Source organism: Alistipes senegalensis JC50 (assembly GCF_025145645.1).
Lineage (GTDB): Bacteria > Bacteroidota > Bacteroidia > Bacteroidales > Rikenellaceae > Alistipes > Alistipes senegalensis.
Map to the genome: position 1 here is coordinate 2536674 of NZ_CP102252.1, position 115343 is coordinate 2652016.

The window sequence follows — 115343 nt, forward strand, 5'->3', positions numbered from 1 at the left end:
GGTCTCGAGGTCCACCGAGAGTTCGAACTCCACGGTGATGCGGCTCTGTCCCTGACGGCTGACGCTCGAGAGCGAGCGGATGCCCGGAATGCCGTTGATGTTCTGCTCGAGCGGCTCGGTGATCTGGTTTTCGATCACGTCGGCGTTGGCGCCCGGGTAGGAACACGACACCGAGATGATCGGGTTGTCGACGCTGGGGTACTCCCGCACGCCGAGGTAGCTGTACCCGATGAAGCCGAATAGCAGGATGATGATCGTCAGCACCGAGGCCAGAACGGGCCGCCGGATGCTCAGTTCGGAAATGTTCATGCGGCGGACGGTTTATTCGACGGTGTCGAGTTTGACGGGCAGACCCTCGCGCAGCTGGAGGGTTCCGGAGGTGATGAGCGTGTCGCCGACGCTGAGTCCTTCGAGTATCTGTATTTCGGCGTCGGTCCGCAGGCCGGTCGTCACCTCCACGGCGTGCGCCCGGCCCCCTTTGCAGAGGTAGACCTTGTCCACGCCCATCTCGGGAACGATGGCTTCGGTCGGCACGGCGATGGCGTCGGGAATGTCGTGCAGGCGGATCTGCACCGTGACGAAGCGGCCCGGCAGCAGCCGTCCCTGTGCATTGGAGTAGTGGGCGCGCACGGCGAAAGTGTGCGTCGCCAGGTCGATTTTCGATTCGGTGGCGTAGACCGCGCCCTGGAAAGTCGCCTGCTGTCCATCGACCGTGAACGAGAGCTTCGTGCCGGGTTTGATCTGATTGGCGTAGCGTTCCGGGACGAAAAGGTCGATTTTCAGCGGCTGTATCTTGGCCAGTTTGGCCACCACGACGTTCGGCGAGGCGTAGGCGCCCTCGCTGACGTTCCGCAGGCCGATCACGCCGTCGAACGGTGCGCGAAGCTCCGTGAGCGCGATGTTCGATTTCACAATGTCGATGTCGGCGTTGAGCGTCGCCAGCTCCGTGCGGGCCTGTTCGTAGGCTTCCTGGCTGACGGCGTCTTTCTCCAGGAGGGCGCTCTGGCGGTATACGCGGTCCTCGGCCAATTTGAGCTGCGCCTCGTAGCGGCGCAACTGGGCCAGCAGCGGCTGGTCGTTCACCTTGGCCAGCAGGTCGCCTTTTTTGACGGCGGTGCCCTCCCTGAAATTGATCGCCACGATCTTGCCCGAGGTCTCGAACGAGAGGTCCACCTCCTCGTCGGGCAGCAGGTTGCCTACGGTGGTGATCCCGTCGGTCAGCTGCTGGGGGCGTATGACGAGCCCGTTGACGTTCAGGATGCTCGCCCGGCGCGGGACGACCGCGGCATCGGCATCGGGCTCGGCGGCTCCTTTGCCGTTCATGAGGTTATAGAGGCCCAGAGCCAGGCAGAATACCACGAGAATAACGGCCGTAATGATCCATTTTTTCTTTTTGTTCATATCAGAGAGTAAGGTTTGCGTTGAGAGTCGTATGCAAAGATACGATAAAATGCTGTTTTGTCCGCGATCGGTGCCGGCAAAACAGCCTGTTGAAATCCAAAGTTACGGCTTCCGGTGCGGATTGCCTGTGTTCTGCCGGTGAAACGGAAAAATTCGGGGGTGAAAATCTCCGGGCCTTGACGGAGGCATGTTTTTTTACCGTTTTGCGATAAAAAAAGCAGTTACATCACTGTAACTGCCTGATCGCGGCCTCTGTATGGCCTCTTGCTTGTGACACCGACAGGACTCAAACCTGTAACCTTCTGATCCGTAGTCAGATGCTCTATTCAATTAAGCTACGGTGCCGAATTGCGATTGCAAATGTAGGGCAAAAATCCGAAACACGCAAATAATCGTGCGGAAATTTTACCGAAAAAAATAATTCGACCGGATTCCGAAAACCACTCCGAAAGCCATTGTTCGGATTATCAGCCGTTTGAAAAAGATCCTGCCCGGGCTTTTCTCGCAGCCGCTTTCGAAAGCGGCTGCTCGTCGGAGCGTGTCCGCCTTGTCTGAAAGGGGACCGCCGCAGCTGCACGGCAGGGCGGAGAAGAGAAATAGTGCGGAAGTTCGCTTCGGGGACGGTTTTATTTGATCTCCCGGTCGGGGTTCTTTTTTAGAAACTGTTCCCAGCTTTGCGAACCCTTCTTCGAGGCGGCTTTCTTGCCGCCGCCGAGACCTTTCACCCGTTCGCTGCCCAATGCGGCCTGGATCGGACTGGCCGTGGTGAAATAGTGGCACAGCGCGACGGCCATGCCGTCCGTGGCGTCGAGACGCCTGGGGGGCCGGTCGATGGTGAGCGTGCGGCAGACGATCGAGGCGACCTGCTCCTTGGCGGCCGATCCGCGGCCGGTGATCGACTGTTTGATGCGCATCGGAGCGTATTCGAATACGTCGATCCCGCGGCTCAGCGCAGCCGCCATCGCCACCCCCTGAGCACGTCCCAGTTTAAGCATCGACTGCACGTTCTCGCCGAAGAACGGCGACTCCAGCGCCACTTCGTGCGGGGCGTATTCGTCGATCAGCACCCCGACCCGCTCGAAGATATAGCGCAGTTTGGCGTAGGGGTCCGGAAGCTTGTGCAGGTCGATGTCGCCCAGCACGACGGAGCGTACCGTGCGTCCTTCGACCTCCAGCACGCCGTAACCCATGTAATTCGTGCCGGGGTCGATGCCCATGATCCTGTATTTTTCCGAAGGTTTCAAGTGCTGAAATCCTGTGTTGCGAAAACCCCTCCGTTCCGCCGAAACGGAACGGAGGGGTGTGTGACTGTCGGTTTTCTATCGGGCCAACAGTTCGGCGATCTTCCCGTAAAGCGCTTCGCCGCGGAGGTTTCTGGCGACGATCGTGCCGTCGGCGGCGATCAGGAAGTTCGACGGAATCCCCTGCACGGCGTAATCCCGGGCGGCCTGGTTGTCGAATCCGTTCACCTCGCTGACGTGCACCCAGTTCATGCCGTTGCGGTCGATGGCTTCGAGCCATTTCTCACGGTCCTTGTCGAACGATACGCCGTAGATCTCGAATCCCTTTTTGTGGAACTCGTCGTAAGCCTTTTTCAGGTGGGGAACTTCGCCCATGCAGGGCCCGCACCACGAAGCCCAGAAGTCGAGCAGGACGTATTTGTTCGCCGGGTTTTCGACGACCGATTTGAGCGACACCTCCTGCCCCTCGGCATCGGGTTGTGCTACGTCGGTGTAGGGCTGTCCCACATCGGTTCTGATCTTCTGTTCGGCGCTCTCTTTGAGCGATTCGAGCACGCTGTTCCGTTGCAGCTCCTCGGGGAAGAGGGCGATTTCGTCCAGCAGCTCCTGTCCCGAAAGCTCGTATCCCAGCTGCTGAGCCAGCAGCAGTGCGCCGAAGAGATTCGTGCGGTTCTGCTCCATCGTCGTGCGGGTCAGCTGGTCGTACTCCTTTTCGATCGCGGCGCGGCGTTCTTCGCCGGTGGCCTCGTCGCGGAACTCGTTGACCAGCGCGTGGCTGGCCGCGGCATAGGCGTCGCTGGCGTCATTGGCCGGCGTGCCCGTCACCTTCTTGCGGTAGGCATTTTCCGCATCGTCGCTCACGGTGATCCGTCCCGGTTCGAGGATCAGCATCGCGGCGAACGTCGCACCCTGGTCGCGGGCGTCGCGCAGGATCGCCACGGCCGGAGCTTCGGCGATGCCCGAGAGGCGGAATTTGCCGTTTTTGACGACCGCCGAGTCGAGGACGGTATCCTCTTCGTCGAGCAGGTATACTTTGTCGTTGGCGCCGGCGACGGTCCCCTCGACGGTGTATTTGTTTTTGTTTCCGCAGCTGCACAGCACGGCGGCCGCCGCTGCGAGGATCAGGATCTTTTTCATGACTTATTGGTTTTTGGTGAGTTCTGCGAGTCGTTTTTCCAGCGCACGGACCTGCTTTTCCAGTTCGGGCAGGCGTTTGAACACGGCTGCCGAACGGTGGTACTGCATGCCCGGGAGGGCGGGGTATCCGAAGCGGATTTCGTCGTCGGGAACGTCCTTGTCGAGTCCGCTCTTCGAGCCGATCTTCACGCGGTCGCCGATCACGACGTGGTCGGCGATGCCCACCTGTCCCGCGAGGATGCAGTTGCGGCCGACTTTCGAAGTTCCCGCAATGCCGGTCTGGGCCGACGACACGGTGTTCTCGCCGATCTGCACGTTGTGGCCGATCTGGATCAGGTTGTCGAGCTTCACGCCGCGGCGGATGACGGTCGAGTCGGTCTTGGCGCGGTCGATGCAGGTGTTGGCGCCGATCTCCACGTCGTCTTCGATGACGACGTTGCCCAGCTGGGGAATCTTGTCGAAGCCTCCCTGCGCATTGGGCATGAATCCGAAACCGTCGGCGCCGATCACCACGCCGGCGTGCAGGATGCAGTTCGCGCCCACGGCGCACCCTTCGTAGATCTTCACCCCGGGGTAGAGTACGGTGTTGTCGCCGACGGTGACGCCGCGTCCGAGGTAGACCTGCGGATAGATCTGACACCCCTTGCCGATGCGCACGCCCTCCTCGACGACCGCGAAGTCGCCGATGTAACACTCGTCGCCCACCTCGGCTTCGGGCGCTACCGACGCGCGGTCGCTGATTCCCTTGCGGCGGGGTTTGGCGGCGTTGTACATTTCGAGGAGCTTCAGGACGCAGGCCCCGGCGTCGTCCACCTTGACGAGCGTCGCAGCCACCGGCTGCGAGGGCGTGAAGGCCCGATCGACCAGCACGATCGACGCGCCCGTGGTGTAGAGAAACTGTTCGTATTTGGGATTGGTGAGGTAGCTCAGCGATCCGGCCTTGCCCTCCTCGATCGACGAAACGGTGTGCACCTTGGCGTTTTTGTCGCCGACGATTTCGCCGCCCAGAAATCCGGCGATCATTTCAGCTGAAAATTCCATCATAAAGCGTATATTGTTAGTTCGTATTTCAGTTCGTTCCTTTGTCCGTATCGAATCTTACCGTGCCGACCGGGAGGAAGGTACGCCATCTCCCTCCCTGAGGGCCGGACTGCGGTTTTCATAGATACTTGTTGATGTCTATTCCTTCGGGCATGAACTCCTCGACGTTGCGGCCGAACGAGAGCACCTCGCGCACGGTCGATGACGAGATGTCGGCCACGGGCGAGGGGGTGAAGAGCATGACGGTCGTGATGTCGGGGTAGATGCGGTGGTTGGTGGACTCCATCGTGCGTTCGTATTCGAAGTCGGTGGTGTTCCTCACGCCGCGGATGATGGCGCAGGCGCCCATCGTCTCGGCGAATTCGCCCGTCAGCCCGGTGTAGACGCGGGCCTCCACGCGCTCTTCGTTGCGGAATACGTCGTCGATGAGCCGTTTGCGGTTCTCGACCGTCAGCAGCCCCTGTTTGGAGGTGTTGTTGCCGATGCCGATCACCACGCGGTCGAAGAGATTCAGCGCCTCTTCGACCAGCGCGGCGTGGCCGCGTGTGAACGGGTCGAACGACCCGGGGAATATGGCTGTCCTTTCCATAATTGTCAAAGGTGCTAAAAAGTCGAATGGGTTCGAAACCGGATCGCTGTCCGGTTCTTGCAAACGCCCCGACTGTTAAAAGTGCCGTTACGGCACCGGCTCCAAAGGTACGAAAAAGTCGGATGGGTTCAAAACCGAATCGCTGTCCGGTTCTGCAAAACGCTCCGCTCTCCTGAAGAGGCCGTTACGGCACCGCCCCCAAAGGTAGGAAAAAAACGGAAATACCCGCAGGTTTTTCCGTTTTATTCGTTCGGCGTCCTTGCGCCTCACCGTTCGATTTTCACGTATTCGGCGTGGACGATCCGCGTGTGGGGGTTCGTCGAGACGATCTCCTGCCGGAGCGCCTTCGTGCCCCAGCGGATGAAGAGGAAGCGGCGGGGGATGCGGTGGACCACCTGCCGCAGGGTGTCGATGCTGCGGATGCGGCACACGGCCGAGTCGTGTCCGATGCGCCCCTCGACGGTGACCCACGGATCGCGCCAGCGGAACAGCCGCACCGAATCGCGCACGGGGTGCGGGTCGCCGGACCGGACGACGACGGTGTCGCGCAGCGGCGTGCGGATTTCGGCTTCGGTGGCCGTCACGGTCTTTGCGGCGGCCTCCAGCCGGCGGATTTTGAGCCTCAGCCGGCGGATCTCTTCGGCATCGGCCGCACGCAGGGCTTCGAACTCCCCGCACCGCAGCCGCAGGACCTGCGCCGAGGCGGCCTCCTGCCCGGCCTGCGTGCGGTAGTGCGCGACCTCGGCGGTGAGAGCGGTCTGGTTCTGGACGAGGCGCCGGTTTTCGGCGCAGTAGCGGCGGTGGGAGCATACGAACAACGCCGTCACGGCGACGGCGTAGAGCACGAGGTATTTTTTCATGGTTTTCGGGATTTGGTTGCCCGAAAGGTACGACGGAAGGGGCCGGTGCGGTTTCTATTTTTTCGGAAACAGCCCCTCCATGACGAGGGCGATGCGCTCGGCGATGAGCGACATCAGCGGCTGCCCGTCGCAGCGTGCGAGGGCGGTGATGCCCCGGTGGTCGGCGAAGAAGAGTTCGTCGATCCGCGGCAGCTCCCCGCATCCGAAAGGCTCCTCGCGCAGCTCCAGCCCCGCGGCCCGTACGGCCCGCACGGCCAGTTCCCGTTCGACGCTCTGCGTGCCGGGGGCCGCCAGCACCGTGTGTCCCGCGACGGCGAACAGCGGGGCGTCGTCGGCTTCGCGGAGGATTCCCTCCCGGTCGCAACGCACGGCGACATCGGCTCCCGCGTGCTCCGCCATACGGCGGGCCAGCTGCGCCGCCGCTTCGCGGGCCGAGGTCGGGGCCTCGGTGAGCGGCAGGTCGTAGCGGAGCGTCACGGCCTCGGGCTGGAGGCTCCGGAGAGCGTAGCCGTCGTAGAGCGACACCCCCGCGGGGGTGAGACGCTCCTCGCCGTCGGCCCCCAATTCGATGCGCACGAATCCCGACACCCCCGTCGGATAGCGTTCCGCGGCGGCGAGGGCCTCGATGCGGGCCGCGAGGCGTGCGGGTGCATATCCCCGGCCGAACAGCTCGCGCGATGCGGCGTCGAGCTGTGCGGCGTGCGCCTCCGCATTGCGGGCGCGGCCCCGGGCGAGGTGGACCGTCTGATATAGGTAGAGCTCCGTCAAAGCAGGAAGATTTTCAGCAGCAGTTCGCGCAGCAGCTCGCCGTCCGGAGCTCCTCCGGCGTTGAGCCCCTTGCTCTTGGCGTCGTATTCGCGCAGCAGCCCCAGGATGTTGAACACCTTGCGGTTGTTCCACGCCGCGGCGTTCTGTTTGATCTCCCCGAGGACGTAGACGTTGTTTTTGCGCAGGATGCGCATCAGCTCCGTGTCCGGCGGAAAGGGCTTTCCCCGATGCTGCGCGAGCCAGCGCAGGTAGTTGACGACGAAGATGTCGCGGAACTGTCCGAACAGCGCCATGACCGTCAGCAGCAGCGGGTTGTCCTTGGGGTTGCGGGCGAAGTGGTCGGCGATCATCAGCGCGCGGCCCATGTCCTTGGTGGCCACGGCCTTGCACAGCTCGAAATTGTTGAAATCCTTCGAGATGCCGATGTTGGCCTCGATGTCGGCGTCGGTGATGCGCTTCACCCCCTCGGGCATCGACACGGTGAGTTTTTTCAGCTCGTTGGAGATTTTGGCGATGTCGGTCCCCAGGTGGTCGGTCAGCATCGACAGCGCCTTGGCGTCGATCGTCAGCCCCTGTTTCCGGATGAACTGCTGCAACCACGCCGCGATTTCGTAGTCGCGCGGCCGCACCGATTCCAGCACCGTGCCGTTCGCCGCGCACCCCTTGTAGAAAGCCGAACGCTTGTCGGCGTTCTTCTCCTTGTGGCAGATCACGAGGACGGTCGTGGGCGAGGGCTTCTGGGTGTAGAGCGAGAGTTTGTCGAGCCCTTTGAGCTGCTGGGCCTCTTTGAGGATCACCACCTGATACGACCCCATCATGGGCATCTGGCGGCAGAGGTTGATGATCTGCCCCGCCTCGGAGTCGCGTCCGTAGACGGTGATCTGGTTGAAGGCCCGCGACGCCTCGTCGAGAATCGTCGCCGCCAGCTGCTCCGCGAGGGCGTCGATGAAATAGCTCTCCTCGCCCATCAGCAGGTAGATGCCCGAAAACCGGCGCGCCGCGATCTCGGCGGCGATCCGCTCGTATTCGGCGACGGAGTCCTTGAACTTTACGGTGCTTTTTGCCATCTCTTAAACGATCTCTTTGGTGATGCGCAGCACGTTTTCCGTTTCGGACGTCAGCCGGTAGCGGTCGTCGATGCGGCGGCCGACGAGCCACGCGATTTCGCCGCCCGACACGAGCACGAACTGCCGCTGTTTCTCGGCCACGGAGACTTTGGCATCGACGAGGAAGTCCGACACCTTCTTGCGGCCCGTCATGCCGAAGGGCACGAACCAGTCGCCCTCCTGCCAGCGGCGGAGCGTGAGCGGGAATTGCAGCCGGTCGGCGTCTATCTGCGCGATGTGCTCCGGGACGCCGAAATTCTTGATCGTGTCGATGTCGCAGTATTCGTAGTAGAGCACCGAGTTGCCGCAGTAGCTGCGCAGGGCTCCTTTCGGCACCGTCGTGAGACACGCGTCGTCGGGGGCGACCGGCGCCACGACGATTCGTCCGCGGTCGATGCAGGCCACGTGCTCCCGGGCGTAGAACCGCCGTCCCGTGGCCCCCTGTTCGAGGGCGTGGCACAGCGAGTCGATCACGTCGCCCTTGAACCCGTATCCCGAACTGAGGAGTTCGTAGATCACGAACCCCTGCGGGAACGCCGGGTCGATCCGGTCGAGGCGGATCGTGTCGATCCCCGCCTCCGACGTGACCGCCTCGCCGCGGATGCGCTCGATGCCGTGGTTGATGAACAGCTGGGCGTCGGTCAGCCGCGCGAGGTTGCGGCTCATCAGGCTCGTGAACTTGGGGTTGATCTCGCGGATGCGGGGGATGAGCCCCAGCCGGATCTTGTTGCGCAGGTATTTGGTCGAGCGGTTCGACGAATCCTCCCGGAAGGGGATGCGGTTCTGCACGGCGTATTCGAGTATCTCCCGGCGCGAGGCGAACAGCAGCGGGCGGATGATCTTCCCCACCTGGGTCGAGATGCCCGTCAGTCCCCGCAGCCCGGTGCCGCGCAGCAGGTTGATGAAAAAGGTCTCTATCGAGTCGTCGGCGTGGTGGGCGATGGCCACGGCCGTATAGCCGTGCTCATGGCTCAGGGCGTCGAACCAGGCGTAGCGCAGCCGCCGGGCCGCCATCTCCATCGACTCGCCCGTGCGCTCCATCTCGGCCTTGGTCTCGAAGCGCTTGTTGTAGAACTCCACGCCGTATTTTTTCGCCTCCTCTTCCACCAGCACTTCGTCCTCGTCGCTCTCCGTGCCCCGCAGCTGGAAGTTGCAGTGGGCAACGCCCACCCGGTAGCCGCAGCGGGTGAACAGCGAGAGCATCACCATCGAGTCCACGCCGCCCGAGACGGTCAGCAGGATGCGGTCGTCGTGCGTGGCGAGGCTGTTCTCTTCGATGTAGCGCTGGAACGTTTCGATCAGGTTCATATATTATTATAAGATGTTAACCTCCGTATCTATTTCGATGCCGAATTTCTCGCGGACCCGCTCCTGCACCTCGTGCGCGAAGGCGATCACCTCGCCGCCCGTGGCGCCGCCGTGGTTCACCAGCACCAGCGCCTGCCGTTCGTGGACCCCCACGGCCCCCTTGCGGCGGCCTTTCATCCCGGCCCGGTCGATCAGCCACCCGGCGGCCAGCTTCACGCGGCCTTCGGGAGCGGGGTAGTGCGGCATGTCGGGATACTCCGCGAGCAGGCGTTCCGCCACGGCCGCCCCGACCACCGGATTCTTGAAGAAGCTGCCCGCGTTGCCCAGCACGGCCGGGTCGGGGAGCTTCGCGCGGCGGATCGCGCAGATCGCTTCGCGGATGTTGCGCAGCGTCGCTCCGCCGCGGGCCTCGACCTCGCGCTCCACGTCGCCGTAGCCCAGCCGGGGCCGGGGCGTGTGCGTGAGGGCGATCTCGACGGCGGTGATGATCACCCGCCCTTTCAGGTCGTGTTTGAAGACGCTCTCGCGGTATCCGAATCCGCAGTGCGCGGCGTCGAGCGTCAGCATTGCGCCCGTCTCGACGCAGTACATCTCGACCCGGCGGATCGCGTCCTTCGCCTCGCAGCCGTAGGCCCCGATGTTCTGCACCGGCGCCGCGCCCGCCTTGCCGGGGATCAGCGAGAGGTTCTCGATGCCCCACAGTCCGCGTCCGACGGCCCATTCCACCAGATCGTCCCACTCGACGCCCGCATCGGCCCGCACGCGGACCTCGTCGCCGTCGTCGCTCAGGAGGGTGATCCCCCGGGCGACGGGAGTCAGGAGCACGCCGTCGTAGTCCCGGGTGAAGAGGATGTTGTTGCCTCCGGCCAGGACCGTCCATTTTTCAGGAATCCCTGCGGCGAAGAGCGTGTTCAGGTCTTCGGGCGTTTCGAATTCGACGAGGCGCGCGGCCTGCTGATCGACGCCGAAGCTGTTGCGCGTGCGCAGGCTGATTTGGTGAAATTCTCGGATCATGATGCGCAAAGTTACGCAAATATTTCGTATATTTATGCCACAAAACCGATAACCTATGTTTACTCAACAGGATTTACAACAGATCGCCGGCCACGGCCTCACCCTCGGACAGGTCGAAACCCAGCTGGAGAATTTCCGCCGCGGATTTCCTTTTCTGAACGTCGTGCGGGCCGCTTCGCCGGGCGACGGCGTGACGGTGGTCGATCGGGCGCAGGCCGACGAGACCGCGGCCCGTTACGAGGCTGCCGCCGGGCGTCTGGGCATCGTGAAGTTCGTGCCCGCCTCGGGCGCCGCGACGCGCATGTTCAAGGAGCTGTTCGGGTTCGTCAACGACGGCAAGCGCGGCAAGGGCATCGACACCCTGCTGGAAAATATCGAGAAATTCGCCTTCTGGCCCGAGCTGAAAGCCGTGCTTCCGGCCGGGGCCGACGACCGGACGGTCGTCAGCGCCATCGTGAACGACGGTCTGAACTACGGCCGCAAGCCCAAGGGGCTGGTCACCTTCCACGCCTATCCCGAGGGGGCCCGCAAGGCCGTCGAGGAGCATCTGGTCGAGGGGGCGACCTATGCCGCCGCGAAGGGTGTGGCGCGCATCCATTTCACCGTCTCACCCGAGCACGTCGCCGGATTCGAGGAGCTGCTCGCCGAGAAGGTGCCGTTCTATGAAAAACGCTTCGGCATCCGTTACGACATCTCGTTCTCGGTGCAGAAGCCGGCGACCGACACCATCGCCGTGAATCCCGACAACACGCCTTTCCGGCAGGACGACGGCACGCTGCTGTTCCGTCCCGCGGGCCACGGGGCGCTGATCGAGAACCTGAACGAGATCGACGCCGACCTGATCTTCATCAAGAATATCGACAACGTGACGACCGACGCCCGGCGCGGCGACACGATCCGTTATAAAAAGGTGCTTGCGGGCATTCTGCTCGACCTCGAAGAGCGTTCTTTCGAATACCTCAAGGCGCTCGAAGTGGGCGGCGCCGAGCTGGAACCCATCGCCGAATTCATCGAAAAACAGCTTTGCGTGAAGCTCCCCGCCGACTACGATTCGGCGTTGCTGCGCGCCGTGCTGGACCGTCCGATCCGCGTCTGCGGCATGGTCCGCAACGAGGGCGAGCCGGGCGGCGGGCCCTTCTGGGTCGGGAATCCCGACGGCACCGAGTCGTTGCAGATCGCCGAGTCGAGCCAGATTTCGCCCGACGACCTGCCGCTGATGCAGTCGGCCACGCATTTCAATCCCGTGGACATCGTCTGCGGCGTGCGCGATTCGAAGGGCCGGAAATTCGACCTGCGCAAATACACCGACCCCTCGACGGGCTTCATCTCGTCGAAATCGGCGGGCGGCCGCGACCTGCGGGCCCAGGAGCTTCCGGGGTTGTGGAACGGCGCGATGGCCCGCTGGAACACGGTCTTCGTCGATGTGCCGATCACGACCTTCTCGCCCGTCAAGGTGGTGCAGGACCTCCTGCGCCCTCAGCACCAGTAGCTTCCGGGCCGGGTGCCGTTCGTGCTGAGCGGCATCGCCCTTGAAAGAGAATGTCCCCGTTTTTCAGGCTGTGGATTCCGGCATGAAAAGCGGGGGCGTCGTTTTTTCTTCGGTTGGACCGTCGGATAAATTTTCGATTTCGGGCGGATAACCGAGGAGACCATGCCTCGTCCCAAACCGTTCGTTTCGTCCTTCGACTGACGGTTTCGCGTGGCGCGGCCGCGCCGGGTGCGGGACCGTATGAAAACCCCGCCGGCTCTTGATCGGGGCGGGTGGGGTTTTCGTGCTCCCGTTCGCGGACACATTCGGTCCTTACCGCAGGAGCGGGACGCTCCGGTCCGTATTTTTCAGAAAGACTTTCGGTGAATGAGGCCGCCCGCCGGGCCGAAGACCGCCTCCCGGGGCCCGGCCTCCGTTCCGCAAGGCTCGCACATTTCTTCCTGAATTTTGTCAAAAAGGGATAAATTGCTGTTCAGTACCCCGTTTTTTTGATAATCTTTTATATATTTGTGCGTTAAAAGAAAAAACGATAATCAAACAAATATAACGCTATGGAAAACAAACTGCAACAGTTGACCCAGAAGCTCTACGACGAAGGGCTGGAGAAAGGCCGTGCCGAGGCCGACAAGCTGGTCGCCGACGCCAAGGCCGAAGCGCAGAAGATCGTTGCCGAGGCCCGTGCCGAAGCCGAGGAGATCGTGAAGAAGGCGCAGGCGAAAGCCGAGGATGTCGAGAAGAACACCATGACCGAGATCGCATTGGCCGGCAAACAGGCCGTGTCGAAAATCAAACAGGAGATCGCCTCGCTGATCATCGCCAAGGCCACGGCCGGCGGCGTGAAGGAGGCCGTCGTGGACCCGGCGTTCATCAAAGAGATGCTCGTCGCCGTGGCGAAGAACTGGAACGGTGCCGATTCGGGCAAGGTCGAATTGCAGGCCCTGCTTCCCGAGGACGAGCGCAAGAAACTCGACGAGGCGTTCGGCAAGAGCGCCCAGGAGCTGCTGGCCGCCGGCATCGAGGTCGGCTGGTCGAAGGAGGTGAAAAGCGGGTTCAAGGTGGGCGCCAAGGAGGGCGGCTACTACATTTCGTTCGCCGACGCCGACATCGAGGCGCTGTTGGGCGAGTATCTGCGCGACAAGGTTTACCGGTTGCTGTTTAAGGCGTAACGCTATGTTTGCGACCGAATATTATTGTCTGGTGGCCGGGCTGAAGGAGTACTCGCTCGACGCCGACACCAAGGGGTTCGACGCCCGGGCCATCGTCTCCGAGATTCTGGAGGGGGTGACGGCGGCCGACGCCCACGAGGTGCGGCTGCTGTACGGCTACTACGACTGCGAGAATATCGCCGCTCTGCGCGCGGGACGCTCGGCGCACAATCCGCTGGGCAATCTCACGCACGAAGAGCTGGAGGAGGAGTTGAAGTCCCCGAAGCGGCTGCCCGAACCGGTGGCCCGCGTGGTGAGGGCCTATGCCGATCCCGAGGGCGAGGACGCCGAGACGGTCGATACCGCGCAGCGCTTCGAAAAGGAGCTGTTCGGTGCCTACTACGCCGCGTGCGCCAAGGCCGGGAGCCGTTTCCTGCGCGAATGGTCGGCTTTCGACCGGAATCTGCGCAACGTGTCGGCCGCCGTTACGGCGCGTGCCGCGGGGCGTGCGGTCGAGGAGGTCGTGGTGGGCGGCGGCGATGTCGCCGACCAGTTGCAGCGCAGCTCGGCGGCCGATTTCGGACTGCGGGGCGAGTTGCCCTATATCGACGCGGTGATCGCGGCCGTGAACGACGAGGCGAACCTCGTCGAGAAGGAGCACAAGATCGACCTCGTGCGCTGGAACGAAGCCACGGAGCTGGCCACGTTCGACTATTTCGACATTAACGCCGTTCTTTCCTACCTGGCCCGGATCAACATCGTGGCCCGCTGGACGCTGCTCGACGCCGCGCGCGGCCGCGAGATGTTCGACCGCCTGATGGCCGAACTGGACGGAAAAGAGCTGATCGACAAGAAATAAACAATAAAAAGATACAATGAAAACGACAGGACGTGTAAACGGTATCATCTCCAACATCGTGATCGTCAAGGCCGACGGAGCCGTGGGCCAGAACGAGATCTGCTATGTCTGGACGGGGGATACCAAAATGATGGCCGAGGTCATCAAGGTCATAGGCGACGCCGCCTATGTCCAGGTTTTTGACAGCACCCGCGGTTTGAAGATCGGCGACAAGGTGGAGTTCGAGGGGCACATGCTCGAAGTGACGCTCGCCCCGGGCCTTTTGTCGCGCAACTACGACGGTTTGCAGAATGACCTCGAAAAGATGGACGGGCTGTTCATCGCCCGCGGTTCGATCACCGATCCGATCGACTTCTCCGCCGAGTGGGAGTTTACGCCGCTGGCCAAGGCGGGCGACAAGGTCTCCGCAGCGTCGTGGCTGGGCGAGGTCAAGGAGCAGTGGGTGATGCACAAGATCATGGTTCCGTTCTCGATGACCGACACCTATACGGTCAAGAGCGTCGCCGCAGCGGGCAAATACAAGGTGACCGACACGGTCGCCACGCTGACCGACGCCGAGGGTCGGGATCACGACGTGACGATGGTGCAGAAATGGCCCGTGAAGCAGGCCGTGCGCTGCTACACCGAGAAGCCGCGCCCCTCGCGGGTGATGATCACTGGCGTGCGCGCCATCGACACCTTCAACCCGATGGCCGAGGGCGGTACGGGCTTTATCCCGGGGCCTTTCGGCGCCGGCAAGACGGTGCTCCAGCACGCCATCTCGAAGCAGGCCGACGCCGATGTCATCATCATGGTGGCCTGCGGCGAGCGTGCCAACGAGGTGGTCGAAATTTTCAAGGAGTTCCCCGAGTTGATCGACCCCCGCACGGGCCACAACCTCATGGAGCGCACGATCATCATCTGCAATACGTCGAACATGCCCGTCGCCGCGCGTGAGGCGTCGGTCTATACGGGTATGACCATCGGCGAGTACTACCGCTCGATGGGTCTCAAGGTGCTGGTCATGGCCGACTCGACTTCGCGCTGGGCCCAGGCGCTGCGCGAGATGTCGAACCGTCTGGAGGAGCTTCCGGGTCAGGACGCCTTCCCGATGGACCTCTCGGCGATCATCTCGAACTTCTACTCGCGCGCCGGACTGGTGAAGCTCGTCGGCGGCGGTACCGGTTCGGTGACCTTCCTCGGCACGGTGTCGCCCGCGGGCGGTAACCTCAAGGAACCGGTGACCGAATCGACGAAAAAGGCCGCGCGCTGTTTCTACGCCCTTTCGCAGGGCCGCGCCGACTCGAAGCGCTACCCGGCCATCGACCCGCTGGAGTCCTATTCGAAATACCTCGAATATCCCGAGATCCGCGAGTATCTCGACGGTCAGATCGAAAAGGATTGGGTGGACCTCGTCTATGCGGGCAAGACCATCGTGCAGCGCGGCAAGGAGGCCAACGACCAGATCAACATCCTGGGCGACGACGGCGTGCCGGTGGAGTATCACGAGCGTTTCTGGAAGTCGGAGCTGATCGACTTCGTGATCCTGCAACAGGACGCTTTCGACGACATCGACGCCAACTGTCCGATCGAACGCCAGCAGATGATGTACAAGATGGTGCTCGGCATCTGCAACCAGTCGTTCTCGTTCGCCGATTTCGAGGAGTGCTCGCAGTTCTTCAAGGGCCTTATCAACCTCTTCCGCCAGATGAACTACTCGGAGTGGAAGTCGGAGAAGTTCGAGGATTACCGCAAGCAGATCGAGCAGTATGTGAGTGAAAAAACCAAATAAGCCATGACAACACGAGCATTTCAGAAGATATACACCAAGATTGACAACATCACCAAGGCTACCGTGACGCTGCGCGCCACGGGCGTCGGCAACGACGAACTGGCCACCGTCGGCGGCAAGCTGGCGCAGGTGGTGAAGATTATGGGCGAGAACGTCACGTTGCAGGTTTTCGCCGGGACCGAGGGTCTGGCCACCGACTCGGAGGTCGTCTTCCACGGCGAGCCTCCCAAGTTGCGCGTCTCGGACAACCTCGCCGGGCGTTTCTTCAACGCCTACGGCGAACCGCTGGAGGGCGGCGAGATCATCGAGGGCGAGGCCCGCGAGATCGGCGGCCCGACGGTGAACCCCTTCCGGCGTATCCAGCCTTCGGAGCTGATCGCCACGGGCATCGCCGGCATCGACCTGAACAATACGATCGTGACGGGGCAGAAGATCCCCTTCTTCGCCGACCCCGACCAGCCCTACAACGCCGTGATGGCCAACGTGGCCCTGCGCGCCAAGGCCGACAAGATCATCCTCGGCGGCATGGGTCTTACGAACGACGACTTCCTCTATTTCAAGTCGGTCTTCGAGAACGCCGGAGCGCTGGACCGCATCGTGTCGTTCGTCAACACCACGGAGAACCCGCCCGTCGAGCGTCTGCTCGTTCCCGACATGGCGCTGACCGCCGCCGAGTACTTCGCCGTCGATAAAGGCGAAAAGGTGCTGGTGCTGCTGACCGACATGACGCTCTACGCCGATGCGCTGGCCATCGTGTCGAACCGCATGGACCAGATTCCGTCGAAGGACTCCATGCCCGGTTCGCTCTACTCGGACCTGGCGAAGATTTACGAGAAGGCCGTGCAGCTGCCCAACGGCGGTTCGATCACGATCATCGCCGTGACGACCCTTTCGGGCGGCGACATCACGCACGCCATCCCCGACAATACGGGTTACATCACCGAGGGCCAGTTGTTCCTGCGCAACGACTCCGACACGGGCAAGGTCATCGTGGACCCGTTCCGTTCGCTGTCGCGTCTGAAACAGCTCGTCATCGGCAAGAAGACCCGCGAGGACCATCCGCAGGTGATGAACGCCTGCGTGCGTCTGTACGCCGACGCCGCGAATGCCAAGACCAAGCTGGAGAACGGTTTCGACCTCTCGGATTACGACGAACGCACGCTGAAATTCGCCTTCGACTACTCGGAGAAACTGCTTGCGATCGATGTCAACATCGAGATCACCGAGATGCTCGACACGGCGTGGAGCCTCTTTGCGAAGTACTTCTCGAAGGAGGAGGTCGCCATCAAGGAGGAACTCATCAAAAAATACTGGAAGGAGGCGTAACGCGCGATGGCAATCAAATTCCAATATAACAAGACCTCGCTCGGCGACCTCGGCAAACAGCTGAAAATGCGCCAGAAGGCCCTCCCTACGATCAAAAGTAAGGAATCGGCCCTGCGCTCCGAGGTGAAGAAGGCGAAGGACTCCGCAAACGACTGCCGCCGCCGGCTCGATGCCCTGAAGGCCGAGTACGACTACATGGTGTCGCTCTGGGGAGAGTTTGATTGTGACCTCTTGCGCGTCGTCGATATCGACTTGTCGGTACAGAAGATCGCGGGTGTGCGCACTCCGGTCTTGCAGGAAGTGAAATTCGAGGAGAAACCCTACGATCTGTTCTCCTCTCCGGTGTGGTTCGCCGACGGAGTCGATATCCTCAAGCGCATGGCGCAGCTGGGCATCGAGTTCGCGGTCTACGACCGCAAGACGGAGCTGCTGGACCACGCGCGCCGCAAAACCACTCAGAAGGTGAACTTGTACGAAAAGGTGCAGATACCCGGGTACGAGGACGCCATACGCAAGATCAAACGCTTCATGGAGGATGAGGAGAACCTCTCCAAGTCGGCCCAGAAGATCGTGAAAACCAAACAACAGGCCGCCGGGGAGGGCGCGATGTTATGATAGCCAGAATGTCGAAATACAACTTTGTGCTCTACGCGGCGCAGAGCGAGGATTTCATCGAGAAGCTGCGCGGACTCGGCCTGGTGGACATCACCACCACGGGCTGGGAGCCCTCCGAGGAAGACCGCCAACTGCTGCTCGACATCGAGGGCCACGCGAAGGCCGCGGAGTTCCTGAATACCCTTCGGGCCGAAGGCCGTTGCAAGGCGGATGCCGAACCGTTCGCTTCGGGCCGAGAGGCTTATGAGCACTACACCGCTGCGCATCAGCAGGCTGCGGCACTCCATGCCGAGATCGGCCGCTTGGAGAAGGCCGCCGAGGAGCTGCGTCCGTGGGGCGCTTTCGACGTGGAGCGCACGAAGAAGCTCGCCGCACAGGGCATCGTCCTGCGCTATTTCTTCACCCAGCGCAACACCTTCGACAAGATGCTGGGCGAGTGGTCGGAGTGTTATACGATTTCGGAGGTCAGCCGCACCGATGCAGCGGTGTGGTTCGTCGTCGTGGCGAAGCCCGGCGAGGAGGTGACGCTCGATGCGCAGGAAATGAAGACCCCGACGATGGATGTCCGCGAGGCGGAGCGCCGCATCGCCGAGGCCGAAAAGAAACTCCGGGCCCTCGACGCCGAATTTTCGCGCGTGGCCGCTTCGGAGAAGCTGCTCGCGGAGCACGCCTGCTCGCTGAAGGAGCGTTTGCAGGGCGTGCAGGTGACGGCCACGGCACAGGAGGCCGCCGACGGCACATTGGTCGTCATGGAGGGCTGGGCCGAGAAGGAGACTTCCGGCAAGGTCGATGCCCTGCTGGAGGAGTACCCCAACGTGGTCTACCTCAAGAGCGACCCCACGCCCGAGGACGAGACGCCCGTGAAGCTGAAGAACGGCTGGTTCGCACGCAATTTCGAGCTGGTGGGCGACATGTACGCCCGGCCGAAATACGGCACGATGGACCTCACGCCCTTCTTCGCGCCGTTCTACGTGCTGTTCTTCGGCATCTGCCTGAACGACGCCGGCTACGGTGCCATCCTGGCCCTGATGGGGGCTTTCATGCTGTATAAGTTCCGCAAGCCCGGCATGATGCGCCGCGCGGCGTGGTTCGCCACGATGTGCGGACTGGCGACGGTCGCTTTCGGACTCTTCTGCGGATCGTTCTTCGGGATCAACATGCAGGAGTGGTTCCCCTCGGTGAAATTCTTCAATTTCCAGGGGCAGTTCTTCTCCATCGCGCTGGTGATCGGCATCGTGCAGATCCTTTTCGGCATGTCGCTCAATATCTGGATGACCGTCCGCAATTTCGGCCTGAGCCGTGCGCTCGGACAGTTGGGGTGGTTCATCATGCTCGTTTCGTGCTGTCTGGCCGTGGGCCTGCCGATGGCGGGGCTCGCCATCCCGGGATTCACCTCCGGATCGGTGGCCTTCTACGCGGCACTGGGCATCGGGGCCGTGCTGATGTTGTTGCTGAACGATCCGAAACGCAACCCGCTCATCAATCTCGGCGCGGGGCTGTGGGACCTGTATAATAATGTCACGGGACTGCTCAGCGACGTGCTCTCCTACATCCGTCTGTTCGCCATCGGACTTTCGGGCGGCGTGCTGGCGCTGGTGTTCAACACGCTGGCGGCGGGCTTCGTGCCCGAGGGCTCGGGAATCGTGGTGCGGCTGCTGGTGATGATTCCGATCCTGCTGATCGGCCACGGCATCAACCTCTTCATGTCAACCATCTCGTCGTTCGTGCATCCGCTGCGTCTGACGTTCGTCGAGTTCTACAAGAACGCCGGTTTCGAAATGGCTCCGCGCAATTTCGATCCCATCCGTAAAATGAATGATACTAACGAATAAATAACAATTAAAAAACTCAACTCATTATGGAAACAACAGCATTGGTATTGGCTTACGTCGGCGTAGCGCTGATGGTGGGCCTGGCAGGCGTCGCTTCGTCGATCGGTACTGCCATTACGGGTCAGGCCGCAGTAGGGGCCATGAAGAAGAACGGCGGGGCTTTCGGTAGCTACATGATCCTTTCGGCGCTTCCGGGTTCGCAGGGTCTCTACGGTTTCGTCTGCTTCTTCCTGGTGCAGAACGGCCTGACGGCTCCGACGCTGGTGCAGGGCGCCGCTATCTTCGGCGCCGGTCTGCTGGTCGGCATGGTGAACCTCGCGGCTTCGGTATATCAGGCCAAGGTCTGCGCCAACGGTATCGCCGCCATCGGCAACGGTCACGACGTGATGGGTAAGACGCTGATTCTCGCGGCTTTCCCCGAGCTGTACGCTATTCTGACGGTGGCCGCCACCTATCTGATCGCCACGCTCGACGGCGTGAACCTCTTCTAAAGAGAAACACCCGCATGCAAAAAGGGAAGCCCCGAGGGCTTCCCTTTTTTGCGTCGTGAGCGTCGCGCGGCCTATTTGCCTTTGCGGCGCGATGACGTGCGGACCTTGGGGCCTTTGCCGCGGCCTTCGGACGCTGCGGCGGCGCGGCGCGTTGCGGCATCGGGCAGCAGCACTTCGAAGTCGAGCTGGCGCTTTTGCAGGTCGGCGCGCTTCACGCGGATGCGCACGGGGCTGCCCAGCGTCAGGCGAATGCCCGTCGAGCGGCCGATGATCTCGTAGAGCTGCTCGTCGAACTGGAAGAAGTCGCCCTCGATGTCCCGCAGGAACGACATGCCCTCGATGTGGGTTTCGTCCAGCTCCACGTAGACGCCCCATTCCGTGAGCCCCGAGATGTGCCCTTCGAACTCCTCGCCGATGTGCTCCTTCATGAATTCGACCATCTTGTACTTGATCGAGGCGCGTTCGGCCTCGGCGGCCACCACCTCGCGCTCCGAGGCGCGTGCGCAGAGCTCCTCCAGCTCGGTCTTGTCGGCCGACTTGCCGCCCGCGAGGTAGCGGGCCAGCAGGCGGTGGACCATCATGTCGGGGTAGCGGCGGATGGGCGAGGTGAAGTGCGTGTAGTAGGGGAAGGCCAGTCCGTAGTGGCCGATGTTGTCGGTCGTGTAGTAGGCTTTGGCCATCGAGCGCACGGCCATCGTCGAGACGGCGTTCTCCTCGGTGGTGCCCTTGATCTGCTTGAAGAGCTTGTTCATCTCCTTGGCCACGGCGCGGCCCTTCGTGGCCTTGAAGATGTGCCCGAAGCGGAGGATGAACTGGCGGAAGCGGTCGAGCTTCTCCTCGCTCGGGGAGTCGTGCACGCGGTAGACCATCGTGCGCGCCGTCGTGCGGCCGCTTTCGGTCCGGCGCTTGCCGCAGAACTCCGCCACGCGGCGGTTGGCCAGCAGCATGAATTCCTCGATCATCTGGTTCGACTCCTTCTGCTCCTTGAAATAGACGCCCAGGGGCTTGCCGTTCTCGTCGAGCTTGAATTTCACCTCCTCGCGGTCGAACGAGATGGCGCCGTTCTTGAACCGCTCTGCCCGCAGCGCTTGCGCCAGCCGGTTGAGGGTCAGCACCTCTTCGGCATAGTCCCCGCGGCCCGTCTCGATGATCTCCTGCGCCTCGGCGTAGGTGAAGCGGCGGTCGGAGTGGATGACCGTGCGGCCGAACCACTCTTCGAGGATTTCGAGATTCTCGTTGAGGGTGAAGACCGCCGAGAAGCAGAGGCTCGTCTCGTGGGGGCGCAGCGAGCAGAGTTCGTTCGAGAGCCGCTCGGGGAGCATCGGCACGGTGCGGTCCACCAGATAGACCGACGTGCCGCGTTCCACGGCTTCGTCGTCGATCACCGAATGGGGCCGCACGTAGTGGGTCACGTCGGCGATGTGCACGCCGATCTCCCACACGCCGTCCTTGATTTTACGCACCGACAGCGCGTCGTCGAAGTCCTTGGCGTCGGCCGGGTCCACCGTGAAGGTCACGACCTGCCGGAAGTCGCGCCGTTCGGCGATCTCCTTGCCCGTCACCCGGGCGTCGATGGCTTCGGCGGCCTCTTCGACCTCCGTTTCGAAGCGGTAGGGCAGTTCGTATTCCGCGAGGATGGCGTGCATCTCCGTGTCGTTGTTTCCGGCCATGCCCAGCCGTTCGACCAGCTCGCCTTCGGGGCTCTTGCTCCCGGGCTGCCAATCGACGATGCGGACCACGACCTTCTCGCCGTTCCTGATGTCGGGCCAGGTGCGCTTCGAGAGGTAGATGTCCATCGGCATGCGGCGCGAGTCGGCCCGCACGAAGATCTGGTGCGCGCCGACCTCCGCCACGCCCACATAGGGCTTGCGGTTGCGTTCGATGATGCGGGTGATCTCTCCCTCCATCTGTCCGTTGCGGCCGCGGTGCATCGCCACGACCTCCACGCGGTCGCCGTTCAGGGCATTGGCCGCATTGCGCTGGTTGACGAAAATGTCGGCTTCCAGTCCCTCGACCTTCACGTAGACCGAACCCGAGGGGGTCATGTCGGCCACGCCCTCGTAGTGGGGCAGGTGCTTCTGGGTGAGGCGGTATTTTTCGCGGGCGCACTCCTCGACGATCCCCTCTTCGAAGAGGCGGTCGAGGATTTCGAGCGTTTCGCGGCGGCCCTCCTTCGAGGCGCCTCCCGACGCCGAAGCGAGGTGTTTCAGCGAGAATTTATTGTTGGGGAATTCGCGCAGCAGGCTCAGTATGACCGATGCGCGGTCCGTTTTCCGGGCTCCTTTTCCGGAGCGTTGGTTCTGTTTTTTCATCTTTTTTCCAAAATTTGCAGGGCCATGCGGCGCATGAAGCCGATGCCCACGTCCAAGGCCCCTTCGTCGGGTGAGAACGTCGCCGTATGGGGCCGTCCGGCTGCGGCGCCCACGCCCAGCCGGTAGAACAGCGACGGATATTGTCTGCAATAGAAGCCGAAATCCTCGGCCGTGGTCCGCAGCGGCAGCATCTCCACGCCGAGCCCTTCGGCCCGGGCCAGTGCGACGGCCTTTTTGACCAGCGTTTCGTCGTTCACCACGCAGGGATAGCCGCGGCCGATCTCCACGTCGGTCTGCACGCCGTGGCGTTTGTCGATGTCCGCCGCGATGATTCCGATGCGGCGGTGGATGATCCCGCGTTCGCGTTCGTCGAACGTGCGCAGCGTCCCTTCCATGTAGACCTCGTCGGGGACGATGTTTGTCGCCCCGCCGGCCTCCACGCGGCCGATCGACAGCACGCACTCCTCGCCGTTGAGCGCGATGAGGCGCGTCAGCAGTTCGGCGCCCGCCGCCACGGGGTCTTTGAGCTGCTTGCGCATGGCGCCGTGGCCGCCCGTGCCGTGGATGCGGAAGCGCAGTTCGTCGCTTGCGGCCATGTATTTCCCGGCCCGGAACCCGAGGGTCCCGACCTCCAGCTGCGGTTCGACGTGCTCGCCCACCACGGCCCGCACGTCGTATCCGTCGAACGGCTTTTCGGCCAGCACCAGCGACGCTCCGCCGGGGTTGCACTCCTCGCCGGGCTGGAACAGTCCGAAGAGCGTGCCCCGGAAGTCGGGCTCCGCGGCGAACTCTTTCAGGACCCCGAACAGCACCGCGGCGTGCACGTCGTGGCCGCAGGCGTGCATCACGCCCTCGTTCTGCGACCGCCATGCGCAGTCGTTCCGCTCGGCGATGGGCAGGGCGTCGGTGTCGGCGCGCAGGACGACGGCGCGCCGGTCGCCGGCGGGCGTCTTGCGGCCCTCGATGCGGGCCAGTACGCCGGTGGATGCGATCCGGCGGTGCTCGATGCCCAGCTCCGTGAGCTGCTGCTCGATGAACGCCGCCGTGCCGTGCTCCCGGAACGAGAGCTCGGGATGCGCATGCAGGTGACGCCGAAATTCGACAGGATTCATTTTTTTAATTGATAATTAACCATGAATAATTTAAGAAACACCCCGTCATTGCGAGGCATCGCAGATGCCGTGGCAATCGGCTGACAAGTCGTATGGCCGCGGGTCCTGCGCAGATTCCCACGCTCACATGCGTTCGCTCGGAATGACGAAAAAAATTATTCATTACTCGATTTTTCATTTTTACTGTTAGAAAATCGTGTTGACGATTTTCTGAATGTTCGTCGTGCGGCTCATCGTGTAGTAGTGCAGGACGGGCACGCCCGCGGCCATCAGTTCGCGGCTCTGGGCGATGGCCCATTCGGTGCCCACTTCGCGCACGTCGTCCGGATGCGCCTTCGCCTCGCGCACCAGCTCTTCGGGCAGCTCCACGCCGAATGTTTCGGGGAGGATCTCCAGGTGGCGGAGCGTCGAGATGGGCTTGATGCCGGGGATGATCGGCACCCCGATCCCCGCCTCGCGGCAGCGGCGCACGAAATCGAAGTATTTGCGGTTGTCGAAGAACATCTGCGTCACGACGTACTCGGCCCCGGCGTCGATCTTGTCCTTCAGCCGGATGATGTCCGAGGTGATGTCGCGGGCTTCGGCGTGCACCTCGGGATAGCCCGCCACGCCGATCGAGAATTTCGAGTGGTGGCACTCCTCGACCTCGCCGTCGATGAATTTTCCGCGGTTCATGTCCGCGATCTGCCTCACGAGGTCCACGGCGTGCGAGTGGCCCTGGGGGTGGGGCATGAAGCGTTTTTCGTTCTGCGACTTGTCGCCGCGCAGCGCCAGCACGTTGTGCAGCCCGAGGAAGTCCATGTCGATGAGCGTGTCCTCGATGTCGTACTTCGACAGCCCGCCGCAGATCAGGTGCGGAACCACCTCCACGCCGTACCGGTGCTGGATGGCCGCCGAGATGCCGACCGTTCCGGGACGGCGTCGCACGACGTGCCATTCGATGCTTCCGTCCTCGCGCTCGGTCTCCTTGATCCCCTCGCGGTGGAACGTGATGTTGACATAGGCCGGGTCGAAGTCCATCAGCGGCTCCACGGCGGCGAATATCTTCTGCATGCCGTCCCCCTTGAGCGGCGGCAGCAGCTCGAAAGCGAAGCGCGTGCGCCCGGTGGCCACCGCTTCGTTGATGATCTCTACGACGTTCATACGTTGTTCGGTATAATCTTTTTCACATCTTCGGCCGTCATTCCGCGGCGGTCGGCATACTCCTCCAGCTGCTGTGCGTCGATCGTTCCGACCGAGAAATAGTCGGCGTCGGACAGCATCAGGCCGCACAGCGCCTCGCCGGGGTCGATCATCCAGTTCTCGGTCAGCCGCATGCCGGTCGTCACCTCGGCGGCCAGCAGGTCGAAAGCCTCGCGTTTGAGCGAGTGGTCGGGCGTCGCCGGGTAGCCGAACGCCATGCGGCGGCCCCGGTATTCGCCGCGGACGATCTGTTTCGGCGTGAGGGGTTCGCCCGTCTCGTAGCCCCACATCTGCCGCCGCACGAAGGTGTGCACAGCTTCGGTGAAGGCTTCCGTCAGCCGGTCGGCCAGCAGTTTGGCCATGATCGCCGAGTAGTCGTCGCCCTCGGCGCGGAATTTCTCCGTGAGTTCTTTCAGCCCGATGCCGGCCGTCACGGCGAAACAGCCGATCCAGTCGCCGGACGGGGCGATGAAGTCGGCCAGCGACCGGTTCTCCTGCCCGCGCGTCTGGTTGCGGAGCATCGGGAAGCGTTTTTCGCGGCCCCGGGTGTCCGTCACCCGGATGTCGTCGCCCTCGGAGCGTGCCGGGAAGATGCCCACGACGCCTTGCAGCGTCAGCAGCCGTTCGTCGCGGATGCGGGCCAGCAGCGCCTGCGCATCGTCGAAGACCTTGCGGGCCTCGGCGCCCCGCTGGGGATGGTCGAGTATCTCGGGATAACGCCCCTTGAGCCCCCACGCCGGGAAGAAGAAGTTCCAGTCGATGAACGGCTCGGCGTCGGCCACGTCGAAGTCCGGGAAGACCATGCGTCCCGGATGGAGCGGTTTTACCGGATCGTGCGGCCGGGCGCTCCGTCCCGCCTTGCGTGCCTCGGCCAGCGGCATGAGGTCGCGTATCCGCAGTTGGCGGGCGTAATCTTGGCGCAGGGCCTGCTGGTCGGCCTTTATTTTGTCGATGTAGAGGTCACCGTCGGGACCGAGCAACTGTGCCAAAATCTGGCTGTTGCTGCTGGCGTTCGCGGAATGGATCACCGCACCCGAGTAGACCGGGGCGATCTTCACCGCCGTATGGAGGTCCGAGGTCGTCGCGCCGCCGATGATGACCGGGATGCGAAGCCCGCGGCGTTCCAGCTCTGCACAGACATGGGCCATTTCGTCGAGCGACGGGGTTATCAGACCGCTCAGGCAGATGCTCTGCGCACCCCACGCCACCGCCTCGTCGACGATGCGCTCCGACTCGACCATCACGCCCAAGTCCTTGATTTCATATCCGTTGCAGGCCATCACGACCGCCACGATGTTCTTGCCGATGTCGTGCACGTCGCCTTTCACGGTGGCGATCAGCACTTTCCCGGCGTTGTGGGCCTGCGAGGCCGACCCTTGTTCGATGTAGGGCGTCAGGGCCGCCACGGCGCGTTTCATCACCCGGGCGGTCTTCACGACCTGGGGTAGGAACATCTTGCCCTCGCCGAACAGCGCTCCGACACGCTCCATCGCGGGCATCAGCAGCGTGTCGATCACGGCCATCGGAGTGCCCAGCGCCTCGTAACCCTCCAGCGCGTCCTGCTCGATATAATCCGCCACGCCTTTGAGCATCGCGTGGCCGATGCGCTCTTCGAGCGTCCCCGCACGCCATGCGTCGGGGGCCTGCGGGACCGTTTCGGCCGTCTGCCGCACCTCCTGGGCGTATTCCGTGAGCCGCTCGGCGGCGTCGGCCCGGCGGCAGAGGATCACGTCCTCGACCCGCGCGAGCAGTTCGGGTTCGATCTCGCTGTACACGCGCAGCAGCTGCGGGTTGACGATGCCCATGTCCATTCCCGCGCGGATGGCGTGGTAGAGGAACGCCGAGTGCATCGCCTCGCGCACGGCGTTGTTGCCGCGGAAGGCGAACGAGAGGTTCGACACCCCGCCCGAAACCTTCGCGTGGGGCAGATTCTCCTTGATCCAGCGCGTAGCGTCGATAAAGGCTTTGGCGTAGCCGTCGTGTTCGGGAATACCCGTCGCCACGGCCAGCACGTTGGGGTCGAAAATGATGTCTTCGGGCGGAAATCCGTTGTCGGTCAACAGCTTGTAGGCTCTCTCCGCCACCTCGATCTTGCGTTCGCAGGTGTCGGCCTGCCCCCGTTCGTCGAAGAGCATCACCACGGCGGCCGCTCCGAAGCGGTGTATCTCCGCGGCGCGGCGCAGGAACTCCGCCTCGCCCTCCTTGAGCGATATGGAGTTGACCACCGACTTGCCCTGCGTCGCTTCGAGTCCGGCTGCGAGCACCTCCCATTTCGACGAGTCGATCATCACCGGCACGCGGGCGATCTCGGGCTCCGAGGCCATCAGGTTGAGGAACGTGCGCATCGCCGCGGGACCGTCGATCAGCCCGTCGTCCATGCAGACATCGACGATCTGCGCCCCGGCATCGACCTGCGCGCGGGCCACCGAAAGGGCCTCTTCGTAGTTGCCCTCGCGGATCAGCCGGGCGAATTTGGCCGATCCGGCGACGTTCGTGCGTTCGCCGATGTTGATGAAGTTGGCTTCGGGGACGATCCGCAGCGGCTCCAGACCGCTCAGCACCGTCGTATGGCGGGGTTCGGGAAGGGGCCGCGGGGCGTACTGCCCGGCGATCTTCGAGAGTTCGAAGATGTGCGCGGGCGTGGTGCCGCAGCATCCGCCCACGATGTTGACCAGTCCGCGCCGCAGGTACTCCCCGACATCCTCGGCGAACATTTCGGGCGTCTCGTCGTAGCCGCCCATGACGTTGGGAAGCCCGGCGTTGGGGTGCGCCGAGACGCGGGTTTCGGCCACCGCCGCCAGCCGTTCGAGGTAGGGCAGGAGCTGCCGGGCCCCGTAGGCGCAGTTGAGACCTACGGAGAGCAGTTCGGCGTGCGACACCGAGGCGGCGAACGCCTCGACGGTCTGTCCCGAGAGGGTGCGGCCGCTGGCGTCGGCGAGCGTTCCCGAGACCATCACGGGAATCCTCCGCCCCAGCTTCGCGCAGAGCGTGTCGATGGCGTAGAGGGCAGCCTTGGCGTTGAGCGTGTCGAAGACGGTCTCCACCAGCAGGATGTCCGCGCCGCCGTCCATGAGGCCCCGCGCCTGGTCCGTGTAGGCTTCGGCCAGCTGCGCGAAGGTCACTTCGCGGGCCGCGGGGTTCGCCACGTCGGCCGACATTGAGGCCGTGCGGTTCGTGGGGCCCATCGAGCCCGCCACGAAGCGGGGTTTCTGCGGGTTGCGGGCCGTGAATTCATCCGCCGCACGGCGGGCCGTTTCGGCCGCGGCCTTCGAGATTTCGTAGGCCAGCCCCTCCATGCGGTAGTCGGCCAGCGACACGGCGTTGGCGTTGAACGAGTCGGTCTCGATGATGTCGGCCCCCGCTTGCAGGTATTTTTCGTGGATTTCGCGCACTACGTCGGGGCGCGTCAGCACGAGCAGGTCGTTGCACCCCTTCAGCTGCACGGGCCAGTCGCCGAAGCGTTCGCCGCGGTAGTCCTCCTCCTGCAATCCGTAGCCCTGGACCATCGTCCCGAAGCCGCCGTCGAGCAGCAGAATGCGTTTTTCCAGTTGTTCGTATAGCGTCGTTGCCATTTATCGCTCGATTAGTTCTATTTCGAAGAGTTTCGGCCAGTTCTTGCCCGTCACGAAGATCCGTTTCCCGGCGGCGTCGTAGGCGATGCCGTTGAGCACGTCGGTCGTCGGGGCGATCTCCTCCTCGGAAAGCAGTCCCGACAGGTCTGCGACCCCCTCCACGACGCCCGTCGCGGGATCGACGATCACGATCCGGTCGGTGGTGTAGACGTTGGCCCAGATCCGGCCCCCGATCCATTCCAGTTCGTTGAGGTAGTTGACCGGAGCCCCTTGGAAGGTCACCGTCACGCGCTTTTCGCGGCGGAACGTCGCGGGGTCCACCGTGTAGATGCTGGCCGTACCGTCGGACATGTAGAGCTTCTCGCCGTCGGTCGTGAGGCCCCAGCCCTCGCCCGGATAGCGGTGGTCGCGGATTTTGCGCAGTTTGCCGTCTTTCAGCGAATAGACGTGCGCCGTGTTCGACTGCCAGGTGAGCTGGAAGAGTTCGTCGCCCACGCGGGCGATCCCCTCGCCGAACTCCGAGCGGGGCAGACGTGCCAGCACGTCGGTCCTGCCGGTCTCGGGATCGACGGTCTGTATGCGCGATTCGCCGTATTGTCCCGTTCCCTCCCACAGCAGGCCGTCGTCGTAATACAGCCCCTGCGTGTAGGCTGTCGTCGAGTGGGGATAGGTCGCCGCGATGCGGTAGGTGTATGTCTTGGGCTGCACTTGTGCGACTGTCGGGGCCGTCTGCGCGGGGCGTTTGGAGCGCGCCGCGGAGCCGCCGCATGCCGGGAGCAGCAGCAGGGAAAGCAGGAATATGAAGATCGTTTTCATCGTTCGGGGCAAATATAGCCTACAAAGGTACGAAAAAAGCCGGATGGTTCCAAAACCGAATTGCGCACGGTTCGGCAAAACCTCCCGACTGATAAAAGGGGCGTTTACGATTTCAAAGATATGAAAAAGCCGGACGGTTCCAAAAAGCCATAATTTCACCATATATAGAGAAATGTCTTGCCGGAAACGGAATAATTTCGTATCTTTGCCTCCCGATTCTGGGCGCAAAAACAAAGAATAACAAATATAATTCATTCATTATGAACATTGTAAGAGAACAACGCGGCGAGAATAACTCGCTGATCCGCGTGACTGTCGGCGAGGCCGATTACGGACAGGAGGTCGAGAAGGCCCTGCGCGAGTACAAGCGCAAGGCCAATATCCCCGGTTTCCGCCCGGGCATGGTGCCGATGGGGCTTGTCAAGAAGATGTACGGCAAGGGCGTCCTGGCCGAGCAGTCGTACCGCAAGGCGTCGAACGCCGCTTTCGAGTATCTCGAAAAGGAGAAGATCGACTACCTGGGCGACGTGATCCCCTCGGAGGAGCAGGGCGATTTCGATTTCGACAACGCCACGGAGTTCGAATTCGTGTTCGAGATCGGCGAGGCTCCCGCCGTCAACCTGGAGCTCTCCGACAAGGATAAGCTGACTTATAGCAAGATCAAGGTGGACAAGAAGATGCACGACGACTACCGTTCGAACTACCTGCGCCGCTTCGGCCGTCTGGTGGACGCCGACAAGGTGACTTCGGACGAGGCGCTGACCGTGACGCTCGACAACGGCGAGATGAACGTGGCCGACGCCTACGTGGGTCTGATCTCGATGACGGACGAGGAGCGCAAGCCGTTCGTCGGCAAGAAGGTCGGCGCCAAGATGAAGGTCAATCTCAACGAACTCTACAAGAATCCCGCCCAGCGCGCCGCCTGCCTGCAAGTCAAGGAGAACGAACTGGAGGGCATCAACCCCGAATTCGAGCTGGAAATCACCAAGATCCGCAAGTTCGCCGAACCGGAGTTGAACGAGGAGTTCTTCAAGATGGCTTTCCCGCAGGGCGGAGTGACCGACGAGGCCGGGTTCGACAAGTTCATCGACGCTCAGATCGAAAGCGAGCTGCGCCGCGAGAGCGACTACCTCTTCACGATGCAGCTGCGTGACTACCTCGTCAAGAAAGCCGGGCTGAAGATGCCCGAGGCGTTCCTCAAACGCTGGCTCTACACCATCAACGAGGGCAAGTTCTCGATGGAGGACATCGAGAAGGATTTCGACCAGTTCCTGAAAATGTTCACCTGGAACTACCTCCAGAAGCATTTCATCAAGGCCGACAACCTCTCCGTGACGAAAGAGGAGGCATTGGCCGAGGCCAAGGCGCTGGCCGCCGCGCAGTTCGCGCAGTACGGCATGCCGTCGGCTCCGGACGAGATGCTGGCCGACTATGCCGGGAAGATTCTCGCGGACAAGGATCAGGGTCAGAAGATCTACGAGAAGCTCTACGAAGTGAAGGTCGTCGAGGATGTCAAATCGAAGATCAAGGTGACGGAAAAAGCCGTATCTGCCGACGATTTCGCTAAATTGGCCAAGGAGCTTTAGATTTAGCGGGATTTTGTGTATCTTTGGACTTTGCAGGCGTGATGTTTGCAAAGTCCTTTGTGCTTTGTGCCTGAAGAAGGCACTCTTAGGGGTGGCAGGAGGCCCGCCCGCCTAAGAAGCGGGTTTTAGAGGGCGATGGGCGGTCAGGGTGCTGTAACCGGTTTTGCCCGCCCGCTTAAGAAGCGGGTTTTAGAAGACGATGGGAAGCCGAGTGCTTACAGCCGGTTTTGCCCGCTTCCGACGGATGAATGAAAAGTAAATAGATACAACTATGTCAGAATTTGAAAAATACGCACGGAACCACTGCGGTATCAGCTCGCTGAAACTGCACGATTTCCAGTCGATAAGCTCGGCCTACGTGTCGCCGACGATCATCGAGGAACGCCAGCTGAACATCGCTACGATGGATGTCTTCTCGCGTCTGATGATGGACCGCATCATCTTCCTCGGCGCACCGATCTACGACGATGCGGCCAACATCATCCAGGCCCAGCTGCTGTTCCTCGAATCGGTCGATCCCGACAAGGACATCCAGATCTACATCAACTCGCCCGGCGGATCGGTTTCGGCCGGACTGGGCATCTACGACACGATGCAGCTGGTGAACTCCGACGTGGCGACCATCTGCACGGGCCTCGCGGCCTCGATGGGCGCCGTGCTGCTCACGGCGGGCGCCAAGGGCAAGCGTTCGGCGCTGCCGCACTCGCGGGTGATGATCCATCAGCCGCTGGGCGGTGCCCAGGGGCAGGCTTCGGACATCGAGATCACGGCGCGCGAGATCATGAAGACCAAGCGCGAGCTGTACGAGATTCTCGCGGCCCATTCGGGCGTCTCGGTGAAGAAGATCGAGAAGGACGCCGACCGCGACTACTGGCTTTCGGCCCGCGAGGCCAAGGACTACGGCCTGATCGACGAGGTGCTCTCCAAACGCGAAAAGTAAACCGCATGGCACAGAAGAACAATCATAAGAACGGCGGCGACTGCTGCTCGTTCTGCGGCGCCAAGCGCTCGGACGTGGAGATCATGTTCCAGGGTGCGGACGGCGCCAATATCTGCAACAAATGTATCGAGAACGGCTATAAGATCATCGTTGACAACGACATCGCCACCGAACAGCGCCGCCGGGGAACGGCGGCTCCGCTGAAGATGGAGGAGTTGTTGAAACCGGCGCAGATCAAGGAGTTCCTCGATCAGTACGTCATCGGGCAGGATGCCGCCAAACGCTATATGTCGGTGGCGGTCTACAACCACTACAAGCGGCTGTTGTACGCCCCGAAGGAGGACGAAGTGGAGATCGACAAGTCGAACATCGTGCTGGTGGGTCCGACGGGCACGGGCAAGACGCTGATGGCCCGCACGATCGCCAAGCTGCTGAAGGTGCCCTTCACGATCGTCGATGCGACGGTCCTGACCGAAGCGGGCTACGTGGGCGAGGATGTCGAGAGCATCCTTTCGCGGTTGTTGCAGGTCGCCGACTACAACGTCGAGCAGGCCGAGCGCGGCATCGTCTTCATCGACGAGATCGACAAGATCGCCCGCAAGGGCGACAACCCCTCGATCACGCGCGACGTGTCGGGCGAAGGCGTGCAGCAGGCCCTGCTGAAGATTCTCGAAGGAACGGTGGTCAACGTTCCGCCGCAGGGCGGGCGCAAGCACCCCGAGCAGAAATTCATTCAAGTCGATACGCGCAACATTCTCTTCATCTGCGGCGGCGCCTTCGACGGCATCGAGAAGAAGATCGCCCAGCGGCTGAACACCCGGGCGATGGGTTACGGGCGTCTGAATGCCGATCCCGTGGACCGTTCGAACCTGATGCAGTATGTCACGCCGCAGGATTTGAAGTCGTTCGGGCTGATCCCCGAGCTGGTGGGGCGTCTCCCGGTGCTGACCTACATGCAGCCGCTGGAGCGCGCCGCGCTGCGGTCGATCCTCACCGAGCCGAAGAACGCCATCGTCAAGCAGTACAAGCGGCTGTTCGAGCTGGACGGCGTGAAGCTCTCGTTCGACGACGAGGCGCTGGACTACATCGTTGACAAGGCTGTCGAGTTCAAACTCGGGGCCCGCGGTCTGCGTTCGATCTGCGAGGCGATCATGATGGACACGATGTTCGACATCCCTTCGACCGACACCCGGAAATTCACCGTTACTTTGCCTTATGCAAAGAAAAAGATAGAAAAAGCAAATATTTTGGAGCTAAAACAAGTCGGATAGCTTCTTTTTGATTACCTTTACCGGGAAGATTTTGAAATAAAAAATAAAAACACTAATTCATGTCAACAACGAACTCGAAACTGACGCGCGTAGCCGACAACATCCGCATCCTGTCGGCCGCAATGGTCGAAAAGGCGAAGTCGGGCCACCCCGGCGGCGCTATGGGCGGTGCCGATTTCATCACGGTGCTCTTCGCGGAATTCCTGCGCTACGATCCCGACAATATGACTTATCCCTACCGTGACCGCTTCTTCCTCGATCCGGGCCACATGTCGCCGATGCTCTATTCGACGCTGGCGCTGGCGGGGCATTATTCGACCGAGGATTTGCAGTCGCTGCGCCAGTGGGGCAGCGTGACGCCGGGCCACCCCGAGGTGGACGTGCTGCGCGGCGTGGAGAACACCTCGGGCCCGCTGGGGCAGGGGCACGCTATGGCTTTGGGCGCTGCCATCGCGGAGCGTTTCATGGCCGCGCGCTTCGGCGAGTGGATGGCGCACAAGACCTATGCCTATATCTCGGACGGCGCCGTCGAGGAGGAGATTTCGCAGGGCGTGGGCCGCATCGCCGGCCATCTGGGCCTGTCGAACTTCGTGATGTACTACGACTCGAACAACATCCAGCTCTCGACGAAGGTCGATGAGGTGATGACCGAGAACGTGGCCATGAAATACGAGGCATGGGGTTGGAACGTGCTGTCGATCGATGGACACAACATCAACGAGATCCGCGAGGCGCTCGTCGCCGCCGAGAGTGAGACGGAGCGTCCGACGCTCATCATCGGCCGTACGGTCATGGGCAAGGGTGCCAAAGGCCCCGCCGGGGAGAGTTTCGAGCACAAGGTTTCGACCCACGGCCAGCCGCTGACGGCCGCCGGAGCCGATTTCGCCGCTACGGTGAAGAATCTGGGCGGCGATCCGGAGAATCCGTTCGCCATCTTCGAGGAGAGCCGCGAGGTCTTCGCCGAGCGCCGCGAGGCATTGAAGGAGTGGGCTGCCAAGCAGGCCGCCGTCGAGAAGTCGTGGCGGACCGAGCACAAGGACCTGGCGCGCAAGCTCGACGATTTCCTTTCGGGCAAACTCCCCGAGATCGACTATAAGTCCGTCGAGGTGAAGGCCGGGGTGGCCACGCGTGCCGCTTCGGCTGCGGTGCTGGGCGTCTATGCCGAGAAGATCGACAACATGATCGTCGCTTCGGCCGACCTGTCGAACTCGGACAAGACCGACGGATTCCTGAAGAAGACCAAGGCGTTCACGAAGGGCGATTTCTCCGGTAAATTCTTCCAGGCGGGCGTCTCGGAGCTGACGATGGCCTGCGTGATGAACGGCATGGCGCTGCACGGCGGTGTGATCCCCGTCTGCGGCACGTTCTTCGTCTTCTCGGACTACATGAAGCCGGCCGTGCGCCTCTCGGCGCTGATGCGTCTGCACGTGATCTATGTCTGGACGCACGACTCGTTCCGCGTGGGCGAGGATGGTCCTACGCATCAGCCCGTGGAGCATGAGGCGCAGATCCGCCTGATGGAGCATCTGAAAAACCACCACGGCGAGCGTTCGATGGTCGTGCTGCGTCCGGCCGACGGCGAAGAGACCGTCATGGCGTGGAAACTGGCCGTCGAGGAGCACCGCCCCGTGGCGCTGGTTCTCTCGCGTCAGAACATCAAGAACCTGCCGACGCTGGGCGACAGCCGCCGCGAGGAGGCCGCACAGGTCGCCAAGGGCGGTTATGTGGTGATGGACGCTGCCAAACCCGCCGTGGTGCTGGTCGCCACGGGTTCGGAGGTCTCGACGCTGGTCGAAGGCGCCGAGCTGCTGGCTGCGGAGGGTATTCCGGTCCGCGTGGTGAGCGTTCCGAGCGAGGGGCTGTTCCGCGACCAGCCCAAATCGTACCAGGAGAGCGTGTTGCCCGTGGGCGTTGCGCGTTACGGCATGACCTCGGGGCTGCCGATCAACCTGCTGGGCCTCGTGGGCGAGAAGGGAACGATTCACGGTCTGGACCATTTCGGCTACTCGGCGCCCTACACGGTGCTCGACGAGAAGTTCGGCTACAACGGGGCTACCGTCGCCGCCGAAGTGAAGAAGATGCTCGGGAAATAGCTGTCATTGACAGACCTTCGGCGGCAACGATTTTTAGTGCCGCCGAAGTGAAGAAGATGCTCGGGAAATAGTTGTCATTGACAGACCTTCGGCGGCAACGATTTTTAGTCGCCGCCGAAGTGAAGAAGATGCTCGGGAAGTAATACCTATTATATATTGTGCAGAAGCCACCGCCCGACGCGGTGGCTTTTGTTTTGCAGATTCCGAAATTATGCCTATCTTTGCAGTCCCGTCTGTCAAGCGGGGAAATGTGGAAAGATTTGACTGATTGCAAACCACAATAAAAAATCGCTAAAACAGCACATTTTTTATTCCCAAGCAGCCAATTTTTCCCATTTTATACGTTTAACCATTAAAAAATGTATGAAAATGGGCTTTTTATTTACATCGGAGTCGGTGTCCGAAGGGCACCCCGATAAGGTCTCGGACCAGATTTCCGACGCAATCCTCGACGAATTCCTGCGCCGCGATGCCAACTCGAAGGTCGCCTGCGAAACGCTCTGCACCACGGGCCTCGTGGTCGTGGCCGGCGAAGTGCGTTCGGACGCCTATGTCGATGTGCAGGGCGTGGCGCGCCGCGTGATCGAGCGCATCGGCTACACCAAAAGCGAATACCAATTCGACTGCAATTCGTGCGGCATTCTGTCGGCCATCCACGAACAGTCGTCGGACATCAACCAGGGCGTCGTCCGCGAGGCCGAGGAGGAGCAGGGCGCCGGCGATCAGGGCATCATGTTCGGTTATGCCTGCAACGAGACCCGCGAGATGATGCCCGCGACGCTGATCCTCTCGCACGTGATTCTGAAAGAGCTGGCCGTCATCCGCCGCGAAGGCAAGGTGATGACCTACCTGCGCCCCGACTCGAAGTCGCAGGTGACGATGGAGTACGACGAGACGACGAACAAGCCGCTGCGCGTGCATACGATCGTGGTTTCGACGCAGCACGACGAGTTCATCCTCCCGGGCGAGGGCCGCTCGGAGAAGGAGGCGGAGCGGCAGATGCAGGAGAAGATCCGCGAGGACGTGCGTACGATCCTGATCCCGCGCGTCAAGGCGCGTCTGGAGCGTGCCGGAGACCAGCTCGCGGAGCTGATCGGCGACGACTACATCCTGCACGTGAACCCCACGGGCAAGTTCGTGATCGGAGGCCCCCACGGGGATACGGGCCTCACGGGCCGCAAGATCATCGTCGATACCTACGGCGGCCGCGGCGCGCACGGCGGCGGCGCCTTCTCGGGCAAGGACTCCTCGAAAGTGGACCGTTCGGCGGCCTATGCCGCGCGGCACATCGCCAAGAATCTCGTGGCGGCGGGCGTCGCCGACCAGATTCTGGTGGAGCTGTCGTATGCCATCGGCATCGCCGAGCCGCTGTCGATCTATGTCGATACCTACAATTCGCCCCGTCCCGAGGCGCTGAAGGGCATGACCGACGGGGAGATCGCCCGCCGCATCGGCAAACTCTTCGACCTGCGCCCCGCGGCCATCGTGAAGCGCTTCGGACTGAAAAATCCGATCTTCGAGGCCACGGCCTCCTACGGACATTTCGGCAACCGGCCCTACACGCGGACCGAGAAAGTCTGGGAGAACGGCGCGGAGGTCGAGCGCGAGATCGAGTTCTTCGGCTGGGAGAAACTCGACGCCGTGGAGCAGATCCGGAAGGAATTCGGACTTTGACGGACGAATGTGTTGAAAAATCGGGATGTCCGGCGCGGATGTCCCGATTTTTGTGTGAAAATGACATACTAACCGGGCGTTATTGTGCGTTTGTCCTACGAATTTGAAATCTAAACGTACGGCTTATGCAATGAAGTTGCCTCCGATTAATAGAACTTAACACTTTAATTCATTATGAAAAAGGCATTTTTGATTTTAGGAATAGTCGCCGTGTCGGCCGTAGCCGGCGGACTTACGGCGTGGACCGTTGCGGGCGACCGCAGTGATTCGGTACGATATGTCGAGCGCGAGGTGGAACGCACTCCCGCGCTGGGCGCGCAGTTCACCTCCTACCAGGCCGATCAGTATCCCGACCTGACCTATGCCGCCGAGAATGCGGTGAAGGCCGTCGTGAACATCGAGGCCATCCAGCAGGTCGAGATGCCCCAGCGCCGGGGCGGTTACGACCCGTTCCTGGAGTTCTTCGGCATTCCGCAGGACTACGGCCGCGGCGACGGGCGTCCGCAGTACCGCGAACAGCGTGCGGGCGGTTCGGGCGTCATTATTTCGGGGGACGGCTACATCGTCACGAACAACCACGTGGTGGACGGCGCCTCGAAACTCAAGGTGAAGCTCAACGACGGCCGTTCGTTCGATGCCAAACTCATCGGCAAGGACTCGGCGACGGACCTCGCCCTGCTGAAGATCGAGGCCGAGGGGCTCCCGACGCTGGCTTTCGGATCGTCCGACGCCCTGCGTCTGGGCGAGTGGGTGTTGGCGATCGGTTCGCCGTTCGACCTGCAATCGACCATCACGGCCGGTATCGTGAGCGCCAAGGCGCGTCAGCTGGGCGTCATTCCTAATGACTTCCGCATCGAGGCGTTCATCCAGACCGACGCGGCGGTGAATCCCGGCAACTCGGGCGGTGCGCTGGTCAACACGCACGGCGAGCTGGTGGGCATCAACACGCTCATCAAGTCGCAGACGGGCAGCTATGTGGGCTATTCGTTCGCCATTCCCGAGTCGATCGTCAAGAAGGTCGTGATGGACCTCAAGGAGTTCGGCGTCGTGCAGCGCGCGCTGCTGGGCATCCAGTTCCGCGTCGTGGATCAGGACTTCCTCGACGAGGAGGGCAAGGAGCTCGGCATCAAGGAGCTCGGCGGGGCCTACGTGGCCGGTGTGATCGAGGGCGGTTCGGCCTCGGAGGCCGGAATCCGCAAGGGCGACATCATTCTCGACATCGACGGCGTGAAAGTCACCGATCCCTCGACGCTCCAGGAGCAGGTCGCCAAGCGCCGGCCCAACGATACGGTGAAATTGTCGGTAAAAAGAGACGGCAAGGTGAAACAATTTGACGTTACTTTGCGTAATAAGGCAGGTAAAACGGAATTGGTTACCAAGGAGGATGTCGATGTGGTCGAGGCCCTCGGAGGTAAGTTCGCCGATGCGGGCGCCAAACTGTGCCGCGAGCTCGACATCAAGGGCGGCGTGCAGGTGGTCGGCATCAAGGCCGACGGAATTCTGGCCCGCGCCCGTGTCAAGCAGGGATTTGTAATTACTCACATCAACGACCGTCCGGTCTATTCGCTCAACGACATGCAGCGGATGACGGAGAAGGTCACGGCGATCGACGGCGTCTATCCCAACGGACGCTCGGCAAGCTATACGCTGGTGGAGTAGGTACGTGGACCCGGGCGGGTTGTGCAGAGAGATAATTTTTTAGGTAGTTAGAGATATGCGTCAATTAAAGATCACAAAGTCCATCACCAACCGCGAAAGCGCCTCGCTGGACAAGTACTTGCAGGAAATCGGCAAGGAGGAGCTCATCACGGTCGAGGAGGAGGTGGAACTCGCCCAGCGAATCAAGAAAGGAGACCAGGAAGCGCTCGAAAAGCTCACCAAAGCCAATCTGCGCTTCGTGGTGTCCGTGGCCAAACAATACCAGAATCAGGGACTGAGCCTCCCGGACCTGATCAACGAGGGCAACCTCGGACTGATCAAGGCCGCCGAGAAGTTCGACGAAACCCGCGGCTTCAAGTTCATCTCCTACGCTGTGTGGTGGATTCGCCAGTCGATCCTTCAGGCGTTGGCCGAGCAGTCGCGCATCGTGCGCCTGCCGCTGAACCAGGTGGGGTCGCTGAACAAGATCAACAAGGCGTTCGCCCGCTTCGAACAGGAGCACGAGCGCACGCCGTCGCCCGAGGAGCTGGCCACGGAGCTGGAACTCCCGAAGGAGAAGGTCACCGACACGCTGCGTGTCGCCGGCCGCCACGTTTCGGTGGACGCTCCGTTCGCCGACGGAGAGGACAATTCGCTGCTCGACGTGCTGGTGAATCCCGATTCGCCCAACGCCGACCGCGGGCTGATCAACGAGTCGTTATCGACGGAAGTGGACCGTGCGCTGGAGACCCTGACGGAGCGTGAGCGCGACATCATCAAGTATTTCTTCGGCATCGGTACCTCGGAGATGACCCTCGAGGAGATCGGCGAGAAGTTCGACCTGACGCGCGAGCGTGTGCGTCAGATCAAGGAGAAGGCCATCCGCCGCCTCCGCCACTCGTCGCGGTCGAAGTTGCTGAAATCCTATCTGGGATAGGGAGTCCCGCAGTCCGTAAAAAATCCCGGCCTCGCCAGAGAGTTCCGGGGATAAAAAACAGAGGTATAAAAAAGTGTAAAGCAAAAGATAATCAAATAATTATACACTTTTCTTCAGTACCTTTGTTTTAGAAAAAAAGTAGAATAAGGTAATGTTAAACGAGGTTTCGGTTTCCAAATCGTTACCTCGTTTCTTTTGCTCTATTATTCATAGAAACGTGATTTTCAGTTTCTTGCATCTCTATTCATCTTGACATACGACTCTGCTGAAATTATTTTTGCAACCCTAAAAAGCAGAGTTTATGCGCAGCACGTTCAAGGTTCTGTTCTACCTCAAAAGGAACAAATGTAAGGATCAGAAAGTCGTCCCTGTCATGGGTCGCATTACAGTCAACGGCAGTATCGCCCAGTTCAGCGCGAAGCTCTCCGTCCCGGAGACGCTTTGGGAAGTCAGCGGCGGCCGCGCCAAGGGCCGTAGTCTCGAAGCGGATCGCATCAACCGCCATCTGGACAATATCCGCACCCAGATCGGCAAGCACTATCAGGATATCTGCAACCGGGAGTCGTACGTTACGGCCGAAAAGGTCAAGAATGCCTATCTCGGCTTCGGCGAGAAATACCGTCTGCTTCTCGAAGCGTTCGAGAAGTTTACTGCCGACCTCAAGAAACGTGTCGGCATCGACCGCTGCCACGGTACATGGAACCGCTACTATAAATCCATCGACCATCTGCGGACTTTCATGCGTAAGGAGTATAACGTGAGCGATATGCCGTTGGCGGAGTTGGAGCAGTCGTTCATCGAGCAATACCACGTCTACCTTAAATCCGATCTGGGCCTCAAGCCCATGACCGTCAGCGGTTATCTCACATGTCTGAAATACGTTGTCAAAATCGCGTTCAACAACGGCTGGATGCCACGCAACCCCTTTTCCCTCTATCAATATACGGCTCCGAATCCGGAACGCAGTTTTTTAACGGAAGATGAACTCCACCGTATGATGACTACCGAGCTGCGTTATAAGCGTCAGGACTATAACCGCGATATGTTCCTTTTCTCCTGCTTCACGGGCATCTGCTATGCGGATATGGCCTCGCTGACCTATGACCAGATCGAACAGGATGCGCAGGGCGAGTGGTGGATCAGCGGCAACCGCCAGAAGACCGAAACCAAATACGTTGTCAAGCTGCTGCCTTATGCGTTGTTCATCCTGAACAAGTATCGGGGCCTGACCGGCGACGGACGTGTTTTTGCCATGTCTACACTCGATTCGATCGACGACAGCCTGAAAAACATCGCCCGGGAGTGCGGCATCGACAAACAACTCTCGTTCCATATCGCCCGACACACGTACGCCACGACGATCTGCCTGTCGAACGGTGTGAGTCTGGAGACGCTTTCGAAGATGCTGGGACATAAACAGATTACCACGACCCAAATCTATGCGAAAGTCACCCAGCCGATGATCGACCGTGAGGTTACTATGCTCCGGGAGAAACTGGCAACGAAATTCTCCGTGTAGACATTTTGCGATAAAGTATATAAATATATTATGTATTTACATACTTGTATAAACTCATCATTCGGTCGTTGCATCTTTGCGGCGATAACCGACTGTAATCCGATAATGGAACGACTCGATGAGATTTTGGAAATCGTCCGTGAGATCCGCGAGGATATCGCCTATATGAAACGGCACCGGAATATGCTTTGCGGTACGCCGATCCTTGAAGTGAGCGAGGTCTGCGACCTGCTGAAGATCAGCGATCGTCAGTTGCGCCGCTACTGCGTCAGCGGTCAGCTCACCGGTTTCCACTTCGGGCGCCGTCTTATGTTCTCCGCTGCCGAGATAAACCGTTTTGTCGAGCGGATCGACACGGAGTGCCGACAGCGAAAAGAACTTAAAAACCGGATCAGGAACCTTTAATTCATAACCCTATGCCTGACAAGTATTATTTGGTGGAGTCCGGAGCCTTGGAGAAACTGCTCCGCACGCATTTTCTGCTGACACAATCCACACTGCTCTTCGAACACCTGTTGAGCCACAGCGACCGCCCGATGTTCCTCTCGGCCCGCAAGGTCTGCGAGGTGCTGGGTCTGGACCGTCACCAGCTCGAACAATGCCGTAAAAAGCGGATGATCCGCGCCCGTGCCGTCAACGGACAGATGATGTACGATACCTACGAGTTGCTTGCGCTTACTGAACTTTTCTACCGCCGGAAGCTGCGGAAGACCCTCTCCCGGATACCGCAGTTCACGGTGCGCTAACCGAAAGGGACTGACTGCATCCGCAGCAGTCTCTTTTTGTTTTGAGACAGCACGAATAATAATTAAAAATCCCTTTGTGAACGCCGGCCTCGGGGCAAGATAGCGCCGGACACGTTCCGGCGTCAAATTTTTGCGGCACGATCTCCACCCTTCGGGTCGTATCGCCCCTCAAAAATTTGCCTTGTCCGTGCCGTCGCTGATAATCCCGCCCCGAAGCCGGCTTCTCACTTTTCATAGCGAGTATTCGCCGGCCGTATGTCAAACCAAAATCCATTTCGAATATGAAGAATCAGAAATTCGAGATTGCGGTAGCGGGTTACGACTACCGCTTCAAGACCTACGCCCGGGACGGCGTGGAGGCATCGGTAAAGGTGAAATGCTTCCTCGGAAAGCCCGATGCCGAGTGTACGATCCTTATTCCGACGTTGAATGACTACCTGCGGGAAACGGAATCCTGCCGTAGGCAGGTCGCTCAGCGATGAGAAAGTGGATCGATCAGTCGACCTTCGACGAGCTGCTGCTCGCCAATGCCGAGGATAACGTAGAGCGGGCTATTCAAAGCGCATCGGCCGTATTGGAAACAGTGCAGGAGTTCGTTCCGGAGGCAGCCTTGTTCTACCGTGTTACACATGCCGAGGACAGCCTGAAAAACTATTTCGAGGAGGCGTGCACCGGTTTCCGAAGAAACGGCATCCTGTTTCTCGTCCGCCAATATTTCTATCCAAAACCCTATTACGACCTTCGATTCGATTGGTCGTTCCTCCGGTATGCGGACAACTACTCCTACGGCAAGGCTTTCGACAAACAAACCGCGCCGAACCGTATCGGAGTTTTCACCCGGAAGAAGATCGACGATTGGGTGGAGTACCTCACGCAGGGTTACCGAAGCCTCGAACGGATCAATGCGGAGAACGAGCGAAAAGTGACCGGATACCGCAATCGATTGGAAGCAATACCTGATGTGGTTTGGGAATATTACAAAAATCGCGGTCATATCACACGGCACGGTCTGACCTATACTTTCGAGATACGGCAGACGGATTACAGCGAAAAGATCTCTTTGGACTATCGGTGCCGCACGCTCGACGATTTCCTTGCACTCTCCGACAATAAATTCACACCTAAACCTTAAACGACTATGGAACGAAACATTATTATCGAAAATATCTGCACTGCGTGCCGCTGCGGCGAACGTCGCGCCGAGGAATATTTGGCCGCGGAACTTCGCAACCTGCGGGAACTGCGGGATGCCGGGGCTCTGTGCTACGGCGATCTTGAAACGGCCTGTTCTGGGCTGGGACTGGACTTCGATTATACGGACTATTTCTGTCAGGCCTTGTCACTGAACTAACTCCGATTTACGATGAACAATCTTTGTTTCAACCGTTTCACACTGCGGACGGACGATGCGAAAACCCGCCGTAAAATCCTTCGCTGGCTGGCGCTCAATTACCGCTTGTACGAATACCTCCCCTCGGAGGCAGAGATCCGCGGACGGTTCATCTCGCGCAAACCCTTTCCCGCCGAAGCGCTCCGGCGCCAGATCGGGAAACTGCGCGGCGACAGGACTCTGTTCCTGCGGATTGTCTCTACGGACTTATACTCGCTCTATGTGGAAGGTAATGTCTATCTGCTCGGGGCGTGGTACCGAATCTTTCTTTAATAACCTGCCGCCTGCTCCGCAACGAGCGGGCGGCGTCATTTCCATATCATGGCATACGAATCATCCATTCCTTTCGCGGATATCAGGGATTTCCGCGAGGCCGAGATCAACGGCATCTCTGCTCTTTTCACTATGTGTCGCCTCGATTCCGAAACCCTTCCCGCCGATTTTCATTCGTGCGAGGTCATGGGCGGTCGGGGCAGCGATTTCCAGTGGCTCGTTCCGCTGGCTTTGGCAAACTTCACCGGAACGTTCGTCTCCCGGCAGCCCCTGCTCCGGGAAGGACAGGCGTACGCTGAAATACGCCGGTACGGCATCTATGACGCGACGACAGTCGACGAATGGTCTGAAAACAACAACGATAACTCTTAAACACTATGCGACGAAAATTCAAACTGAAGGTCAGCTATACCTTCAACGGCTGTTTTACCCTGCGTGCGGCTTCCGGCAAGGAGGCCGCACGTCTTGTTTCCGAACAATGCGGAACGGTTCTGAGTGCGATTCAAACGACTCTCGGCGAAGAATCCGAGGTAGACTGGCATTTCGACAAACATCCCCGGCTTGCAATCCGGGAAGTAATCGCTCTTCCGGAAACCCTTGACGGGGAGAAGCTGCCGCGCGTGCAGGTCTTTCACCCCGGGCAGCGTGTCTTCCGGAGCGATCCCGACTATGAAATGTCCGGTTGTTGTGTCGTCTGTTCGGGTAATGACGATAAGGAGACACCCTCCGACAAGGATCTTATCCTGATCTGCTGCTCAGACTCGGAAACTGAAGTCTATCCATGCGAACTACGTCCCATATCCGATAATCATTAAAGACACCTTCAAATGAACATGCAGGAATCCGATTTCCGGAGTGCGCTGGAAATCATCACCCGAAACAACAGAATCACTGTGTCGTTCAACACACCGATCGCCGACAACTACTCCCAAGTCTATCCGCTTCTTATCCATGAGAGCAACGCTTCGGTACTGAAACAGCTCCATGAGGCGGGCTTCTCGATGAGCATGACGAAAAAAGGACTGGAAGTGTCGAAGTATTAACCTCAAATAATCGCGCAATGAAACGCTATGAATTTTATCGGAATCAAAAAATTACTGTCATAGATTGCCGGTATTTCAGTTTTGAAGCCGAGAATCTCGAAACGGCAGTCCAGAAGATCAAGGATCTATGTGCTGACGGTCAACTCGATGAACTGTCAAATGATCCGACCTATCAGGAAGATGCTGCTTATCAGATTCCCGGAACGGAATATCCACTGGATATAGAAAACAATAATGGAGATCCTACGGTTATGATTTACTCGGCCGCAGACGGAAACTGCATCACGGACAACCTTCCGAAGAGAAGTATCAAATGCTTGTCGATGCCTGCGAGGCGTGGTGGAACAGACAATTCGCAGAGGAGCAAATCCGAATCCGGAAAGAGTCTGCCCAATGAATACCCGGAACAAACCCGATCTGCATTGCGGACCCCGACCTGATGTCCGCAGAAATACAATAACTCAAACCAAGAACATTTTAATGAACGAAACCATGAATTTACACGAATATTACCGTAACCATAAGGACGCGATCAACTCGTCGATTATGGAAATTGCCTGCGATCTGGCCGTCGGACAACTGCTGAATGCGCACGATGCACCTTTCGAAACATTTGTCGAAGCCGATGACCCTGACGATCCCGACAGCGGAACCCATTACAAGGAGGAGTTTCAAAAGGAATACGACAAATATTACGACGAGGAGTATGCCCGTGTATCAAAGCTGATGCGCTTCGACTATTGCCAAGAGGATGGAGTCGCGGCTTCGCCTGAAGATACGAACACTTAAACCATAACTTATTATGATCGATATTCCTTTGTCCCTGCGCGTTCCACCGCAGGGATGCTATAACCGCGGTATTTATACCTGTTATGAATGTGGTTTCGAACCGCCGCACTATAACGTAGTGCCCTGTATGCTGGGCCTTGCCGAGACCTCTGCCGGTACGATGGTCGTCTGGGAATGTCCCCGATGCGGTCAGAAATGGATGTTTCATTATCGGGCCCAAAATTCCCGTGAGGCTCACGATTACGCTGCCCAACTTCTCGCTTACCGCAATGGCGATCCCGATTGGCGTATGACGCTGAATCCCGACTGGATTGCGGCGCAGCGGCAGAAGAGTAACCCTAAAACCTGATCCAATGAAAATCTTTGAAAGAATCACAAAACGCTATGCGCTTCAGAATTACTATCTGCGGCGCAATTTCTACTGGCCGGATACGCTGCCGGAGATTCTCGATTATTGGCAGCAGCACAATGACCTGCCATTCCTCTACGGCGGCGATAACTGGCCCTATGACGTAATGTGCGAAAGGCAGCGCCGCAAGGGCGTCTATGCATCGCAATACCTGATCCCCGACCGTACGGCGCGCCAGATGGCGGCACTGGCCGTGCGATATTTCGACAATGACAGCCGTATCGTGGACGCCTGATGCGGCACGGGGCAACTTACGCGCGCCCTGCTCCTCGAGGGCGTGCATCCGTCGGCGCTCCTCGGCTTCGATGCCGATGCGGAGCTGGTTGATCTATACGAACGCCTCTACCCCGAAACTGCTGCGCTGCGGATGCAATTTCATGAGATCGACTTCCGCTGCGAGAACGTCATTGCCAATCCGCCGTTCGAGATTGTGGAGTGTGTCTACTTCCTGCAATGGCTCTCCCGCACGCAACGCTCGGGCGATCGTGCCGTGCTGCTTCTGCCGTACGGCTTTATCGACAAGCAGCGTCCCAAAGCCGTACAGGAGACGATGCGGCACTTTATCATCCACCACCGGACACCCATGCAGGAGCCGTTCGCACGCACTGCCTGCCGTGCGGAGATCGTCGTAGTGGAACGGGCGTAGTGCATTCCGACACGGGGAGAACCCCGCGTCAATGTTAAAATTTTATGTCATGAAACGAACTGAAGTGGTAAACATTCGTTATGCAGCATGCGATGTTTACATCGGCCGTGCCGGCCGTGGTGAAGACGGTTATTTCAGGAATCCTTTTCGGCTGCTGCCAGGCATGAGCCGCGGTGCTGCTTTGGACCGCTACCGCAGTTATTTTTACGGACGCCTGCGTACCGATCCTGAGTTTCGTCAGCGTATCCATGCTTTGAAAGGCAAACGCTTGGGATGCTTCTGTAAGCCTTATCCATGTCATAGGGATATTATCAAAGAATATCTCAATACCTTGGACGATGAATAAAGGTCGTATGCCCGGCGGCATTGCTATTCCGGGATTTTTTCCGTAATTTTACTGGGTATTCAGTATCGTCCGTTTTATGAACGAACACCCGGCAACTCTTCTGCGCTGTGTCGTGGAACGTATCACCTATCAGAATCCCGAGAACGGATACTCGGTGCTGAAGGTCAAGGTGAAGGGCTATAACGACCTTGTCACGCTCGTGGGTAACCTGCTGGAGGTTCCCGTGGGCAGCGTCCTTCTGTGCCGCGGCGAATGGAAGGTGGACAAACGCTACGGCAGCCAGTTCGTCGCCGCGACATGGGAGGAGACGATGCCCGCCACGGTGTACGGGATCGAAAAATACCTCGGCAGCGGATTGGTCAAGGGCATCGGCCCCCGGTTCGCCCGGGCTATCGTCCAGCGATTCGGAACGGAGACCATCGACATCATCGAGACGGAGATCGAACGGCTTTACGAAGTTCCGAACATCGGACGTAAGCGTGTAGCGAAGATCCGCGAGAGTTGGGAGAAGCAGAAAGACATCAAAAATGTCATGCTTTTTCTGCAGGGCTACGGCGTGAGCACGGCCTATGCGGCCAAAATCTACCGGGAATACGGCAAGGAGAGTATTGACAAGGTGCGGGAGAATCCCTACCGCCTTGCCGACGATATCTGGGGCATCGGCTTCAAGACCGCCGACGGCATCGCCGCAAAGATGGGCTATGGGAAGGAAGATCCGCGACGGTGCCGGAGCGGTATCCTCTATACGCTGGGACAACTCTCGGACGAAGGACATGTCTACGCCGGGGAGGAACAGCTGGTAAAGACTGCGGGGCAGCTTCTTGAAGCGGGCGAAACGGCTATCCGTGATACCCTCGCCGGGATGCTTCAGGCCGAAGACCTTATTCTCGACAAGGACGCCATTTACCTTCCTCCGTTCTACCATGCCGAGTGCGGCACGTCGCGTCGCCTGAGAGATTTGGCCCAGAGTACGGGCCGTTCGTTGTTCGACGGGCTTTTCGATCCGTCGTCCCTCACCGCGGAAACCGGCATCGAATACGACGAGGTTCAGCTTGCGGCTATCCGGCAGGCCGTCACGTCCAAAGTCATGGTGTTGACCGGCGGCCCCGGTACGGGTAAGACGACTACGACGCAGGGAATTATCGCGGCCTTGAAAAAAGCCGGCCTGCGCGTGCTGCTGGCGGCACCGACGGGACGTGCTGCCAAGCGTATGAGCGAGGCGACGGGCATGGAGGCCAAGACCATCCACCGGCTGTTGGAGTACAACCCGCAGGACGGCTACAAGCGCAACGACGAGAACCCGCTGGAAGGCGACGCGCTGATCGTGGACGAGTGTTCTATGATCGACATCCTTTTGATGAACAACCTGCTGAAAGCCGTTCCCGTGGGGATGCGGCTGGTGTTCGTCGGCGACATCGACCAGCTGCCGAGCGTCGGGGCGGGAAACGTCCTGCGCGACATCATCGACTCGCAGCGTATCCCCGTCGTGCGGCTCGTGCGCATCTTCCGGCAGGCGCAGAAGAGCCGTATCGTGATGAACGCCCACACCATCAACCAGGGACGCTTCCCCGATACGAGCAACGGCCGCGACACCGACTTTTTCTTCATGCGGGAGGACGACCCCGAACGGGCCGCCGAAACCATCGTCCGGCTGGTGAAGGAGCGCCTGCCCCGCGCCTACCGGGAAAGTCCGGACCGTATTCAAGTACTTACGCCGATGCAGCGGGGCATCGTGGGCGCTGCGAACCTGAACCTGCTGTTGCAGCAGGCACTGAATCCTTCGGGCCCGAGCCTCAATCGCGGCGGCTATACCTATCGTCAGGGCGATCGTGTGATGCAGCAGCGCAACAACTACGACAAGGATGTGTTCAACGGCGATCTGGGTTATATCCGGGAGGTGGATACGGAGGAGAGGACGTTGAAAGTCGATTTCGACGGCAAATGGGTCGAGTACGATGTCACGGAGCTCGACGAACTGACGCTGGCCTACGCCACGACGATCCATAAGGCCCAAGGGTCGGAATACCCGATCGTGGTCATGCCGGTACTGATGACCCACTTCGTGATGCTCCAGCGCAACCTGATCTATACGGGTATTACGCGCGCCAAAAAGATCTGCGTGCTGATCGGCGCAATGAAAGCCTTGGCCTATGCCGTCCACAATATGTCCGTGCTGAAACGCAATACGAGCCTTCGGGAGCGGTTGAATCCCTCCCTGACGACCGACGGGAAACTCCGGGGCTGAATCTTCGACAGGGCTGCCGTCATTTCCTCCGCCGGTAAGGCCGAAACCGCCGGGATAAAAAAGGGTGTCCTTCGAAAGAACACCCTGCGTCATGCGATGAAAACGAGCTATTTGGCAGCTGCCGCAAGCGACGTTTTCCGGAATTCCTTGAGTTTCTTCTCAAGCTCCAGCGACACCTTACGGGCGCGCAGTCCCGCAGCTTTGTTGTTTTTTCCCGCCTGAAGCTCTGCGTCGGTCTTGAATGCCGCATACAGCTCGTCGATAGTCTTTACCAGTTCATTCATGGTCGTATGGAATTTAGTAGTTTAACACGATCCAAAAATAGATATTTTTTCACAAAAACAGCTTTGTGATGCTATTTTTTTCGGCCGGTTCCCTCGGGGCACGGCATTCCATTCCCGAAAGAATTTTTCTGCGAGGCTCCTTCGGGTTCTGCATGCCGGGTTCATATGCGGTATATGTCCGTGCTGCCGGCTTACAACTCCAGATTCCACTGCCGTCTGTGCTCCAAGAACGCTTCCCGGGTTCTGTCGTCGAATTCCGAGAGATCCTTCTCCGTAAGGATTCCGTTATAGAAAAGGCTGAATACCGTCAAAGCATAGCGGGAGCCGTTCAGACCGTCATACTGACGACTTATATCTTTGTCGAATGTCTGTATGCTCTTATATATTTCCAAATATTTCTCATGGCAGGACTGCGCTTTTTCATCCTGCAGGAGTCGTTTGAGTTTCGCCAGAAAGGTACAGCATTCACGCTCCAAGGCCCGGCTTATGAGTGTTCGGGCAATTTTCTTTTGGCTTTTATCCAATTCTACCATACAGCTTACGGAGATTATGTTTTTCAGGACTCCAAAATAATTATTTTCGGTCTATTAAAATATACAAACCGAATATCGGCCCGCGGGAAAAATTGCTAAAACGGGCGGCGATATAAGAAACGCAAATTCTCGAGGATGAACCGCCGGAAGCTGAAAAACCGGGGCACGGCTTGCTGCTTTCGAAAAGAATCCGTATTTTTATCCTGTGCAAAATACCGCAAGCACAATTTTGTCAGCTCCGGATACTGTTGGGAAACGGTGTCCGGAGTGTTTATACCGTCATATGGGAATACCGAAAACTCCCTCCAAAGACACTTTTCATCTACCCGTACAGGCCGTTGTGTGAGATCACGACAGCTCTCTTCAAAACATAAAAAATTCCGTCGTGAACAACGGAACGCGTCAGCATATCGGTACATCGTAAATCTCCATCTTTAGGATTCTCCGAAAGAACAGAGCCGTCCGGAGCGATATTTATCGTATATGCATCGGGGCGACACGTATAAAAAACGAATTTCGAGCGCGAGACAGCCGGGCATTTTATTCCCCCGAAAACAGGACATACAACTTTCCCGTTTTCCGGACATTCCATGTTTTTACCCGGCCTTTGCGAGTCTTCTTGCCATATGGCTAAATAATGAGCCGGTGCAGGCGATAGACGTAATAGTCTACGGCATGTAGGCCGGCCACGAAACCTTTTCCGTGTACCCTTGCTGCGAGTCCTGCGACGCCCGAAATCCCGTATGTGACGCAACACATTGATAAAACCGTGGCACGCAAGCGCCCATGGGCTCCGTGCCGGAACATGGATACGGTCGAGCGTGTCTTTTTGGCCTCCGGCAAGCCACTGGTGAAACTTAAATCGGAATAGATATATTCACATTGCCATTGCCTGGCAAGTAAATTCTCCTCCCCACGGTTTAGGAATGTTTCATCCATGAATTTCCGAGAGGTGCCCGGCATATTCTCCGACTCCTTGCAGAGCAGGCAGGCCATGAAAACCGTTAGCAGTATGAATACCGATTTACGCATTCCGATAAACTGAATCTATTACAAAATTAACTGTTCGTATGGAACAGGCAAATTTTCCGGAGATATATACCGGAAACGGAGATGAATCCGACCGAATGCAGGATATTGCCGGATGCTTCGATCCGATTATACCCAGAAATGACGGGTTTCAATATGACATCGAAGCTGCTGCTTCCGATGTTTGTCACGGCAAAGATAAATGGAAATTACCTATCCTGCCGGTTGCCCCGGGAAAGATAATCCCGGGCCGGTCGGCCGTGCCTCCCTCTCCGGCTCCGGGACGGAAAAATCATCCTCGCCGGGGCTGCGGTATTTTTCCGCCCCTGCGCCTTCGCCGCGGGCTTATGAATCTTCCCGAGGCAACCGACCCGTTCGGGATATAAAGCCTCATAACATATTATTCATTGCCTGTGCGATCCATGACAAATAAAGGTTGTACAGGCACAAACACGTGAGACACACGGTAAAAACTGTTACATGTTATGCAGACTACGAAAGTGAGTTCGAAATCGAAAAAGAACGGCAAGTCCGCAGTTTTGATGCCGGTCGTTCCCGACTCTGTAGTGCCGCAGGCGCAAGATACGGAATCCGCCGAACCGCAGACAACGGCTGCGGACACCGTTCCCGTCGAACAACCGACAGCCCATCCCGAGACGGATGTCCGGCTGCTGGATCTGAACAAGATCGTCAATTCGACCTACAATCCCCGCAAAAACTTCCGCGAGGATACGCTGCTGGAACTTGCCGAGAGCATCAAACAGTCAGGCGTTCTTCAGCCTATCTGCGTGCGTCCGAAGGACGAGGGCTTCGAAATCGTCTACGGCGAGCGCCGCTATTGGGCGGCCGCGATGGCGGGCCTGAAATTCATCCCGGCCCTTATCCGGGAGTTGTCGGACGCCGAGGCCGAGGATGCCGCCATCACGGAGAACCTGCAGCGTGAGGACGTGCGTCCGCGTGAGGAGGCCGCCGCCTACAAGCGGGCCTTGCAGTCGGGACGGCATACGATCGAGAGCCTCGTGGGCAAGTTCGGCAAGTCGGAAGCCTATATCCGCTCGCGTCTGAAGTTATGCGAGCTGATCGACGCGTTGGCCGAAATGCTTGACAAGGAGGATATTTCGGTGGGTGTCGCTACGGAGATCGCCAAATATCCTGCCGACATCCAGCAGGAGGTCTACGACGAACATTTCGCCGAGGGGTGTTACAACTCGTGGAAGACGGCGCGGATCAAGGATATCGCCCGGCGGCTCTACGAGCGTTACATGACCAAGCTGGAAAGTTATAACTTCGATAAGACGGAGTGCCTTTCCTGCCAGCACAACACGGCCAATCAGGTGCTGTTCAAGGACGAATGTTCGGGCGGCTGCGCGGGCTGCCAGAACCGTGAGTGCATGCTCCGCAAGAACAACGAGTTTTTGGTACAGAAGGCCGTGAAACTCCTCAAGGACGATCCGCGTACGACGCTGGCTACGGACGGCGAAACGCCTGCCGCAGTGCTCGAAGCGCTCGAACAGGAGGGTTATCACGTCGAAGAACTGGAATACGATGCCGGTTACTACGACAAAGCTCCGCAAATGCCCGACGTTCCGCAGGCCGAAAATTACGTGTCGGAAGAGGAGTTCTCCGAGGCTCAGGTGGAGTACGAAGCCGAAATGGCGGCATTCGCCGAAGAGACGCAGCAGTTGGAGTTCGACATCTCGGAAGGGCGCGTGCGCAAATATGCCGTCATCGGCAACCTCGATATCGAACTTCGCTACGAGGAAATCGAGGACGAGGAGCGGGAAGTGACGGTAAACGAGGGACAGGACGATGAGCATAAGGTCTTCGTTACCGTCGTCCCGCCATCGCCGCTGGAAGGGCTGATGCAGCAGGATCGCCGCAACCGGGAAATCTGCTACGAGCATATCACGACCGATATGAAGCGGGTCTTCCTCGATGTGAAGGTTACGAACAAGCCCTTGCAGAAAGAGGAGCAGCAGATGTTCTACTACGCCGTGATGCAGCGCGTAATGAGCGACTCGAAACTCCGTCAGTGCGGTTTCCGACCCAAGGACGGCTCTTACCTGACCGACCGGGAGCAGTTTGCCGCGGCGGGACGCATTACGGTCAAGCAGCAGGCTGCGTTGGTTCGCGCGTTTCTGGTGGACTACTTCCGATCGGCAGCTCCGGAGTATGGATGTACGGACGAAACGCTCCTGACGGGAATGATGTGCCGCTTTGCGGATCTGAACTTCTCGGAGCAGAGCCAGAAGGTGCAGCAGGAGTATCTGAAAGTCTACGAGCGTCGCAAAGCCCGTCTTCAGGAACAGATCGACGCTTTGCAGGCAAAAGCCGAGGCCGAGGAGATGGCGGTTTCGATGCAGGAGGCACCGGATGCCGAACCGGAGATGCCCGAGCTGCTGCCGGACGAGACGCCCGCTATAGAACCCACCCCGGAGCCGCTGATTATTCCTATGGACCCGGATATCGAACCCGATATCCGGATGCCTGAGGAGATGAAAACGGCGGCATAGTAACAACATGAACTAAATGTCCAAACCGACGGAGCAGGTTATGCCTGCTCCGTCTTTGCATTACTACTGTTATGAATAAGATTTCAGAGATTCCGGAACAGACACCTATTGCAGAAAAACCGACAGTAGAGATGCCCGCCGATCCGTGGCGCTGCGGGGCGTGCGGTTCGCTGCGGGTATCCTGCCAAGTCTGGGTGGACAGCAACACGTACGAAGTACAGTCTATGGCGGAAGACAAAGATGACTTATGGTGCGACGACTGTGCAGAACACACCCGTCAGGTACGCGAGAGCGAATTGATGTCCGATACGGTCGAGCCGTGGTGGAAGGACGGAACGACAGAAGAAGACCGGGAAATTATCACCGGACTGAATCCGGAAAATTTCAGCCCGAAGGATGATCGCAAGGCTTTCCGCGATGCCTGCGACATGTGGTGGAACGGCAGGACGAACGGCGAGAAGATCCGTCTCTGGCGGCAAGCTACCGCTCCGGAGGAAGAATAACTTAAAGAGAAGAGCCATGAATAAGAATCTGATTGAAAAGATCGCTCCGCAGCTGACGGAGCTGATGATAAAGAAAATGGAAACGCTTACCGAAGCGTGGCGCAAGCCGTGGATCGCCGACCTTGCGCACGGTCTTCCGCGCAACCTGCGCGGCACGCCCTACCGGGGCGGGAATATCCTGATGCTGCTGTTCCTCTCGGAGATCGCAGGCTACAGTACGCCGCTTTTTATGACGTTCAAGCAGGCCAAGGAGGAGGGTCTGAACATCCTCAAAGGCTCCGGTTCGTTCCCGGTCTTCTTCTGGAAACTGTATATCCGCCATAAGGAGACCCGCAAGAAGATTGAGTTGGCGGACTATTACCGCCTGCCGCAGGAGCAGCGGCGGCAATACGACGTGCTGCCCGTGATGCGCTACTACCCGGTCTTCAACATCGACCAGACGGATATGTCGGAACGGCAGCCGGAGCGCTACGCTTCGCTTACGACACCGGCCGAACAGAAAGACTACTCGGACGGCCTGACATGCGAACCCCTCGACCGGATGCTGGCGGAGCAGTCGTGGCTCTGTCCCATCCTGCTCAGATCCGGCAACAGGGCGTCCTATTCGCCGACGCTCGACCGGATCGTCTGCCCCGAAAAACGGCAGTTTCCGGAGAGTGCGGCCTTTTGGACCACGCTTCTTCACGAGGTCACGCACAGTACGGGGCATGCGGAGCGTCTGAACCGTCCTTTTGGCGCTTGCTACAGAGATGCCGACTACATCCGCGAAGAGTTGGTCGCCGAACTTACGGCGGCTTTGTGCGGTGCGATGCTGGGCTTCGCTACGACGCCTCGTGAGGAGAGCGCCGCCTATATCAAGGACTGGCTGGCGGAGTTCCATAAAGAGCCGACCTACCTGTTCGACATCCTCACGGATGTGAACCGTGCCGCGCGGATGATCTCCGAACGGCTGGCTGTAGAGCAGGAGCCGGCACCCCCGGGAGCGATTCCGGCCGAAGCCGCCTGATCCAAAAACCGAATATAAACGATTGTTCAACCTGTGCCGCGGCCGAAAGACTGCGGCGCTTTCATTATCAGCAATATGCAACAACCCAAAACCGAAGATCGGTACAGCCGCGAAACGCTGCTGCCGATGAATACGCTTTACGACCATGAACACCACCTGACACAAGAGGACGTGGACATGGCCAATAAGCTGGTGCGGCATATCGAACATACCCGTAATCCGCGTGTCCCGCAGGTCGGCGACCGGGTGCGTTATACCACGCGCCACGGCGACTTCCACGGCAATGCCTTGATCGAGGCTGTTCGTGACGACGGAATGCGTTTGATCTGCCTGTGCCCATACGTTCCCTTCGTGTGGATGACAGCCGGCGGCATCGGCTGTGCGGTCAGCGGAGGGCCTTTTACAGCCGTGATGCCGCAAGAGCTGAAGCCTTCCGGTGCTGTGCCGGGGGATTTCTGTGCTTGGGGCCATTGCGGCGCCTGCGGCAACGGAGTCGTCCGATTCTGCGCCGGGGTGCCGCTGTGGGAATACCGGGAGCCGGAGTTGCTCTATGGTGATTTTTCCACTGAGAAATGGCGTAAGATCAGCCTTTACAAGGATACGGAGTGCCGAAGCGGCGATCTGTACCGGGGCGAGTGCATCTCGTTCGACTCGGAGGAGGAGTTCCGACGGTTTCTCTCCGATTACGAAGGAACCGTATTCGCGGCTCCCGACCCGAAATCCGTCATCGTCTGGTGCTATCGGGACGAGCAGAGCGCCGTATTGCAGCAGGAGTGGGATGCGCTCGATGCTCCCGTTACAGAGCGTCGCCTCTATAATACGCCCCAACCCGTGAAACTCGTCAAGGATCACGGGCGGCATACCACGGTCTGCTATTTCGTCAGACCGGAATTTTCTTATAAATAACTGAATTCTCTATGACTATGAAAAACAAAGAAACACTCGAAAAACTGCGCACTTATCAGATCGGTGTGATTCGCTCGGTTATTGCAAGCCGGCAAGGGCGCTTGGGAACCTATTCGGCCGATGCGGCAGACCGCGAGAGGCTGGCAGATACGGGCGGCCTCGCCGACGAGGAGTATTACGAGTCGCCCCTTACAATCAAACACGACGGCCTTTACCGCAATGTAATTTCCCTCGAATTTTGTGAGGACGGGCTGACGCCCGTCTGCCTGATGGACGGATGGGACGGGGATGATTTCCCGCTTCCGCTTGAAAATCTATCCTGCGATACCCTGCAAATCATCGTCGAATGGCTGGAGGAATACGATTTCATTCCGTCCGCGGGGGCTGCGCCGCAGACGACAAACGATCTTACGGAAGATTTCGTGGAGCGCTGCCTGCCGGAATACCATATGCGTTACGACGTTTTCCGGCTGGGCGAGTTGCAGAACTTCCTCGACGGACATGAATCCCCGGAATTCGGGCTGGACCGCGACGAAGCCGCCGCGGAGCGCGACCGTCTGCAGCTCCGGATCTATGCCGAGGCCATCACCGCCTTTATGAAAAGGCAGCCCGCAGCGCTTCCAGACAATGTGTCCCTGCGCGACTATGCCGAGGCGCTGGTCGATATCGCCTATGAAGCCGGGCGCAGAAAATTCCGGCTCTCGGACAACTCCCGCGATACGGCCGCGACGCTCATTGCCTGGGGTGACGAGTTCTCCCGACGGCACGAGGGTACGGACTGGGCGGAGAAGGAATACTTCGACGAGATTTACCGATTCACCGACGAGAAACTGCGAAGCGTTCCGAGCAAGGACAATCCGAATGCGGAATTCGACATTGCCTCTCTGAACCGTGCAGCACTCGAAAGACACGGATATGACGTTGCGACGATTACGGACAGCGATCTGCAGGAGTTGGCCGGACGGATGGGCGATTATTATTGCGACAGCAAGTTCAGCGAAGATCTGCGTACGGCCTGCGGCGATTTCGGATTGAAGCTCCGGGACACGACCAATTCGAAATAACACGACACTTCACGTATTGTCAAATCAGGCCGCAGCCCTAAAGCTGCGGTCTTTTAATTGTATATCATTATGAGCTATCAGATTATAACACGTATCACCATTACCCCCGACCTGCGGGTGATGGTGCGCATGGCGGCGAACGACATCCGCCCGCTCGACTTCCGTTACGACGAGGTCGTATCCCTGACAGAAACGCTGCGTACGAAAGGCCGTCCGACGCTCGAACTGGAACTGCTGTCGCTTTTTTTCAAGGGCCTTTGGCAGGGCCGAACCCGCTATGATCGGGCTGTCGGTTACACGCTGCTGACCGACGGCATCGACAAATACGAGGCGTGGGAACGCTGCCGCGGGGACAAGGAGTACGAACGTGGCCTGCTGCTGCGCATGCGGGACTTCCTGCACTACCGTCCCGTTCCGTGCCGCTGCCATCTCGAATATCAAAGAAGCCCTGTGCGGCGTATTTATGTCGGATACATCTCTTTTTCGCGGCAGAGGCGCCGCATCTTTCCGAGCGTCCTCGACGCGCAGGCTGCACTGGTCGCAAAGGGCTGGAATCCCGGAGAGTTCCAAACCGTAGAAGAAGATACCAAAAATCTTAAATCTCAGAAACAATGAAAACCTATCGCATCAACAAATATGCCGAGCGGCTCGCTCAAGGGACGGGCTTCGCTCCCGAATTGATCTATAACATCTCGCTTGTCCGGTTTCAGGGCCGTAACGGCCGCTGTATCGCGGCATGGACGCCGGGAATGAAGCGCCCCCGGTATGTTTACAAGGCCCACACCCCGGAAGAATACGACAAAGCTATGGAGCGTATCCGGCAGGAGGCAGAGCGCTTCCGCCGCCATGACGAAGCCGTAGCGCGGTCGAGTGAGGAGTTTCGACGTTCGCTGCGCGTCGGCGACATCCTCTACTCGTCGTGGGGCTGGGAGCAGACCAATATCGACTTCTATCAGGTCGTGGCGATCCGCGGCAGCGCGGTAGACCTGCGGCAGCTCGACCAGCGAACTACCGAAGACGGCTATATGTGCGGAACGACCGTCCCGCTGCCCGATGTTTTCAAGGGCAAGACCCATACGCACCGTCTGTCGAAAAATTATATCCGCATCGACTCATACCGTACTGCGTGGAAATGGGACGGGCAGCCCCTGCGGTGCAGTTGGTATGCATAATATAATGCTATTGAGAATATCATTACGCGCTACCGCCTGCATAAAACGCAGTGCGACAAGCGCCGCAAGGAGATCGATCGGGAGATTGAACATCTGAAGCAAGAACGGGAGCGGTTGAATGATCCGCATTGGACGGAAGGGCTGCTCCGTCCGGTCATGGCGGAGATCGTCCGCCTGACTCCTGAGATCGACTGGGAGAATAACGACGAGTTTTATCCGATAGACCTGCGTGGTGCTATCACGGTTTTCGGCAGAACAAAGCGGGGAAGACCTGTCTGCATCACCTTTACCGAGTCCGGACACGATTTGCAGTTCGATTCGGGGCAGATACACAACTCTTTCTCATTGAAAGTGCTGAAGGATATTGGCGGAACGAACAACATTATGGAATCTGTCGGCGACGGAGAACCGCTGCTGCATTATATCCGGCAGCGGATGCTCTTTCTGGAACAACACCCCGAAATAGGGAAATAAACTAAAATTCAAGCTATATGAAAATCATGTGTCAGGAGCACTACGATAAGGTAGTGCAATACGCCAAAAGCATCGGTGACAGCACGCTTCGGGAATGTTTGGAGCGACTCGAACGCCTTGAGCAAAATCCCCATCATCCGTGCCAGATCGAACTTTACAGGGACTTTGCGCCCTATTCGTTCCTTTTCAAAGAGCGCTATCCCGATGGCCGTCTGGGCGTTGTCGGCGGACTGGTCTATCACGGCCGTCCGGATCAATCGCATTGTTTCATCGACGGGCCGTTTCACGGCTGGGCGACCCACACCTGAAAAACCGGTTATTTATGCGTATGAAAATCTTGCGGTATGCCGCAGACAGGGACAATCGGTTCGGAGATGTCCGTACCACCGTATCCGACCTTCGTCGGGGAGTGTATATCCGATTTGTCCCATGTTTGCTGCGGCGAATGACGAGCGATAAGACACAACTCTTGAAGGCGTATGCCGGACAAAGCACGGAAATTGCATATCATCAGGATAATTCGTATATTTGTAAAGCGAAACGAACTCCGGCCCATGACCATATTCGATGACTATATCCGAAATAAAGGCTGCTGCAAGGTCTCAAAGACATTACTTTGGGACTATGACTTGACGCAGTTCGACTGGCAGCGTTCGCGTAAGGTCGTCGTGCAGCGCATCATAGAACGGGGATGGCTCCGGGACTACTTCGCGGCGTTCGACCTCTACGGAGGCATCGAAGGCTTCCGGGAAATTATCAAAGAGGTTCCGACACTCTCGGCGCAGGATATGAATTTCGTATGTACGGCTTTCGGCCTTAAAAAAGAGGAATTGAGATGTTACACACGCAGACAGTTGCGCCGCAGACACTTGGGTTGTTGAAACAGTTGGAGGCCGAGCCCCGGCTTGCGGCGTTCAATCTGGCCGGAGGTACGGCTTTGGCCTTATATCTGGGGCATCGTGTGAGTGTCGATCTGGATCTGTTCACTCCGGAGTCGTTCGACGCCGGGGAACTCGAAGCGTTTCTTTCGCAGCGATACGGATTCCAAACGGCCTTCAGGCGCCCCGACACGCTGAAAGGCATGATCGACGGCGTTAAGATCGACTGCATAGCTCACAAATATGCATATCTCCGGCAGCCCTATGCGGAATCCGGAATCCGTTTATACAGCATCGAGGATATCGTCGCCATGAAGCTGTCTGCGATAGCCGACGACGGTTCGCGGCTCAAAGATTTCGTGGATATCGCCTGTCTGTCCACCCGCATCCCGTTTTATGAGATGCTCAAATGCTACGAACGAAAATTTCCGCAGGCAAATGTCATCCGCCCGTTCAAGGCACTCACATATTTCGATGACATCGATTTCGGTGAGGATATCGTCATGCTGAATTTCGAATACGACTGGAAACAGATCGCCCGACGACTGAAAGAGATGACAGTCCGCCAAGAGCATATTTTTTCGCAGTGGCCGTTAAAAGAACAGAAACTTCCCGTAGCGGAGGACAAGGATACGACCTCTATGAAACGGGGCCGGAAGAGATGAATCCGTATCCAAGTTAAAAATGTCCGAACCCGGATTTTACTTTCTAATTATCATTATGTGCCGTCCTGCGGCAATACAATAAACCTGTTGGTATAATCGTTGGACTGCCGATGAGTTTTTTTAAGCTCAAAAGTTTGTTTACCTTTATCGGATAAAAACTTACAAAACATGACCAAAGCAGATATCATAAAGCAGATCGCCCGGGAAACGGGCGTCGAGGCCGCGACCGTTTTAGCTGTCGTGGAAGGTTTTATGGAAGAGGTGCGTGCCGCCCAGATCCGCAAGGAGAACGTTTTCCTGCGCGGCTTCGGAACCTTCCTGATTAAACGCCGCAAGGAGAAAAAGGGTCGTAATATCACAAAGAATACGACGATCGTAATTCCGGCGCACGATATTCCTGCATTTAAGCCTTCTCCCGCCTTCCAGCGGCTTTTGGGAAAGAAATGATTGCCACAACGCCCCGATTCGAACATCCGAATCGGGGCGTTGTCGTTTTACCGCGGCCGGTAACCCGTCAGGCATTCAGACGTGCGTGGTCTGCGAGGAACTTTTCCAGCCCGCTGTCCGTCAGCGGATGTCTGAGCAGCCCTTCGATTGCTGCAAGGGGACATGTCGCCACATCGGCCCCCGCATCGAGGCACTGGATAATATGCTGCGTATGACGGATCGAAGCGGCCAGCACCTGCGTTTTGTAACCATAGGTGCGGTAGACCTTCACGATGTGGGCTACCAATGCCACGCCGTCTTCGGAGATGTCGTCGAGACGTCCCACGAACGGAGATACGTAGGTCGCTCCGGCCTTTGCCGCCAGCAGCGCCTGCCCCACGGAGAATACCAGCGTGCAGTTCGTCCGGATATCCTTGGCGGCAAAATATTTCACGGCCCGTATTCCTGCGGCCGTGCAGGGCAGTTTCACGACAATGCGGGGATGCAGCGCCGCCAGCGCTTCGCCTTCGCGCACCATCCCTTCGAAGTCTGTGGCTATGACCTCGGCGCTCACGTCCCCTTCGACGATGTTACAGATTTCAACGTAATGACGGTTGCAGTTCTCCGTACCCCGGATGTTCTCTTTGGCCATCAGAGAAGGGTTGGTCGTCACGCCGTCCAGAACGCCCAGTTCGTGCGCCTTGCGGATCTGCTCCAAATTGGCTGTGTCGATGAAGAATTTCATGATTCGATAGGTTTTAGATTTCCATAAAGATACGAAAATTCCATATAGGTTATACCGGATAATATCCGATTTTACATTGCGGAAATTCTTTACGACGCTGTCGGTGTCCGGAAACAGTCCGTCGGCGGCTTTACGGCGGCATGCTGTCTTCCCGGATACCTCGGGCGGCGACATATCTCCGGTTCGGATTCACGAACCTTTGCGGAGATCGGAATTCTCGTTGCGGTTTTCGGTTCTTCTCCCCGGGATACCGCATCGTTCTGTACGTCGGGCGCTTCCATAAAAATCGGATATTAGAATCTTCGAACATCCGGAATGTACGCCGTGGGGATCGTTTCGTTTGCGGGCATCGTTTTTTTGCTTTACCTTTGCATCCTAACAGGAAAAAACCGTGTTCTTTCCGGAAAATTCAGAGAGTTAAAACTTTTACCGAATCATGTATTGGACACTCGAACTGGCCTCGTGGCTCGAAGATGCCCCTTGGCCCGCAACCAAAGACGAACTGATCGACTACGCCAATCGCTCGGGACTTCCCGAGGCGGTTCTGGAGAACTTGCAGGAGATAGAAGACGAAGGCGAGATCTACGAATCCATCGAAGACATCTGGCCTGACTATCCTTCGAAAGACGACTTTTTCTTCAATGAGGAAGAATATTAACAGCCTTTATTTAGGTTAGATAGCTGAATATCAGAGCGATGAACAATGAGAATTTGTTTGTCGCGCTGGTGTTATATGGCCTCATACGGTGCGGTTTGTTTGTCTAAATTGTGGTTTTTACGGCAAAAATCGGAGTTTGTTTGTCTAAAATTCCATATCTTTGCTTCTCCTCAGGAATATCGCAAAAGGAGGATAATATATGGGAAGACCGAAAAGACTATATCCGTTGGGCAAGTATCGCCTTCGTACACCGAAGGAGGTTGATAAAGAGAAAGCCTATCCTGTCGAGTTGGAATATACATGGAACAGGCAGATAATACGCAAGACGACGAATGTGTTTGCAAAGGTTGCCGACTGGAATCAGAACGGCAATCAAGGACGTGGCGAGTTACGCGCAAGCTATGGCAGCGAATACAAACGGCTCAACCAACTGTTGCTGGCGCGTGTAGAGCGTATAGATTCGCAGCTTGCCGAGTATAACGAGAAGCATCCCAATCAGATTACTGCTGATGTAGTGTCAGGTTTTCTTGCTGACAAGCCTCTTGCCCGTCGGGATCAGGGCAAAGACTTCGTGGAGTTTACATTGGAACGCCTTTCATCGGACTATTCGAGGAACAGGATCGGGAGAAGCCGGTATGAGAACGGAAAGAGTTGTATGAATATTTTCCAGACCTTTTTACGGGCTACCAAACAAGCAAGGAACATATAAACCGGATGCAATCTATGTCGGAGAAATGACTCCGGAACTTCTGGACAGCTATATCGAATGGCGTAGGGAAATAAAGCAGAACAGCGATGCCACCATCAACCATGCACTGACTCCGATATTGAAGGCGTGTGCATATGCCAGTGAAATGAGCATGATAGATTCTGCTGTCAATGCACGGATTCAGGATATGCGCATCGTGACGAAAGTTTCGCTTTCGGAAGAAGAGGCTGAATTTGACGGTAAGAGTTTGACCAAAGAGCAGATGATTGCCCTGCTTGAATATTACAGAAACTGTGTTGAACCGCGTAGGAAAGAGTTTCTGGAGATGTTTTTCTTTGCGTTCCATGCCTGTGGACTCCGTGTGGTGGATGTTATGACCTTGCAATGGAAGCATATTGACTTTACCAGACGAGAATTACGGAAAATCATGATAAAGACAAACAAACGTCATGTGATTCCGCTTACCGAACCGGCTCTGCATATCTTGCGGCAATGGCAGGAAAAACGTGAGGGTTGCCGGTATGTATTCAATTTGGTAAAGGAAAGTCTGGATCTTGATGATGCAGAAGCACTCTACAAAGCTCGTAACAACGCGACGAAATGTATCAACCAGTCGCTTGTCGTGGCAGGAGAACAGATAGGGCTTCCGTTCAGCTTGTCAATGCACGCAGCCCGGCATTCGTTCGCGGTTTTCGCATTGAACCAAGGGTTGTCCATGTCGGTTGTCAGCCGTCTGCTCGGTCATGGAAGTACGGACGTGACGGAGAAAGTCTATGCACGGTTCCTGCCGGAAACCCTGTCTGCAGAAGTAGCCCGGCTGAAAAACGACCTCGCTTCGCTTGAAATAATTTAATTTTCAGGTTTTATAGTATTGAGATAAATAGTTTTGTTCGAAAATAATGTGAAATATTTATGTTACAAATAATATTTTTGGTTATAGGTCTTTGTATCATCGTACTTACATTATCCTTTGTCTTTAAGAGATATGCAAGGACAATTCTGTGGTCAAGTGCAATTGCCTTGTTTGCCGGTACTCTATTGCTTGTCGGAATCGGCGTAATAAATCCTGTCGATGAAGACTATACGGGTTCTACGACATTTTGGGGGACAATCATGACATTGATTTCAGGCGCAGCCCTCGCCTTTTGTGCAGAAATACTAAAAGAGAAAAATAAGGGAAAAACAAATAAAAATGGTAATATCATTGAAACTCCAGTTTCGGAAGAACAGGTAGCAGGTATTGACGCTGCTGTTGTTTTATCAGGAACATTGAAAACGGAACTTGCGGAGAAAGTCTTTGCCAAAGCGATAGAGGCTGGTTATATAAAGGAAGAAGGCTCCCATTATAAGTGGACAGAATCAAAAGTTCTGTTGGCGTATATGTGTGGTCGGATTTATTGTGGCGATTATCCTGAGCGTCTTAAAATGGAAACCAAGACATATTGGAAATTCGGAACGGAACTTTTCCCCGACACCGAATTATGTGCACTTTTTGCTACTTCTGATATAGGGCAGTCCCGTCAAAACAGAAAGGACCTGACTGTACCGAAAAATTTTCAGAAAATCGACATCTTTTTTGAGTAGCCAAACGGCTGCTCTTTTTGTTTATAATCAGACGATTAAGTGCGTATCCTAATATTAGTCTAACATTAGGAATTACCTGTTATATAATCTATGCTAACTTCTTAGGTTCTAAGGACTCTCTACCTTCGCCGCAGTCGTGGGACGATGTGCACAGTCGTGTCACGGCAAGATAACCCGGCTTTAAGTCCGAGTGTACATCAGGATTGGAAAGCCATAATATGATTTACTATGGCAAAGAAATTAAAGGTAGAGAGTATATGCGAAAGAGAATTGTTAGAAAAGATTCTCCGCATAGTGGAGCGGCAGGAACATCAACCGTCGCAAAATGCGGCGACCGGACACTGCCTGTATGACAATAAGGCTTTGATGGAAAAACTTCACATCAAAGATAAGTATCTGAAAAAGTTGCGCGACAACGGTTATCTCGGCTATTCGCGCGAGGGTGACAAATATTGGTATACGCAGGAAGATGTAGACAGGTTTCTGCGTCACTTTCATTACGAGGCATTTGCCTCCGGTATAGCTCCGTCAGAACGGGAAGGAGATTACCATGTATAGCAGGCTGCAACTGACCAATATGCTCCGTGTGCAGGTAGAGCGTATTCCTGAAACAGGCTTGCCGTTGGAGGTCTTTCCGGAGAAGGTTCAGGAACTTATCATGAATCTTGCCCGTTATGAAAACTTCAATATCGAATACGCGGCTTCCATTATCCTTTCGGCAGTGGCAGCGGCAATCGGGAACTCCTGTCAGATTAGGATAAAGGGGGAATGGAAGACAAGTCCGTCTGTCTATATGATGCTGATAGGTCGTCCCGGTCTCGGTAAAACTCCACCGTTGGGATTTATCTACAGACCTATACGCGAGCATGACGACCGGATGTATGAGAAATACAACGAAGAATGGAACGAATATGAAAAGGCGGTTGCTTTATCTGGAAACAAACGTAACAGCAGAGATGCGGAAGATTGTACCATCATGAAAAAGCCGCAGTTGGTAACGACTGTTATATCGGACTTCACTCCGGAGGCGATGATGAGCATACATCAACATAATCCGCGAGGAATCGCATTGGTCGTCGATGAGATACTGGCTTTGTTCAATTCCGTAAGGCGGTACAGTAACCGGAATAATCTTATCGAAGATTTGCTAACGGCTTATAGTGGCCAACCGTTGAAGGTGATCCGCAAGTCGGAAGCCAGACCGATTCTTATCAAAAATCCGTGTATCAATATCATCGGTTCAGTACAGACCAATTTGCTGACGGAGATATTCAAGACTGAACTGGTTGCAAACGGTCTGCTTGACCGTTTCCTGTTCGTCTATCCGAAAGACCGGAGAATTTCCAGTTGGAAACGGAGTGATGGCAATATCCCAAAGCCGGATATTGTCGAACAATGGAGGACGATAATGAACAGGATATTGGATATACCGTGTCAGTGTGCCGACAAAGGGAATACGGTGAATCCGTTTGTCTTGAATATGAGTGATGAGGCGGAGGAATACTTTTATAATTGGTATAACGACATCATAGAGGAGATTAATGCCATCGAAGATGATGCGGAGGTGGAAAGCCGCAAAATGAAACTTAACGGCAATGCCGCCCGTCTGTCTTTGGTATTTCAGATTTTGAAATGGGCAACAGATGAGGGTACTATGCAGCGCATCGAGTTTGAATCCGTTCAGGCTGCTATTCGGATGATCGGTTATTACGAAGATACCTATCGCAGGATTCAGGAACTGATTGTTGCAAACAATATCGGTGAAACCAAAGAGGCTTGGCTATCGTTGTTGGACGATGTGTTCACGGCCGGAGATGCGATTGTTGCCGGAAAGAAAGTCGAACTGTCGAGGCGTTCCGTCTATTATGCGTTGAAGCAATTGTGCCGGCAGCCGAATCCGGTTTTAGAGAAAACCAGTCACGGTACATACCACAAGATCAATCAGGAAAAACAATCTGCACTTTGCACTGTTGCACTTCTTTCTAATGAATCGGTGGAACAAATACCGCAAAGTGCAAAAGTGCAGGATGCAAACGACAAAAATCCGAACGGCTATGAGTGAGTATCGTTTTCATCTTCAGAAATACAGTTACGGGAGCAAGATAGCCTGTCCTAACTGCGGTGGAAGCAGATGCTTTGTCAGATATGTCGATGAGGAAGGTGTTGTCGTGTTTCCGGATAGGGTCGGCAAATGTGACCATGAGCATAAATGCGGCTATCATTATACACCTCGTGAGTATTTTAGGGACAATCCTAATATGATGAATAAAACGAATTGCTGTCGGTTTGACCGACAGAGATCTTTTGAGCGGAAAATCACCCAGTCAGTTCCCTCTTTTATCTCTCCTGATATTGTCGGACGGAGTCTGTCGCACTATGATATGAATCCCTTGTACCATTATCTCTGCAATGTATTCAGTACCGAAGAAACCTTGCGTTTGTTCAATATGTACCGGATCGGGACATCCGCCAAATGGGGAGGTGCTACAATTTTCTGGCAGACAGATATTTCAGGCAATGTGAGAACCGGGAAGATTATGCTATACGATACACAAACGGGACATCGGATAAAAGAGCCGCAGGCGTATGTCAGTTGGGCGCACTCCGAACTCCGCTTGCCTGACTTCAATCTGCAGCAGTGCCTGTTCGGAGAGCATTTGCTGAAAACATCGGCTTCCGTACCTATTATGTTGGTTGAGAGCGAGAAGACGGCTGTTATAATGGCTCACTTTATCCCCGACTATCTTTGGCTTGCTACCGGAGGTAAGAACGGATGTTTCAACAAAGAGGCGATGTCGGTTCTTCGGGGCAGAGATATAACCCTTGTTCCTGATTTGGGAGCGACGGAATTATGGAGAGAGAAATCCGCATTGTTGTCAGGCATCTGCAAACGTGTGGTAGTTTCCGATGTATTGGAGCATATGGCAACCGATGACCAGCGTGAGGCAGGATTGGATATTGCCGACTTCTTTCTGACCGTTCCGACCAAACGTCAGATTCTCCAGCAGATGATTCGGCGTAACCCTGCATTGCAGACGTTGATTGACGAACTCGGGTTGGAACTTGTTGAATAACGGAGGAACTTGTTCCGGGAGTTTATAGAAAGTCCATAACACAATAAGGACTTTTTGCCTGACAGCAACGAAGTCCCCTCTGTATCCGGCAGAATCCGAATCAGAGTGAGCAAGCTCAAACATCAATCATTTATCAAAAGAACATTCATTATGACAACAGATAGAAAACAGGCCATGCATGTCGAAGCCGGCAAATCATTCAGCACGGCAGAGGCCAACGAAAACGAACGGCGTTGGAACGATGATAAGATTGACAGGAAGAATCAAGACTCCACAAACAATTATGACAAGACGAGAATGAAGTTGAATTTCGAGATTGGTTCTGATGGAAAAATTTATCCATTGGGCTATAGCGAAAAGTCGCTCGAAGTTCGTTTGCAGGAACGTCTGTCGGAGTTGGGCTGGAAACCATTCAAGCCAGACAGTAAGATTCAGCCGAATTGTTGCGCCAGATTCATTTTCGGTGGCAATCACGACAGGACGATTGAAATGGCTTTCGGCGATCAGACCGTCAATTTGGAAAAGGATGCCGACAACAGCCATTTGCATCGGTGCGAGGAAATAGAACATTGGGCGAAAGATGTCTATGACTGGTGTGTCCGCAGATACGGACAGGAAAACATAGTTGGGTTTCAGGTACACCTTGACGAGAGCAGTCCGCATATCCATGCCCTGATTGTTCCAGTCGGACAACGCACCAAAAGTGGTCGTGAGTGCGTAATGTGGTCTGCCAAGTTTGGCAAGAACCGTTATGAGTATGGTCAGATTCTTCGGGAAATGCATACATCACTATATGAAGAGGTTGGTAGCAAGTATGGGCTGGAACGTGGCGACAGTATTGAAGGCCGTAATGTGCAACATCTTCACAAGCGCGATTATATTCGCAAGCTGGCTTACGAGGCAAAACAGGCCGAGAAAGCGGTCAAGGGACTTCAGACCATGATGCGTCATCTGGAATCAAAGATTTTCAGTTACAGCCGCCAACTTGAAGAAGCAAAAAAGGAACTGGTTTCCGGCAGGATAACCCTCGACAGGTATGAGACGCAGAAAGCGGATATACAGAAACTCATTGTCGAGTATCAGACCAAGCTCGAAGACAAAACTGGCAAGCTCCACGCAAAGGAGCAGGAATTGGAACGCTTGACCGCAGATGCGGCAAAAGCCCGTTCTGTTATCCAGCCTTTCCGCAACCACAAAGAGGATTTTACACCACCGAGAATTACAGAGAAAGTTCCTTTATTCGGTACGGATAAGTGGGTCGAACGGCAAAACCGACACATTGCCAAGCATTTTACCGAAATTGTCCGCAAGATAGAATCACTATACAAGAGTGATGCATTACGGCAAGTCGAAGCTGCCCAACGCAATGCTCTGGCGGATTACGGCGAGTTCTACCGGTTGAAAAAGGAAAATCAGTCCCTTTCGGACATAAAACAAGAGCTGGAATCCGAACTGAATATTTTGATCGGACAGTTGGCTGTACCGTCAATCCGCAATATGATATTTGCCGTTGCTGATGCACTCATTGGTGGCCAGCCTGTGCCAATTTCTTCCGGCGGCGGAGGCAATTCCGATTCAGATCTTCGTTGGGATGGTCGCAGACCTGACGAAGAGGAAGAAGCCTATCAGAGGAGATGTTTGCTTCATGCTTCACGAGTTGCTAAATCTGCAAGAAGCGGATATAGAAGAAGATAATTATTCCTTTTGTGTGCTGTAGTAAAAGGTTACAGCACACTATTTACTACATATACGCCCCATTATGAGAATGTGCCATTTGAGGTGCCGGAAAGTTGGGTGTGGTGTAAGTTGGAAGATATTGCTTATGTGGCATCAGGAAGTACACCCGATAAAACTTGCTTTGTTGAGAATGGTATCCCTTACATCAAGATGTATAATCTCAGAAATCAGAAAATAGATTTTGCCTATCATCCACAATATATTACAGAAGAAGTGCATAATGGAAAACTTCTGCGTTCGCGTACAGAAGTTGGAGACCTTATTATGAATATTGTTGGGCCACCTCTTGGTAAACTTGCGATTATTCCATCAACATTACCACAAGCGAATTTTAATCAGGCCGCTGTCCTAATACGACCTTATAAATTTAAAGAAGTGCTAGTGCCATACCTAAAAGCATATTTAGAAGAAATGTCAGAAATCAATTCTATCGCGACACGAGGGTCTGCTGGTCAAGTTAATATATCCTTGACTCAATCTCAAAATATGCGAATACCGTTACCTCCTTTAAAAGAAATTGAACGGATAATAAACGAAATTGTTAAGTATGACATTCTCATTGAAGCTCTCGAATTCGATACCACAGACTTACAAACCCTTATCATTCGTACAAAAAGTAAGATTCTTGATCTCGCCATTCACGGCAAACTTGTACCGCAAGACCCGAATGACGAGCCTGCATCGGAACTGCTCAAACGCATCAATCCGAAGGCTGAAATCACTTGTGATAACGGGCATTATGAGAACTTGCCCATCGGATGGACTGTATGTAGCCTCGAAGATATTGTAGATTATGAGCAACCTACAGCATATATTGTTAATTCAACAAGTTATAATGATAGCTATCCAATACCAGTTTTAACAGCGGGGAAATCCTTCATCATAGGTTATACTAATGAAGTGAAGGCGATATACTCCAAATTACCTTGTATTATCTTCGACGATTTTACTACAGATTCAAAATTTGTAGATTTCCCTTTTAAAGTAAAATCATCCGCTATGAAGATTTTACAGGTAAGAAAAGATATTGAAATAAAATATGTTGCAATGTTTATGAACATAACTCGCTTAATTGGCGATACCCATAAACGATATTGGATTTCGGAATATTCTAAACAAACTATTCCAATACCTCCAAAGGCAGAACAAAAGCGAATTGTAGATGCTGTTCATACAGCATTTGCCAAGTTAGATACAATAATGGAGAGTCTATAAACTCTCCATTATTGTATCTATATGTATGAAAGCAAGATTTATTGCATTCACAATCCTCTGTTGCTCATGATACGGTGGTATCGGTACTTCTATAGCTCTGAATATTTTTTTGTTCAAGTGAGGAATAGCGGAACCCACCTTATTTTCGCGCAATGTCTTTCGATGCAAATTGATGACTTGTAGAATATAATCAGTATTCATATGGCTGTTTATAGTCAACAGTTTGAATGTACTGCCTTGATAGCCTTCAATTGGCGTTCGGAACACTTCACCGGAGTTTTCGCCATCTACCAGTATTAAAAGAGAATTAGCCGGAATGAATTTTCCGGCAGTCAACATCTTGGCATCGCGCTCTCCACGCAAATATTTGACATCAAGATTTATTCTCTCTATACCACTCTGTTTTTCACCATCATTCAAAGAACATAGTGTTTGCATGGGCGCAACACGCCAAGAATCCGACAACTGCGTATAATGCCCGATACGTTCTACTATATTGCTGTCATATTCATTATAAATCAATGTAATATGACAACGAAATTCAAAAACTATCTTGCCAAGACAAATTTGGCAAAGAATACCGTTACATCGTATGTATGGACGGTGCAGTATTTCCTCAATCACTATGGGGATGTGAACAAAAAGAACCTGTTAGCTTACAAAGGGTATTTGGTTGAGAACTTCAAACCACAGACAGTAAATCTTCGATTGCAGGGTATCAACAAGTACCTTGAGTTTACGAAACAAGAGAAACTGAAAGTAAAGTTTGTCAAAGTGCAGCAGAAAAACTTTTTGGAGAATGTAATCAGCGATGCCGACTACAAATTTCTCAAAACGCGTCTGAAAGCTGACGGTTATGATGAATGGTATTTTGTCGTATGGTTCATGGCGGCTACCGGTGCGCGCGTCAGCGAACTGCTTCACATCAAAGCAGAACATGTACAAATCGGACATCTTGACCTTTATAGTAAGGGTGGGAAAATACGTCGTCTGTATATTCCGAAAAACTTACGCATGGAAGCTACGAAATGGCTGAAAGATAAAGGGGTTGCTTCCGGCTATATATTTCTGAACAGATTCGGAGACCGAATTACAACACGCGGCATAGCCCAGCAACTGAAACACTTTGCGGAAAAATACGGAATGAATAAGGAAGTGGTTTATCCTCATTCATTCCGTCATCGGTTTGCCAAGAATTTCCTTGACCGATTCAATGACCTCGCCCTACTTGCTGACCTTATGGGACATGAGAGCATTGAAACCACTCGTATCTATCTTCGCAGGACAGCCAGCGAACAGCAGAAAATTGTGGACAAGGTGGTAAATTGGTAATCTTACAGCAGACCTTAGAAGTGCAATTAGTTACACTTCTAAGGCTGTTTGAATATTATCAAGGGATGAGAATAGTTCTTCTATCTTTTGAACTATGCGTTGTTGTTCGGCAAGAGGGGGTAAAGCAAATTTCTCATTTTTTATAACCTCTCCTGATATTGCTTTAAACGTAGTTCCTGTTGATTGACTCTCAAAGCTATCTTGCAATGTTTGAAGTAAATAGAAATAAAAATCAGCATTACCTTCAAAAGGAGTTAAAGCACACAATCCACGTCCAATACATATTCTATTTTTTGCGATATTAACAACTCCAACAGGGGCTCGAACACATAATAAGATAGAATTGGGAACGGCTATTTTGGTAGGCTCGTCTGTATATACCTTAGACTTCAAAAGAAATTTGTCTGAAAAACATATTTTTCCTTGATGAAATTCTATGCCTCTTTTATTGTTTAGCGAATCTCCTTTAGGGGATTGCCCCATTGTTATTCTAAGTACATTACTTAGTTGACAATATGCCCACCCTTGTGGTAACTTCCTACTATGCCCGTTATCACAAGGTGTGAAGTCGGGATTTATACGCTTCAAGAGTTCGATGGCTGGCTCGTCATTCGGGCATTGCGGCACGAGCTTTCCGTGAATGGCAAGGTCGAGGATTTTGCTCTTGGTTTGCTTGATTATGGTTTGTAAGTCTGATTTTTCCTGTTCTATTTGGTCAAGCAAAGCAAACCAATGTTCAATCTCAGTAACTATGCGTTGCTGCTCAGTTAAAGGTGGCAAAGGAAACCCCATCTGTTCTAAATTGTATTTTGGTAAACCTTCACGACCACTACCCGTAATCTTCATAGATTTAGCGAAGTATGAGGATAAAACTAACGCATGAAAATATTCAGGCTCAACCAAAACAGAACGCATAATACAAACGTGTTGACTGACATTTCCACAATTAAAATCAGCAGGAACTACAGCGCATCTTCCCAATGACCCCCCAGTAATATTCAACAACAAGTCGTTAGCAAGCACTTCCGTGCCTTTCATCTTCTTATGAACTTCTTCGGAAATATACTTGATGTCATCATAAACAAGCCAGTCATTATAGACATTTTGCGAGCGGAAAAAAGGAATCCCATTCGCAGAATAGTTACTTCCCTTTGGTGTGCTACCGGAACCTATCTTTGAGCATATTTCTTCAATCGTTGTCCACACCCAATTATCTGGAATTTCAAACGGCACCTGCTCATAATGGGGCGTATCGGAAGTCTTTGCAGACTTCTTACTCCTTTTGATTTTACCCTCTTTTATCAGGCGTTCTTTTTCTGCCTTGATTCGTTCGAGGAGAACTGATGCAGGTTCATCAGTCGGGTCTTGCGGTACAAGTTTTCCATGTATCGCAAGGTCGAGTATCTTTTGACGTAATTTCTTTGTATCCATATAGGCTATTCTTTGTTTAAGAACAGATTGCAAAACTCATTCAGTTGCTGTTGCATACGTTCCTGTGGAATGAGGATACGTTTGTATTCTGCTATCATTGTGGGGCTCATACTTCGGCTCATAGCATATTCCACAACAACTCGGTCTGCTTCCGGGCAGAGAATAATGCCGATAGAAGGGTTTTCGTTAGAGCGTTTCACATCTCTATCGAGTGCTTCCAGATAAAACTCCAACTGACCGAGGTCTCGCGGATGGAATTTTGTCTTTTTAAGCTCCACTGCGACCAATGCCTGCAACCCACGATGGAAGAATAGCAAGTCGGTCTTAAAAGTGGATGCGCCAATATTGAGGCGGTATTCCTGATCCATAAAGATAAAATCCTTACCAAGTTCAAGAATAAATTGCTTCATGTGTTCTACCAAGCTGTTTTTCAATTTTGATTCGCTATGCTTCTTCGGAAGATTCAGAAAATCAACAAACAGCGTATCCTTGAACATTATAGGGGCATTCGGATAAGCATTGAGCAATCCTTTCGACATATTATTCTTGCTGCCCAATAAAGCTGTATATGTCTGATTGGAGATGCAACGCTGAAGTTCTCGCTTCACTAAATGTTCTTTATTGGCATAGAGTATATAGAACATCCGCTCTTCATTACTTTTGCATCGGCAAAGAATCTCTATATGATTGGTTAAGGTAGTTAACTCTAAAATCTTAGGCATTTGTCCAGTTTTTGGCTGGACAATTTGTGCAGTTTCTGGCTGCATAATTACATCTATCTCTTGTGTAGAGTGAGTTACTTCAATTTGTCCAATTCTTGGCTGGACAAATTCAGAATTCAGATATTTCTCTACTGTTGCCGAAAATGCGCCCGACGAGTATTCATCGTAAAACAAGACCATGTTGTAAATGTTACTTCGTCCAAATCCCTTGATTTCAGGTTGTTGGAAACGAATATATTCAGATAACTGCGTTACAACCTTGCTTCCCCATTCCTCGTTCTTCAATTTGGCTGATACATATCTTCCTACATGCCATGCAGTGAGTAGCAACTCTTCATTTACGGCACGCAACGCTTTACTTCGGTGTTGAACGATAATATCCACCACTTCCGCAAACTGCTGTTCTTGAGAATATCTCAATAGTTCATTCTTGTTGTTCATTCGTCTCCTGTAACTTTTGGTTCATTGAAAATAAATCTACAGATACGTTCTACAGCCTTTGAATTAGCGAATTCAATATCTTTCTTTCCCCATTTATCTGCGGGGTAAGAGGAGAGAGCAGATGCAATGCCAAAGTTGCTCCCGACATAGCCTTTCTTGTCTTGTACAAGCGTGCCTTTCTTTGTCTTAAACCAATCCATGCCAATATGCTTATTGATGTCTTCTTCAAGAAGAATCTTATTTCCTATCAAATTGACCATGTCATCAAATTCTTCTTTTGTCATTCCGGCATCGATTCGAATGGTTTCGATGTTATGACCGCTTGCAGGCATAATGTGCTCTACATTCACCTTATCAGGAGTAAAATCGAAATACAATCCATGTTCTTTTGCATAGATATACTCGTTAAGATATACGAGAATATTCTTGTCATACTCCTTAAGATCAGCAATAACCTCTTCTTTTTGCCATGTTGTATTGATATGCTTATCAAAGTCGGCGATTATTGATTCAATTGAATATTCCGGATCAACTAATTTAAAGTTCTCATTAAAAAGGAACGTCTTAAAATAACGTGAAGAAAAACCAAAGTCACTCACTTCGAGAAGAGCAAATAGACGGAGAAGACTCTCCATTATTGGCGTGGCACTTTGTTCTGATAGCTCTTGTTCTGGCACTCTGAATAGGTATGATATAAGGAAAAGCTTGAAATTCTCATTGAACTTCAACAGTAGCTTGGTAAGGGGATATACTTGTATTTGACTCCAAATCTTTAAGATACGATCAAATTTAGCACAAATATTTATTGGATTATTCAGAAGTTCAGGCTTAATTACCGTATAATACTTTCTTACACCTGGAGTATTTAACTGGCCAGCCTCATATTCACGTCCCATGGCACGGTTTATATACATAAACTGCTGAAGAACGCTATCAATATTGATTACTTTCTTTTGTGCCAACTCATCAGCTTGTCGAATAATCGGCTCCCAAATAGCCTTGAAATCTATTTCATCAGGTGCTTTAGAGAAGAGTTGTGCAGAAATAATATCGGCATCAGACAACGGCATACCAGTTGAGTTCAACGAATTAAACATAGTTATAGCCTGTTCTATTTGCCAACTTTTAATCTCTATAATCTGACACTTGGTAAGGAAACCATTTACCAATACATCCAAATTGGACTCTTGATAGGCATGTAGTTTCTCATAGAAAGATTTGAAGTTACGAAAAAAATTGGTGTACTTATTGTCTTTCTGCTTACGAGGGAACTTATAAACAGCTTTCTCAGCATCAGCAAAAGTTTTTGCTTCAACGATATAGGCAAGCTCTTCTTTGTACAGTTCGTTAATAGAAACATTTTCTAAAATTTTCACACCTTTTGCTCTATTCCAGTCCTTTTCTATCTCAATCTGCTTTCTTACATCGGCACGATACAGAATTTCAAAGATGAAGTCAAGACTTTGCTGCAAACTTCTTTTAAGTCCGGCTGCTTCATCTGTATCGGCCATGTTGTGTAACACTTCTGTTATGCGTAGGTGCATCGCTTTAAGTAAAAGCAAGAATGTCGTCGTTCTCTGTTGTCCGTCTATCAGGTTCAAGTACCCCTCTCTGGAACAATCAATAATTATGGTTCCGAAGAAATACGGATCTTCGGCATCTTGGGCTATATAAGATTCAACATCCTGCCACAATTTGTCACAATTCGCTATATTCCAAGAGTATGCTCTCTGATATTCTGGAATGCGAAATATATCTGATTTTTTTAGATAAACTCCAATGGTTTGGAGTTTGGGCTCTATTTCTTTTGCCATATATAATTCTACTTATTCTTCAATGTTAGCCAATAATTTCTGCAATTCAGCAACCGCATTGCTAATTGTATCGCTTTTATCTTTTATGTCTGCCATCAGTTCAGCCAATGAACGGTCGTCCACCTCACCACCTTGTTTTATCCATGTGATGTCGAGACTTGTCTTGTCTCTGGCAATGATCTCATCTACAGAGTATTTGCGCCAACGCCCTTGCGGATTATTCTCTGCATCGTAGGTTTCTACCCGATTATTGTAGCAGGAAACAAAATCATCCAAGTGATGGCGTTCCAGCTTATTGGTGGCAAGCGTGTGCTTTACATCGGTACGATAATCATAAAACCATATTTCTTTGGTCGGTTGCCCTTTGCTGAAAAACAGCACATTGGCTTTCACACCTTGGGCATAGAAGATACCTGTAGGCAAACGTAATATGGTATGCAGATTGAAATCTTGCAATAAGTGTTTACGGATTGTTTCGCCTGCTCCGGCCTCAAAGAGGATATTATCAGGGAGCACCACAGCAGCACGTCCTCCGGTTTTGAGCATAAGCATCATGTGCTGGAGGAAGTTCAACTGGTTGTTCTTGGTCTCTACGTAGAAATCCGGACGGTTGATGTCCACAGAACCGGCCGGGCGAGTTCCAAAAGGAGGATTGGCGAGTATCACATCAACAAGGGTTGACGGTTCTTTTTCCAAAGAGTCCTCACACACAATCGGACTACGGTCTGTACCGATGCCATGCAAATAGAGATTCATGGAAGCGAGTGTTACCACCAAAGGAGTATTATCTACACCATGCAAGGCTTTGTCACGCAAGAAATCACGTTTTTCTTTATTTGCCGACTGACCTTTCATGTAATCGTAGGCAGTGAGCAAAAATCCACCAGTACCACAAGCAGGGTCGCAAACGGTTTCACCAATTTGCGGATTGATGCAATCCACCATTGCCTGAATTAAAGGACGGGGAGTAAAATATTGTCCGGCACCGCTTTTCTTGTCTTGTCCGTTCTTTTCAAGAATACTCTCGTAGATAGCCCCTTTCACATCCCCGTCCATGATGAGCCATTGCTCTTCATTAATCATGGTGATAACCTTTTTCAGATAAACGGGCTTGTCTATCTTGTTTTGTGCTTTGGTATAAATAGTGCCTATCAAATTGTCCTGCTCGCTAAGCAATTTCAGTGTCTCTTCGTATTGCTTGACCAGTTCCAATCCATCAAGGGAAATCAAATCGTTCCATTGATACCCAGTCGGAATTGCCGATTCCTCTCCGAACATTTCTACATTCTCGACATCCATCTTCAAAAACAGAAGATAGGTCAGTTGGGTAATATAATCAGTAAACCCAATACCTTGTCCGGCAAGAGTCGTTGCCAAATTCCAAACCTTCTTGGTGAGCGATTGCTCTGTTGCGTTATTTGTTGCCATAACTTATGCTGCTTTTCTTAATACTACAAATGTGTAAAGCGACCGAAGGGCTTCGTCTGCTTTCTGCATATTACCAAATGCCCGAATCATTTGGGCTGCATGGGTCGCATCGTCTTCACGAATATCCCTAACCGTACAAGCTCCGTTAGACGCAATGTAATCTACAATACGACTGATTACTTCACGCTGCTTGTCGGTTATTTCACGCTGATTTTGTCCTAACCATAGATTGAAATATTGCTTGGATGTAGTAACTACACTGTCCAATCTCTCAATTTGGCGAAAAGCATAGCGTACCAGTTGTATGATGTTTGTCAAAGCATCACTTTCTTCTTTTGTTGTAGAACGCTTTACTTTGCTTGGAGAAAGGATTGCATACGAATTCCAAATTTGCTTTGGAGCAAAATGGTTGTTTGCCATTTTGAGTTTATGTTCCAAATCTTTCAACATTGAATAGGTTATCGGCTCGCCTTCATTGTTATAGATAATGCGAAGAGCCTCTATTTCATCTGCATTTTCTCTGCAAAATTCCTCGAATGCCTCCGTTGTGTTTTTAGCATCCTCAATGGAGAAACCTTTTGAGATAAGTGTATCTTCTCCGGGCATTAGCGTATTGACAAAACCGGCCGCGAGAATAAGCAAGTATCTCCGAGCATCAGCATGATTGGCAAGTGGAGACACCAGACCTTTGCGTTCTAAATTGGGCTTTTCTGTGCTGACAAACGGTGGCAGAGTGCTTTTTTCAAGCGCATCGTATATTCTGGCAGAAAGTTCCTTCATGTCATCATGAGACAAACGGGCAAATTCTTTACGTTGCGAGTCATCTGCCTTATTGAATATTCGGGCAAGCGTGGCAGCAAGCCGTTTGAGATATTCATCAGAAATATAGCCGTGACTGATATGCTCTAACAATTCTTTCAGAGTGATAATTTTTGTGGTCGATTCATCGTTTGCTGTTGGGATGGTCTTTTCATGTTCCGTCACGCCTACTGCATCAACCAAATAAAAACAATCCTTACTGAATGCATTCGGAGTGACATTACGTAATTGATCATCGCCTATTGTACGCACTCCGCGCCCCTTCATCTGAATATACAACGGCAATGATTCCACATCACGCATGAACATTACCACTTCCAACGGCTTTACATCCGTTCCTGTAGCAACCAGTGTGCAAGTCACGGCTATACGGAAATCCTTGTCATTGCGGAATTGGCGTATCAGTTCGTTGCTGTCACCTGCCGAATAAGTGATTTTCTGAACGAACCGGTCATCAGTCCGTCCAAACACCTCTTTAGCTATTTGTACGATATTGGTAGCATGGGCTTCATTGAGAGCAAATATCAAGGTTTTAGGAAGATAATCCATGTTCGGCTCACGCTGTGGGTCATTAAAGAGTTCTGTATAAACCACATCCCGATAAGTCGAAAGAATCAACTTTATCTGTGCCGGATTGATGATACTTCGATTAAGTTCCTTATTTGTATAAGTTTTGGTTTCCTTACTGCTTACAGTCTTGACCTCACCCGTATATCTTGTTTCTTCTTTAAATTTTTCGCCCTCTAATATAGCTCCGCCTGTTTCCGTGACCTGTGTTTTTATGCTATACACCCGACAATCCACATTCACACCATCAACGATACTCTTCTCCAATGTATAGTTGACGATGCGGTTGTTATTGAAAAATGCCATCGTTTCTTCAATAGGTGTTGCAGTCAAACCTACCAGTCTTGCCGTGTCGAAATACTCCAGTACCTTACGCCAGTTTCCATAAATGGAGCGATGACACTCGTCTATGATAATCATATCAAAATAGTCATGTGGCAAATTGGGATTAGGCGGCAACGCTACTTCTTCTGTAGGTTCACTTTCGTCATCGTCTTCATTATCCTCAATTGTGTCTCCTTTCAGGAATGAGAACAGTCGTTGAATTGTAGAGACAATCACGTTACTATCAGAAGGAATAGAAGATGACCGAAGACGATTGACTGTAAAGATAGTGCTGAAAGCCTCTCCATTTTCAGTCAGGCGAAAAGTCCCAAATTCTCCCTCTGCCTGTTTTCCAAGATTGTTTCTGTCAACAAGGAATAAAACCCTACGCATAGGAGTGTATGAGAGCATTCGGTAGGCTGCAAGACAAGCTGTATAAGTCTTCCCTGCACCGGTGGCAAGTACCATCAATGCTCGTTTTTGTCCCAAACGGAAACTCTTTTCCAATTCTGTTATAGCTTCGTATTGACAATCACGCAAGCCTTTCTTACGCAAAGTAGGAAGTCCGGCAAAATAATCATTTATCCCTAACTTTTTAACCAATTCGTGAGGTGTCGGGATAGTCATTATTTGTTTGAAATAATGGTCTTGTTCTCGGAAATTACAAAAGTATAATTCCTTTCCGTTGGATGTGAATATAAATGGCAGTGGCTTTTGATATGTCTGATATATGTTAGGTACGCTTCTGGCATATAAGGCTGCTTGCTCGCATACCTTAGAAGAAAAAGCATCTGTTTCTTCGCGTTTGGCTTCAAGTACGCCAACAGCCTTTCCGTTTATGAAAAGAAAATAATCTGCTTCGAGATTACCTTTTAGTAGCCCTTCCCTTATAGCGACAGCTGTACTAGTCGGGTCATACTCATCCCTATTGATAACTTCCCAACCAGCATCGGTAAACCACTGATCTATTTTTTGTCTCGCTTTTTCTTCAGGTGTCATAAGTTCCTATATCTCTACATTATCGGAAGTTGCATTCTAAAAATAATGGATATTCCCAAACGCTATTGACGTTCGTCCTTGTCCGTTATTAGATCTTTCAAGTCCACTTGAAGAATCTCTGCTATCTGCTGCAATGTCTCCAGATTTGGCTGGATTCTGTTGCAAGCATAAGCATTAACCATACTGAAACTCTTATCAAGTTGTTTGGCCAACCACGTTTGAGAGATGCCTTTGTCCGATAAAACAGCCTTTATTCTATTCAGTTTCATTATTAGACGCAATTTTATTGCGCAAATATAGTGAATTATACTTGATATTTTTATATATTTGCTACTGAATTAATTTAGGAATAACGATATGGTAGAAAATAAACAATCAAACATAAAAGCCATTCTGGACACCGATCTGGAAAAATTACTAAAAGAAACGAAGCAGTACAATGCTTTTGTTGATGGTGAGTTACAATGTGCATATTGCGGAACAACAATTACTATTGATAATTTAAGTATAATTCTTCCAATAATAAAAGAAGGACACACGACTTTAAATTTCTGTTGCGACAATGCTGTTTGTTTAGCTAAATTTAGAAAGGACCATGAATGATATTGAACAGTTTGTAAATAAATTTGGATTAACTCCATTTTGGTCTGTTGTTATTATTTTGCTTATTATTTGCATATGGCAATATGATAGAGTTAGAGTTATTGTGACAGATATATATTGTATTGCAGCAAAAACTATCGGTTGGTTCAAACGAGAAGCAACAAAAAGAAAACTCGAAGAAATATGTAATAAAGGTTTTACTTCAATTTCACAGGAAATATCTGAATTGAATCTTCCAAATTTAAAAATAAATTGGATTGCAAAAGGCACGCAAGATATAACATTGAAGGACAAAGAGGCTATTGTGTTTTTGAAATTCAATCCAGATAACACACAAAATATAATAAACGCAACATCGGCATATGTTAAAAAAACACTTTTGCCGATACCTAAAACATATATGTCTCCTCAGGTGCGAGATGCGATTGACTATACTGTTATCAGAAAATGTCTGTTAGAAATACCCGAATATCGCCTTGCCGTAAACGATTTTATTAAAAATAGCCAAGATATTTGTATAGAGAATCAATCTATAATTGATAAAGTATGTAATATAGATGATGCTGGCTTGATGTCAAGAATACTATTTCGCGAGTATTTTGAATGGGGTAATCGAATTGCCGGACGAAATATAGATAATAAGTACCAAAAAGAAGCATCAGAATTTTTAGATTTCTTATATGACATCACGGCTCGCGGATATGATGACAATACAAGGCTTCAGTACATTTCTGAGAACATAAAAGTTGGTGTTTTGTTAGTAGCAAAATTAGACACCTTTTCAGCACAAGGCGAAACACCATACGTAAGACGTATAAAAGAAGGATTTGCTAAAGGCATTAGAACCTTTTATCTTTTAGCCAGAAATGAAAAATTGGATATCGTTGAAGATGTATATGGTAAACTTATACAGACTGGGAATTACAATCTACTAAATGGACCTAAAGCATATAAAGATGCTCAAGGACGTGAAAATATTTGTTATTGCATTGAAATTAACAGCGAGGGAAACATGGCCCAAACGTTTAATCGTCTTTCTGATGCAATGGACAAAAACGCCAAACTTGAAGCTGTTGTTCATTCTGTATATGCGGATAAAATACTATGTCTAATTAACGATATAAAAATTATTATTCCTTATAATAAAATAACAGATGTGCCGGATTTGAAGTTACACTATTACTTTCAGGTAGGTATGTCAATTGAATTTATTCCCGTGGAATATGACAAGCATGGAAATGTTTTAGGTAGTTTGCTTCAGACAAATAGTAATCCACAAAGAATGATGGATAATAAATTCTGTGTAGGAAAAGAAGTCGAAGCTATTGTTGAACAAGCACTTGATGATTGTCTATTTTTAAGAATAAAAGATTCTGATATTAAGGCTGTTGCTTTAAGAAAAGATATAACTTATAGTCATTATATTTTTTTACACCAGCAATTCCCAGTAGGGAATGAATATTTGTTTAGGATTATCGAAATAGATTACATTTCTAATAGATTATATCTTCAATTAGCGAATCTATGTGATCCGTGGGAAAATTTAAAATACTCAGAAGGCCAAAAACTTATTTGTACTGTATACCAAAAAAAGGAAAGTTGTGTAATTACTGAGATAGAAGAGGGAGTAAAGGCTATTCTTCCTTTTACTGAAACAACTTGGTTCACTCCTGAACCATCTCAAATAAAAAAATTAAAAAATAATGTAGAATTTGAATGCAGGATAAAAAGCATTAATCAAGACCGCCGTTTAGTTATATTGACAACAAAATCAACAGAATCTCCATATTTAAATTATTATAAAAGAATAGAAGAGGATAAATATATTGTTGATGCACAAGTTATTGCCTCTGATGCAAAGGGGTTGGTTTGCCTTGCGGATGAAAAATACCGTATTTTTATTCCGCAAAGCGAAACTCATATTGGAGTAAACAAATATAAGTGTAAGATTAAAGATCTAATTAAGGTACATATTAAAGATATTAGTAATGATAAACGATCCTTTATAGGTTCTCTAAAACCATTCATAAAACACCCTATGCAATGGTTTGCTGATAACTACGCACCAGGTATTGCTCTATCCAATTTGACAATAAATACGATTAATGAAAAAAGTGTGCTATTTAATATTCATCGAAATCCTAAACAATATTGTTTAGGATTATTACCTATTGGAGAGGTTACCAATTTGTGTCATATAGAGTCAATAGAGCGAATATATAAAGATGGAATAAAATTTCCACTGATAATCACAGAAATTGACATGGAACGCTGTATTGTAAAACTTAGCTTGAAAAAGTTATTAGCAAATAATAAAGATAAGGTTAAATTGCTCGATTATTATACAAGGTACTCTGCGTATATTATAGGAAAACGTGATAATGATTGCATTATAATTGTCGATAAAATTTGGATAGAAGGTATTTTGATTGAATCAAAAAATTGTAAAATTGGTGACAAAGTGTCTGTGAGGGCAATTTCTTTGGGGGAAACTCCTGAGTTTAGCATGGATTAAAAATAGATGTAGACAAAACAATCTGTTTGTCCAACTATTCCTCCTATCGCCTCAGCCCGTATCATATGGTGCGGTTTGTTTGCGCAAGTTTCGTTGATTAAGATATAATACATTGATAATCAATGCAGATAAATTTCTTCAATGAAGATGAATATTGAGTTTCCTCAAGCTGCATGAAAGACACCCCGGTACGGTCTGAAAACCGTACCGGGGTGTCTGATTGTTCGGAAACGAACAGCCTTTCAGAGCCGCAGCGTGCGGAACCACGTCTGAATATCCTCTTGCAAAGTGCTCCTATAAGATCGCCGCACGGATTCGAAACATTCCCACTGCTGCATAAAAACTTCCGCATCGGGTTCGACCGCCTGTCTCTTTACAGGAGTTTCGCATCCAACAATTCCCCTGCGGGTATCTCCACTGTCTGATGCCGGGCTCCGTTCTTCTCGATGATTTCCAGCAACAGCACCTTGTCATCGGAGATCGTCAGTTTAGGCAGCGCGAATACCGTCCGCTGACGCTGATGTCTCCTCACGACGGCCGGGTCGTTGCATACGCGCAGGATTTCGAGCGGCGTCTGCTGTTGTGCCGTACGCTTGGCGAGTTTGCGATCTGCTACGATGAACCGCCGCGTATCCACTTCGAAGGAGATATTCGTGTCGTTCGAGATACAGGTGTGAATGTATATCACGTCATTGAATACGTAAATCCCCAGCACCTCGACCCCGATGCCGTATTTCTTCGTACGAATACCTTTCACGTCCGTACGGTTCTGCCGGTATATGTCGCTCAACATGCGCTTTACGGTCGCGGGCTTCTCACGGCCGACCTCGCGCAGCAGCACCCGGCCCTCGGAAGCCGTCGGCTGCGGGTCGCCTGCAGCGACGGGCTCCTTCACTCCTTCCGACTGCAGCTCCTGTACGGAAAGGTCGAGCGTCGAGACGGCCGGATTCTCGGCATAATGGACATCGAAGGTGAAAAATCCGCCGTCTTCGGTGATGACCGTCAGGTTGGTTTCTGCTGCGAAATTCCGCACGGCGGCTTTCACCCGCACGACGTTTTCGGCCCCGTCGGCTTTGCCTGCGATGATGTCCATCGAGCCGATGTCGATATACGTGACGGGCGACGGGAACAATATATGCACGGTTTTCGTGAATCCCGCTTCGATCTTTCGGGGGCCGATCTGCTGCGGCCCATTCTGCATGGCTTTCGCCGTAGCGTGTGCTGCCCAGATTGCGGAAACAATCAGGAGCAGATAAATGAGGTCTCTTTTCATAAACGTTCTATTCTTTTGAAATCAATAATAGCTGATGGTTGGCTTTAAGGGTGATCTTCACCTCGCGGAGCTTCCCGGCGACATACTGCGACGAAGCCTGCAATCCTCCACGCGCCAGTTCGGACAACACCTGCTGTCCGGCCGAACGGGTGACGTTTACGCTCGTCCCGGCGGTCTGCCCGACGGACGCCAGCGCCTCTTTGAGGGCTGTCCGCTCGCGGGAGTTCGGGACATTCAGCCCCGGCTGGCCGTCGAGGTCGTAAGCCACGGCTTCGACGGCAAAGATCCGCCCGCCGTATTCGACGGACGACACCGTGACTTGCAGCCGCATTCCGGCGATCGTCGCAAGACCGTATAACGGGGTGTTGCGGGGAATCACCATATCGTCGATACGCACGGCTTCCAGCAGTCGCAGCTGCACGGTGCTTCCGGTACGTATGACCTGCGTCTGAGCTACGCAGGCTTTGACGGTCGGAATATCGGCATGCGCGACACCACCTGCCGCTGTGAGAAATCCCAAGTTACGTTCGACGGTGAAATCCGCCCGCGGGTCGAGCGTCGAAGCTTCGACCTCACCCTCCCGCACGGGCCGCATGACGGACAGGCGCGAATTCCGCCGCTGCTTTGTCGGCTCAACTGCTTCTTCACCCGCGGCCGTTCCGCCGCCGAGATACTTCCGTGCGAGCTTGTACTGCTCCTCGGCCAGTTCCAGCGGGTCGGGCTGTTGCCGCTCGGCGTCGAGCTGGGATTGCAGGGCCGTGACCTGCTCTTTCAGGGCTTCCACCTCGGCATTGCGCTGCGGAGCGGCGTAGAAGCCCTGCACCTGCTGCTGCATGGCCCGGTTGGCCTCGGCGGCCCGCAGTGCGGGGTTATCCGCCGGTGCGAGTTCCTCGGCGGTTTTGAGTCCGTCGTCCAGCAGCGAGAACGAGTTGTCGCCGAGTGTCATCATGCGTCTCTGCTGCTGCTCCTCGCTGCGGAGCTGTTCCGCGGCTTTGCGTTTGTCTCCGACGGTGGCCTGCGCCTTGCCGTCCGGGACCGACGTATTGATCCCCGCGGCTCCCTCTTGGGGCTTGACGGGTGCAGGCCGGAATATGAACCACAGCACGACGAAGAAGATGCATCCGAGGATCGCCGTGAAGAGCAGCACCTTGCGTTTGCGCTGCCGCTCGAACTCCGCCGAGGGGTCATTGCCCGGATTCTTGTTTTCTATCATAACGTTTACGGTTTTAGATGTAATAATTCGGGATACCCGATTTCCAGTTCCGGCCTCATGTCCGTAGCGAACAGGAGCCAAAGATAAAGGAGCAGTAGCAGGACGAGCGCCGCGAGTACGATCCGTTCCCGGATGCGGGGCGCGAGTGTGTCGTGGCGGCGTCGCAGCGACCGCCGCACCCAGCGGATGCGGCAGCGCAGGGAATGCGGTTTAGCGGTCATAGGTCGCGATGTCTTTGTTCTCGACGATGTTCAGCGCCTCGACCATAAAGCCCTGCGGGTTGTTGTCCGAGCGGGAGACGTTCACCAGACGGCACGTCGTGACGAGCGACCGCTCCGTGACGGTGCTCTCGCGCAGAATACGCTGCCGGGCAAAGGTCGTAACCTCGTAGGGATAACGGTCGAAATCGCAGCGGATGCTGTCCACTTTGACCATCTGCGAGACATTGCCCGCGATCAGGCGGTTGAAGAATCCCTTTTCCTGCAAGACCTTGTAGTAGGACAAGGCGCTTTTGTCGGCCATCTGCAAGGCGCGGCCGACGTTGGACTCGATGGCCGCCTTGTCGGGCGAGAGGGTGAAAAAAAGTTCGTGGAAGCGCCGCACATGCTCGCGGGCTTCGACGGGGCGGTTCTGTGCGAGGTCCTGCGAGAGTGCTACCATCAGCGAGCGACCGTTGTCCAGTACGTAGATCTTCTGCCGCTGCCGTTCGGCGAAAGAGTAGGACATCCAGACTGCCGCCACGGTTACGACGGCGCAGATTCCGGCGAAGACGAGCGCGTACATGCGTAGTTGCCTAAACGATGTTTCGATGTTCGTTAAACACTTGAATTCCATAACAGCGAATTATTTTATTTTCTGAAAATAAGCCGGGCGCCGTTCATGATGCCGCGTCCCACGGCCTTACCGCCGGACCATGCCGCTGAGCCGGCGCCTTTGGCCCCGGCCCATGCTTTGCCGGCCGTCCATCCGGCCCCGGCGCTTACGAGCGAGGTCATCTTCGAGACGGTCTTGTTGTAGGCGGCGAATCCGTTCGCCTGCACGACCCACGAGGCGATCGAGGGGATGCAGAGGTATCCGCACACGGCCACAAGCATAAAGATCAGATTCAGGCTGTTCGACCAGTCCACATACCAGTTGTAGCCTCCGGCCATCAGTTCGGCGTCGTGGCGCATCGAAAGGGTTTGCAGACGTGCGATGATCGCCGAGAAAAGGTCAGAGATCGGCAGCCACAGGTAAATCGAGACATACTTCGTGAGCCATTGCGTCAGGGTGGATTGAAAACCGTCGAACACGGAAATGGCGAAAGCGATCGGCCCCAGCAGCGAGAGGACGATCAGGTAAAAGGTCCTCAGCACGTCGAGGATAACGCTCGCCGCCGCGAAGAGCAGTTCGAGCACCCATGCCAGACATTTGAAGATGATCCCTTTGACCGACCATGAGGACCGCTGTTCATTCATACGATCGAGTGCTTGCTGCGTTTGGTCGTCGAGTCCCAGTTCATTCAGTTCGCGTTCCATCTCCTCGTCTTCGGCATAGTAGCTGTCCGGGGGCATCTGCTCGCGGCCTTCGAGTTCGAGCCGCTCACGCCGCTCCTGCCATTGTTCCATGTCGAGCGTCTGCCCGACCATCAGGGAATGCGTCGCCTTTACCAAGGGTGAAAGTATGCCGTTCAGGCTTCCCAGCACGAGCGTCGGGAAGAACAGGATGCAGATGCCGACGGCGAAGGGCCGCATAAGGGGAAAGAGGTCGATAGGTTCGGCTTGGGCCATCGACTGCCAGACGCGGTAAGCGATGTAGAGCAGCGCCCCGATTCCTGCGATGGCCATTGCGACCTGCGACATCGGGTAGCACAGCGCCATCATATCGTCGTATAACACCCGGAGAATCGTATGCAGATTCTCCGTAAGGGAAAGCATGCGTACCATATTACCAGTAGCGCTGTTCGTCGGTTCCGTACAATGAGAGCACTCCTTCCATATCCCGCTTCCGGGCGGCCCGCAGCAGGGATATGGAGATGTTCTTGCGCGTGTAGTAGCGTGTCAGATCGCGGTGATGCCGCAACACGCCGTAGACGCGCTGCACCACGTCGATACGGTCCTTGTCCGTCAGGGACATGTCCGTAGGATTCACGATGTCCTGCAGCTCCTTCAATTCCCCGGCCGACTCCTCGATGATGCGTGCGTAGCCTGCGGCGATGGCCGCGAGTTCCGCGGGCGTGAAGTTCTCGTCGCCGACCATGCGGCGATAACCGTCGACGTAGATGTCCGAGATTTCGCCCACGAGCAGGATGCACTGCTGCACCTTGCGGGCCGAGCGGACGAGGTTGCTGACGGATTTCAGGGCGTCGTAGTATCGCTTCCCCTGCTCATAAATCTTCACGGTTTCCTGAAAACTTTGCAGCATGGTGGAGCCGTTCTTGGCGGCTTCGACGACCTGCTTGGTGGAGTTGACGATGCCCTGCGCGAGGTTCGTGGGGTCCGAGACGACCCACTGGGCGTATGTGCTGCGGCCTGTGCAGACGAGGCACAGACACAGCAGGATGATTTTATGGTTCATTGAATTGATCGTTTTTTTAGGATTTTTCGCCTGAAGGCGGATATCATCGTTTTATCCGCCAGCCTGTGGCCGATTGTTCGGGCTGCTCTTTTCTTGTAGAATCGATCTCTTTCTGCCGCACCCCGGAAATATGTTTCTCCGGCTTCGGGCCTTTCTGCCGCAGGGATTCGAACAGATCGTCGGCGTAGGGCTGCCGTCCGGTCATGCGTACGAGCCGTTCGTCCAGTTCGCGGAAAGCTTTCTCGACCTGCCCGTATTGCTCGGCTGGTGATATGCCGGGAAGAATCCTGTATTTGTCGAGCAGCTGCCGGTTAATACGGTTGTCGTCGATTCGCTCCGGGAAGCGTGCAAGCCATCCCAAGGTCTGCAACTCGGCATCGAGTTTTTCGATGTAGGTTTGCTGCAGGGGAATTTCCGGATCGCTCTCCAATATCCTCTCGGCCTCTCGCACCATGCGGTTCTCGGCCTTCCAGATTCGCTCACGGAGCTGCTGCACCTGCTGCGGATCGTCCGCACATGCCGGACCGTCCAGCCGCCCGCGCATCTCCTGCAACCGGCCCGTATCGGTATCCCAATCGTAAAGTCGCACGACGTAACAGGAGGGCGTATAGCGTCCGCTCGTTTCTGCCAGATGACGAAGCTCGCGGAACGTCTCGGCGCGGAACTGCCGGTCAATGATATGCGCTGCTGCCTGCACCTCGGCCATCGGCGGCTGCCGGAGCTTGCTGTCGGGATGCTGCTCCAGATAGGCATCCAAGAGAAAGGTGTGCATGGCCAGCAGGCCGTGCAGGGAGTGGGCGGTGTCTGCCGGAACGTCCGCGAGGCGGCGCCCGATCTTTTTCGCAAACGGTGTCCTGCGTAGGGCTTCCATCAGTTCCAGCATATCTTTTCCTGCCGCATCTTCGGGCGTCCTGAGAAAGCGGTCTGTCGCTGTATTCATTATCAGTCCGATTCCGGCAATGGTCAGATCCGATTTCCGGTACCGTCGCACAAAGTCCGTAACATTGCGTATATTCCGTTCCCGAAGCAGGTCTTCAGCGTGTCGTGCAATGAGCGTGCGTCGGTGTTCCCTTTCCCACTCCGGCTTGCGGCGGAATAGCCGTGCAATCCTATCTTTCCATTTCATAACTGTTGGATTTAGAAATGTGTGACTGCGAGCGGAGTCCGCCGAAGGGCTGCCCCGACAAGCAGGGGCAGCCCGGAAATGCCGAATGACGCTCCATTATTCGGTCGGTTCGTTGAAATCGCACGCTTCGGCACCGATTGCGTCATCCTCCTGTCGCCGGATGCTGTCCTCCGACACGAAGCGTCCGTAGCAGCCGATGGTGAGCGTTTCGGCAGTTGAGTCGTAGATCACGCGGTTGCCGTCGTCGGCCCCGAGCCACAGGCGGTGACGGCGCAGCGCGATGATGCCGTCCTGTACGAGGCGTTTGTAGCAGAGTGCGTGGTCGAAGACGAGGATGCGCCACGTTCCTTCGCCGATGCGGCGTATCGAGGCCGAAAGGTTGTTTTCTGCCGAGAGCCACGCCCCGCAAATGCGGTCGGCGTCGAGTTGTTCCCGAAGGTCCGCCAAAGTGCGGATAACTTCGGTGCGGGTTCTGATCTCCTGCTGAAAGGCCGCTACGGCCGACGCAGGTGTCGATTGGTTACTGTTCATAATCTTTGAGGTTTGAGATTCGTTTGAAAACGCCGCCCGGCACGAGGAGCAGTGCATCGGCCGTGGGCGTGTAAAAGAGGTCGACCCGGCGTCCGCCGTAGGCCGTATAATAGACGCAATCCTTGTAGTGCAGAACATGCGTTTCGGATGCGCTGCGGCGCGTGATGGTGATCCGGAATTTCTCGCCGCACGGCTCGATCACCAGCCGCGTATCGTCGAGCGTCGAATACCATTCGCCGCACAGGGGACGGATTTTGCGGTATTCGTAATCGTAAAAGAGGTGAAACGCTCCGAGCACGACGGCCAGCGTCAGCAAGGTGCCGGCGCATATCCAAAGCAACTGTTTCATGGTAGCAGGAATTAAGATTCGATATCCGTTTTACGCTCGCGGGCCAACTGCCGGATGGCGGCTTCGATGTCGCCGCCGAGTTTCCCGGCAAGCTCCATGACCTGCATCTTCTCCGACTCCTCAGTGGTGTAGGTCAAGTATTCTTCGACCGAGGTTTCCGTAGCATAAACCGCCGACTGTACGCCTCCGAGTCCGATCCAGACCTCTTTATAGCGGCGTTCGGGATCGTTCGAGAGATTGATCGACAGAATCTGCGCCCGCTCCTTGTCCGTCAAACCCAGCAGACGTTGTATGCCGTCGAATTTCGAAAGGTACTTGCGCTGGTCCAACAGGATTTTGCAGTCGGCGTTGTTGATGATCGACTCCTTGACGATGGGCGACGAGATGATGTCGTCCACCTCCTGCGTCACCACGACCGCCTCGCCGAAATACTTGCGAACGGTTTTAAATAAATACCTAATATATGCACTCATATTAGCCGAGGTGAGGGCCTTCCAGCACTCCTCGATGAGGATCATCTTGCGGACGCCTTTCAGCCGCCGCATCTTCGAGATGAAGGTCTCCATGATGATGAGCGTCACCACTGGCAGCAGCGTCCGGTTCGAGGAGATGTTGTCCAGCTCGAAGACGATGAAACGTTTGTCCAGCAAATCCAGCTGCTTGTCGGAATTCAGCAGGTAGTCGTACTCGCCGCCCCGGTAGTAGGGCTCCAATACGTTCAGAAAGTTTTCGAGGTCGAAATCCTTCTCGCGCACGCGCTTCTGCTCCAGAAGCCGCCGGTAGTCGGTTTCGACGAACTCGTAAAAGGTATCGAACGAGGGGACGACGGAGCGGTCGGCGCGGAGCTTCGAGAGGTAGAGGTTCACGGCGTTCGAGAGCGCCACCTCTTCCGAGCGCGTCGGCTCCTCGGATTCGCGCTTCCAGAGGGTCAGCAGCAGCGTCTTGAGCGACTCGCGCTTCTCTACGTCGTACACACCGTCTTCGACATAAAAGGGATTGAAGGCGATGGGCGCTTCTTCGGTATAGGTGAAATACACCCCGTCGCGGCCCTTGGTCTTGGCGTGAATCAGCGAGCAGAGTCCTTGGTAGGAGTTTCCCGTATCGACCAGCAGGATATGCGCTCCCTGCTCCCAGTACTGACGAACCAGATGGTTCGTCAGATAACTCTTGCCCGAGCCCGACGGCCCGAGGATAAATTTATTCCGATTCGTAATGACGCCGCGCTTCATCGGAAGGTCCGAGATATCCAGATGAATCGGAATGCCCGACAGGCGGTCGGACATCTTGATTCCGAAGGGCGACAATGACGAGCGGTAGTTGGTCTCCTCGTTGAAAAGGCAGAGGGCCTGATCGAGAAAGGTGTAGAAACTCTCTTCGGCGGGGAAGTCGGCCTCGTTGCCGGGAATCGCCGCCCAGAACAGCACCGGCACGTCCACCGTGTTGTGATGCGGCGTGCAGCCCATCAGGGCCAGTTGCGAGCCCACGTCGTTGCGGATGCGCTTCAGCTCCGCTTCGTTCTCGGCCCACGCCATGACGTTGCAGTGGCACCTTACGGAGCGCAGCCCCTGCGAGTGCGCCTCATTGAGGTACATTTCGATCCACTCCCGGTTGATGGCGTTCGAGCGCGAATAGGCCGCCAGCGAGTTCATGTTCCGGGCCGAGGCTTCGAGCCGCTTGAGCGTCTCGTCGTGGTCGTCGAGGAAGATCACCTGATTGTAAACATGGTTGCAGAAGAGTAGCAGCCCCACGGGTGCCGCGAACGAGAGCCGGCAGTCCGAACGGTCGGTCGAGAGGCGCTCGTAGCGGAAATCCGTCGCCATGCTCTGCGGCAGCACGTCCAGATCGGAGAGCGTGTGCATCGAGAGGTACTTGTCCCCGATGCGCATCGTCCCCGGGTCGAGACGGATATCCTCGTTGACGACCGGACGCCGCTCGTCCGAGAGGGCGAAGTAACGGGCCAGCAGTCCGGCGTCGTCCGCCGTGCCGACGATCTCCGCTTCCGTAAGCCGCTCGACGCGCACGAGGCCCGAATCGTTCAGAATGCGCTCCATCTGCTCCGCAGCTTCCAGAAAGCGCGTCACGGCATCCGTGTCGCGCATCTCCCGCGGGACGATGAAGCCCCGGCACAGGACGGACGAAGCGCTGGTCTGACGCATCCGCTCGGACGTGGTCTTCGTAACGAACAGGTAGCACGTGTGCCGCAGGTAGGGCCGCTCGTTGAAATGACGCTCGTAGGAACGCGCGAGAAAGCTCCGCTCGGAGTCCTCCTCCGGAGCCGTGTATCGTTCTTCGATAAAGAAGTCCTGTTTGTGGACGACGGTGTAGTCCGGCAGCACCTTCAGGGCTTTGAGCCATGCACCGTGCAGCGCTTCGTACTCCTCGCCCGTGAGGGTGAAGAGTTCGGGCAGCGTGACGCGGTAGGCCGCGGTGATGTCGGCGAACTTGGAGACGATGCAGTTGTTCTCGACGCGCAGCAAAGGGAATTTCGATTCCAAGGTCGAGGTTTTCAGGGTTCCGCGCATAGGATTATGGTTTTACGGTTCGACGAAAACGCAACAGTCGCCCGACGGCCCGGCGGTGGACGATGCGCCGCGGATACCGGCGCGAGGCCATGAGCTTCTGAAGCCCGTGAGGACCGAAACGGCGGTTCAGGTAGAAGGTGCCGCCCGTGACGGCAAGGCCGGCCGTGAGGGCGAAGAGGATGCAGAAGCCCTGCGGGAGGCCGCTCATGTACATTCCGGCGAAGCAGACGAAGACGCCCAGAAGTCCCGCGACGAACAGCACGAGGTACTGCGCCGTGAGACTCTGAAATTCGACCTGACGGCCGACCCCTTTGTTCACTTGGTATTCGGCCATCGCTTAGAGGAAGAACGAACGTAAGACCGTGCCGACGATCACCAGAAAGACGCACGAGAGAAACAGCGCCGTAGCGGATTTGGAGGCATCCGGATCGCCCGACGAGAATTTCGAGTAGACGCGCACGCCGCCGACCAGTCCGAGGATCGCCGCGACGGCGAAGATCAGCTTCGTAAGCGGGTCGAAATAGGACGTTACCATGTTCGTGGCCTCGCTGATGCCGGCCATGCCGTTGCCCTGCGCAAAGGATGCGAGTGAGGAGCACAGGGACAAAATCGTGAAAATTGCTCTTTTTTGCATAAAACAGGTAGTTTGGTTAGGGGTGTGAAAAAGGCCGCAGCCTGCTTTGGGGCATTCTGCGACCGGATACATCGTATTTCCTGCTGCGGAAAAGGCGTCAGCCGTATTCGTTATTCCATTTCATGTCGTAGGTCGTTTTTAATTAAGCATAGGCCCGGATGTCGAAGTTGGCGATGGCCTGCCGCTCCTCGGCCGTGGCATCGCCCATAACGGCGCATTCTCCGAAGTCCAGCTCTCCGAGCATCGCATGAACTTCCGCGTCGCGGAGTTCTGCTCTGGCGGGAAGAGACGGAAGCGGAGATCGGGCGCCGGCAGGAACTTCGGGCTCCGAGAGTTCGCCGTCTTCGCCGATCGGGGGTTGCACGACAAGCCCGTTCCACGACGCCATCGCGGACTTCTCTTCCGAAGCCGGGGCAAATATAGCATCTCCGCCTGCCGAGGCGGTGCCGATGTCCGCTCCAGTCCGCTCCAGTCCGCACCGATAGGATTTTGACACGAGAATTTCAGGAGTTTGACGGGGTGCAGTACCGGCATTCGGCGTGTGAGGGGCAGCGTTATGCCCGGTGTGTTTTTTCTTCGGGCCTTTCAGATTGTCGACGACATATGACGCGAGCCGCCCCCGGAAAAACAACTGATCCAAACATACGGCGCAGGCGGCAATAAGAATTATGCTGTTCATGGCAGAAAGAATTTAGACGATGTTATGGTAATTCTGTTCTTGATGTATGCAGTTGATCTCGTCGCGGAACATTTCGAGATGGTGCCGTAGGATATTATCTACATAAGATGTTGCGGTCAGTCGCTCGCCGCCGATTTTTTTCAGGACTTCAAGGATTTTCCGTTTCGTAGGGGCACTGACATAAAGCGAGGCGCGGAGGTCGTAATCCACCCGGACAAGAAATGTTTTTTTGTAGTCGGGCAATGTCATCGAACGTCGCCATCGTATGTCCGGTACGGGAACACACTCCGGCTTCACATCCTGCTTTTCGGATACGACCGTTTCGGAAGGCGGAGAATCGAGATTTGAAGAATCTTCAGGTGCAGCGACAACGGATACAAGTTCAGTTGTCTGAGGTTGTTCCATCGAGGGCCATCCATCGCTATTTTCCGTTTGCACGGCAGGCATTGCACAATCGTCAGGTTGCTCCGAAAAGTGTCCGGCTTTATTATGACCTCGTCGCTTCCCGAGGTGCAGCAGCCCTAAGATTGACAAAACGATAATGCCTGTGCCAAGAGCGAGTAATGAAATGTCGAGGACACCGGACTCGGATAAAAAGCTGTAAAGCATAATTAGAAATTTTTAAGTCATTGTTAAACAAGTTTTTCAAAATTCCGCTTACGATCGAGCCGGTTTATATCGTCACGGAAAGTTTCGATGTGGTGCTGTAGAATATTATCCACATATGATGTCGCGGATAATCGTTCACCTCCGATTCTTTTAAGTATCTCCAGAATCTTACGCTTCGTCGATGCATTGACATAAAGTGTGGCTCGGATGCCGTATTCCACAGGAGTGAGAAACATTCGTTCATAATCGGACAAGGGTGGTGTTCTCCGACGGCGTGGCTCTTGTGCTGCGGGCACAGACGGGGTTTCATCCGGAATCTTTTCTGTGTCGATCTCCGGAACAGAGGGCGGTTCGGCGGGAATTGCGTCCGTAGCGGTTCCGGATGGGATCTGTTCCGGAATTACCCGTGTGACCTTTGTAGTGATAGGTAACTGCCCTGCGATCACCTGTTTTACAAGACTTTCGTCTACTTCGATTTTGGGTTTCTTGGCCATTGTTATCGGATTTTGAGGAGTGTAAGAATTTCTTCTGTGAGGATTTCGAGTTGCGCCTCACACGCAAAGGTTCGCGCCGGAGCCAGAAGTGTCGAGCGGCCGACTCCTGTATTGTCCGCAAGCAGCTCCTTGTTGAACTTCGAGCGGTAAGGAATGTGAGTTGTCATAAGCGACAACCCGAGCTTGCGGATAACGGCCTCGTATCGATCGTAAAGCGGCGTTCGTTCACGACGGTCTATCATCGTCCAGAAAAGATAGACGCTTTGTAAAGTAAGGGTCGGATCTTGGGCAAGGTTAGTGGTGAGACTCCGGGCAAAGGAGAGCGTACTTTCCATGACGACCTTGTCGGCTTTCATGGGCACAAAGACAGCGTCCAGCGACGCGAGCAGCCGAATGACACCTTCGGCATTGACCGTTCCCGGCAAGTCGTAGAGAATGATACGGGGATGGTAGCCGCTTTGCAGCAGCCGCTCGACTTCTTCGGGGGCTTCAGGCGGCATACATTTCAGCACAGGCCAGAGCTTGCGGCCCGTCGCTTTGAATTGACGTACCAGCAACAGCTTGTGGTAATCGTCATGCTCGATGAGCGACAGTTCCCGCTCACGTTGCGCATGAACGGACCATTGGGGATAGTCGCAGTCCACGACCAGCACGTCATAGCCTAATGTGTAGTGCAGATGACTGGCGAGTAACATCGTAAATGTCGATTTCCCGATGCCCCCTTTTTGATTGCAGATCGAAATGCTTGCTTGTTTCATTGCTTGTGTGTTTAAATGGTTGTTTGGGTAACTATGCGTCTGTCAAATCATTTATATATACTACCTTATATTTGGACGAATAATTGGATGATTATTCGGTCTGCCGCCCTTTCGTTCCTTTGCGCAGATACTCGGTTAAAGATTCGGGTATCCGTCTGAACCGATACTTGTTTTGCGATTCGCGCAGTTGCCCGAATAATCAATCCTGCCGCAATATACAACAGGGTAAAACGCTTCGGTTCCGATGTCCGCTCCAGTCCGCTCCAGTCCGCACCGAGGGCTTTTTTTTGCCCCGAAACGGTTGTAATATTGCATCGGGAACAGACCCGGCCCCGGAAGCCGTAACGGAGGATTTTCGAAATTTCGGTCAGAGATTCTCCGGCGCGGATTTTTCGCCTCACTTGAGGCGAGCGAGCTGTACCTTTGTATGCCGAAAAGTTTTTCGGCATACGAAAGGTGCTCGCTCTGCGAGGCTGGGTGGCGTTCCCGAGTCACGCCACTTAAACTACCAGACTGATGACAACCACGAAAAAGAGGATCGGACGCCCGACAACGACAGATCCCAGAGTCCACAGGTATAATTTCAAACTCACCACGGAAGAGAATATCCGCTTTAAGCAGATGCTTTGTAAGGCAGGATTGGAACATAACCGCAGCCGGTTTATCGTCAAACGAATCTTCGCCGAGGAGTTCGTTGTCGTCAGACGCGACCCTTTCAAAGTGCAGTTCGTCGCACGGCTGAACGACTTTTATTACCAATTTCAAAAGCTCGGGAACAACTATAACTAGATTGTAAAGGTCATCAATTCGCACTTTTCCAACATCGCGATCCCGCATCAGATCGCCGCATTGGAACAGCGAACGAGAGAATTAAAGGCTCTGAGTATCGAGATTCTCAACCTTGCAAAACAAGCTAAGGAGTGGTTGCGAATATAAGATCGGGTTCCTCGCCCGGCGGGGCGTTGCATTACAACAAGGAGAAAGTAGATAATGACGAGGCCGAAGTGCTCTATTGGCAGAAGATGCTCGAACCGTTCGACAAACACGGACGCCTTGATATTGACGCTTGTATGGATAGTTTCTGGCCATACCTTGAAGCCAATCGCAGGACTACGAACACGGTTTTCCATGCCTCGCTGAACCCTTCACCGGAGGACAGGCTGACAGACGAACAGCTCCGGGAAATCGCGCAGGAATACATGGAGCGTATGGGATATGGGAATCAGCCCTACCTTGTTTTCAAGCACAAGGACATTTCCAGAGAGCACCTCCATATCGTGTCGCTGCGGATCGATGAGCAGGGCCGCAAACTCCCGCACGATTTCGAGGCCCGGCGCTCGATGGAGATTCTGCGTGACTTGGAGCGCAAATACGGCCTGCATCCGAGCGTCAAAGGACAGGAACTGACGGACAGGGAGGGCCTGCGTAAGGTGAATTACAAAAAGGGAAACGTCAAACAGCAAATATCGTCCGTCGTCAGATCGTGTCTGCGAAATTACAAATGCTCATCCTACGGAGAGTTTCGTACATTGTTGGAAGCCTTCAATGTCTCGGTCGAAGAGCGTACGGGAACTATCGACGAAAGGAACTATGCCGGTATTGTCTACGGCGCCATGACTGATGACGGCTATGGCATCGGCACTCCGTTCAAATCGAGCCGTATCGGCCGGGATGTCGGCTACAAGGCTCTTCAAAAGTATTACGAGCGGTCGAAGAGTGCGCTGAAGCAGGACGGGTCGCTCGACCGGCTGCGACAGACAGTCCGGGATGCCATGAGTCCGCACAATACGCGGGACGAGTTTCGGCAGCTGCTCAAGGCGGAGAACATCGACGCTATCTTCCGCATCAATCCGGTCGGCAGAATCTATGGCGTGACTTTCATTGACCATAACGACGGCATCGTTGCCAACGGGTCGGTGCTGGGAAAAGAGTTCTCGGCGAATGTCTTCAACGAATTGTATCCGGCTCCGAAAGAGGCGCAACAGGTTGCAGAACGACACGCGGAACAGAAACACGAGCCGCAAAGCCATACGTCGAATCCGTTAACCGGCATTGTCGATACGGTATTGGATTTGGTCGACACGCAGGCTTATGAAGAACAGCAACGGCTGATACAACGGCGAAAAAAACGACGATTACACAGATAATGCTATTGAAATTTTGCACGACTGAAAGTGTTCGTCCGAATTCAAGATTTTGAGGAATTCGATACTATTTGCAGAATGACTAAAAAATCTTGCATTTGTAAATAATATTTAGCACTCATACTTCAAAATCTACATTATGGGTGCACATATCAAATTTAGCACGAACATCGTTATTTTAAGAAGTGGCTTGAAGTCGATGTAGATTGGAATTACCCGTTTCGTTCCCGAGTCGAAGAGATTTGTTAACGCTTGAATATGGATTGAGAGGTAGGTTTAGCCACACGGATATAGAGAAAATATTAAATTCGGACGGACGGAAAAGTTTACTCTGAGCGTTACGGGATTTTACTTTGGATGATTGATTGTATGAGATTGGAATAGAATGTTGCAAGGTATATAGTGTGGGTTTTATTATAAAGAAAGCATGATCCGGGCAATATCTACGCAATAATGAATTTAAGGGAATTGTTAATTTTGAATTACACCTTTTTCTCGACCCTCATTTTGTTAGAACTGCTTCATAGAAAATAAGAACCAGAACGGAATGTCACGGTTCTTTAATTTTATTATCCTTCCGATTACCCAAAGAGTATATGGGTTTCGGGACAAATATTATTTTTGAGCTTGCATGTCAAAAAGTATCTTTGCTCCCATTTTGAGTTCTGAATATTTGAGGCAGGGTTTTTCCAGCTCCTCGCCGTCAAAGGTCATGCTGCCGACATATCTGTTTTCCGGAGAGTTCTCCGGGGCCTCGATCACGATGTCGTTTCCGTTTTCGAGGTGGATCGTCGCGTGTTTGAACAGGGGCGATCCGACGGCGTATTCATCCGAAGCGGGGCACACGGGATAAAACCCCAAGGCCGAGAATACATACCATGCCGATGTCTGTCCGTTGTCCTCGTCTCCGCAGTATCCGTCTTGTTTGGCGGAGTAGAGGCGATCCATCACCTCGCGCACCCACCACTGGGCCTTGTGGGGCTGTCCGCAGTAGTCATAGAGGTAGATCATGTGCTGTGCAGGCTGGTTTCCGTGGGCGTAGTTGCCCATGTCGGCCACCTGCATCTCGGTGATTTCGTGGATGCGGATCCGTAGTAGCTGTCGTCGTAGATCGGCGGCACCACGAACATTGAGTCGAACATCTGCGCAAAGCTCTTGCGGGCTCCCATCAGGTCGATCAAACCGCCGACATCGTGAAATACCGACCATGTGTAGTGCCATGCGTTGCCCTCTGTGTATGCATCGCCCCATTTGTAGGGGCTGAACGGCGACTGGAACGTCCCGTCGGCATTGCGCCCACGCATTAACTTCATTTCGGGGTCGAAGACATTCCTGTAATTTTGTGACGCCTTTTCCAGCCGTTTCGCATCTTCGTCCTTGCCGAGCATCTTCGCCACCTGTGCGATGCACCAGTCGTCGTAGGCGTATTCGAGCGTGCGTGCGACATTCTCGTTGATGCCCACATCGTAGGGGATGTATCCCAGTGTGTTGTAGTACTCGTGTCCGAGGCGCCCCGTGGAGCTCACCGTGGGGTGTACCTTCCGGCGTCCTGCGAGCATCGCCTCGTAGAGCGTCGCAATGTCTTCCTCGGGGGTGACACCTTTCAGGATGGCATCCGAAACGACCGACGCCGAGTTGTTTCCGACCATGCATCCGCGGTGTCCGGGCGATGCCCATTCGGGCAGGAATCCGCTCTCGCGGTAGGCGTTGGCCAGTCCTGCCTGAATCTCGGCGTTGACCGACGGATAGACGAGGTTCAGCAGCGGGAACAGACTGCGGAAGGTGTCCCAGAATCCCGTGTCGGTGTACATATAGCCTGGCAGGACCTCACCGTTGTAGGGGCTGTAATGGACGGGGTTACCGCTTTTGTCGATCTCGTAGAATTTCCGCGGAAAGAGCGTCGAGCGGTATAGACACGAATAGAACGTGCGGTACTGGCCTACGGTTCCTCCCGCAACCTCGATGCGTCCGAGCACCTCGTCCCAACGCTTCTGCGCCTTGGCCTTTACGGTTTCGAAATCATCTTTTCCCAGCTCCCCGAGGTTTTGTACGGCCTGCATCTGCGATATGAACGACGAGGCTGCGCGTACCGTTACCTGCTCTCCGCGCCGGGTTTCGAAACCTACCCGCACGAGGGCGTGTTCGCCGACTAACTGTTCGCCTTCGACGGGCTTCGTGCCGTCATAGATCTGGAAATCCCGGATCTTCCGGTCGAAGCGCACGATAAACCAGTTCTTGAAGTTGTCGGGCACACCTCCGCTGTTGCGCGTGGTGTATCCCACGACAGTCCGTTTGTCGTGCATGACCCTGATGTACGATCCGCGGTCGAAAGCGTCGATCACCACGCCCGACTCGTCCGATTCGGGGAACGTGAAACGCATGATCGCAGCCCGCTCGGTCGGGGCGATCTCGGCCTTGATGTCGTGGTCGGCGAGGTATACCGAATAATAGTAGGGGCGTGCCTCCTCCGACTGGTGCGAAAACCAGCTCTGGCGGCTCTCCTCATCGACCTTGTCGCGTCCGCGTACGGGCATGATGGAGAACTGCCCGTAGTCGTTGATCCACGGCGAGGGCTGGTGCGTCTGCTTCAGACCTCACTAAAACCGTCTTACAGCATGTTGTAAGACGGTTTTTCTTTTATTTTCTTTTGTCATGCATTTATAATACCAGACAGTATTACATAGTTTTACTTTCCTTTTATTTTCTGATTCCGCTTTAATTCTTTTAGCGGATTCTGGTTGTATACTTGTTTGAGTTTATATAGATCCGTATTGGGTTCGATAATAGCTTGTCGATAATTGACGTAATATCCTATAATGTATCAATATAAAGGTTTCCGGTAAGTATGATTTGCTAAAATCGTTTCTGTGAATAATATTCAATGTCATTTCCCATTCTTTGGGTGATACATTTTTTGCAATCACAAAAGGCTTTCCACCATGAATGTGTTGACGCATTGCATATTGAATCATTTCCTAAGATTTCAATAGTCATTTTCTTTCCTCCATTTTCAAGCCCAAGCCATTCGAAGAAATAGCGATAAATAATCATGGTTTCAGGTATCTCAAGGAGTTTATGGTACTCTTCGATATTTTCGCCAAAGGCTTTCATGAAAAAAGATGTTCCCTTGCCTATTTTACCTTTTGTACTATTAAGAACAGCTTGAATAGCCCGAATATACTTGCGATTCCAATATTTGCCAATATAGTCCCGATTGTGAGAATAATCTTCACCCATATCCGTAGTGCGACGGATTGGGTGGCATTTCATAGGGAAAGAGTATATGCTCACATTTAACCTATCACACAATTCTTATATGGTTTAGCCCTAAATCCATACAGTTGGTTGGACTTTAGAAATTTGCACGGTTTATGATGGGATAAGGTAACGATTAGGCGACGGCTCTGTTTTCCGCATATTACGCCGATATTCACCACCTCAAATAACTGAAGTAAAGATAGTAAATAATCCGAGAAAGCAAATAAAAAACTTCGTTTTTTCGGGTTTCCAGGGCTATTTTTGCATCCCCGCGCCACAACGCCCTACCTCTCCGACACCTTGGCTGCGCTGGTCGCTACCGACACAGGGGCAGGGAATATAAGATACAAGGCACCCTATTAGGACCCTTAAAAAAAGGCAATAGTCTGAAAAATTGGGCTGTTGTATTTTTTATAATAGGACGAGGCAACGAAAAGGCAACGATTCCACTTGCTGCTGCTTGCGTTGGCGTTCACAATCTCAAATAACTAGCATAAAAATAATAAAATTATTGCACGAGAAAAAATATCACCTCGATATCCAATAACGAAATTACTACTTCATACCAATATTGTCGTACCTTTGAAACACGCCAGACGAAGCAGACATTGGGGATAATAATAAAAATCACGTCCGAACAAAACCGCAGAAGCGTTGTTAAGTTTTCCTTCATGCAACAGGTTGAATTTTTCGAGGATGGTCGGCAAATCCTCCCTTATGGTCGCTTCGGGCAAACGTCCGCATTTGATGCCCCCAGGTACCGCGCCCATGACGGCATGTTCGTCAAGGTCGGATATTTTAAGGTCGGAATTCGCCATAGCCTCCCAAGCTTATTTTCCTCCACGCTGCATCAGGTGCTGGTTGTATATTTCCTGCGGCATGGTGGATGTCATTTCCGTTTCCATACCTTTATAACTCATTATCCGTCATCATCCTTCTGCAACGCTTGGAACGAGCAAAACGACATACTTCTATCGGTTTTGAATCAATGCAGAAATAATCTTCGCCTCCATCTATTTCTGCGGCTATTCTTTCCCGGATTGTATTACATAGGGACAAAGTAATTTTACGTCTGTCATTGTATTGTCTGCGGAATATAAGATTGTGAATTTCAATACTATATTCCTGTAACTTTGCAAACAACAATGACTCACTGTCAATGCCAACAGCCTTTGATGTCATGTTCAATGCCTCTATTTCAAGGTCTGAGAACTACTCCTCTTCTTGACATATTCCCTGATTCATTGACCAAATTGCCGACTATTTGCTTGTATGGGTTAGGATTTTTTGCTAATATTGTGTTACTATATTTTCTATTGAAAAGTTTTAATTTGCTAAATATCAACAATATGCACAACTTTTTATACATAAATCTTTTTATCAATCTAATTCCGCCAACGGATTTTTAAATACCAAATATTTTATGAACGCACGTACACTTCTTATTCCACGTACACTTCTTATTCTTAGTCTGGTTGTCCTCTCCGGAGCGCCATGCGCATCTGCGCAGTCTTTCAAGGAAAGACTCAAGAACGCCGCAAAGAAGATAGAACAGAAAGTCAAACAGGAAGTAGCGCCCAAAAAACTTCCGGAAAAGTCCGGTAACACTTCAAGTCTCGACAGCGAACTCCAAAAGCGCCACGACGCCATGGTGGGGCCGGACAACAATAAGAACGCTGAAGACGAAGCTCCCACCGTCAGGTTGCCGGAGACCCACACTGCTCTTTTTGCGCCACTCGGATACCCTGTCGAGGCAACGTATGGGATCAAATCGGTAAAGCCGGTGATGCCGCCGAGAGAGGCATCCGATCAGGTGAACTGGAGTGAAAAACAGCCGAATGTCTATGAGCTCGACAACCAGAGCCTTGTAGCCGAGTTTCTGATGCTCGACGACTGCTTTGCCGACGGCTACATCAAAACCCTCACCCCGGCACATTGGAGATACGATGAGATCGTCAAGGGCGAACTTTGGGCTCGCGTGGGCGCATTGAACAAGATGGTCGAGCAATACAACGAAGCCAAAGAAGAATACGGCGCCGACACTTACCAGTGGGTCATCAACGGCATCCACAACAAAATCGCCTCCGTGCTTGACTCTCGCGAGTACAAAACCCTGATCCGCTCATCCCTCACTCCGCTCTTCACACTTAAAGACAAGTGGATCAGTGATGAGACCAAGGCATATTTCAATGCTCACGGAGGCTATGAGAACGCCCACAAAGCCAACTGGACCGTCTGGGATCCGCAGCCGAACAAAAAAAGCATCACGACATCAGCGTCCGGCCAGACCGGGAAAGTGATTGAGGAGGTCGGGGCAGGTGCTACGGTTGACATCGAGGGAGTCCTGTATGTCCTGCACAACTCCAACAACGGCGGCGCATCCCACGCATTCATCTCGGAAGTGGCGAAGACGGCCGTTGCCGGCAAGAACATCGTGATCCCGGACTATGTCACATACAACGGTAAAAAATATCCGGTGACGGAAATGCGTGGCAATATTTTCTCCGGCACCGCCATCAAGTCCGTGAAACTTCCGTCCACGTTGACGGAGATTTCCAATTCGGCATTCCGCGAGACTCCTATAACTGAAATAGTAATCCCGGCCTCGGTCAAGATAGTTCAGGGTTCGGCTTTCTACGGCTGCAAGAACCTCACGAAAGTAGTCTTCGAAAACGACGTCATGGATGAAGTCCACGGCTGTTTCCAGAAGTGCATAAATCTGAAAAACGTCAAGTTCCCACGCCGCGTCGGACTGATGAGTTACGATATGTTCGAGGGCTGCGTCAATCTCACAGAAGTGATGCTTCCGGAGAATCTGAGCGAAATTTATTCATCCATGTTCAGTGGCTGCAAGAACCTCAAGAATGTGGATATCCCGGCGAGCGTGACCAAGGTCGGCAACAGCGCATTCTCGGACAGCGGCATCACCTCGCTCGACCTCTCCAATGTCAAGGAATTCGAAGGGTTCTGCTTCTCCGGATGCAAAGCGCTCAAGACTGTCAAGCTGAACTCCAGCCTGAAGGAGAATTTCCTTATGGAGACCTATCAAGAATTCACGGAATGTCCGTTACTGGAAGTCAAGTACATAAACAACGAATATGTCTTCCCGGAAGGGTTCATCTTCGTAGACGGCAGCAGGTAGAGTCATGAAAAAGATATTATTTCTACTTTCAGTGGCGGCACTGCTGCTGCCTTTGGATAGTTCGGCCCAGAGCAAGCCGAAGATCAAGTCAGTGGATTTCACTATACAGGTTCCGACCCCGGGGATGTCGCTTTTCGATGCACGCGAGATGCAGTTCACATCTGCGAAGACCGAGTTCGGAGACCTTGCCGCCACGGGCGGCATCCAAGTCCAGGAGATTGACTGGATCGGGGATTTCCGCGAGGACGATGAAGGGGACATGTTCTTCAAGGACGGGTTCATATACAAGGCCCGGATCAAGTTCATGGTAGACCCTTCGGGCAAGTACGACACCGATTACATATTCAAGGACAACGACTACTACATCGACGGCAGCCGCATCAGCGCCACAGTCAACGGAGTGCAGGCCAAGGTCGAGCGCAGCGCTCCTTACTTCATCGACATTGAGGTATCCATGCCTGTTGGAGCCGGTGGAAAAGGCTCGATGCGTGATCTGGCACAGAGCAGCCCAACGGACTATGAGCTCAACAAGGACTCATACCGCGCATCGCAGAAAGCGTATTCAATCGCCGAGGCCGATGCTGCTTGCCCGGATGTGAGCCCGCTTGACGTGATAACCATCAATAATACGTATCACGCGGCGTTCCGTGCCATGCGCGAGTTCGGAGATGAGTTCATCGGGCATAAGAATATGCTTGTCACCAAGGTAATCGTAGATACCGATGACGAGCGCATATATGGAGATGTGGCATCGGACGTCAACAATACCATACAAGGCCCATTCAACATCAGGGAAGTCTGGCTCAGCGACAAAGTCGATGCGGTAAAGTTCATACGCGCCATATTCGCAGTAATGCAGGGTTATACACCGGAACACAGCGATATCTACTGCCCCGAGTTCAGTTACCTCTTCCATACCCAGCGTGCCACGCTCTTTATCCCGGAGACTGCTGTAGCCGATGTAAGGGCGATGTTCAGCCGTCCGACCTGGAGTTTCCGCACACTGTTCTCGCTGAAAACCTACTCCGGCGACGTGCACTCCGCACAGGAAGCCGGTGCGACGGCAGCCAAACCGTTCTGCACAAGCCACGTATTCACCGACAAGGTAGCTGCGGCAGACAAGGTTTTCAGGTACGGCACCTGTAGCAATTGGCCGGAATATTATTATTCCTGCAAAATCTGCGGAAAGTGCGAACACAATGACAAACACGTGTTCAGTATGAACAGGCCAACGTGGGAGGTCCGGGCTCATCAGTATGATCAGCCTGTTGCTGATGACCAGGCTTATGTCGGAGTCAACTCCGCCGGGCAGCATGTATGGTGGTACAGTTGCATCTGGTGCGGACACTCCGAAGGCTATGACCAGAGGCACATAACCAAAGCAGAATGGCAGGCAAGCGGCACAGAGGGAACATACGAGAGCTATAGGGACGCCATGGCCGACATGACAAAACAGTTCGAGGAGAGTGCCCTTCTGAAGACCACGGCACAGCCGGGGATGTTCATTCTCAAAAAAAAGTCGGACTCAAAGATGAGTCCTGCCTTCCAGAGTAGTGTGAACTTCGCCCTCAATGACAACCTCTTGGATGAAAGTGTCCTTGGCAATGATTATACACTTCCCCTGAATCACCGCCAGCTCAACTCGCTGGCCGAGCATCTCGTGAAAGAACTTACCGGCAGCGAGGCCACGGCGTCCTCCATTGGTCTGGACAAGGCTCTTGGCGGAAAAGCCCCGGCAGACGACTCCCCTGTCTCCCGCCAAGAGATGGCCGCCGTGATGTACCGTGCCCTTAGGTATATAGAAGAGTGCGGAGTATACTCATATACGGAGTTCGTTTCTGGGTTGGATAAATACTCCGATCACATCCGCATTGCCCCTTGGGCCAAGGAAGCCATGGCATTTATGGAGGCTCTCGGGCTTATGAACGCTTCTTCCGGCGGTACCCTCTTTCCAGAGAAGACCTGCTCCATCGAAGAAGCCATAGACCTGACCGAGAAGTGCACGCACGCCCACCAGCTCGGCTGGTATCAGGCAAGGTCGTGGGGCGAAGGTGACGGCAGATCCTATTTTGGCAATGTCTGTTATATACCTCACCAAGAAATGAGTACCAACCATACCTATGCCCCGGGTGAGAGGGTTTGGGTTACTGGACCGCGTTTGGGCGGGTCATCGAAATCCCTTCCGATTTTGGAGCCGTACACCGGCCAGATTCTGTATGTGGATGCCGAGTGGTTCCGTCCTGTGCGGAAGTTCGTCTATACATCGAAGCGCACAATCACAGGACCTATCATCTTCCAGGATTATTTTGATGGTGTTTCCATCAAGACTTTCTAAAACGAAGAAAGCGGCTAAAAAGGCAATAGACAGATGAATATCCGACGCCAAGGCGTACACGCGCAAATTCCTGACAGGATCTGCAAACTGCCGGGCAGATAAACGTAAAGCGGATAAAAATGCGCTGCTACTCTCGTAAAAGTAAACACAAAGAGGTGAGAGAAGATAGAATATTGTACTTTTGATAGGTGGTTCTCCTCGACTGTTCGAGGAGAACCATTTTTTTGAGTTTCCTCTCCCGCTGGTCGTACAGCGTTTCGGGATACGGTCGTACAGGACGGTAAGCCTCGTTTTTGCTGGTTCCGTCTAGCCGGGCTCGGTGATGACGCTGCCGGAGAGTTCCGATTCTGCGACCGTTGCGATGAGTACTTCCGTTTTTTCACTGCCTCTGCGGGTAGCTTCTTTCACCGCTCCGGGTAGATCTTTTGCCAGCCGCTTGCCCATGGCAGCCCTCTTCCACTGTTCCCTATGAGTTTCCATTATCGCCACGAGTATTGTATCTTTTTCGGCAAGAAAGCGACGCAGAGTGTCTATTTCGCCGCCAGGTATGATTGTAGAGTACCGTTGTCCGAGTACGCCGAGCATACTGTCCGTTCTCATGCGATGCGTATGGTATTTGTCCCTTTCCGCATCACTCCATCCTGCCGCAGCCTCGCCTTGCAGGGCAAGCCCGGTGACGTGGCGATGGGCGATGTGTATGTCCTCGTACATCCTCCACAGCCGTGCCACGCTGCCTTCCACTTCCCGCATCTGCCGCCGCTCATATATCAAAATGGCGATCATACTGCCTATGACCGCCACTAAGATGATATATCCGAAAATGATTTTATGCTGCAATGGCATTCGTTTCTTTTCCATCCGTATCACTTCTTATTCAAAATGCAATTTCTTACCACGGCAGACCTTGCAAGCTCGACCTGCCACAAGACTCAACAAAATCTTTCTATCCTTCTTCTCCCAACAGATGGAAGAGCATACAACACTTCCTCCTTTCTTTATCCGAATACTGTCCTAACAGCTTTTGGAAACAGTCGTCAGTACACCGGTTTCTCAGAAAGCAAGGACGGGACGCACATTGTCACTGCCGTCGAATTTACTTGCCCAGATGCAGCGCACCATGCCTTGGAAGTTGTTCAAAATCCAGTACCATGTGTGGTACTTCGAGTGCTCCGAAGACGAACAAAACGAGACGAGGTTGTTGAATGTATCCTTGTCCCCAACGGCGATATTCTCCATCCATTTGTTCAAAGCGGCGGGAACATCTCCTTGGCTCTTCCAGAGGAATTCTCCAGTGTCTGGCGAGGTTTGCTGGGTAACGTCCGCCAAAGCCGGACAACCGCCCAGATTTTGCAGGATGTCCCACCATTGGCCGGAGGCTAGAAGATACCAGCCGGTCGTGGTCGCAGGAACCGGACAGGTCGTGTTATAATCATAGGCGGCCTTGAATGCGGGATAACTGTCGAAGTTGCCGCGATTGGTGCGGATATGCTCGCAATTTCCGTAACCGCTGATGTCGTTGTAGTTATCGGCTTTCGTCCTGCATGTTGTAAGCCCCTCATCCATACCGAAAAGGCCCCACGCTTGTCTTGTCGCGATATTCTTCACAGCCATGACAAGGCCATGGACATTACCTTCTCCGCCTAACTTCTCTTTTTCCTTTGCACCGATACGGCTCTTGTCCGTCTGGAAAACGATGCCGACGACTTTAGCCGCCTGCACCGTCGTTTCGTCCGCCTCTTTCGGAATCAGATACCCCGTCGTACCGTTATTTTTCGTGCAGTAGAAGTCTCCGATGCGGGCAATGCCCGATTCGGCATAGGTGACGTTCTTTATGGTTTCCGCCGCGCCGTCCACCTTGTATCTCTTGTATTCCCCTACGACAGGATGGGACGCGGACGTGGTGATGGTAAACTCCCTGTTCCCCCCGTCATAACATCCCTCGATAGTCGGCATGGACGAGTGCACCAAGTAGCGGTAAGTGCCGTCAGCCATGCGCAGCGGCTTGGCGGTGCCTGTGAACGTAGCTTCTGCCCCCACGGTGTAGTCGGGAACATTCGCGTCGATAAACTTGTAAACGGTCTTCGGCATCTCGATGACGGCCAACGCCATGCGGTGTTTCATGGCGAAAGAGAGGTGGATGGTGTTGCCCGTCCCTGTCGTTGAGCCTCCGGCTGTCATCAGGTCGGAGGCGGTGTAAGCGGCATGGGTGCTCTGGTCGTCCCCGGGTTGCCAGCCATCAATGAGCGGCTTGAAGAACTCGGCATCGGTCATGACCGCCCCCTCCGCAGGTGTGGCAGTCTTGCCCGCCATGTCCGCCTGATAAGGATAGTAGAGGTAGTAGCTCTCTCCATCCATTCCGGCGGCAAGCGTCGTACCGTCGGTTTTCCACATGATGCCGCCCGTGGCGGCATCCTTTTCGGCTGTCAGCTTCACGTTTGAATAAACCGGCTTTCCGCCGCGCACCATGTAGAATCCGCAGGCATCGCCTTCGGTGAACTCGGTGGTGTAGCCGTTCTCCACGGCACGGGTCTCGACACGGGTTTTCATATTCTCAACAGCCGATGTATATCCGCCATCGGTAACGGAGATTGTCAGTTGCTGCGCCTTGTCTTGCACGGCAGGGAACTCTTCTTGCGTGCAGGATACAAGCAGCAGGAGCAACGCAGCTTGCAAGAGGTGGTATATGTTTTGTATCTTCATATTCTTAAAGGACTAAATAGGCAAATAGTTCAGAAAGCAAGGACGGGACGGACAGCGTTACTCCATTTCTTATAGACAAAGTCGCAGCACACGTAATCAGAGGAGTACACGTTCCAGTTCCGTGCGCGGAACTGATTTAACTCCGATGACGACCAAAAACGGTCACCGGTGGTAAAATCATTCTTGCTGTCGGCTGCAATTTTATTCATCCAAGCATTCAAGGCAGCTGGAACATCGCCTTGACCTAGCCAACGGAAATCACCGGAATCCGACGAGGTTTGCTGACCTTTATCCGCCATAGCCGGACAACCGCCCAGATTCTGAAGGATGTCCCACCACTGACCGGAGGAAGGAATAAACCAGCCTGTGGTATTACGAGGTGGGCGGTATTCATTTATACTGTACATATCATTCCATTTCTCGACGGCTTCGAAGGCCGGATATGCCTCAATTCCACCGATACTATTTGCATGGTCAAGAATCTTGGTGTAATTGTGCAGACCGCTGATGTCAGAGTAGATTTCAGACTTGGACCAGCAGTCTTTCACGTCTTCCAAATTATTCTCTTCATGGCTCCATTGGATATCTGTTGCGGTGTTCTTTAAGGCCATTACAAGGCCATGCACATTCCCTTCGCCCAATTTGGACTTTTCGGCAGTGCCGATACGGCTCGGGTCCGTCTGGAAAACGATACCGATGACTCTTCTTTCTATTTCACTTTTTGTTTGGAGTACGGGAGCAGGCTTGGGGCTTGCTATCTTCATACTGCCGTCAGTATAGATTTTGCGCAGGCCGCCGTCGCTCCACGTACCGTCGGAGTAGAAGTAGTCACCGATTTTAAGTTCATCCGCCGTGAATCTTTGCTTTACCCTTTTGGAGGTGACGTTCTCCTCGCCATTTGCAACCCACGTGCCACTGGTCACCGACTGCACATCAATGCCGTTGGCTTTCACGGTGATGGTGTAGGCATACCGCTTGCCACCGAAAAACCCAAATTTGCCGGCAGCTTCTGTTTCGGGAGTGTAGGTAAAGTCATTGCTGCCTATGCTGATTCGGATGAGCGGCTTGCCCGTCATATCCTGCGGCGGCACTAACGCCTCGTATTTCTTCGTTGCGGCATCGTAATAGGGCTTTATCTCGCCGTCCGATTGGTCACCCGGTGATACCAAGCCGGCGGTTGAGTGCGTTAGCGGGTCTCCGAAAATGGTGACGGTCGCACCCTCCAACTCCTCTTCCGTAATGCCTTCGCCAGCTTTGAGAATTACTTCGATTTTCGCCATGCGGTGGATGAAACGGAGATTTATGGCTTGGTCATAACGCCCTATGGCACTGGCGTACAGGACATCGAAAGCGGCGTACCCGCCACTTTGGTCGGAAATATCCGTTTCCGATTCTATGTCCGGGGTCCATGCACTGACGCGGGCTTCATCGGTGTTCTTCCAATAGAAGGCATTATCGGCATCCTTCGGGCTTGCATTGCCCGATGCGTCCATCACGTATGTTTTGTTACCAAACACGCCTTCCAGTGACACTCTAATCTCCTCGCCGCCCGTCCACGCATCCTTACCTCCGGCGCGGGTCTGCGGCTGCGCCACCTCCGCCGTCAGTTGCAGCGGGTACTTGCCGTCGGGCAGGGGCGCGGTGCTTTCATCCTCACTGCTACAGGAAGCGAGCACCCCACAGATGAGCATCATAACCGGCAACCAGCCGCCGATGCGCGGCCACGGCCTTCTCGCTATGTTCCTTATTATTTTCATATTGTCTTTATTTATTTCGTTTTGTGCCACTGCCCGTTGCGATGCGGGCTGCCGCACCATTTATTATATATGGCGTGCCTCCGTCTTACGCCTGATGCACGGCAGTGGCTTTCAGACACACTACATTTTTGCATCACCCGCATGGCTACCACCGTCGTTCCAGTTTTCGATGGTGCTTCCGCTAAGGGTCAGCCCCGTCTTCTTCACCGTGATGGTGTAGGTATAAGAATAACCGGCCTCCAACGCGGGTTTGATCATGTCCTTGTTGGAGTAGCTCTGGTATTCCCCGTCATCGGGAGATATCTCAAGCACCAAAGCGTTGGCGAGTGTCTGCGGGAGCAGGATCATGGTGAAAGTCATCACGCCCGTGGCGGCGTCAAAGGTTGCCACGCACTTGTCCGTGGCCGTCTTCGGGGCACCGGTGCACTGGCGTAACATCCAGTCGCTCACAACGCTGCCCGCGGTCGCGGCGGTACCGGTCTTCACATCGAACGTTCCCTCGTGAACCAGGCCGCCCAGCTTGTAGTCGGCGAATTCCAGCACGGCAGTGTCGTCGAAACCGTCGGTGTTCGACACCTGCACCTTGAGGATAAGACGGGCCATCTTGTGCTTGAAGGAGCAGTCGCTGCCGCCCGCGGCGGTGTTGTCCGTGAAGCTGACGGTCGGGCTGTCTTTATCGGCCTTGGCTCCCGTGGCATGGATGTAGTCCACCTTCTCCTGTTCCGTGGTCGTGGGCTGGTTGCTTGTATTTACCGTAATCTTCCCGTCTGTACCAGGCAGGGTGGAGGCGTTTGCGCCCGATGCGTAAGGCGCGTAGGCGGCAAAAGTAAACTCGAGGAAAGCGTCCTCGAAGAAGATGCCGCCACCCGCCGTCATCGGGGTGAAGTCCGCGTTGGTGCCGGTGCTCGTGGTTGCGTATCCCACGTTCTTGTACTTGCCGCCCATGGTCGTGGTCGTGCCAGGGGCATCCACCACCATCACGCCGATTCGGTCGGCGTTCCACCCGTTGTCCACAGCACGGGTCTTCGGCCCGCTCACGCCTGCCGTGATTCGTGCTTCCTCCGGATTGTTCTGTACCTCGTTCTCTTGTGTACACGCAGCCAATAGCGTTGCCGCTGCTGCAATAATGAAAAACCTCATGTTCATTGTCATAATCTTGTTTTTTTGATTAAAATATTTATCGTCAGTTAGCATCCCCATTGCCGCTTTCTACCTCGTTCCAGCCCGTGATGGTTGCGCCCGTTACCCCGGCCTCTACGGGCAAAAGCAGATTACCCGTGAGTTTAACCGGTTTGGTGCCGTTATTGAAGTCCCTTATGGCCTCGGTAAGGTCGCTCACTACCCGCTGCGTGTCACCGTTGTTGAAAGTGATGTCCACCGTCAGCGTATGCGTTTCCGTCGGGACGATGCCGAGCAGTCGGAAAAAGATTGTGAACTTGTTGTCGTCCTGCCTGAAAGCGTTTGTTACTTGTGCCGCTACACTCCGGTCGCCTGTTGCCATATCCGCTGCCGAAGCCACGCCGGAGAGCGTTGCCGTAGCCGACTGTACACGGCTGTAGTCGCCTTCCGTGGCGGTCAGTTCGATGTCGAGCCTGCGCACGTATTGTCTCATCGGGGCGGTGACGTGCAGGGTGTCGTCCGCCACGACGCTGATGTCCTGGTGCGAGGCGAAGAGGTAGCCGGGGTGCGGCTCTATTGCACCCGTCAGATCCACCGGATTCACCGTTGCCTTGTTTCCGTCGATACTAATCCCCTCCGGGGAGTTGTACACCGTCAGACCGTAGCCACCGGGCGCGAGCAGCGCGTCGAACACGTTGGTCGCTGCGCTCACGTTCTGTTCCCTCCCGCCGATGCGCAGTGTGTATGCCTGCGGTATGTCCGCCTCGGTGCTCTTTCCGCTCCAGTCCGTGGTTACGACCACCGCCCCACGGTCGGGGTGCGGCGTGTCATAGAGGTCGTCCTTCACGCACGAGGTCAGTATGGTCACCGCACCTATTAGATATAATAAGGCATAAGCCTTTCCGTATGCTCCCATATATTCCTTTATCTGTCGTATGATTGTCGTTGTATTCATTGTTCCTCCTTTCCGCTAAAAGATGTTCCACACCAGGGTGACACCCGCCGAGACGGGGCCCCACCAGTTCTTTGTTTCGCTGCCGCGCCTTACCCTCACGCCGTTGATGACCACATACTTGTCATAGTCGGCATGGATATAGCCCAACCCTAAGGAGAAGTCCATCGAGAGGGCATTGTTCAATTTCAGTTGGTAGCCTCCGGTGATGCCTCCACCCGTAAGGTCTCCCTGTTTGCCTGTCGCGGAGAGCTTATAATTGAACTGCCCGGTCTTGAACATTACACCAAGGTAGCCACGCTTCTCCTTACCTATATAATGGCGGAATTCGGGAGCCACTTCCCAAAGGGCGTATCTTCTGTCCTTTTCATTCCACGACCACGAAGTCCACGATCCGTTCACGGATATTCCCCATGACGGGTTGATGCGCCACTCGATGCCGAGGTCGGGCGTGAACGTCGCCCAACGCAGCAGGTTGGCACGCAGTGATAATCCCAAAGTTGTGGATGATGCCGGCAGTACGGATTCAGGCTGATTTTCCTGTCCGGAGGATGCCTTTGTCTCCTCTGCGTCTTGGATTGTTTCTGTAGCCTTGTCGTTTTCACGGAGTGACTGTTCCTTTTCTTCCTCGTAACCGGGATGTGTATCCTCCACAATAGCCGGCACTTTCTCTTTCGGCAGTATGATACGCACCGTCACGAAGTCGCCATCCGAGGCATGGTTACGGGTGATGAAGTTGTTTTCACGCAGTCCTTTCCGGGTGATCAACTCTGATTTCACACGGTTGGAACGTATCTTCGCAATGGCAAGGCTTGCCCGTTCCGACTTGCCGGAGTTACAGTATCCGTCCACGTAAAGAGGCAGCTGTCCCTCCACTATGTCCGGTTTGTTACTTTCGATGCACTCTAGAAGGCGCGTAAGTTCCTGACCATTACCGTTCCATGGCACATAGAACATGTCCTTCTGCGGCACGAAGCGGAAGGTGTAAACTGTGTCTGTTTTCTGCTGCGCAAAAGCCGGAAAAGCTGCCGATGCCTGCCACGAAAACAAAATGAAGAATAGGATTCTTTTGCTCATTTTTTATATGCTTTTTAAATTTCCAATCCAGACTTAACATACAAAATAAGCGAAAAGATTTAAATTCAGCCCGATTCTTGCCTATAAAAAATGTCTCAATTGTCAGAATCGCACATCTTTGTGATTTAGAACGTTTTGGGTTTTGTCGTTCAGGCTATTTTTTGTCGCTTGGGCTATTTTCCCCATCCACACACACCGTATTATTCCGCCTCTGTTTTCTTCCATTTAACAGGGGTACAGCCTGCATTTTCCTTGAACAGCCTTATAAAATGGCTTGGTGACAAAAAACCGGATTTCTCGGAGATGTCGGCTATCGTCAACCTCGGATATCGCGCAAGCAGACGTTTCGCATATTCTATACGAAGTCCGGTAATCCAATCGCGGAACGACATGTCATACGTAGTTTTGATGTACCCGGACAGGTAGGTGCGGTTGGTATGAAGCACATCTGAAAGCTCCTTTATGGTAAGGCCGGGCCGGATATAACCGTCCGCATCGATCCAACCTTTGATTTTTTTCGCTATTTCGGCATGGAAAAAGGGGTATCCTGCCTCTGTGCCTGTTCCCGGTTTGTGTGTGTCACACAGGTCTTCCTCTTCAGAAGTCATGCCATCCTCCATCGCGTTTTCCACCTGTTCGTAAAACAGCAGATAGTTCAGATAGCAAAGGAAGAGATAAATGTAGAACGGTACCGATGACAGAATCCAGATATAGATGTATTCATCAGGCAGGAAAGTAAGCAGTCCGCATCCCACACCGAATATGATAGCCCAGTAGGTGAAAATGGAGAGCCATTTGATATAGGCACCGATATCGTCCGCACGGGTGTCATCGAAAATGCGGATGACCCTGTGATAGGCCCGGAGAAGCCTACGGGTCAGGAACAGCCCATAGATAACCAACCATGCGGCCAAGGCAAACATCGCCGTTGTCTGTAAACCACCTTTGGGTAACAACAGCAGAACGATGCCGGAAAGGATGGAAAACAGTATCCATAGACAGATATGTGTCCGTAACCTACGTTTGGTGATATAAAAGCGGTCAAGCAGAGTGGTGAGGGCCGAACTGAACAGCCAGTAGCACAAAAAATAGGTGGCCAGGTTCATCAGGATGGCGGCATCGGTATTCTTGAACCTGATTCCAAAAAAGAAATGTACCGAATAGTTGGCTGCAAGTAACAGTATGGCTACCCCCATAATTCGCCGGGAACGCAGATAATTATTGAAAATGGCTTTTTCCGGGGTTGAAGCCAGCAAAAAATAAAAGCCGAAGAACGACATCAACGGTAGCGCAATGCAAAGTGAATAACTGTATATAGATGGTTCCATTTTTTATGCCTAACTATTTTATTGCAAAATTAGCAAAAATACTGAAAATATGGCGGATTTGCCGTGACGATTTACTTTCAACACC

The 115343-nt window shown here is 54.0% G+C and carries 106 protein-coding genes, 1 tRNA gene and 7 pseudogenes (1 of these 114 only partly in view); 60 read left to right on the plus strand and 54 right to left on the minus strand.

The window, feature by feature from the left end:
• From NQ519_RS09940 to murB, 12 genes are all read right to left on the minus strand, one after another.
• A protein-coding gene (locus NQ519_RS09940; RefSeq protein ID WP_019151300.1) for an efflux RND transporter permease subunit crosses the window boundary here: on the minus strand, positions 1-309 show its 5' portion. The gene continues 2733 nt to the left of window position 1, outside the view; 309 of the gene's 3042 nt are visible here — the first part of the coding sequence; its start codon is at positions 307-309; its stop codon lies beyond the left edge, outside the window.
• Positions 310-321: 12 nt separating this feature from the next.
• Complete coding sequence (locus NQ519_RS09945) at positions 322-1401, minus strand: efflux RND transporter periplasmic adaptor subunit (protein WP_019151299.1); 1080 nt, start codon at positions 1399-1401, stop codon at positions 322-324.
• A 271-nt stretch (positions 1402-1672) separates the two neighbouring features.
• Positions 1673-1746: transfer RNA gene (locus NQ519_RS09950), tRNA-Arg, on the minus strand.
• Between the two features lie 281 nt (positions 1747-2027).
• Positions 2028-2618: a crossover junction endodeoxyribonuclease RuvC gene (gene ruvC / locus NQ519_RS09955; protein WP_026076643.1), complete on the minus strand. Its 591-nt coding sequence runs from the start codon at positions 2616-2618 to the stop codon at positions 2028-2030.
• A gap of 102 nt (positions 2619-2720) precedes the next feature.
• Complete coding sequence (locus NQ519_RS09960) at positions 2721-3779, minus strand: TlpA disulfide reductase family protein (protein WP_019151297.1); 1059 nt, start codon at positions 3777-3779, stop codon at positions 2721-2723.
• Positions 3780-3782: 3 nt separating this feature from the next.
• A complete protein-coding gene (lpxD, locus tag NQ519_RS09965) occupies positions 3783-4823 on the minus strand; it encodes a UDP-3-O-(3-hydroxymyristoyl)glucosamine N-acyltransferase (RefSeq protein ID WP_026076642.1) in 1041 nt (346 codons plus the stop codon).
• A 115-nt stretch (positions 4824-4938) separates the two neighbouring features.
• Positions 4939-5409, minus strand: a complete 471-nt coding sequence (coaD, locus tag NQ519_RS09970; RefSeq protein ID WP_019151295.1) for a pantetheine-phosphate adenylyltransferase — start codon at positions 5407-5409, stop codon at positions 4939-4941.
• A 266-nt stretch (positions 5410-5675) separates the two neighbouring features.
• Positions 5676-6269, minus strand: coding sequence for a DUF6549 family protein (locus tag NQ519_RS09975; RefSeq protein ID WP_019151294.1), 594 nt, complete (start codon positions 6267-6269; stop codon positions 5676-5678).
• A gap of 54 nt (positions 6270-6323) precedes the next feature.
• On the minus strand, positions 6324-7037 hold the full coding sequence (locus tag NQ519_RS09980) for an aminotransferase class IV (RefSeq protein ID WP_019151293.1): 714 nt from the start codon (positions 7035-7037) through the stop codon (positions 6324-6326).
• Positions 7034-8104, minus strand: a complete 1071-nt coding sequence (holA, locus tag NQ519_RS09985; RefSeq protein WP_019151292.1) for a DNA polymerase III subunit delta — start codon at positions 8102-8104, stop codon at positions 7034-7036. Before holA ends, NQ519_RS09980 begins: the two co-directional genes overlap by 4 nt.
• Before the next feature lie 3 nt (positions 8105-8107).
• Positions 8108-9451, minus strand: a complete 1344-nt coding sequence (gene tilS / locus NQ519_RS09990; RefSeq protein WP_019151291.1) for a tRNA lysidine(34) synthetase TilS — start codon at positions 9449-9451, stop codon at positions 8108-8110.
• A 6-nt stretch (positions 9452-9457) separates the two neighbouring features.
• Entirely contained in the window at positions 9458-10465 is a 1008-nt protein-coding gene (gene murB, locus NQ519_RS09995) for a UDP-N-acetylmuramate dehydrogenase (protein WP_026076641.1), read from the minus strand.
• A 55-nt stretch (positions 10466-10520) separates the two neighbouring features.
• Here murB and NQ519_RS10000 point away from each other — a divergent pair, with 55 nt between their 5' ends.
• From NQ519_RS10000 to NQ519_RS10035, 8 genes are all read left to right on the plus strand, one after another.
• On the plus strand, positions 10521-11954 hold the full coding sequence (locus NQ519_RS10000; protein WP_019151289.1) for a DUF4301 family protein: 1434 nt from the start codon (positions 10521-10523) through the stop codon (positions 11952-11954).
• A 551-nt stretch (positions 11955-12505) separates the two neighbouring features.
• Entirely contained in the window at positions 12506-13120 is a 615-nt protein-coding gene (locus tag NQ519_RS10005; RefSeq protein ID WP_019151288.1) for a hypothetical protein, read from the plus strand.
• A gap of 4 nt (positions 13121-13124) precedes the next feature.
• Entirely contained in the window at positions 13125-13958 is an 834-nt protein-coding gene (locus NQ519_RS10010) for a DUF2764 family protein (RefSeq protein WP_019151287.1), read from the plus strand.
• Between the two features lie 16 nt (positions 13959-13974).
• Positions 13975-15729, plus strand: a complete 1755-nt coding sequence (locus tag NQ519_RS10015) for a V-type ATP synthase subunit A (RefSeq protein WP_019151286.1) — start codon at positions 13975-13977, stop codon at positions 15727-15729.
• A 3-nt stretch (positions 15730-15732) separates the two neighbouring features.
• Entirely contained in the window at positions 15733-17055 is a 1323-nt protein-coding gene (locus NQ519_RS10020; protein ID WP_019151285.1) for a V-type ATP synthase subunit B, read from the plus strand.
• A 6-nt stretch (positions 17056-17061) separates the two neighbouring features.
• Entirely contained in the window at positions 17062-17670 is a 609-nt protein-coding gene (locus tag NQ519_RS10025; protein ID WP_019151284.1) for a V-type ATP synthase subunit D, read from the plus strand.
• A gap of 8 nt (positions 17671-17678) precedes the next feature.
• Positions 17679-19502: a V-type ATP synthase subunit I gene (locus NQ519_RS10030; protein WP_019151283.1), complete on the plus strand. Its 1824-nt coding sequence runs from the start codon at positions 17679-17681 to the stop codon at positions 19500-19502.
• A 26-nt stretch (positions 19503-19528) separates the two neighbouring features.
• Positions 19529-19993 (plus strand): ATPase, encoded by a 465-nt coding sequence (locus tag NQ519_RS10035; protein WP_044118758.1) that lies wholly within the window; start codon positions 19529-19531, stop codon positions 19991-19993.
• A 71-nt stretch (positions 19994-20064) separates the two neighbouring features.
• Here the strand turns inward: NQ519_RS10035 and rnr are convergent, their stop codons facing one another.
• From rnr to NQ519_RS10060, 5 genes are all read right to left on the minus strand, one after another.
• Positions 20065-22305, minus strand: a complete 2241-nt coding sequence (gene rnr, locus NQ519_RS10040) for a ribonuclease R (protein WP_019151281.1) — start codon at positions 22303-22305, stop codon at positions 20065-20067.
• The gene (locus tag NQ519_RS10045) at positions 22302-23417 is read right to left on the minus strand and encodes a M20 family metallopeptidase (RefSeq protein WP_019151280.1); all 1116 of its coding nucleotides are present in this window, start codon (positions 23415-23417) and stop codon (positions 22302-22304) included. The genes rnr and NQ519_RS10045 overlap by 4 nt, the downstream gene beginning before the upstream one ends.
• A gap of 186 nt (positions 23418-23603) precedes the next feature.
• On the minus strand, positions 23604-24560 hold the full coding sequence (gene metF / locus NQ519_RS10050; RefSeq protein WP_019151279.1) for a methylenetetrahydrofolate reductase [NAD(P)H]: 957 nt from the start codon (positions 24558-24560) through the stop codon (positions 23604-23606).
• Positions 24557-28171 (minus strand): methionine synthase, encoded by a 3615-nt coding sequence (metH, locus tag NQ519_RS10055; protein ID WP_019151278.1) that lies wholly within the window; start codon positions 28169-28171, stop codon positions 24557-24559. The genes metF and metH overlap by 4 nt, the downstream gene beginning before the upstream one ends.
• On the minus strand, positions 28172-28987 hold the full coding sequence (locus tag NQ519_RS10060; protein ID WP_019151277.1) for a glutaminyl-peptide cyclotransferase: 816 nt from the start codon (positions 28985-28987) through the stop codon (positions 28172-28174).
• Between the two features lie 260 nt (positions 28988-29247).
• Here NQ519_RS10060 and NQ519_RS10065 point away from each other — a divergent pair, with 260 nt between their 5' ends.
• From NQ519_RS10065 to recD2, 24 genes and pseudogenes are all read left to right on the plus strand, one after another.
• A complete protein-coding gene (locus NQ519_RS10065; RefSeq protein WP_019151276.1) occupies positions 29248-30573 on the plus strand; it encodes a trigger factor in 1326 nt (441 codons plus the stop codon).
• A gap of 271 nt (positions 30574-30844) precedes the next feature.
• On the plus strand, positions 30845-31513 hold the full coding sequence (gene clpP, locus NQ519_RS10070) for an ATP-dependent Clp endopeptidase proteolytic subunit ClpP (RefSeq protein WP_019151275.1): 669 nt from the start codon (positions 30845-30847) through the stop codon (positions 31511-31513).
• Positions 31514-31518: 5 nt separating this feature from the next.
• Positions 31519-32784, plus strand: coding sequence for an ATP-dependent Clp protease ATP-binding subunit ClpX (clpX, locus tag NQ519_RS10075; protein ID WP_019151274.1), 1266 nt, complete (start codon positions 31519-31521; stop codon positions 32782-32784).
• Positions 32785-32843: 59 nt separating this feature from the next.
• On the plus strand, positions 32844-34877 hold the full coding sequence (locus NQ519_RS10080; protein ID WP_019151273.1) for a transketolase family protein: 2034 nt from the start codon (positions 32844-32846) through the stop codon (positions 34875-34877).
• 369 nt (positions 34878-35246) lie between these two features.
• Positions 35247-36551: a methionine adenosyltransferase gene (gene metK, locus NQ519_RS10085; protein WP_026076640.1), complete on the plus strand. Its 1305-nt coding sequence runs from the start codon at positions 35247-35249 to the stop codon at positions 36549-36551.
• Positions 36552-36725: 174 nt separating this feature from the next.
• Positions 36726-38210: a Do family serine endopeptidase gene (locus NQ519_RS10090; RefSeq protein ID WP_026076639.1), complete on the plus strand. Its 1485-nt coding sequence runs from the start codon at positions 36726-36728 to the stop codon at positions 38208-38210.
• A 55-nt stretch (positions 38211-38265) separates the two neighbouring features.
• On the plus strand, positions 38266-39126 hold the full coding sequence (locus tag NQ519_RS10095) for a sigma-70 family RNA polymerase sigma factor (protein ID WP_010266169.1): 861 nt from the start codon (positions 38266-38268) through the stop codon (positions 39124-39126).
• 301 nt (positions 39127-39427) lie between these two features.
• Positions 39428-40645, plus strand: coding sequence for a site-specific integrase (locus tag NQ519_RS10100; protein ID WP_019151270.1), 1218 nt, complete (start codon positions 39428-39430; stop codon positions 40643-40645).
• 105 nt (positions 40646-40750) lie between these two features.
• Positions 40751-41050 (plus strand): helix-turn-helix domain-containing protein, encoded by a 300-nt coding sequence (locus NQ519_RS10105; RefSeq protein WP_019151269.1) that lies wholly within the window; start codon positions 40751-40753, stop codon positions 41048-41050.
• Between the two features lie 11 nt (positions 41051-41061).
• Positions 41062-41391 (plus strand): hypothetical protein, encoded by a 330-nt coding sequence (locus NQ519_RS10110; protein WP_044118757.1) that lies wholly within the window; start codon positions 41062-41064, stop codon positions 41389-41391.
• Positions 41392-41672: 281 nt separating this feature from the next.
• Positions 41673-41873 carry a hypothetical protein gene (locus tag NQ519_RS10115; protein WP_019151267.1) on the plus strand — a complete coding sequence of 67 codons (201 nt, stop codon included), beginning with the start codon at positions 41673-41675 and terminating at the stop codon, positions 41871-41873.
• Positions 41870-42523 (plus strand): hypothetical protein, encoded by a 654-nt coding sequence (locus tag NQ519_RS10120; protein ID WP_019151266.1) that lies wholly within the window; start codon positions 41870-41872, stop codon positions 42521-42523. Before NQ519_RS10115 ends, NQ519_RS10120 begins: the two co-directional genes overlap by 4 nt.
• Before the next feature lie 6 nt (positions 42524-42529).
• On the plus strand, positions 42530-42742 hold the full coding sequence (locus NQ519_RS10125) for a hypothetical protein (protein WP_014774803.1): 213 nt from the start codon (positions 42530-42532) through the stop codon (positions 42740-42742).
• A gap of 12 nt (positions 42743-42754) precedes the next feature.
• Entirely contained in the window at positions 42755-43054 is a 300-nt protein-coding gene (locus tag NQ519_RS10130; RefSeq protein ID WP_015546439.1) for a hypothetical protein, read from the plus strand.
• A 48-nt stretch (positions 43055-43102) separates the two neighbouring features.
• Positions 43103-43426, plus strand: coding sequence for an LPD28 domain-containing protein (locus NQ519_RS10135; RefSeq protein ID WP_015546438.1), 324 nt, complete (start codon positions 43103-43105; stop codon positions 43424-43426).
• Positions 43427-43431: 5 nt separating this feature from the next.
• Positions 43432-43869: a hypothetical protein gene (locus tag NQ519_RS10140; RefSeq protein ID WP_015546437.1), complete on the plus strand. Its 438-nt coding sequence runs from the start codon at positions 43432-43434 to the stop codon at positions 43867-43869.
• 12 nt (positions 43870-43881) lie between these two features.
• Positions 43882-44097, plus strand: coding sequence for a hypothetical protein (locus NQ519_RS10145; protein WP_009597164.1), 216 nt, complete (start codon positions 43882-43884; stop codon positions 44095-44097).
• Positions 44098-44114: 17 nt separating this feature from the next.
• Positions 44115-44537, plus strand: coding sequence for a hypothetical protein (locus tag NQ519_RS10150; protein WP_019151264.1), 423 nt, complete (start codon positions 44115-44117; stop codon positions 44535-44537).
• A 40-nt stretch (positions 44538-44577) separates the two neighbouring features.
• On the plus strand, positions 44578-44886 hold the full coding sequence (locus NQ519_RS10155; RefSeq protein WP_019151263.1) for a hypothetical protein: 309 nt from the start codon (positions 44578-44580) through the stop codon (positions 44884-44886).
• Between the two features lie 13 nt (positions 44887-44899).
• Entirely contained in the window at positions 44900-45235 is a 336-nt protein-coding gene (locus NQ519_RS10160) for a hypothetical protein (RefSeq protein WP_227901133.1), read from the plus strand.
• A 4-nt stretch (positions 45236-45239) separates the two neighbouring features.
• Complete coding sequence (locus tag NQ519_RS10165) at positions 45240-45530, plus strand: hypothetical protein (protein WP_019151261.1); 291 nt, start codon at positions 45240-45242, stop codon at positions 45528-45530.
• 132 nt (positions 45531-45662) lie between these two features.
• Entirely contained in the window at positions 45663-45941 is a 279-nt protein-coding gene (locus NQ519_RS10170) for a hypothetical protein (protein ID WP_147513220.1), read from the plus strand.
• Between the two features lie 49 nt (positions 45942-45990).
• Positions 45991-46275: pseudogene (locus NQ519_RS10175) on the plus strand (DUF4326 domain-containing protein); the annotation flags it as partial.
• An 88-nt stretch (positions 46276-46363) separates the two neighbouring features.
• Positions 46364-48532, plus strand: coding sequence for an SF1B family DNA helicase RecD2 (gene recD2, locus NQ519_RS10180; protein ID WP_019151258.1), 2169 nt, complete (start codon positions 46364-46366; stop codon positions 48530-48532).
• A 107-nt stretch (positions 48533-48639) separates the two neighbouring features.
• Here the strand turns inward: recD2 and NQ519_RS10185 are convergent, their stop codons facing one another.
• Together NQ519_RS10185 and NQ519_RS10190 are read right to left on the minus strand one after the other, a co-directional pair.
• The gene (locus NQ519_RS10185; RefSeq protein ID WP_009597166.1) at positions 48640-48816 is read right to left on the minus strand and encodes a histone H1; all 177 of its coding nucleotides are present in this window, start codon (positions 48814-48816) and stop codon (positions 48640-48642) included.
• Positions 48817-49007: 191 nt separating this feature from the next.
• Positions 49008-49349, minus strand: coding sequence for a hypothetical protein (locus tag NQ519_RS10190; protein ID WP_015545962.1), 342 nt, complete (start codon positions 49347-49349; stop codon positions 49008-49010).
• A gap of 1070 nt (positions 49350-50419) precedes the next feature.
• Between NQ519_RS10190 and NQ519_RS10195 the strand changes: the two genes are divergently transcribed.
• The 13 genes from NQ519_RS10195 to NQ519_RS10255 all read left to right on the plus strand — a co-directional run bounded on the left by NQ519_RS10195 (position 50420) and on the right by NQ519_RS10255 (position 60006).
• Positions 50420-50764: a hypothetical protein gene (locus NQ519_RS10195; RefSeq protein ID WP_147513219.1), complete on the plus strand. Its 345-nt coding sequence runs from the start codon at positions 50420-50422 to the stop codon at positions 50762-50764.
• A gap of 99 nt (positions 50765-50863) precedes the next feature.
• Positions 50864-52891, plus strand: coding sequence for a ParB/RepB/Spo0J family partition protein (locus tag NQ519_RS10200; RefSeq protein WP_019151256.1), 2028 nt, complete (start codon positions 50864-50866; stop codon positions 52889-52891).
• Positions 52892-52962: 71 nt separating this feature from the next.
• Positions 52963-53394, plus strand: a complete 432-nt coding sequence (locus tag NQ519_RS10205) for a hypothetical protein (RefSeq protein WP_026076637.1) — start codon at positions 52963-52965, stop codon at positions 53392-53394.
• A 16-nt stretch (positions 53395-53410) separates the two neighbouring features.
• The gene (locus NQ519_RS10210; RefSeq protein ID WP_019151254.1) at positions 53411-54400 is read left to right on the plus strand and encodes an ArdC family protein; all 990 of its coding nucleotides are present in this window, start codon (positions 53411-53413) and stop codon (positions 54398-54400) included.
• Between the two features lie 75 nt (positions 54401-54475).
• Positions 54476-55306: a DUF4121 family protein gene (locus tag NQ519_RS10215; protein WP_026076636.1), complete on the plus strand. Its 831-nt coding sequence runs from the start codon at positions 54476-54478 to the stop codon at positions 55304-55306.
• Between the two features lie 17 nt (positions 55307-55323).
• Positions 55324-56370 carry a hypothetical protein gene (locus tag NQ519_RS10220; protein ID WP_019151252.1) on the plus strand — a complete coding sequence of 349 codons (1047 nt, stop codon included), beginning with the start codon at positions 55324-55326 and terminating at the stop codon, positions 56368-56370.
• 69 nt (positions 56371-56439) lie between these two features.
• The gene (locus NQ519_RS10225) at positions 56440-56985 is read left to right on the plus strand and encodes a hypothetical protein (RefSeq protein ID WP_019151251.1); all 546 of its coding nucleotides are present in this window, start codon (positions 56440-56442) and stop codon (positions 56983-56985) included.
• Positions 56982-57542 (plus strand): hypothetical protein, encoded by a 561-nt coding sequence (locus NQ519_RS10230; protein WP_019151250.1) that lies wholly within the window; start codon positions 56982-56984, stop codon positions 57540-57542. Before NQ519_RS10225 ends, NQ519_RS10230 begins: the two co-directional genes overlap by 4 nt.
• A 156-nt stretch (positions 57543-57698) precedes the next feature.
• Entirely contained in the window at positions 57699-58016 is a 318-nt protein-coding gene (locus NQ519_RS10235; protein ID WP_019151249.1) for a hypothetical protein, read from the plus strand.
• Between the two features lie 17 nt (positions 58017-58033).
• Positions 58034-58324, plus strand: a complete 291-nt coding sequence (locus tag NQ519_RS10240; protein ID WP_083871088.1) for a DUF4120 family protein — start codon at positions 58034-58036, stop codon at positions 58322-58324.
• A gap of 246 nt (positions 58325-58570) precedes the next feature.
• Positions 58571-58897, plus strand: a complete 327-nt coding sequence (locus tag NQ519_RS10245) for a DUF6922 domain-containing protein (protein ID WP_014774786.1) — start codon at positions 58571-58573, stop codon at positions 58895-58897.
• Positions 58852-59559, plus strand: coding sequence for a nucleotidyl transferase AbiEii/AbiGii toxin family protein (locus NQ519_RS10250; protein ID WP_022333584.1), 708 nt, complete (start codon positions 58852-58854; stop codon positions 59557-59559). The genes NQ519_RS10245 and NQ519_RS10250 overlap by 46 nt, the downstream gene beginning before the upstream one ends.
• A 168-nt stretch (positions 59560-59727) precedes the next feature.
• On the plus strand, positions 59728-60006 hold the full coding sequence (locus NQ519_RS10255) for an HU family DNA-binding protein (RefSeq protein ID WP_019151246.1): 279 nt from the start codon (positions 59728-59730) through the stop codon (positions 60004-60006).
• 67 nt (positions 60007-60073) lie between these two features.
• On the opposite strand, the gene fsa is transcribed toward NQ519_RS10255, so the two are convergent.
• Positions 60074-60730, minus strand: coding sequence for a fructose-6-phosphate aldolase (gene fsa, locus NQ519_RS10260; protein WP_019151245.1), 657 nt, complete (start codon positions 60728-60730; stop codon positions 60074-60076).
• Positions 60731-61166: 436 nt separating this feature from the next.
• Here fsa and NQ519_RS10265 point away from each other — a divergent pair, with 436 nt between their 5' ends.
• The 8 genes and pseudogenes from NQ519_RS10265 to NQ519_RS10305 all read left to right on the plus strand — a co-directional run bounded on the left by NQ519_RS10265 (position 61167) and on the right by NQ519_RS10305 (position 69707).
• Positions 61167-61388: a DUF2795 domain-containing protein gene (locus tag NQ519_RS10265; protein WP_019151244.1), complete on the plus strand. Its 222-nt coding sequence runs from the start codon at positions 61167-61169 to the stop codon at positions 61386-61388.
• A gap of 199 nt (positions 61389-61587) precedes the next feature.
• Positions 61588-62950 (plus strand): annotated as a pseudogene (locus tag NQ519_RS16200) (tyrosine-type recombinase/integrase).
• 59 nt (positions 62951-63009) lie between these two features.
• On the plus strand, positions 63010-63681 hold the full coding sequence (locus tag NQ519_RS10280) for a hypothetical protein (protein ID WP_019151243.1): 672 nt from the start codon (positions 63010-63012) through the stop codon (positions 63679-63681).
• Between the two features lie 228 nt (positions 63682-63909).
• A complete protein-coding gene (locus NQ519_RS10285; RefSeq protein ID WP_019151242.1) occupies positions 63910-64239 on the plus strand; it encodes a MerR family transcriptional regulator in 330 nt (109 codons plus the stop codon).
• Positions 64232-65743, plus strand: coding sequence for a DUF3987 domain-containing protein (locus NQ519_RS10290; protein ID WP_019151241.1), 1512 nt, complete (start codon positions 64232-64234; stop codon positions 65741-65743). The genes NQ519_RS10285 and NQ519_RS10290 overlap by 8 nt, the downstream gene beginning before the upstream one ends.
• Positions 65736-66755: a DUF6371 domain-containing protein gene (locus NQ519_RS10295; RefSeq protein WP_026076632.1), complete on the plus strand. Its 1020-nt coding sequence runs from the start codon at positions 65736-65738 to the stop codon at positions 66753-66755. The genes NQ519_RS10290 and NQ519_RS10295 overlap by 8 nt, the downstream gene beginning before the upstream one ends.
• 150 nt (positions 66756-66905) lie before the next feature.
• Positions 66906-68450: a MobV family relaxase gene (gene mobV, locus NQ519_RS10300; RefSeq protein WP_019151239.1), complete on the plus strand. Its 1545-nt coding sequence runs from the start codon at positions 66906-66908 to the stop codon at positions 68448-68450.
• Between the two features lie 9 nt (positions 68451-68459).
• The gene (locus tag NQ519_RS10305) at positions 68460-69707 is read left to right on the plus strand and encodes a restriction endonuclease subunit S (RefSeq protein WP_227901130.1); all 1248 of its coding nucleotides are present in this window, start codon (positions 68460-68462) and stop codon (positions 69705-69707) included.
• Here NQ519_RS10305 and NQ519_RS10310 read toward each other — a convergent pair.
• Entirely contained in the window at positions 69702-70229 is a 528-nt protein-coding gene (locus tag NQ519_RS10310) for a restriction endonuclease subunit S (RefSeq protein WP_026076631.1), read from the minus strand. The genes NQ519_RS10305 and NQ519_RS10310 overlap by 6 nt on opposite strands.
• A gap of 6 nt (positions 70230-70235) precedes the next feature.
• Between NQ519_RS10310 and NQ519_RS10315 the strand changes: the two genes are divergently transcribed.
• Entirely contained in the window at positions 70236-71039 is an 804-nt protein-coding gene (locus NQ519_RS10315; protein ID WP_019151236.1) for a tyrosine-type recombinase/integrase, read from the plus strand.
• A 30-nt stretch (positions 71040-71069) separates the two neighbouring features.
• Here the strand turns inward: NQ519_RS10315 and NQ519_RS10320 are convergent, their stop codons facing one another.
• From NQ519_RS10320 to NQ519_RS10345, 6 genes are all read right to left on the minus strand, one after another.
• A complete protein-coding gene (locus NQ519_RS10320) occupies positions 71070-72470 on the minus strand; it encodes a restriction endonuclease subunit S (protein ID WP_227901129.1) in 1401 nt (466 codons plus the stop codon).
• 5 nt (positions 72471-72475) lie between these two features.
• Positions 72476-73633 (minus strand): PDDEXK nuclease domain-containing protein, encoded by a 1158-nt coding sequence (locus NQ519_RS10325; protein ID WP_019151235.1) that lies wholly within the window; start codon positions 73631-73633, stop codon positions 72476-72478.
• The gene (locus NQ519_RS10330) at positions 73630-75447 is read right to left on the minus strand and encodes a DUF262 domain-containing protein (protein WP_019151234.1); all 1818 of its coding nucleotides are present in this window, start codon (positions 75445-75447) and stop codon (positions 73630-73632) included. The genes NQ519_RS10325 and NQ519_RS10330 overlap by 4 nt, the downstream gene beginning before the upstream one ends.
• Before the next feature lie 12 nt (positions 75448-75459).
• Complete coding sequence (locus tag NQ519_RS10335; protein ID WP_019151233.1) at positions 75460-76875, minus strand: type I restriction-modification system subunit M; 1416 nt, start codon at positions 76873-76875, stop codon at positions 75460-75462.
• A gap of 3 nt (positions 76876-76878) precedes the next feature.
• Positions 76879-79584, minus strand: coding sequence for a type I restriction endonuclease subunit R (locus tag NQ519_RS10340; protein WP_019151232.1), 2706 nt, complete (start codon positions 79582-79584; stop codon positions 76879-76881).
• Between the two features lie 62 nt (positions 79585-79646).
• Positions 79647-79853 (minus strand): helix-turn-helix domain-containing protein, encoded by a 207-nt coding sequence (locus NQ519_RS10345; RefSeq protein ID WP_019151231.1) that lies wholly within the window; start codon positions 79851-79853, stop codon positions 79647-79649.
• A gap of 88 nt (positions 79854-79941) precedes the next feature.
• Here NQ519_RS10345 and NQ519_RS10350 point away from each other — a divergent pair, with 88 nt between their 5' ends.
• Together NQ519_RS10350 and NQ519_RS10355 are read left to right on the plus strand one after the other, a co-directional pair.
• Positions 79942-80187, plus strand: coding sequence for a hypothetical protein (locus NQ519_RS10350; RefSeq protein ID WP_147513218.1), 246 nt, complete (start codon positions 79942-79944; stop codon positions 80185-80187).
• On the plus strand, positions 80180-82702 hold the full coding sequence (locus NQ519_RS10355; protein WP_227901128.1) for a hypothetical protein: 2523 nt from the start codon (positions 80180-80182) through the stop codon (positions 82700-82702). Before NQ519_RS10350 ends, NQ519_RS10355 begins: the two co-directional genes overlap by 8 nt.
• Positions 82703-83075: 373 nt before the next feature.
• Here the strand turns inward: NQ519_RS10355 and traN are convergent, their stop codons facing one another.
• The 16 genes from traN to NQ519_RS10435 form a co-directional block, all read right to left on the minus strand.
• Positions 83076-83975 (minus strand): conjugative transposon protein TraN, encoded by a 900-nt coding sequence (traN, locus tag NQ519_RS10360; RefSeq protein WP_019151227.1) that lies wholly within the window; start codon positions 83973-83975, stop codon positions 83076-83078.
• Between the two features lie 7 nt (positions 83976-83982).
• Positions 83983-85188: a conjugative transposon protein TraM gene (gene traM / locus NQ519_RS10365; RefSeq protein WP_019151226.1), complete on the minus strand. Its 1206-nt coding sequence runs from the start codon at positions 85186-85188 to the stop codon at positions 83983-83985.
• Positions 85189-85193: 5 nt separating this feature from the next.
• Entirely contained in the window at positions 85194-85409 is a 216-nt protein-coding gene (locus NQ519_RS10370) for a hypothetical protein (RefSeq protein ID WP_083871086.1), read from the minus strand.
• Complete coding sequence (gene traK, locus NQ519_RS10375) at positions 85399-86022, minus strand: conjugative transposon protein TraK (protein WP_026076629.1); 624 nt, start codon at positions 86020-86022, stop codon at positions 85399-85401. The genes NQ519_RS10370 and traK overlap by 11 nt, the downstream gene beginning before the upstream one ends.
• A 14-nt stretch (positions 86023-86036) precedes the next feature.
• The gene (gene traJ / locus NQ519_RS10380) at positions 86037-87113 is read right to left on the minus strand and encodes a conjugative transposon protein TraJ (protein WP_019151224.1); all 1077 of its coding nucleotides are present in this window, start codon (positions 87111-87113) and stop codon (positions 86037-86039) included.
• 1 nt (position 87114) lies between these two features.
• Positions 87115-87744, minus strand: coding sequence for a DUF4141 domain-containing protein (locus tag NQ519_RS10385; RefSeq protein ID WP_019151223.1), 630 nt, complete (start codon positions 87742-87744; stop codon positions 87115-87117).
• 43 nt (positions 87745-87787) lie between these two features.
• Positions 87788-88684 carry a hypothetical protein gene (locus NQ519_RS10390; protein ID WP_227901127.1) on the minus strand — a complete coding sequence of 299 codons (897 nt, stop codon included), beginning with the start codon at positions 88682-88684 and terminating at the stop codon, positions 87788-87790.
• Between the two features lie 282 nt (positions 88685-88966).
• Complete coding sequence (locus tag NQ519_RS10395; RefSeq protein WP_019151221.1) at positions 88967-89401, minus strand: hypothetical protein; 435 nt, start codon at positions 89399-89401, stop codon at positions 88967-88969.
• On the minus strand, positions 89391-89750 hold the full coding sequence (locus tag NQ519_RS10400; protein ID WP_019151220.1) for a DUF3876 domain-containing protein: 360 nt from the start codon (positions 89748-89750) through the stop codon (positions 89391-89393). The genes NQ519_RS10395 and NQ519_RS10400 overlap by 11 nt, the downstream gene beginning before the upstream one ends.
• Positions 89751-89761: 11 nt before the next feature.
• The gene (locus tag NQ519_RS10405) at positions 89762-92272 is read right to left on the minus strand and encodes a TraG family conjugative transposon ATPase (RefSeq protein WP_019151219.1); all 2511 of its coding nucleotides are present in this window, start codon (positions 92270-92272) and stop codon (positions 89762-89764) included.
• A gap of 4 nt (positions 92273-92276) precedes the next feature.
• Positions 92277-92606, minus strand: a complete 330-nt coding sequence (locus NQ519_RS10410; protein ID WP_019151218.1) for a DUF4133 domain-containing protein — start codon at positions 92604-92606, stop codon at positions 92277-92279.
• A 3-nt stretch (positions 92607-92609) separates the two neighbouring features.
• Positions 92610-92906, minus strand: a complete 297-nt coding sequence (locus NQ519_RS10415) for a DUF4134 domain-containing protein (RefSeq protein ID WP_026076626.1) — start codon at positions 92904-92906, stop codon at positions 92610-92612.
• A 142-nt stretch (positions 92907-93048) separates the two neighbouring features.
• Complete coding sequence (locus NQ519_RS10420) at positions 93049-93402, minus strand: hypothetical protein (protein ID WP_227901126.1); 354 nt, start codon at positions 93400-93402, stop codon at positions 93049-93051.
• Between the two features lie 195 nt (positions 93403-93597).
• Positions 93598-94194 (minus strand): DUF3408 domain-containing protein, encoded by a 597-nt coding sequence (locus NQ519_RS10425; protein WP_019151215.1) that lies wholly within the window; start codon positions 94192-94194, stop codon positions 93598-93600.
• A 23-nt stretch (positions 94195-94217) separates the two neighbouring features.
• Entirely contained in the window at positions 94218-94688 is a 471-nt protein-coding gene (locus tag NQ519_RS10430) for a DUF3408 domain-containing protein (RefSeq protein ID WP_014774760.1), read from the minus strand.
• A gap of 2 nt (positions 94689-94690) precedes the next feature.
• Entirely contained in the window at positions 94691-95446 is a 756-nt protein-coding gene (locus NQ519_RS10435; RefSeq protein ID WP_019151214.1) for a ParA family protein, read from the minus strand.
• A 516-nt stretch (positions 95447-95962) separates the two neighbouring features.
• Between NQ519_RS10435 and NQ519_RS10440 the strand changes: the two are divergent.
• Positions 95963-96382, plus strand: a pseudogene (locus NQ519_RS10440) (plasmid mobilization protein).
• Positions 96367-97593: a conjugal transfer protein MobB gene (gene mobB, locus NQ519_RS10445; protein WP_019151212.1), complete on the plus strand. Its 1227-nt coding sequence runs from the start codon at positions 96367-96369 to the stop codon at positions 97591-97593. Before NQ519_RS10440 ends, mobB begins: the two are co-directional and overlap by 16 nt.
• Before the next feature lie 612 nt (positions 97594-98205).
• Here mobB and NQ519_RS10450 read toward each other — a convergent pair.
• The 4 genes and pseudogenes from NQ519_RS10450 to NQ519_RS10465 all read right to left on the minus strand — a co-directional run.
• A pseudogene (locus NQ519_RS10450) lies at positions 98206-100184 on the minus strand (GH92 family glycosyl hydrolase); the annotation flags it as partial.
• Positions 100185-100443: 259 nt separating this feature from the next.
• Positions 100444-100860 carry a hypothetical protein gene (locus NQ519_RS10455; protein ID WP_227901125.1) on the minus strand — a complete coding sequence of 139 codons (417 nt, stop codon included), beginning with the start codon at positions 100858-100860 and terminating at the stop codon, positions 100444-100446.
• Positions 100861-101420: 560 nt separating this feature from the next.
• Positions 101421-101774: pseudogene (locus NQ519_RS10460) on the minus strand (ATP-dependent DNA helicase RecG); the annotation flags it as partial.
• Between the two features lie 13 nt (positions 101775-101787).
• Positions 101788-102217, minus strand: a pseudogene (locus NQ519_RS10465) (transposase family protein); the annotation flags it as partial.
• Between the two features lie 54 nt (positions 102218-102271).
• Between NQ519_RS10465 and NQ519_RS10470 the strand changes: the two are divergent.
• Both NQ519_RS10470 and NQ519_RS10475 read left to right on the plus strand, forming a co-directional pair.
• Positions 102272-103990 (plus strand): leucine-rich repeat domain-containing protein, encoded by a 1719-nt coding sequence (locus NQ519_RS10470; protein ID WP_019151207.1) that lies wholly within the window; start codon positions 102272-102274, stop codon positions 103988-103990.
• A gap of 4 nt (positions 103991-103994) precedes the next feature.
• Positions 103995-106325 (plus strand): hypothetical protein, encoded by a 2331-nt coding sequence (locus NQ519_RS10475; protein ID WP_019151206.1) that lies wholly within the window; start codon positions 103995-103997, stop codon positions 106323-106325.
• Positions 106326-106631: 306 nt separating this feature from the next.
• Here NQ519_RS10475 and NQ519_RS10480 read toward each other — a convergent pair whose 3' ends face one another.
• The 7 genes and pseudogenes from NQ519_RS10480 to NQ519_RS10510 all read right to left on the minus strand — a co-directional run bounded on the left by NQ519_RS10480 (position 106632) and on the right by NQ519_RS10510 (position 115258).
• Positions 106632-107183: a hypothetical protein gene (locus NQ519_RS10480; RefSeq protein ID WP_019151205.1), complete on the minus strand. Its 552-nt coding sequence runs from the start codon at positions 107181-107183 to the stop codon at positions 106632-106634.
• Between the two features lie 192 nt (positions 107184-107375).
• Complete coding sequence (locus NQ519_RS10485; RefSeq protein ID WP_019151204.1) at positions 107376-109025, minus strand: fimbrillin family protein; 1650 nt, start codon at positions 109023-109025, stop codon at positions 107376-107378.
• 29 nt (positions 109026-109054) lie between these two features.
• Positions 109055-110782: a fimbrillin family protein gene (locus NQ519_RS10490; RefSeq protein WP_044118802.1), complete on the minus strand. Its 1728-nt coding sequence runs from the start codon at positions 110780-110782 to the stop codon at positions 109055-109057.
• A 120-nt stretch (positions 110783-110902) separates the two neighbouring features.
• Positions 110903-111934: a fimbrillin family protein gene (locus NQ519_RS10495; RefSeq protein ID WP_026076624.1), complete on the minus strand. Its 1032-nt coding sequence runs from the start codon at positions 111932-111934 to the stop codon at positions 110903-110905.
• A gap of 31 nt (positions 111935-111965) precedes the next feature.
• A complete protein-coding gene (locus NQ519_RS10500) occupies positions 111966-112856 on the minus strand; it encodes a FimB/Mfa2 family fimbrial subunit (RefSeq protein ID WP_019151201.1) in 891 nt (296 codons plus the stop codon).
• Positions 112857-112871: 15 nt separating this feature from the next.
• Positions 112872-113930 (minus strand): DUF3575 domain-containing protein, encoded by a 1059-nt coding sequence (locus NQ519_RS10505; protein ID WP_019151200.1) that lies wholly within the window; start codon positions 113928-113930, stop codon positions 112872-112874.
• 200 nt (positions 113931-114130) lie between these two features.
• Positions 114131-115258: pseudogene (locus tag NQ519_RS10510) on the minus strand (helix-turn-helix domain-containing protein).
• Positions 115259-115343: the final 85 nt, after the last annotated feature.

Excerpts from the sequence above, each read along its gene's own strand:
- NQ519_RS09945 (WP_019151299.1), bottom strand. The coding sequence starts at position 1,401 with ATGAACAAAAAGAAAAAATGGATCATTACGGCCGTTATTCTCGTGGTA.
- ruvC (WP_026076643.1), bottom strand. The coding sequence starts at position 2,618 with ATGGGCATCGACCCCGGCACGAATTACATGGGTTACGGCGTGCTGGAG.
- NQ519_RS09960 (WP_019151297.1), bottom strand. The coding sequence starts at position 3,779 with ATGAAAAAGATCCTGATCCTCGCAGCGGCGGCCGCCGTGCTGTGCAGC.
- lpxD (WP_026076642.1), bottom strand. The coding sequence starts at position 4,823 with ATGATGGAATTTTCAGCTGAAATGATCGCCGGATTTCTGGGCGGCGAA.
- coaD (WP_019151295.1), bottom strand. The coding sequence starts at position 5,409 with ATGGAAAGGACAGCCATATTCCCCGGGTCGTTCGACCCGTTCACACGC.
- NQ519_RS09975 (WP_019151294.1), bottom strand. The coding sequence starts at position 6,269 with ATGAAAAAATACCTCGTGCTCTACGCCGTCGCCGTGACGGCGTTGTTC.
- holA (WP_019151292.1), bottom strand. The coding sequence starts at position 8,104 with ATGGCAAAAAGCACCGTAAAGTTCAAGGACTCCGTCGCCGAATACGAG.
- tilS (WP_019151291.1), bottom strand. The coding sequence starts at position 9,451 with ATGAACCTGATCGAAACGTTCCAGCGCTACATCGAAGAGAACAGCCTC.
- murB (WP_026076641.1), bottom strand. The coding sequence starts at position 10,465 with ATGATCCGAGAATTTCACCAAATCAGCCTGCGCACGCGCAACAGCTTC.
- NQ519_RS10000 (WP_019151289.1), top strand. The coding sequence starts at position 10,521 with ATGTTTACTCAACAGGATTTACAACAGATCGCCGGCCACGGCCTCACC.
- NQ519_RS10005 (WP_019151288.1), top strand. The coding sequence starts at position 12,506 with ATGGAAAACAAACTGCAACAGTTGACCCAGAAGCTCTACGACGAAGGG.
- NQ519_RS10010 (WP_019151287.1), top strand. The coding sequence starts at position 13,125 with ATGTTTGCGACCGAATATTATTGTCTGGTGGCCGGGCTGAAGGAGTAC.
- NQ519_RS10015 (WP_019151286.1), top strand. The coding sequence starts at position 13,975 with ATGAAAACGACAGGACGTGTAAACGGTATCATCTCCAACATCGTGATC.
- NQ519_RS10020 (WP_019151285.1), top strand. The coding sequence starts at position 15,733 with ATGACAACACGAGCATTTCAGAAGATATACACCAAGATTGACAACATC.
- NQ519_RS10025 (WP_019151284.1), top strand. The coding sequence starts at position 17,062 with ATGGCAATCAAATTCCAATATAACAAGACCTCGCTCGGCGACCTCGGC.
- NQ519_RS10030 (WP_019151283.1), top strand. The coding sequence starts at position 17,679 with ATGTCGAAATACAACTTTGTGCTCTACGCGGCGCAGAGCGAGGATTTC.
- NQ519_RS10035 (WP_044118758.1), top strand. The coding sequence starts at position 19,529 with ATGGAAACAACAGCATTGGTATTGGCTTACGTCGGCGTAGCGCTGATG.
- rnr (WP_019151281.1), bottom strand. The coding sequence starts at position 22,305 with ATGAAAAAACAGAACCAACGCTCCGGAAAAGGAGCCCGGAAAACGGAC.
- NQ519_RS10045 (WP_019151280.1), bottom strand. The coding sequence starts at position 23,417 with ATGAATCCTGTCGAATTTCGGCGTCACCTGCATGCGCATCCCGAGCTC.
- metF (WP_019151279.1), bottom strand. The coding sequence starts at position 24,560 with ATGAACGTCGTAGAGATCATCAACGAAGCGGTGGCCACCGGGCGCACG.
- metH (WP_019151278.1), bottom strand. The coding sequence starts at position 28,171 with ATGGCAACGACGCTATACGAACAACTGGAAAAACGCATTCTGCTGCTC.
- NQ519_RS10060 (WP_019151277.1), bottom strand. The coding sequence starts at position 28,987 with ATGAAAACGATCTTCATATTCCTGCTTTCCCTGCTGCTGCTCCCGGCA.
- NQ519_RS10065 (WP_019151276.1), top strand. The coding sequence starts at position 29,248 with ATGAACATTGTAAGAGAACAACGCGGCGAGAATAACTCGCTGATCCGC.
- clpP (WP_019151275.1), top strand. The coding sequence starts at position 30,845 with ATGTCAGAATTTGAAAAATACGCACGGAACCACTGCGGTATCAGCTCG.
- clpX (WP_019151274.1), top strand. The coding sequence starts at position 31,519 with ATGGCACAGAAGAACAATCATAAGAACGGCGGCGACTGCTGCTCGTTC.
- NQ519_RS10080 (WP_019151273.1), top strand. The coding sequence starts at position 32,844 with ATGTCAACAACGAACTCGAAACTGACGCGCGTAGCCGACAACATCCGC.
- metK (WP_026076640.1), top strand. The coding sequence starts at position 35,247 with ATGGGCTTTTTATTTACATCGGAGTCGGTGTCCGAAGGGCACCCCGAT.
- NQ519_RS10090 (WP_026076639.1), top strand. The coding sequence starts at position 36,726 with ATGAAAAAGGCATTTTTGATTTTAGGAATAGTCGCCGTGTCGGCCGTA.
- NQ519_RS10095 (WP_010266169.1), top strand. The coding sequence starts at position 38,266 with ATGCGTCAATTAAAGATCACAAAGTCCATCACCAACCGCGAAAGCGCC.
- NQ519_RS10100 (WP_019151270.1), top strand. The coding sequence starts at position 39,428 with ATGCGCAGCACGTTCAAGGTTCTGTTCTACCTCAAAAGGAACAAATGT.
- NQ519_RS10105 (WP_019151269.1), top strand. The coding sequence starts at position 40,751 with ATGGAACGACTCGATGAGATTTTGGAAATCGTCCGTGAGATCCGCGAG.
- NQ519_RS10110 (WP_044118757.1), top strand. The coding sequence starts at position 41,062 with ATGCCTGACAAGTATTATTTGGTGGAGTCCGGAGCCTTGGAGAAACTG.
- NQ519_RS10115 (WP_019151267.1), top strand. The coding sequence starts at position 41,673 with ATGAAGAATCAGAAATTCGAGATTGCGGTAGCGGGTTACGACTACCGC.
- NQ519_RS10120 (WP_019151266.1), top strand. The coding sequence starts at position 41,870 with ATGAGAAAGTGGATCGATCAGTCGACCTTCGACGAGCTGCTGCTCGCC.
- NQ519_RS10125 (WP_014774803.1), top strand. The coding sequence starts at position 42,530 with ATGGAACGAAACATTATTATCGAAAATATCTGCACTGCGTGCCGCTGC.
- NQ519_RS10130 (WP_015546439.1), top strand. The coding sequence starts at position 42,755 with ATGAACAATCTTTGTTTCAACCGTTTCACACTGCGGACGGACGATGCG.
- NQ519_RS10135 (WP_015546438.1), top strand. The coding sequence starts at position 43,103 with ATGGCATACGAATCATCCATTCCTTTCGCGGATATCAGGGATTTCCGC.
- NQ519_RS10140 (WP_015546437.1), top strand. The coding sequence starts at position 43,432 with ATGCGACGAAAATTCAAACTGAAGGTCAGCTATACCTTCAACGGCTGT.
- NQ519_RS10145 (WP_009597164.1), top strand. The coding sequence starts at position 43,882 with ATGAACATGCAGGAATCCGATTTCCGGAGTGCGCTGGAAATCATCACC.
- NQ519_RS10150 (WP_019151264.1), top strand. The coding sequence starts at position 44,115 with ATGAAACGCTATGAATTTTATCGGAATCAAAAAATTACTGTCATAGAT.
- NQ519_RS10155 (WP_019151263.1), top strand. The coding sequence starts at position 44,578 with ATGAACGAAACCATGAATTTACACGAATATTACCGTAACCATAAGGAC.
- NQ519_RS10160 (WP_227901133.1), top strand. The coding sequence starts at position 44,900 with ATGATCGATATTCCTTTGTCCCTGCGCGTTCCACCGCAGGGATGCTAT.
- NQ519_RS10165 (WP_019151261.1), top strand. The coding sequence starts at position 45,240 with ATGAAAATCTTTGAAAGAATCACAAAACGCTATGCGCTTCAGAATTAC.
- NQ519_RS10170 (WP_147513220.1), top strand. The coding sequence starts at position 45,663 with ATGCAATTTCATGAGATCGACTTCCGCTGCGAGAACGTCATTGCCAAT.
- recD2 (WP_019151258.1), top strand. The coding sequence starts at position 46,364 with ATGAACGAACACCCGGCAACTCTTCTGCGCTGTGTCGTGGAACGTATC.
- NQ519_RS10185 (WP_009597166.1), bottom strand. The coding sequence starts at position 48,816 with ATGAATGAACTGGTAAAGACTATCGACGAGCTGTATGCGGCATTCAAG.
- NQ519_RS10190 (WP_015545962.1), bottom strand. The coding sequence starts at position 49,349 with ATGGTAGAATTGGATAAAAGCCAAAAGAAAATTGCCCGAACACTCATA.
- NQ519_RS10195 (WP_147513219.1), top strand. The coding sequence starts at position 50,420 with ATGGAACAGGCAAATTTTCCGGAGATATATACCGGAAACGGAGATGAA.
- NQ519_RS10200 (WP_019151256.1), top strand. The coding sequence starts at position 50,864 with ATGCAGACTACGAAAGTGAGTTCGAAATCGAAAAAGAACGGCAAGTCC.
- NQ519_RS10205 (WP_026076637.1), top strand. The coding sequence starts at position 52,963 with ATGAATAAGATTTCAGAGATTCCGGAACAGACACCTATTGCAGAAAAA.
- NQ519_RS10210 (WP_019151254.1), top strand. The coding sequence starts at position 53,411 with ATGAATAAGAATCTGATTGAAAAGATCGCTCCGCAGCTGACGGAGCTG.
- NQ519_RS10215 (WP_026076636.1), top strand. The coding sequence starts at position 54,476 with ATGCAACAACCCAAAACCGAAGATCGGTACAGCCGCGAAACGCTGCTG.
- NQ519_RS10220 (WP_019151252.1), top strand. The coding sequence starts at position 55,324 with ATGAAAAACAAAGAAACACTCGAAAAACTGCGCACTTATCAGATCGGT.
- NQ519_RS10225 (WP_019151251.1), top strand. The coding sequence starts at position 56,440 with ATGAGCTATCAGATTATAACACGTATCACCATTACCCCCGACCTGCGG.
- NQ519_RS10230 (WP_019151250.1), top strand. The coding sequence starts at position 56,982 with ATGAAAACCTATCGCATCAACAAATATGCCGAGCGGCTCGCTCAAGGG.
- NQ519_RS10235 (WP_019151249.1), top strand. The coding sequence starts at position 57,699 with ATGGCGGAGATCGTCCGCCTGACTCCTGAGATCGACTGGGAGAATAAC.
- NQ519_RS10240 (WP_083871088.1), top strand. The coding sequence starts at position 58,034 with ATGAAAATCATGTGTCAGGAGCACTACGATAAGGTAGTGCAATACGCC.
- NQ519_RS10245 (WP_014774786.1), top strand. The coding sequence starts at position 58,571 with ATGACCATATTCGATGACTATATCCGAAATAAAGGCTGCTGCAAGGTC.
- NQ519_RS10250 (WP_022333584.1), top strand. The coding sequence starts at position 58,852 with ATGTTACACACGCAGACAGTTGCGCCGCAGACACTTGGGTTGTTGAAA.
- NQ519_RS10255 (WP_019151246.1), top strand. The coding sequence starts at position 59,728 with ATGACCAAAGCAGATATCATAAAGCAGATCGCCCGGGAAACGGGCGTC.
- fsa (WP_019151245.1), bottom strand. The coding sequence starts at position 60,730 with ATGAAATTCTTCATCGACACAGCCAATTTGGAGCAGATCCGCAAGGCG.
- NQ519_RS10265 (WP_019151244.1), top strand. The coding sequence starts at position 61,167 with ATGTATTGGACACTCGAACTGGCCTCGTGGCTCGAAGATGCCCCTTGG.
- NQ519_RS10280 (WP_019151243.1), top strand. The coding sequence starts at position 63,010 with ATGTTACAAATAATATTTTTGGTTATAGGTCTTTGTATCATCGTACTT.
- NQ519_RS10285 (WP_019151242.1), top strand. The coding sequence starts at position 63,910 with ATGGCAAAGAAATTAAAGGTAGAGAGTATATGCGAAAGAGAATTGTTA.
- NQ519_RS10290 (WP_019151241.1), top strand. The coding sequence starts at position 64,232 with ATGTATAGCAGGCTGCAACTGACCAATATGCTCCGTGTGCAGGTAGAG.
- NQ519_RS10295 (WP_026076632.1), top strand. The coding sequence starts at position 65,736 with ATGAGTGAGTATCGTTTTCATCTTCAGAAATACAGTTACGGGAGCAAG.
- mobV (WP_019151239.1), top strand. The coding sequence starts at position 66,906 with ATGACAACAGATAGAAAACAGGCCATGCATGTCGAAGCCGGCAAATCA.
- NQ519_RS10315 (WP_019151236.1), top strand. The coding sequence starts at position 70,236 with ATGACAACGAAATTCAAAAACTATCTTGCCAAGACAAATTTGGCAAAG.
- NQ519_RS10320 (WP_227901129.1), bottom strand. The coding sequence starts at position 72,470 with ATGGATACAAAGAAATTACGTCAAAAGATACTCGACCTTGCGATACAT.
- NQ519_RS10325 (WP_019151235.1), bottom strand. The coding sequence starts at position 73,633 with ATGAACAACAAGAATGAACTATTGAGATATTCTCAAGAACAGCAGTTT.
- NQ519_RS10330 (WP_019151234.1), bottom strand. The coding sequence starts at position 75,447 with ATGGCAAAAGAAATAGAGCCCAAACTCCAAACCATTGGAGTTTATCTA.
- NQ519_RS10335 (WP_019151233.1), bottom strand. The coding sequence starts at position 76,875 with ATGGCAACAAATAACGCAACAGAGCAATCGCTCACCAAGAAGGTTTGG.
- NQ519_RS10340 (WP_019151232.1), bottom strand. The coding sequence starts at position 79,584 with ATGACACCTGAAGAAAAAGCGAGACAAAAAATAGATCAGTGGTTTACC.
- NQ519_RS10345 (WP_019151231.1), bottom strand. The coding sequence starts at position 79,853 with ATGAAACTGAATAGAATAAAGGCTGTTTTATCGGACAAAGGCATCTCT.
- NQ519_RS10350 (WP_147513218.1), top strand. The coding sequence starts at position 79,942 with ATGGTAGAAAATAAACAATCAAACATAAAAGCCATTCTGGACACCGAT.
- NQ519_RS10355 (WP_227901128.1), top strand. The coding sequence starts at position 80,180 with ATGAATGATATTGAACAGTTTGTAAATAAATTTGGATTAACTCCATTT.
- traN (WP_019151227.1), bottom strand. The coding sequence starts at position 83,975 with ATGAAAAGAGACCTCATTTATCTGCTCCTGATTGTTTCCGCAATCTGG.
- traM (WP_019151226.1), bottom strand. The coding sequence starts at position 85,188 with ATGATAGAAAACAAGAATCCGGGCAATGACCCCTCGGCGGAGTTCGAG.
- NQ519_RS10370 (WP_083871086.1), bottom strand. The coding sequence starts at position 85,409 with ATGACCGCTAAACCGCATTCCCTGCGCTGCCGCATCCGCTGGGTGCGG.
- traK (WP_026076629.1), bottom strand. The coding sequence starts at position 86,022 with ATGGAATTCAAGTGTTTAACGAACATCGAAACATCGTTTAGGCAACTA.
- traJ (WP_019151224.1), bottom strand. The coding sequence starts at position 87,113 with ATGGTACGCATGCTTTCCCTTACGGAGAATCTGCATACGATTCTCCGG.
- NQ519_RS10385 (WP_019151223.1), bottom strand. The coding sequence starts at position 87,744 with ATGAACCATAAAATCATCCTGCTGTGTCTGTGCCTCGTCTGCACAGGC.
- NQ519_RS10390 (WP_227901127.1), bottom strand. The coding sequence starts at position 88,684 with ATGAATACAGCGACAGACCGCTTTCTCAGGACGCCCGAAGATGCGGCA.
- NQ519_RS10395 (WP_019151221.1), bottom strand. The coding sequence starts at position 89,401 with ATGAACAGTAACCAATCGACACCTGCGTCGGCCGTAGCGGCCTTTCAG.
- NQ519_RS10400 (WP_019151220.1), bottom strand. The coding sequence starts at position 89,750 with ATGAAACAGTTGCTTTGGATATGCGCCGGCACCTTGCTGACGCTGGCC.
- NQ519_RS10405 (WP_019151219.1), bottom strand. The coding sequence starts at position 92,272 with ATGCGCGGAACCCTGAAAACCTCGACCTTGGAATCGAAATTCCCTTTG.
- NQ519_RS10410 (WP_019151218.1), bottom strand. The coding sequence starts at position 92,606 with ATGGCCGAATACCAAGTGAACAAAGGGGTCGGCCGTCAGGTCGAATTT.
- NQ519_RS10415 (WP_026076626.1), bottom strand. The coding sequence starts at position 92,906 with ATGCAAAAAAGAGCAATTTTCACGATTTTGTCCCTGTGCTCCTCACTC.
- NQ519_RS10425 (WP_019151215.1), bottom strand. The coding sequence starts at position 94,194 with ATGCTTTACAGCTTTTTATCCGAGTCCGGTGTCCTCGACATTTCATTA.
- NQ519_RS10430 (WP_014774760.1), bottom strand. The coding sequence starts at position 94,688 with ATGGCCAAGAAACCCAAAATCGAAGTAGACGAAAGTCTTGTAAAACAG.
- NQ519_RS10435 (WP_019151214.1), bottom strand. The coding sequence starts at position 95,446 with ATGAAACAAGCAAGCATTTCGATCTGCAATCAAAAAGGGGGCATCGGG.
- NQ519_RS10455 (WP_227901125.1), bottom strand. The coding sequence starts at position 100,860 with ATGAAATGCCACCCAATCCGTCGCACTACGGATATGGGTGAAGATTAT.
- NQ519_RS10470 (WP_019151207.1), top strand. The coding sequence starts at position 102,272 with ATGAACGCACGTACACTTCTTATTCCACGTACACTTCTTATTCTTAGT.
- NQ519_RS10475 (WP_019151206.1), top strand. The coding sequence starts at position 103,995 with ATGAAAAAGATATTATTTCTACTTTCAGTGGCGGCACTGCTGCTGCCT.
- NQ519_RS10480 (WP_019151205.1), bottom strand. The coding sequence starts at position 107,183 with ATGGAAAAGAAACGAATGCCATTGCAGCATAAAATCATTTTCGGATAT.
- NQ519_RS10485 (WP_019151204.1), bottom strand. The coding sequence starts at position 109,025 with ATGAAGATACAAAACATATACCACCTCTTGCAAGCTGCGTTGCTCCTG.
- NQ519_RS10490 (WP_044118802.1), bottom strand. The coding sequence starts at position 110,782 with ATGAAAATAATAAGGAACATAGCGAGAAGGCCGTGGCCGCGCATCGGC.
- NQ519_RS10495 (WP_026076624.1), bottom strand. The coding sequence starts at position 111,934 with ATGACAATGAACATGAGGTTTTTCATTATTGCAGCAGCGGCAACGCTA.
- NQ519_RS10500 (WP_019151201.1), bottom strand. The coding sequence starts at position 112,856 with ATGAATACAACGACAATCATACGACAGATAAAGGAATATATGGGAGCA.
- NQ519_RS10505 (WP_019151200.1), bottom strand. The coding sequence starts at position 113,930 with ATGAGCAAAAGAATCCTATTCTTCATTTTGTTTTCGTGGCAGGCATCG.